The organism is Clostridium sp. 10cd* (assembly GCF_044336395.1).
Lineage (GTDB): Bacteria > Bacillota_I > Bacilli_A > Erysipelotrichales > Erysipelotrichaceae > Clostridium_AQ > Clostridium_AQ innocuum.
Genome location: NZ_CP172347.1, coordinates 3,166,629 through 3,281,971 on the forward strand (window position 1 = coordinate 3,166,629; position 115,343 = coordinate 3,281,971).

Here is a 115,343-nt window from a genome sequence, read left to right on the forward strand (position 1 = left end):
ACTCAATACGCAAATACGATTTCATAAATGCTTTAGCAGCTTCGTAGCCTGCTTTTGCACACTCCCAGATTTCATAAAGCATTGATTCTAATACGGCCATTTCAATGTCAACGCATGATTGTTGACTAGGCAGCCCTTTATTAAATTGACTCATTCTTCCACCTCCTCGAGAAGTGGATTCTCATGTCTAATCAGACACTTTGTATAATAGGCGATACAGTATACACATGCTGAAATGCATATGATATCGGCCAAAATACGCATTTTTATATTCATTTTCCATTTCCTCCTTGAATATCCAGGAGGTCCCTTGGTATAATATAGCTGTGATAAGCTATGGAGGAACCTCCTCCGGATGTTTGGTGATTGCCGTCACTGAGCATCCTTTTTCTTTTTGCCCTGATGGAAGTAGTCTTTTACGATTGCGACTGGCAGCACACCTCTTCGGGGCAACCGGTTCTCATCAATCTCATAGATTTCCTTCATTCGTCGCATATGACGATAGGCCTGTGCTTCGCTGATCTCATAAAGCTCTCTGATATCCTTATTGCTGTAAAAGAGTTTTTCCACAATGACACCAGAAACTAATCTTCATCCAGATCCATTTTCTGCTGTTTGCAGTTATTGGATATATCAATGCTCAGCTGCAGGTCGTAGCTTGGATACCAATTTTCAATCAGCGATAAAGCTTCATTATATTTGACCTTAGGAATATCAGCATATTCTGAAATGTCGTAGTGATCGTATAAGAAGTTGTATACAGCTTTATACACTCTTTTGCTGTTTTCTTTATATGCGGCAGTCTTTATTCCGCCACATGCAGATGCAACGGCACTGTGAATAGCATTTCTGATTTTGCGGCGCTGTCGAGTGCTTATCAATGTATTATCTTCCAATACAGCAATCCGTTTATCCTGCTCAACAAGTTTCCTATCATGCATAAGAAGTGCTTGCATTTCAGTAGACAAATTTCCCATAGGAATGATGCCGTTTTCTGTATTTGAATAACAACCTGTTTTTCTGATCTCCGGAATAATTTCATAAGCAATCTTTCTTTGAAATTCCTTTGCAGCTTCATTGTTTGCCTTCATAGCTAGCATATAGAACACCTGTTCTGGAATGTAGTCGGTGTCCCCACATGTAGGTGCATTTAATTCCTGTAAATACTTTCTTACTCTTGACCATCTAACTTTTTCAAGTTGAGCGCCATTCGTGGCGCTTTTAGATTTATCTACAAATCCAAGCCCCCTCGCTACATCCTCTAATTTCAAATATGCTGTTCCATCTGCTTCAAGATAGCAGTGAACACCGTCGAATGTTAAAATACTTTGTTCTGCCATTTATAGTCCTCCTTTCTATGTATTGAATCCACCGCATAATTTATTGACAAAGTAAATCTGTCCTTTTCCGGTAATCTTTGTTGTTTTAGTGATTCTCAACTGCCATCCGGATTGTTGACTGTCCGCTCTTTAATTTCCATGAGGCCTAAATCCATAGACTTCTGTGTTGGCATGTTGTAATTCTCACCTTTTGAGCAAAGATATCCTTCCTCTCTCATCCAAGCGAATAATCTATTCTGTCCCATATCACGACCATTCTGCTTTATAAGCTTAGCTAATTGTCCAATCAGAATACTATCGTCACTCGTTTTTACAGCACTTGCGAACAATGCCAGAGGTTTCATTTCCTCGTTTTCTGTTCTCAATATCTGTAATTCTCTTTGTGACATCTGTAGAGCCCTTGCCATAACTTTCTGCGGGCTGTTCCGATCATTTTCCAGTTGAATGAAATACTGTCTTGCCTGTTTGCCTTTTTCGTTACGCTGAATCATAGCGATTTCTTTCGCCATTTCAATAGTAATCTGATAATCAGTAGCCGTTCGACCTCCTGTACTTTCTTCCAAAAATGGAACAAAGTCTTTTGCTTCCTCAAATCCATATTCGCACATACGCCTGAACCATGTTGTGAAATTACTTTCAATCTCCAAGAATCCATGTAAATCTCTTGCCAGTACCGTTATACGGTCGTTGTCGTGTTGTACTTTGATTAGTTCTTCCATTCAATACCTCCTATGCTTCGCATTTCTCTTCTTTTGTTAAAATCTCATCGTCACACGTTATGCAAAATTTTCTATCCGCCAGCAGTATCAAGGGGCACCTTTGAAAGGTGGTCCTTATTCAATCAACTCTTTGTTTTATCTGTTCTTGCTAAATCTGTGCGGGAACAATTCGTTACCCCAACCTACTCAAAGTCCATAGGGATTAGTGCATATGCTAATTGCTGGTTCTTCTTTTTCTTCTTGCCCAGTAAATCAGATGGAATATCCATGCCTAATTGACGATTAAGTTTTTCATACAATTCTACAATCTTTTCAGGATCTCCGTTTGCATCACGCAACGCTCTCCCCCACTCTTTCATCAGATTTGCTAATTCTCCAACCGATGTGGCTTTAGTTGAGTAAGATTTAATAAAATCTGTTTGCTTTCTAAAGAAAGACTTAGCCAATACCTCAGCGCATTTGTCTTGGTACAATTCAAGCATTTCTGCTAATCGCGGGTTCTCTTTCTTGATTTTTGGTGTGATGTTGATTTTAGCCAATGCAAGAGGAAGTTTCATAATGTCGATACAATATGCTTCTTGCGTGCCACCTTCTGAGGGGTACGAAAATTTTTGTACCCCTTTGGATACCGCTTCGTCTTCCTTCCATTTGTTTCTTTGATGCTCGATTTGCCTGTCATCAAATCCGATACCTTTTAAAACGTTGTTGATTGCGGTAAACACTTTACCTGTAGCCGCTTCTTGAACTCCTATTAGTTCTGAATCATAGAAGTCCACTTTTTTAATTTCTAGTTCTGCCATTTCTGGGCCTCCTTTCTATGAGCTGTACTTTTGATAAACCGCTTTACTTACTGAAATTCCTAATCCAAATTTTTCATTGACAGATATGAGTTCAACAGTATCCTCTAGAATGGGTTCACGATCAACAAGCATTTGAGGAGACATAGTGCCCTTCTTAAGCATTTTAGAATAACCATGCTTATTAGATACCGCTTTGTTTGCTATTGTGTTCGCCTTTATGAAGTCAACTCTCACAGGATTTCTCAGATTACAATTAAGCTTCGCCATAGCTTCTTTTTGGTGTTCTTTATCAAGCATTCTAAATACTTGGAAGCCTTCAAGACCAATCGCAAAGCGCATTGACTTTATTGCTTCATAGACCCAATACCTAAATTCAACCGCCTCTTTCTTCCGGGATTGAAACACCGTATCATAAATTCCAAATTCATTTATGATAAGCATTTCTTGAACACCACCATTAGTTTCAAGGGTATACTTTAAAAGTAGGTCCTTTTCAAGTCTTTGTTTTACTTTCCAAGTTTTCAGTTCCAATGCATCGCAAACGTCTTTGAGTACCGCCCACCACTCGCCATCTTTCTCAACGAATCTAATCTTATAGCCATTCCATTCTTCAATTCTCATATTCTCACCTCACTTTCTAATCGCTCCAAAGTCACCCATCCAGTGACCGAACCAACAAAAAAAATACTGGCAGGATCTCTAATTTCTAATATGTCTATCATTTTTTCGATTTCATCACTACCAAATACTCCAGCCTTCATTTTTGCATAAAATGTTTTCTCAGTAATACCAATACATTTTGCTACCTTGCGCTGTGAAAGACCTTTTTCAGCAATTCTCCCTTTCAATCTCGCTGTATCAATCATCTCTTCACCTCCTGTCACCGATTGGGTGACTTCATGTTATCACCTATCAAGTGACATGTCAAGATTTTTATGTTGCATATTGAGTGATTTATGTTATACTTTAGCTAGGAGGTCAGAAAAAATGAAAACCTTACTCAGCACGAACATAAAAAGTCTTAGGAAAAAAAAGAATATGACTCTCGAAGAGTTAGCTGAAAAAGTTGGAACTAGCAAGCAAACTATACAGAGATATGAAAGTGGAAAAATTTCTAACATACCTTCTGATAAAATAGAGCTACTTGCAAAATATCTTGACACCACCCCCGCAAAACTGATGGGATGGGAAATATCAAGGGAAAGCGAAAGCGAGATTATTACTACCTTCGCGTTGAATTTGCAATATTACATGGATCGCGATAATATATCAATTACCGAATTAGCTGAAAAAACTAATTTAGATTCAGCTAAAATTTATAGGTGGATTCATGGTCAGACATCCCCCATAATGGCTGATGTATATACATTAAAAGACTATTTTCATATAAACGTTTCAGATTTGATAGAGCGAACAAAAAGAATGGGCGACCCTAATTATATAGGCGAGGATATTTCTGAAATCATAGATACGCTTATTAGAAATAATATAGTTCAACAATTTGGGCAATATGATTTAAATGAAATGTCAGAAAAGGATATAAGCGAATTTAAAGAGCAGTTACTTGATTCAATTAAATTTTTTGCCGGAAGATATAAAAAAAGGGCTTAAATCATACCCCTTTATTGAAAAAATATCTCTCTGCTTCATTCATTGGAATTGATAAAATGTCAATTCCTTTTTTCATATCATCCGTATACAAGCCTGCACCACTAACAAGTTTTTCCTGCAGTTCTTCAAAACTAATTCCTAATCTTCTTGCGAACTCTTGCTGTGATCCGCATACCTGGGCGATGCGGTTGTTAAGCAAATTGTAATTGAACATCATACCTCTGTACCCTCACCGCTATGCAGCTGCCTGCTGACTAGGCTCTATGCCTGGAAACAGATCCAGGCGTTCCATTGTAGGAACGATACCTTGTTTCTTCAGGAAACAGTACAGGAATGCTCTCCCTTTCTGTGTCCACTTCGTATCAATGACTGCAAAAGAATCACCTTCGTTTTCAATATCTGTTGTCTGAGAGCCAGTATATCCCTTGTTTTGGTATTTAGCATATAGAAGCCACTGCCGGCCTTGTTTATACTGAATTCCATACTCATGCAGCATTTTATTGAAAGACTTTGCGCTCATGCCGTAATCCTTCGCAATGACCGTAGTATTGATAAGGCCTTTACATCTCAGAATTTTGTCATAATACGCACCTTTAGGCTCTAATTCAGCAATAAGCTTATTCTTTTCATCAATGATTGATTGTGCTGCTAAAAGACTTTGTGCCATGATTTGCTCAGTTGTCATAGTTTCCTGCCCTGCAAGATAACCGCCGTGTACACGCACAGAATGTAGGATTGCTTTAAACTGTTTCTTTACAGTCTTAGCTATAGGTTTCCTGCTTTGCATAATGACCTCATAAACGCCATTCTCTTTTAGCATCCATAGATTTCTTTTCTGACCTGATAGGAATAATGTTCCCATCAGCTTTTCTTCATCATCGACAGCGTCAAGCATTTTAGATACTTGTGAGTGCCCAATCCATTCAGCAACATCCTTTGCCAGAAACAACGGTTCTTCATATGTACCATAGATTTTAAATTTCTTTCCCAGTAATTCCTGCTCTGATAATACTTGTAATGCGTTCTTTTTCATTATAAAAACCTCCTGTTTTAGATATTTTTAGATACGATATCCTTACGAGAGGTTGTATAAAACCAAGTTTCTGTGGTATTATATATATAACCTCTTGCAGGTTGTGTTTGTGTGCACTCATTACTAATCTTGCCGGATCAGTGAGTGCTTTTCTTTTTGATTACTAATAAATCACCAATATCACAATCAAAGTAATCACACAAAGTTTCAAGTGTATCATTTGAGATACTCTTACATCGTTTGTGGTATATGCTGGTAAGCGTTGTTCTTGATATTCCTGTATTCTTACATACAGTAGTGATGTTTTCCAAACGCTCTGCCATCCTGATTGCCAGTGTGTTATCAATCATTCAACCACCCCCTGTCTTTACAAACTGTCCAAACATCTGAACGTTTTGCGCCATTAGACACATTGACATTATAGCACTATTTTATATCATGTCAACAAAATAAAATAAAAAAAGTTGCTATATTGTTCAATATATTGTACAATATGAATAGAAAGGTGGTAGGTTTAAGATGATCGCATGTAATTTATCAGTACTTTTAGCTGAAAGGAATCTAAAGATATCGCAAGTGTCAAAAGCCACAGGAATATCACGTACTACTCTAACTTCACTTGCTTTAAATAATGCAAAAGGAATTCAATTTGATACATTAAATTCTTTATGCACATACCTAGAAATAACTCCTGATCAATTCATAAGGCACACTCCTTATGAAATACAAATAGAAAAAATAGAAAATGATCCCGATCTTTCAGAGGACAATGCACGACGTTCTGATGCCCTTATTTATTTCAGAGTGACCTCTAAATATGACAATCGTTTGATAAAATTAAGTTTAGGAATGCATAAAGAAGCTTCTTTTGATGGTAGTTTCATATATTATGCACATATTCAGCCACTATACAATAAATCGATAAGTGAGAAGAAACAATCTATCTATGACATTGATTATTTATTTACATTAATTAATAAACTTCCTTTTCAAATTTATGATATTTTTATATCTGATTACACAAAAACCATTATAAAAAACTTTAATCTTGTGGATGAATCACCAATAATAAGAATATCGTGGGATTTAGGCCCTTGGAAAATAGTTGATGGAGCAATTATTGGTTTTCCTGAATATCAAAATGATTCACAACAATAAAAGACAGCCCTACAAAGAGCTGTCCTATTTTTTGAATACATTATTGATGATTTGAATCATAGCATCTTCTGTTTCATTGAACAGGTGAGAATAGGTTTTCAGCACCTCTTCTACTGTGTTTCCGAGGCGATCTGCAATGGCCTTGATATTTGCCCCGTGGTTAATCAAAAGCGTGGCATGGGAGTGTCTAAGGTCATGAATACGAATCTGCGGCAGCCCTGCAGCATCAGCCACTCTGTGAAATCTTTTATTAAGCAGCTTCGGAATAATCGGCTGATCCATACCAAACAGAAAGCCATCCGCAGACGCTCCAGGGCATGAATCATACCATTCAAGATATTTCTTCATAATCTGAAGCTCCTCCTCCGGCATTTTTATGACCCTGTAAGAGTTTTTGGTTTTAGGAGGTGTTACTACATACCTCTGACCACTCACGTACTGAGAAACAGTCTTATTGACGCGTATCGTCCCCTTCACGATATCCACATCGTCTTTTCTATTCAGGGCGAGCACTTCACCACGACGCATCCCCATATAATACAGAGTGCAGCAGATCGTATAATACATGATGTCGTCCTTAGGAAATGCCTGTACAAAGCGTTTCCACTCGTCAGGAGTGTAGAACTGCATTTCTTCTTTCAACTCGTCAGGGCGCTTAAAATTGGGGATAGAAGAAACAGGGTTACGCTCAATAAGATTCTGTTTAACAGCAAAGCTGAAAAGCTTATTCAGATACGTTCTCATCTTGTTAACATACGACAGTTTGTATTCTGGAGTGTTGTAGCTTTCGATGAAATCTTTTATCGTTTTGCTTCTGATCAGGTTGATTCTCTTATCATATAGCTCATTCATCTGGTCAAACATGTATTTATCAGTGGCAAGCGTGCTTGATTTCGTACTTCCTTGCTTTTCCCGTAAATACATTTCAGTAAGCTCTTTGAATGTGATATTGGAAGCCCGCATCTGTTCCAGATCCTCATTGTACTTAGCTAGGAAGCTATCCTCAATTTTCATAGCTTCTTTTTTTAGCTTGCAGCCTCTTGCCACACGATGATAGTCTTTGAAGCTCCCATCCTCCAATTTCACTTTACCACGTATATACCACTTACCGTTTCTCTTTTCAACAGCCATGAAACACACCCTCTTTCCTATCTCTAATATCAGTATAGCACCTAATCAGAATATAAAAAAGTAGATTTTTTCGTCATGTTTTCGTCATTTTGGTGTTTTTCGTCATAACAAGCAATGCAGCAAAACATAAAAAAAGCCTTTAAATAAAGGGTTTTCTTTATCTAAAGGCTTGTTTTCTTAAATGGTGGTCCCGGTCGGAATCGAACCAACGACACATGGATTTTCAGTCCATTGCTCTACCGACTGAGCTACGGGACCATTTGGTTGCGGGGGAAGGATTTGAACCAACGACCTCCGGGTTATGAGCCCGACGAGCTACCAGGCTGCTCTACCCCGCGATGTTTAATGAGCTATTCTTTTTTTTGTTGAAGATTTAAATGGCGGAGGAACTGGGATTCGAACCCAGGCGCCAGTTTCCCGACCTACCGGTTTTCAAGACCGGACCCTTCAACCACTTGGGTATTCCTCCAGATGTTCGGTAACATAATGGTGGACCCTGTAGGACTCGAACCTACGACCCACCGGTTATGAGCCGGATGCTCTGACCAACTGAGCTAAGGGTCCAATTAGCAAAATTGGTGGCGGGGGCGAGACTCGAACTCGCGACCTTCCGGGTATGAACCGGATGCTCTAGCCAACTAAGCTACCCAGCCGTGTTTACAATTTTACAATGGTCGGGATGACAGGATTTGAACCTGCGACCCCTTGATCCCAAATCAAGTGCACTACCAAGCTGTGCTACATCCCGAAATAAATGGCGCGCCCAGCAGGAATCGAACCCACAACCTTTTGATCCGTAGTCAAACGCTCTATCCAGTTGAGCTATGGGCGCATCGTTTTTCGTTTTCTATCTTCACGCTGTTCTCATCAGCGCTCATATATAATACAACAGAAAGACCATTTATGCAAGACTTTTTTTGAATTTTTTTCGTTTTTTTTTATACAGATGCAAAATAGCCTTATAAATAAAGGACTTGTGCCTTTTTCTCCGATTGCTTTCACTCCTCTTTTGCAGGATTAATCGTGTGTCTCATTATATTCTTTACAAAAAATCAGTATTCTGCGAATCAAAGCAAGCGGCAGTTTTTCATGCAGCGGCAGATGAATTGCCGTTTTAGTACATTTATAGGAAGCAAGCTCCTCCTGAAATTCACGAATAGCATCATTCCCCGGATAGAAGCCGATATAGCCCTTGCACTGCCCCACCTGCACCAGATACCCATGATACAGAAATGTTGGCAATCCCCAGCTGATTTTCTCCTCTGCATCCGGCACCAGCTCTCTGCATATTGAAAGTATGTCCTGTATGCGGGCGCGATACTCCTCGTCACATCCCTGTACATAGTCCTGTATTGTCCGATACGTAGCCTTTACCATATATTCCTCTCCTTTACATGAACACGTTTCCTTATACCTCTATCTCTATCTCTATCTCTATCTCTATCTCTATCTCTATCTCTATCTCTAGTATAGCACAGCATCAAAAAAAAGAGCCGCTAAGTTGCGGACTCAATGTCATCAACTTAAGGTATCTTGACAAATGTGTGGTTTATTGTATAGAAAACGAAAAAAGGTGAAATGATTACCTAAAATGGGTATCTATTTCACCTTTAATTATGCTATAATTGTAGTGTGAAATGAAAGGATGATTACACATTATTTAATATATATCTCAATTGATTTGTAGTGTGTATGATGGTGCTGTTATGTATGTGAGAACTTGGAAAAAAGGATCCAAAATCTATGCCAGTATTGTGAAATCTACTAGAAATGGTACAAAAGTTTCTCAGGAGACTGTTGCTTATCTTGGAGAAGTCACTTTTGATCAGATCCCTTATCTTAAAGCTGCTTATGCTAAGAATAAACCATTATTGGTTTATCCGGAGGAGTCCTTATGATGTCGTGTGAAAAATCTTATCTAAACAGGATTCATAGAACCGCTTTTCTGCTCGATACTGAATATATTGATATTATCCGTGGAAATAATCAAAATGCTTATACGAGAAAGAGAAAAATCCTTTTGCCTCATATCTTTATGCAGATGCTTGCCACAACCGGAAAATCACAGAAGAATGAAATTTCTGATTTCATTGAACAAGTTGATGAAAATATAGAAATATCTCAAACAGGTTATTTTAATGCGCGGATGAAATTTAACCCTGATGCCCTTCGTACAATTCTCCATGATATCAACAGAGATGTATATGCAGAAAAGAAATTATTAAAATTAAATGATTATTATATTATGGCGATTGCTGGAAGCGATTTTTTGATACCTAAATGGAGAGATAATAAAGAGGTTTGGAAAACAAAATTGCACGATGGTGATAATGATCCTGTGATGGGTTCTGCTTCCAGTATTTTTGATGTCATTAATAAATGTATTATAGATATATCTATAAATTCGTATAAATACAGTGAGAAATCAAGCGCAGAAGATCATTTGGGTTATGCACGAGATATCTTACCTCAAGGATCAAAAATGGTTTGTATATTTGACAGAGGATATCCTTCTATTAAGCTGATCGATCAGATGTTAGAAAGCGGTCAATATTTTGTCTTTCGATTAAAAGCAAATGATTTTAAAAGGGAATGTGAAGAACTTCGTGATGATGAAGATGATAAATGGATTGATGTCATATATGATAGATTGCGGAGTAATCACTTCCGTGAGGATAGATCATTTCGGATAAAACTTATGAATACTACCTACCATTTACGTTTTGTGAAATTCCAAATCGTACTCAATGACGGAAGAACAGCTACAGAGATATTATTGACAAATCTTTCTGAAACTGATTTTGATACAGAAAGTATGAAGGAACTGTATCATCTGCGCTGGGACATAGAAACCTGCTATCGCTCCATGAAGTCACAATTAAAGATGGAAGAATTCTCAGGTTATCGGGAACAATTGATAAAGCAGGATATATACGCATGTGCATTAGTATACAATGCTGTATCTGATATCGTATGTTCAAAAGAAAACTTAAGTACCATACAACAGGAAAGATATAAATATGAGATGGCATTTAATAGAAATTATGCTAGTGGAAAATTGAAACACTATCTACTGAAGATATTTGTGTATTATGATCATCCAAAGCTAGCCAAAAAAGCATCAGTAAAAATGGATAAAGAGATGATGCGTCATCTCTGTCCAATACGCCAAGACAGAAATAGCATATATAGCAGACAGAAAAAGCGATTGAATAAACATAGAATGACTTATCGTTATTCTTATTGATGTAGTGTGAAATAGTATGATAGTGCCAAATTCGTGTTTTTTTGCGCACTTATTTTTCAAAAAAAAGTATCCTCTATAGGAACATATTGATTGTTCTCTATACTGAATACTCTTTTTTTGTCAAGATACCTTAAGTTGATGACATTGAGTTGCGGACTCTTCAGCTTTTCTTCGATCCTTGGTTGCCTTGATGACCTTCTGACGGGAAAACTCCTCCCGCTCCTTTTCCTCAAGTGCATCCGTTATGAACTTGATATTATGTTCAAAATCCGGAATTACGATGTTCTTCAGAGCATTGGCACGCTTCTGCGCCTTGCGGATTGCATTCGCAAGCCGATAGACACTGTTCTCCACCTCTGCCAGAATCACTGTCATTTCCTTAACCTTATAGAAACAGCGGTAAGCATAATCCAGCTTGGAATTCGCATGATCCAAGCCGTATGTCAGCTTATACTCCTGCTTATCATATTGAATCTTTGGAATCTCCACACCCATGACGCTTCGATAACTGATATGAATACCGGTATCCACCGGCACTGCCTCTACCAGATCACTGATGACTCCCAGAGACATATTCGCCTGCTGCAGGGCATAGTACGCCTTCTGATACGTAATTGTAATCTTATCACGCAGCAGCTTTACATCATCCATAAGCGACATCATTTCACGCGTCAGGATATTCCGTTTCCGATCCATCAGCTCATAGCCCATATGAGCCAGATCATTTGATTTCTTTGTCGCAATCAGATTTCCTTTGGTAGGAAACACCTGTTTATTGGCCATAATCAGTTACCCTGAGATGCCAGTTCCTTGATGATAGGCCCACTCTTCAGGCCAAAGCGTTTCACCGCACGTTCATGATCGTAGTACACTTCAAGAACCTCGTTGTCTACACGGTCAAGCTCTGCACGCGGCAGGACACTGAGCAGATCCCAGCCCAGATCCAGCGTTTCTTCAATACTGCGGTTATCATCAAATCCCTGATTCAGGAAATGCTCCTCAAATAACGTACCAAAGGACATATACTGCTTGTCGACATCACTCAGCTCATCCTCACCGATAACAGAAGCCAGACTTCTGGCATCCTGCACCTTCGCATAGGCTGCGAACAGCTGGTTGGAAACATCTGAATGATCCTTTCTTGTAAAGCCTTCACCGATGCCATCCTTCATCAGACGTGACAAAGAAGGCAGAACACCAACCGGCGGATAAACACCCATCTGGTTCAGATTACGATCCAGTACAATCTGCCCTTCGGTAATATAACCGGTAAGGTCAGGAATCGGATGGGTAATATCATCATTGGGCATGGTCAGAATCGGAATCTGTGTTACAGACCCTCCGGCACCCTTGACAATCCCTGCTCTTTCATACAGCGAAGCCAAATCAGAGTACAGATATCCCGGATATCCTTTACGTCCCGGAATCTCCCCCTTACTGCTGGAGAATTCACGAAGCGCCTCGCAATAGGAGGTGATATCTGTCAGAATAACCAGTACATGCATATCCTGCTCATACGCCAGATACTCTGCAGCGGTTAAGGCACAACGCGGTGTCAGCGTACGCTCAATGATCGGGTCATTGGAAAGATTGATGAACATAACAACCTTTTCCATAACCCCTGCTTCCTCAAAGGAGCGTTTGAAATAATCCGCAACGTCATTTTTCACACCCATGGCTGCAAAAACGATACAGAAGTTCTTACCATCCCCTTCCGATATCTTCGCCTGCTTAACAAGCTGAACAGCCAGCTCATTGTGCGGCATACCGGATCCGGAGAAGATCGGCAGCTTCTGCCCGCGAATCAGCGTCGTTAAGGCATCAATACTGGAAATACCGGTATTGATATAGTTTCGCGGATATACACGGGAAACCGGATTCAGCGGCTGTCCGTTGATATCCGCACTTTTCTCGGCATAGATTTCTCCCAGCCCGTCGATGGGCTGTCCGCTTCCGTTAAAGGTTCGCCCCAGCATCTCGCGTGACAACGCCAGCTCCATCGGCTTTCCTGTAAATTTTGTTTTTGTGTTTTTCAGGGAGATTCCATTGGTTCCCTCAAACACCTGAATGGCAGCTTTCCTGCCCTCCAGCTGAACCACTCTTCCAAGACGTGTCGTTCCATCTCCGCACTTGATTTCCACCATCTCTTCATAGCTGGCGTTTTCCACGTTATCCAGGAAGACAAGAGGTCCGTTAATTTCACTTAATCCTACATATTGAAGACTCATGCACTTTCCTCCTTACGCAACCTGTGAGACAGCCGCATCAATCTGTCGGAAGTAATCATCCAGCAGCTCGATGTGGTCATTCGGCACATCGTATTTCATTTTGGTAACCTTGTCGAAAATACCGGAAGCCACAACCTGACTCATCGGTTTCCCCTGTGCTACCAGATCCTTGCATTTCTTATATAAATACAGAATAACATCCATCATTTTCATTTGTTTTTGTAAAGGTACATACGTATCATCCTTATGGAACGCATTCTGCTGCAGATATCCTACCCGGATGACCTTGCAGATTTCGATAACCAGCTTCTGATCCTCCGGTAACACATCGCTGCCGATCAGTTTTACGATTTCCATCAGCTTCGCTTCCTCTGCCAGCAGACTCATAATTTCCTGACGGCTGCGCAGAAAGCGCATATCCACATTTTTATTGTACCATTTCGTTAAGTCTGTCACATATTCGGAATAGCTTTCCGTCCAGTTGATGGCAAAATAATGACGCGCATAGGCCAACTGTTTGTCCAGCGCCCAGAAGCAGCGCACAAATCGCTTGGTGTTCTGAGTTACCGGCTCAGAGAAATCAGACCCCTGCGGTGATACGGCACCGATGATGGATACCGATCCCACCTGATCATTCAGTGTCTTCATATAGCCGGCACGCTCATAGAACTGTGAGATACGACTTGGCAGATAAGCCGGAAAGCCTTCCTCGGCCGGCATTTCCTCCAGACGTCCACTGATTTCACGAAGCGCCTCCGCCCAGCGTGATGTGGAGTCTGCCATGATGGCAACATGATAACCCATGTCACGATAATACTCTGCCAGTGTCAGACCGGTATAAATACTCGCCTCACGTGCCGCAACCGGCATGTTGGATGTGTTGGCGATCAGTACGGTACGATCCGTCAGCGGGCGATTGGATTTCGGGTCGATCAGCTCGGAGAATTCCTCCAGAACCTGCGTCATCTCGTTTCCACGCTCACCGCAGCCGACATAGACAATGATATCGGCATCACACCACTTCGCCAGCTGATGCTGCGTCATGGTCTTTCCGGTACCAAAGCCGCCCGGAATCGCTGCCGTACCACCCTTGGCAATCGGGAACAGGGTATCAAAAATACGCTGTCCGGTAATCAAAGGCACACTGATCGGTAATCGTTCCGCTACAGGACGTGCCGTTTTGATCGGCCATTTCTGTACCAGTGTCAGCTCATGAAGCTTATCCTTTTCATCCTTCACCTTCAGGATGCATTGATTGATGCTGTATGTTCCGTTCTCTGCCGCTTCCACAACCGTTCCATACAGGGTTGGCGGAATCATGCAGCGATGCTCGATCAGATCCGTTTCCGGAAGCGTCGCAAAAATCTGCCCGGGAACAACCTCATCCCCTACAGAAACCTTTACCGTTACATCCCATAAGACCTCTTCATCCAGCGGTGCCACATCGCTTCCGGTCGCAATAAAGGCTCCGGATTCCTTTGCGATTTCCTTCAACGGACGTTCAATGCCGTCAAAGATATTACGCAGGATACCAGGCCCCAATGTTACAGAAATCGGACTGCCCGTAGGCTCGACTGGTTCTCCCGGCTTTAATCCTGTTGTGGATTCATACACCTGAATCGTCGTTGCCTCTTTGCTGATGGAAATCACCTCTCCCATCAGACGTTTATGACCGACATATACTTTCTCCAGCATGGAGAAGTCGACTGCATTTTGGACCTTTACGACTGGACCGTTGATGGAATATATAACATTTTCACTCACATTATCACCTCAATCATACGGTTTCGTATGCAATTTATTTTATAAACAATCCGGAGTTCGTATAGAACCAGTCTTTCTGTTCATCGATGCCGGTGTCAAAGGTTTCATCTACAACGATTCCTTTTTCCTCACATTCCATGCGAAATCCTCCAAGCAGAATATCTGCATCGCATTTCCCCTCACAGGGCTTTCCATACGCCTCACAGATATCCTTCAAAACAGCCTGATCTCTGTCTGCGACATAAAACACAACCTGTTCATAACCCAGCTGTGCCAGATCAGAAGCTTTTTTCTTTAAAAGCTCTACATAATCCTTACGGATGGCAAATTCCTTCAGCTGCTGTTTTGCGGCCCTGAATACCGCATCGGTAAGCTCACGGCGTTTTTTCATAAGTCTGCGATTCGTTTCCTCATGTGCCTTGCTTAGCCGAATGGCATGCTCGCTGGCCATTTCCTTCAGCTCCTGTTCTCTGGTAAGTCCAGCCTCACGTTGTGCTTCCAGCTCCAGGCCCTCCATGGATTTTTTTCGGATTTCATCTATTTCCTGTTCAATACCGGCAATCTCGATGTCGCTAACTCGTTTTATCTCTTCCTCAAAGTACTGCTCCAATTTAATTTTGTCATCTAGCATAGCAAACACCTCATAGTTTCACACCGATTGCCTCGGATACATAGCGGTCAATGGTCTCTCCGATCTTTGCGGAGCCATGACGGTCGGGAATCTCGACAATCAGCGGTTTCTTTTGTTTCAGTTTTAATTCAGAAATAACCTCGGGGCAGGTTTCGATCAGCTTTGTCGTCATTAAAACGATAGCTATATCCTCCATATGCATCACACGCTCCAGCTCCTCCAGAACCTCATGACGCTCATGGACAACCACCCCTTCGATCCCTGCCAGACGCATCCCCATCTGGGTATCGATGTTATCACTGAGCAGGTAGAATTTCACGAATGATCACCACCCGTATTACAGCTTCATGAAGATAATGAAGATAGAGATTAGAAGACCGTAGATAGCAACACCTTCACCCAGGGCAACGAAGATCATGGATTTACCGAAGTTCTTCTCATTTTCAGAGAATGCTCCGATTGCGGCAGGTGCAGCGGCAGCAACGGCGATACCTGCACCAAGTGCGGAAAGTCCGGTCGCAAGTGCAGCGGCGATAAAGCCCAGACCCTGACCGATGGAGCCGGCCATTTTCATTGTGACATCATCAGCACCTGCAGCATAAGCCTTCGTAGCACTGAAGAACACTGTTCCCAATACGATTGCAAAGAAGAAGCAGACGTGCGTAATCATACGGCGTTTTGCTACGGATACACTCTTCTTTCCACGGAATACATTCACCAGCGGTAAAGAAATCAGCGCGATCAGAATAAGCGGTAATAAAAGTTCAAACATGTTTAACATGATAGTTCCTCCTTTTAATCATTCAGTGATTTAAACATAATACCGTTCCCCGTGAAATAACGGGAAAACATTTCATAGAATTCCAGACGAAGCACCTGGATTCCGACGATCATACCCTCCAGACACATGACGAAGATATTACCGAGAATCATCACGATCCATCCGGCACCTCCGGCCATGTCCATAATCAGCATAACAGCCATCATCATACCGGCATGTGACAGGACGAAGCCGCCGACACGCAGGTAGGAGATGGTATTGGTGATAAAGGACAGACAGATTTCAAACAGCTCGAAGAAGCTTTCCACAAAGAAGCCTCCAAAGCCATCCGGAAACATCTCCTTTTTCTCCATTTTTCTTTCCAGTGCCTCCTTCAGGAAAATCAGTACCAGCGGTACAAGCAGAAAGACAATGGCAAATACCGGATTGGTGATGACGCTGACTCCGCTCAACAGCTGATAAGCGCCTCCTCCAACCAGGGAAATATAGAAGACAAGTCCGGCAATCCCGTTCTGTGAAAAGAACAGCTCGCCGTAGTTTTTGTTTTTGATCTGCAGATACAGATTGATGCCGATACTGATTACGATTAAAACAGCTCCCAGCCCCACTGCCATGACAAGCAGTACGGGAATGAAATTGCTGGTCATAACCTCAACCGGCTTCTCAGATAGACCAAATACGGTCTTATACAAAGGATTCAGCAGCTCCTCGTTACCGAATACAGAACCGTATACAATACCGAAGATACTGGAGAAGATACCGATACGCATACCGATTTCCCCAAGCCGCATCCCTTTCCATTTATAAAACAGATATCCGACCAGGATCAGAACAAATCCCTGTCCCAGGTCTCCAAACATAATACCGAACAGAAGTGAATACGTAAACGCTACAAAGGGCGTTGGATCGATTCCTTCATATTCGGGAGTGCCATACATTTCTACAAACATCGAGAAGGGCCTGGCAAACCACCCATTCTTTAATTTGGTCGGAGGCGAAAGTCGCTTGTCGCTATGGGCAGGCCTGACTTCGATTTCCACCTCCTTCAAATTCGAGAATGATTCCTTCAATTTTGGCACATCTTCTTCAACCACAAAACCTGTAATGGAAAATCTTTCACCGAGACCCAGTACATATTTTCTGGCTTCAAAGGTATGGTTTATAAACTCCAGTTCCGCCTTGATGTCAGCGAAATTGTCAATGCATTCCGCCTTCAGAGCTTCAATGACTTCATTGACATGCTGCAGCTGCTTGAGATCGTTGTCGATTTCCTCCTGCAGATTCTCTTTGGCCTGAATCGGATTTCCATGGACGAATTCCGGAATACGGATACGTTCAAAGTACAGAGAGGAGAAAATATTGTCCACATCTCCCTCGTATTTCGCGGTTGTGAAATATACACACCAGCTATACGTATCATCCGTACTGAATGACTTGAATACAAACGGGCGGTTGCGGTAATACTGCAGCTTTTCGACACTGTCGATCGGCAGTCTTCCGAAACGAATCTTGATATACTTGCATTCAAACAGATCATCCAGATTCAAATCAATGCTTTCTATATTGCGGACCTGCGTCAGCGCATCGCGGTTTTCCTGGATAACAGTCTCCAGCTCGCGGCGTATTGCAGCCCCGTTTTCAAAGCGCTCGTGGATGGAATCAATATACTTGCGGATGCCTTCCAGATCATACGCACCGTTTTTTACGTCCTTCACCGGAAGCGTCATATCCATGTCCTGCAGCACCTCATTGAAATGCGTCAGTACATCGGTTATCGGGTTTTCATCACTCAGCGTGGTAAGTCCGTGTACACTGTCCACAAACTTACTGGCCGGTTCCGGATGAAAGTAATCCAGTTCCACGAATTTCAAAAGTACATCGTTGAGATATTCATTATCCGCAAGGATGTTGACCAGTTTCATTTTTGAAATTGCCATGAACATTCTCCTTTCTAGTAGATCAGCATGCGCTCCATATCCTCAATGGATACATGATAACGCACACCTTCAATAATATTGATGATATTTTCCAGCTCACGCTCTGCGGTATACAGATAGCTGGAATATACCAGGGGGGCATCGAGAGAATAATAGATATTCTTCTTTGCCAATGCATACAGAAAGGAATCGGTATAGTGTTCGATGTATACATAATCCTTCTCCATATCCTCAATTCCCAGACGATACGTGCTGCTTTGCAGCAGCTTGATAAATGCACGCGCATTCGGCTGTGCAATCAGCTCTTCCACAAATGCGGCGGACAGATGCTCATGCACCGGTACCAGCGATTCACGAATGACATCCTCACGGGCATTGAAGTATTTTTTGTAGCGGTAAATCTTTTCAATGTTGCTAAGCTCAATCTGGGTTGCGAAATACTGCTTGACTGCTTTTCTGCTTTTTCCCTTCAGCGTTTTGTCAATCACCTGAAAGGTATGGGTGTAATGCTGCATCTGCAGCTGTGTTTCAATCTTTGTATAGTCAATATCATTTTCCTCACCCTTTTTCACACGGTAAGGAAGCAGTACCGCATAATACATCGTATGCTTTAAAACATCCAGCAGCTCATCATAGCTATGAACATTCCCCAGCCGCAGCAGATCAAAGCTGGTGTACGACTTTAGAAAGATAGGAAATTCCGCAATGGCAGCTTCATACTCCCGGGAAATCAGTACCCGGATACGGGACAGAATCAAATCGATTTCAATCTGCTGCATATGCAGCCGGTAATACGGCTTCATGGCCGCATCCGCATAACGGTATAATTTCATGGTTTTCTTGAAAATTTCCTGTCGCAGGATACTTTCCAGCTGACCTCGGTGAATATTGTTCTCACGCACATCCTTCAGGGCAGCGGCATAGGAGGTCTCATGCTTCAGGTAACCGGCGATTTCCGCCACGCTTTTCTTATGCAGCAGCTCCTGATACATTTCTTCACTCAGCGCTTCCCCATGCATGCTTCTGGCCTTCGCCACAATAACACCTTCTGCCATACTCATATACACATCACCTCCCAACGTGTACAGGCGAACACATAACTACATCGCCAGCGTTCGTTTTACAATCTGTGAAACCCACTCCTCCTTATGCTCCTCATATTTCTGCTGGAGAGCATTGAGCGATTCCTCATAGGCTGCTTCTTCCTGCTGCATAGCATTCTGCAAATCCGCATCCATCTGTTCGCGCTTCTTCGCTATACAGTCTTCTGTTTCCTTTCGATACTTTTCTCTGATTTCCATACTCTGGTCCTGTATCAGATTCTGGATATTGTGGCGTTCCTGCTGTTTCTGCTCAACACGCGCTCTTGCCTGCTTGTCGGCATCTACGATTTTACGAATGATTTCTTCCAAAAAACGACACCTCCTTTATCCTTATTATATCACCGATTCGTTTGGCCGTTCACCAAACTTCTAGAAGTATACACCTTTTTATTTTGGTGTGCAAGCAAAGATTTCACTCCTTTTTATTATAAAATCGGTTCCGCAAAACCCCTGTAAAAATTGCGGTTTTCCATCCATTTTTCGTGTATTTTTTACCTTATGAAAATTTTGTAAACAAAGCGATACTGAAACCCCTTTTTCTGTACACGGCTGTTGGTTGTTGTTTCTGATTTAAAATACTGTTCAAGGGCTGCCTTCGTACATGCTGTTCCATATTCCATAATTGAAAATTTCAATTATGGAAAATATAAACAAAACATAAATTCTCTAAATTTTTCAGCTGCTCATAAAAGGAATACCTCCTATCACATATTGCGGACGGTCTGCACCATGAAAGAGGCACAACTGCACATCAGCTGCAAAGAGGCCTTCCTTTCCATACCCTCTTCAACAAGGCATCAACCGATTCGAAACTTACCATTCTTTATATGGTGATTCCATACAGAAAGACATACCTCATCTGCCCTAACGCATATCAGCTTTGCAATAAGCAAAAAAAACAGGCGACTATAATGTCTTGCGCATAGAATATTTAAAGCTGTATATCCGCAGAATACAAGAAAAAAACAGACCTTATCTGTACGGATAAAATCTGCATATTTGAATCCATGAATGTGATCCTCTATATTTATATAGGAAAGCAATCCTGCAATTTGGAATCAGGTGATTATCCAATAGTTCGCAGCTTTGGCAGCTTTCGGAAGCAATCAGCTCTGTTCCAGCACCTTTTGTGCCAGCTTTTCATTCTGTTCAATCTTCTCATAGTCCTCAATCAGCTCCGAGGATGCATATACATCCGGGTCATTTTCACGATCCTTGAAAACAATTTTCAACAGAATCGGGGTTATCACAGTTGTCAGTACAACCATAATGATAATCGGGCCGAAAAATGCCTCATTCATCAAGCCAACCTTCATCCCCTTGCTGGCGACAATCAGAGCGACCTCACCGCGGGATACCATGCCGATGCCGATTCGAAGACTCTGTATGTTCTCATACCGGCACAGCTTCGCCCCCAGACCGCAGCCAACGATCTTTGTCAGAATTGCCAGAACCAGAAGCAGTACCGAGAATATCATAATGCTGGTACTCATTTCCGGCAGCACAACCTTCAAGCCAATGCTGGCAAAGAACACCGGGGAAATCAATAAATAAGACAGGGTTTCAATACGCATCTGCACATAATTGCAGCGGCTCGTACCACTGATAATCAATCCTGCGATAAATGCACCGGTGATATCCGCAACCCCGAAGAAGGCTTCCGCAACATAGGCAAACAGCAGACAGAAGGCAAAGCTCAGAATAGAAAAGCGGCGGTGTACCTTTTGATAACGGTCAAACAGCTTTTCGATACCCTTACGTGCAAATATACCAACGATAACAGCCAGCACGAAGAAGGCAACGATTTTCAGCATAACCTCTGTTAGCTGTACGGATGTATCCGCCATACCGGTAATGATGGTCAATGCGACAATTCCCAAAATATCATCTATCAAAGCCGCCCCAAGGATGGCATTGCCGCTCGGTGTGGACAGCTTTCCCATCTCCTTCAGCGTTTCCACTGAGATACTGACGGAGGTTGCCGTCAGAATGACGCCGATAAACATGTTCTGCAGAAATGCTGTAGGCTCCGTATTGAAGAAGGATGCCAGCACATAACCGGCAATCAGCGGAACCAGTACACCGATAACGGCAATGACAAAGCTGTTTCTGCCGCTTTTCTTCAGCTCGGATATATCTGTTTCCAGACCGGCGGAGAACATCAGTACGATAACACCGATTTCCGCAATATGATCCAGGAATTCCGATTCCTGTACGATATTAAAGCATGCCGGCCCCAGCAGCAGTCCTGCAACCAGCGCCCCAACGACCTGCGGCATTTCGATTCTTCTTGTCAGCAGTCCGAATACTTTCGTACTGAGCAGAATCAGCGCCACGTCCAGCAGGTAACGATAAGATTCCATAAACTCTCTCCTTTTATTTTCAACTTAACTGATTATACACCCCTTTTTCATAAAAGCAAGCGATTTCATTCAAATTCTATCCGGTATTTATTTCCAGTGCTGCGATTCAATGATCAACCAGACAGTGTATATATGAAATAACATACGTTTCTAGCACAGGCCGCAGTTTTCATAAAGGTCATGATCCTTTGCCAGTCATTTTATTGCATACTGTTTCCTGCCAGTATCTGTGCATGAAGTTCTATTAGAATAAGTCTTGTGCATGCGATTTTACATGAAGCAAGTGAAGATGGGGGGAATGCTACAGGTTCTGTGGGTACACCGGTCTATTTTACGATTTTCAAAGGACCGTATCTATCCGATAACGTCCGGCTCGTATCTTTGAAAGAGTCAAAGGCATGCCGTTATACCATTTCAAAACGGTCTTGCGATATCCGCAAACTGCCGCTCAATATCGGTATCCTGCAGCTCGAATGCTCTGCCGTTGAGATACTGCAGACAGCACGCATCCCCCTGAAAATGAAATGCCACATGATACGCACAGAGTGCCTGATAAGTCTTCTCTTTTGTCTTCCTCGCCCCGTATTTTACATCGCCCAGCAGAGGATGTCCCAGCCAGCTCATAAGAGCTCGAATCTGATGACTTTTACCGCTGTGCAGCTCCACCTCAACAAGAGAGTAGCGCTCTGCCTCCTGCAAAACACGATAGCCTGTTTCCATGCGGGTATAGCCTTCCCGCTCACGATCGATAACCTCCGCCGTATTTTGCTCATTCTTTCGATGATACAGCACGATATGATCCTGCTTTTTTTTCAATTTCCCCTGTACGATACACAGATATTTCTTTTCCACCTGACGAAGTGCGATTTTTTCATTCATGCAGCGAAGAGCCGCAGCTGTTTTAGCCGCAATTACCAGCCCCTGCGTGTTTCGGTCGATACGATGGCACAAGGCAGGGGTAAAGCTTTGTTCAGTGGTTGGATCGTATTCTTTTTTACAATACAGATAATGCAGCAGGCGGTCTGCCAGATTATCCTGCACCTCACTGGTGTCACTGTGTGCGCGAAGTCCCTTGGGCTTGTTGATCAGCAGAACAGCATCATCCTCATAGACCACATCCAGTGCATTCGGGACCTGTAGAAAGCTGCGCATGGTTGCTACTTCATAAAACTCCTCGGGGATATAGCACTGCATGGTGTCTCCCACCTGCAGTCGCTGGGAAATCTCACAGCGTTTCCGATTCACCTTGATTTTCTTATTCCTTATATATTTATACATCAGGCTCTTGGGCATGGTCTTCATCGTTTTCTGTATAAACTTATCCACCCGCTGATCCGCATCGTTTTCATTGATAATGAATTCTTTCATACACATTCCTCACCTTTCATGATATCAATTCACAGCAAATCCCTGATAGATGCTGCAGGCTTTCAGAACAGATCCTATGCAGTATCCCCACGGAGACAGCATTTTTCCATGAATTGTTATCTTTTCCCTGTATATTATACCGTACTTGCATTGCATAATCATAGAAAAACGACTAAAATTACAGTACAGAAGTGATACAGGAGGAGGGATGCGTGTGTATCGATGCAAAATGTCCGTGCGCGCTCTGGTAGAATCGGTATGGATCGGCGGTGATCTGGTATCCACAGCGCCATCCATCGAACGGGCAAATCTGGGTAGCCGTATTCATCGCATGCTGCAGAGCTCTGCACAGGGAGACTATGAAAGCGAAGTATTTCTGAAGCTGTCCAGTGAACTGGATGATATCCTGTTTGAAATTGAAGGCAGAGCGGATGGTGTTCGCAAGGAGGACGATCAGGTGACGATTGAGGAAATCAAAACAACCGCGATTCCCTTTTCCGAATTGAACGAGCCCGTCATGGTCCATCTCGCACAGGCCTATTGCTATGGCCATATGTATCTGGCTGAGCACGTTGCTCCCTCCATTCGCATCCAGATGACCTATTATCAGATTGATACCGAGGAAATCAAGCAGTTTGACGAGGAGAAAACACGGGAGGAGCTGGCGGCATTCTATATGGATACGCTGCGGCGCTATGTGAAGTGGGCAGCACTCAGCAGAGATTTGAAAATCAGCTCTTCCAGAACACTGAAGGAGCTGAAGTTTCCGTTTCCGGATTATCGCAGCGGACAGCGTGACTTTGCAGTCGCCGTATACAAAACCATTCTGGATCGGGAAAAGCTGTTCGCCTCCGCACCAACCGGTATCGGAAAGACAATTTCCACCCTGTTTCCGTCTTTGAAGGCAATTGGAGAGGGAAAGGCGGAAAAGGTATTTTATCTGTGTGCGAAAAATGTAACGGCCACAGTTGCCTATGATACTCTGCGACTGCTTTACAAGCAGGAGGTATCCTTTAAAAGCGTGGCAATCACAGCCAAGGATAAAATCTGCTTTCAGGATGTGCGTAACTGTGACCCCGAGGTATGTCCCTATGCAAAGGGCTATTATGATCGCTGTCAGGATGCCTTGTACGAACTGCTGCAGGAAACACAGTTCATCGATCGTGAGGCCGTTGAAAAAAAAGCACAGGAGCATTTGATCTGTCCCTTTGAGCTGAGCCTTGATGCAAGTCTGTATGGGGATGTGATTGTCTGTGACTATAACTATGTATTTGATCCGCGGGTGTATCTGAAACGTTTTTTTATGGAAAAGGGAGACTATATTTTTCTGGTGGATGAAGCACACAATCTGGTGGATCGTGCCAGAAGCATGTACAGCTGTGAGCTGAATAAGTCGGCGTTTCTTGCGGCAGCCCGCAATATCCAAAAGCAACGCAAGCCGCTGCATGCGGCACTGCGCGCTGTCAACCGTGAATTCCTGCGGTTAAAAAAGCAGTGCGAAGAGGAAGGACAGAATTTTATTCACCAAAAGGATCCAATTTCTTCCATCAGGCAGCGTCTGGCAGATGTGATTGAACAAATGGATATCTATCTGCAGAGTGAGCATGAAGATACCTGGGATGAAGAATTACGCGATCTGTATTTTTCATGCATAAACTACAACCGGATTTCCGAGTTTTATGATGAGGATTTTGTCACCTGTTATGAAAAGCAGAGCAGTGATATCGTACTGAAGCAGCTCTGTCTGAATCCGGCACATCCATTAAAGGAAACCTGTGCCATGGGACGAAGCACTGTCTTCTTTTCTGCGACGCTTTCTCCCATTGATTATTATCTCGATCTGCTGGGTGGAACAAGAAAGACCAGAAAGCTGTTTCTTCCTTCTCCATTCTCGGCAGAAAAGCGTAAAATCGTCCTGTGTGACGCCATTTCCACCCGCTATCGAAACCGCGATAGCTCCCTGCACCCGATTGCCGCTATGATTCACGCAGCGGTGCAGGCCAAAACAGGAAATTACATTGTTTTTCTGCCAAGCTATGCCTATATGAAGCAGGTTGCCCAGACCTTTTGTGAACAGTTCCCTGATATTCACGTATCCCTGCAGGAAAGCGGGATGAAGGAAGAAGAGAAGCAGCACTTTCTTGAACACTTCAATACCACACAAGAACTGCATGTTCTGTTCTGTGTATTAGGCGGCATGTTTTCTGAAGGAATAGACCTGAAGGGGGAAAAGCTGATCGGTACGATCATTGTCGGTGTAGGACTTCCGCAGGTCAATCCACAGCAGGAGCTGCTGCGTGAGCACTTTGACGAGGTTAACGAAACGGGGTATGCCTACGCATATCAGGTACCGGGCATGAATAAGGTACTGCAGGCTGCCGGCCGTGTTATTCGCTCGCACAGTGATATCGGTATCGTGTTACTCATTGACGAGCGCTTCACCACACCGTTTTATCAGCGGCTGTTACCAGAACACATGCGGCCGTTTCAAATTATCAATGATCCAACCCGTCTGCATGCGGCTGTAAAACAATTCTGGCAGCAAAACAGCTGATGTAGGCAGCCTGTATTTCCACCTTCAGGATCCTCTCTTATGGGATTGGAGCCGGCATCGTGATTTCACCGTGTATGTCTATCGCAAATTCTATTTTCCATCTAAAAATTTATTTGCCCCCTTCACAAATAAAGCATATCGTTTTGTGTGAAAGCAGGCTCTTCCTCATTCCAGACAGTATATATAAACGCTTTCTTTTCAAGGATTATCGAACAAAGCTGCAATGCTGTATATTTTTCAGCAGTTAAAGTATACAGTCTGATAAGCTTTTCATCCAATGTTCTATTATAAGCATCCTTGCCTGTATATCAGGAAATGGATGTCAACGCATCAACACACCTGCCGTTATATTTTTTACACGGCCTACATATATCATCATAGACGGTTAATTTTACATTGATTGTCGGATGATCGATAAGTTCATTTGCGACTTTATAGAAATCATGTCCCATGGGTTCATCCGGTATAAATCGTTCAATACCGGCACCATACAGCTTTATGATATCTATAAAATGATGCGGCTTGATGATAATTTCATCCCCCCTGCATTCCTCCTTCTCCATCTCAGATTCCTATGTTTCTTAAATACATTTTATCACAGCGGACTATGAAAACCCATGCCCTTTCAGAAAACAGCATTCATAAGAATAAAATCGTAGTCTTTGTGTCCGCAGCAGCTAAAGCCCTGCCATTTAATTGTCCGGATAGTTTCTTTTATACATAATAAAAAGGTATCAGCAGCAGAATTCCCGGTTTCATTCCTACGATCCTTCTCTGCAGATACCTTTTGGTGTTTTCGTCAGTACCTTATTTCAATTGTTTCAGACAGCTTGTTCCTATTGTGTTCTTCGGCATGGATACCTCAAAATTATCCGCAATCGTGGCTCCGATCATGGCAAAGGTATCACTTACCGGCAATAGTCCGTGTCCTTCCATACGCGGGCTGTATGCCAGAAACGGAACCATTTCCTTGGTATGATCCGTTCCCTTATAGGTTGGGTCATTCCCATGATCTGCAGTAATGATCAATAAATCATCCTCCTGCAGCTTATTGAGAACAACTCCCAGCAGCTCATCAAAGCGCTCCAGTTCTTCTCCATAGCCGACCGGATTTCTGCGATGTCCCCACAATGCATCAAAGTCAACCAGATTGACGAAGCATAAGCCGTGGAAATCCTGCTCCATGACCTCAATCGTCTGTTCCATGCCATGCACGCTGCTCTTGGATTTATGAGCCTGTGTAATGCCTTCACCATCAAAAATATCCTTGATTTTTCCAATGCTGATTACATCCAGTCCGGCTTCCTTCAGCGCATCCAGCGCTGTTTTCCCATACGGCTTCAATGCATAGTCGTGACGGTTGCTGGTGCGTTTGAATTCCCCTTTTTTACTTCCGGTATACGGACGCGCAATGACTCTTCCCACCATCCACTCCGGACGCATGGTCAGTTCTCTTGCGATTTCACAATAATGATATAAAGTCTCCACACCCATCGTTTCCTCATTTCCGCAAATCTGCAGAACAGAATCCGCTGAAGTATAGACGATCAGATCCCCGTTTTGTATTTCCTGCTCTGCCAGCTCGTCCAGAATCTCAGTTCCACTGGCAGACTTGTTTCCGATAATATGACGCCCTGTACGTTTTTCCAGCTCATCGATCAAATCCTGTGGAAAGCCGGTTTCCGTAAAGGTTTTAAACGGTGTCGTGATATGCAGTCCCATCATTTCCCAGTGTCCGGTCATCGTATCCTTGCCGACACTGGCTTCCAGCAGCTTCGTATAATAACCCAGGGGCTCGGCTGCCGGTGCCACATGCTTAAGCGGATGAAGGTTTGCCAGTCCCAGCTTTGCCAGATTCGGAATATGAAACTTCGGCATGCTTGCATCAATATGTCCCAGCGTATCACAGCCCTCATCATCATATTCCGCCGCATTCGGCATCGCACCGACACCGAGAGAATCTATGACGATTGTAAAAATCCTCTTATATGGTTTCATGTTAACCTCCTTGTGTGTTTTATTTATAACGTGCTTTCCTGTCGTATGTTATAATGCCACAGCTGTTTCCAGTGCAACCAGCATCATATCATGGAAGGATGTCTGACGCTCTTGTGCAGTTGTCTCTGCATGTGTAACCAGAGAATCGCTGATGGTCAGCAGGCAGGCAGCGCGCTTGTTTAAAATTTTGGCATTGTGGAATAGAGCAAAGCTTTCCATTTCAACACATACACAGCCATGCTTTTCAAAAAATTCCCGGTGTCCGTCCACGTTGTCCTCATGATAAAAAACATCGCTGGAATGAATTCTTGCCTTTGTCAGCGGTTTGTTCACCCTTGCGGCCGCTGCTTCTATTTCAGCATTCAGCTCAGCACTCGGTGTCTGAATATCACCGTCGACATCCGCCTGTGCCTTCGCGAAGGTGGATTCACTCCATGCACTGTCTGCAAGTACCAGATCAAACAGCTTCAGCGTATCCGTGTAGGCTCCTGCACTACCGATTCGAATAATGTTTTCTACCTCATAAAATTTATACAGCTCATAGGAATAGATTCCAATACTTGCCATTCCCATACCGCTTCCCATGACAGAGATTTTCTTTCCCTTATAGGTACCGGTATATCCGAACATATTGCGGACCGTGTTAAACTGTACCGGATTTTCCAAATAGGTTTCTGCAATGAATTTGGCGCGGAGCGGATCCCCCGGCATGAGTACAGTCTTGGCGATGTCGCCGCTGGCAGCAGCGTTATGTGGTGTTGACATAAATACTTCCTCCTTTACATAGGTTTTACGCAAAGCAGATTCCCATACATCCTGCTTGCTTTTTTTACAATAGTATCATACTATAGGAGCAGATAATAAAAAAAGGACATCTGTCCACTTTTTGAAAAGAAGGTGAATTTTATGACTGCCCTGCAGGATTTGTTAGAGGAAACAAAGGAATGCCATCACAGTCTGCTGAAGCAGCTGTTTGCCAATTGTCCCGTAGAGGTGCTGCAGCAGATGCAGCTGATCCGTCTACGTAAGAATCAAAATCTGATTTCCACTTACCAGACCAGCAATCCGGTATTTGTGCTGCTGGATGGCCGTCTGCAGGCGATCGAAGAGCGGGTCGTGGATATTCCTTACAGCTTTACGGAGCTGCACCCGGTGGATATCGTCGGCGATTATGAGCTGTTCACCGGCATGGAGGGACACTATGTGACGCTGAAAACGATGGAAGCCTCATGCTGCGCCAGACTGAGTGCTGCCTCCTATCTGCACTGGATGAAGAGTGATGCAAACGCCCTGTTTCTGCGTACGCAGATGCTGATGAAGGAGCTGTCTGTGCAGACGCAGCTTCAGCGGCAGTATTTGTTTATGGATAATCGCACACGCCTGCTTCTGTTTTTGCTGCGTTCCAATGGACAGAGTGGTGGAAGGATTCCTGCGACCCGGGAACGGATTGCAGCTTCCATCGGCTGTAGTGTGCGTACCTGCAACCGCATTATTCTCACCTTGTCACAGGAAGGCTTTGTGGACTGCATCCACGGCAAGCTGCAAATCAGCGAACAGCAGCGCAGTGCGATAAAAAAAGAACTGGAGACCTCCAGTTTCTCTTTCTGATCACGCCATCAGGGATTCACATTGGCGTATCGTATCGACAACCACGCAGCCTGTTTTTTCCAGCTTTCCCTTATCCTCATGTCCGTTGGCGATCAGAATACAACGGCAGCCGGCACCATGGGCAACCTCACTGTCGTGTACACTGTCACCGATAAAGACCACTTCCCGCGGATTCAGACCGCTTTCCTGTACAAAGCGCTTTGCCAGCTCTGCCTTGGATGCCGCATGGATATTATCCAGACCGCGTACCTGCTCAAAATATTGTTCAATATCATAATTATCCAGCTGCTCATGCAGGAAATGCAAATCACTGGCACTCAGCAGATACTGATGCACTCCCTTTTTCTTCAGCTGTGACAGCATGTCCGTTACCCCGTCATGCAAAGAGCAGGCCATACTGTGGGGCTGATAATAGCGCATATATTCCTTTGCGAGCATAGGAAACGGTGTCTTCTCAAAGTCAAAGCCGACTTTTTTATAATATTCTATCACAGGAAACTGAAAATATTTCCGGTATTCCCCTTTATCCAGAACCAGAGGCAGCTGTGCCTTTTTCAGAATGGTATTCAACGCTTCCATACTGACATCAATATCATCCAGCAGCGTACCGTTCCAATCCCAGACGACATGTTTTATATCATTCATAAGAAACCTCCTTCGTATTATTCTATTATATTGCCCCTTATTATATACAAAAGAATATCCCGGTGCAACCATTGTGCGTAAAATAATTGAAAAATTGAATAGGAAATCTGCATAGAAATCATACCGAATGATTACCATAGTATCATTCGGTAATTCATTTCGTTTTATGAGAAAAAGATGAAAAGTACCGGTAGAAAGTTTCTAAGCCGGCCTCCTCATCTTATTTTCCTGTAGCAGTATTGCTTATTTCATGGATGCTACTTTCTGATTCAGCTTTATAATCGAATTTGCCATATCCTTCATTAGAATTGCATTCATCAAATGATCCTGCGCATGTACTATATTGAGTGCCACAGGTGAAACTTTATATAGTTGAATAGTCTTTGAAAACGATTTCTTTATGAACCTCTTTTTAGTGCATCTTTTTGTATCATCTCCTTACGATTTCCTCTGTTTTATTTCAATTTTCCTCTTGACAGATTACCAGAAGGATTGAATCAGATATACGTAATTTGAAGAGAGACTAGATTTTCACTAAGATAAAGCTTTCTACCATATTGGCAAAGAATACAACCGATACCTATTTCTTTATCCGGAATATTATGAAGTACCGAGAAATTTTTAGCCATTCCCTTCATTGGATTTGCACTCATCTTTATTTCAATCGGATACAGAATGCCATCTTTTTCAATGATGAGATCAATTACTATTTTGTCCTTATCTCTATAATAATATATAGATGATATGCTTTACCGGAATTCAAATGCGTTATCATAACTTCAGAAACAACAAAGTTCTCAAATACATTTCTGGCTTTTGCGCCATTTTTCAATACTTCAGGTGTTGTCCACCTTTTCAAATAACATATCAAACCAGAATCGTGTAAATATACCTTAGGTGTTTTCACCACCTTCTTCAATATATTATTAGAATAAGGCTCCAGCAAAAAAATGATACCTGATATCTATAATATTAAAACCATTGTTTCACTGTATCGATACTGATTTCAACTTCATTTGCAATAGCATGGAAATTAAGCAATTCGCCGCATCTTGCAGCTAAAGCTGTAAGATACTTCATGAATTTTAACTCATTATTCACTAGCTGTCTCACATCTTTTTCAATATATGTTTTCAATCAATACTGTCTCGAGCGACCATCCGTGGCATTTTACGATTCCTATAATAATATTTATTGATGGCTGTTAAAAAATCTGCGGTTACTATGATAATTCGTAGGCTTTCCTTTATCCTACCGGATGGTGTTACCGAAAATCATGTAAATAATTTATATCACCACGATCCACCGTTACTTCCATTACTGTGCAGATATCCCGTTCCACACAAAATGCGGTAGTTTCATGCAATTTGTAAACACCGTCGCCCATTGTAGCCTGTTAAGGGTTATATTATGAGCATGTCCAATACGAAACATGAAGTTAGTAAGATTTCACCTCCCTTATCCTCTTCCTTAAAGAAGCCGGCAAAAATTACGTGCCACCTTTGTTTTATTTACTTGCTCTGTACGATTAACTCCATCTTCCATGATACATTCATTTTCTTATTCAATACAAAGACTGAATACGTTATCTTATGTATGTGAGATAGAGAATAATAAGTGATTTATCTGAATCAAAAGAGAATAAATAAATCACGTTATATTGTATCTACACACTCTATACCAGCTACTACTGAGACCTCTATATACTTTTTAAGCTCTTTATTTTTATAATTTACACCCTTATCCGTGAATACGAAATGCTCCGAAAAGTGCTTAAAACAAAGGATTTTTACGTACTTCGTCGATGTATCGAAACCACCGTCTCTACATGGACTGTGTGTCATTTTCAAACGTCGCATAGATAGAGTTATCCAACTAAACGCATGTATAAATTTTGATTATGCATTATAGCTATAATCAATAAAATATCGAACTTTACCTATATATATCACAGATGGCTTTGCTACCTTATTTATTTAAACAAATTTTTTATTAAACAAATAAACTGGGATTTAGCTATTCCATAACATGAAGATTATTGCAAAACATGTTAACATAGGAAAGTATAGAAAAGAGTATTTTTTAATACCATTTCTTCCAATCCGATTAGGTCTCTTTTCTAATATAACCATATATGTGACATGTCCTAAAAACCCAAGGACAGGTACTAATAAAATAATATACCATTTACTTGAATAAATATCTGCATTTCCAAAAAAATTAAAATGTGTAGCAATTTCATTAGGGAATGAATCACAAAACACCAACAATAGTACAGATGGAATAAAACATAAGACTCCATATTTGATATCTTTCATAAATTCCTCCAACTTCTAATTTTTCAGTTTGATAAACTTGAATTTGACGAGCTAATACTACAAAAGTCATTTATCAAACAAACTCAGCTATCACTATCTCATTTCCATCAATATCTTTTAAGCGAAGCTCGTTAGTTCCCCGATCATATCGCACAGGGTCAGCTAGTGGAAGCCCTTTTCCCTTTAACCATTCTACTGTTGAATCAAGATTTTTTGTTTGAAATACAAAGGATTGATAACCAGTCGGTGGTGCGTCGAATGCCTTGCAATCCCATATGCAAATAGTGGATATTTTCATTAAAGCCAAGATAAACCCCATTTGAATCGTCAACATTAGTTTTAATAAAGGGTATCTCTAATATTTCCCTGTAAAACTCAATCAGTTCTTTCGCATGCTCAGAAAAAATATTTGTGCAGTAGTATCCTGTTATCATCTTTTCACCATTCCATAATCATTTCTCATCGTCTAATATCCCTAAAATTGCTTCCCAAATTCAAATATGACTTACAGTTTTAGTTTATCTTTCTAATTGCGCCGAATACATGTTATACCTATTATTTTAGTGGTTAAATTAACCTTTTTAGAGTTGTATCCGAAATTTTATCATTTTGTTTCAGTAAGTCTCGTCTCATTAAGTTTAGTAAAGATAAAATATCTATCAAATTTCTCTTTTGCTTGAACTTCTGTTTGTCCATCATTGGTGAAATTAATATCTCCAATATCTGCCAGCTTCCTAATGATTGGCTCAGTAGAAAATAATATAATTTCTTGTTTGACAGCTATTAACCGCAAATGCAGTTCTTCCCTATTTGCACGTTGACTTGTGGACTGAGAAACGATTACCATAAGTTCTTTATATATTCTGAGTTTTTCTAAAAACAGTTGATGTTTCAAATTTGAACGATGATTCAAAAATATAGAAACCACTGCTACTACTGTTGTTGCAATTACTGCTGCTATAGAAATAATGTCTTTAAAATTCATAATCCCTCCTATAAATTTCTAATTTACCTTTCTATTTATTTCTCACTAATTTCACGATACTCTCTACATGAACCGTATGCGGGAACATATCCACCGGAACCAGCTTGCCCTGTACCCGATATCCCATACGCTCAAACATCTGCAAATCGCGAATCTGCGTCTGCGGATTACATGAGATATACAATACCTGTTTCGGCTTCATCCGTACCAGACTCTTAATGAAATCCTCACTGCTTCCACTTCTGGGAGGATCCATAATCACGACATCCAGCCGCTTCTTCTCCGCCGCAAGCCTTGTCATATAGCGCCCAGCATCCTCACAAACAAAACGGATATTGGATATCTGATTGATCTTCGCATTGATTTTGGCATCCTCCACCGCATCACGGTTGATTTCCACACCGATCACCTGCTTCACGAAGCGTGATACATACATCCCAATCGTCCCGATTCCACAATATGCATCCAGCACCGTTTCCTTACCACTTAGCTCCAGCAGCTCCACCGAACGCTGATAAAGAACTTCCGTTTGCTCATGATTGATCTGATAGAAAGACTTTGCAGATATCCGGAAGGTCATACCGCACAAAACATCCTCGATATACCCGGGACCATATAGTACACGCTCCTCATCCCCTAACACCACGCTTGTTTTTCTGGTATTCACATTCTGCACGATTGTTGTAATTTGAGGAAATCGTTTTCTTAGCTCCTGTATAAAATTCCTCCTTGCCGGAAACACATTGGAATTCAATACAAGAACGATCATGATCTGTTTGCTTACCGCACCATACCGCACGACTACATGCCGGATAAGCCCTTTGCGCTGATCCTCATTATACGGTTCGATGTGGAGCTTTCCCATCAGCTCCACAATGCCTGCAATTATGCTGTCACACACCTCAGGATGCAGAGGACAGCATTTATAGGGGATTATACGATGAGAGAATTCCTCATAAAAGCCTGCCTGTATTCGACGCTGCCTGTCCTTTTGAAATCCGATAATCACCTTATTGCGATACTGCCATGGCTCCTCCATCATGACGATATCCTCCGTCTGTAATTTCATTCCCTTCGCCCTGTCACACAGGGCTTGCATACTTTGGTTCTTAAATACACGCTGTCCCTGCGCATTCATATGTAGCAGCTGACAGCTTCCGCAGTGCTCATAAATCGGACACTTCACCGGTTTACGGAAAGGAGATGCCCTTTTAATTTCTACAACCTCACCGATATACCCCTTTGCAATACGCCTGACAATTCGGACACGGACCTCCTCCTGCTTCAACACATGGCGCACAAGTACGATATCCTTTCCTATACGCAGCAGTCCGTTATGCGCCTCATCCATACCGGTGATAACACCGCTTACCATCTGCTTAATCTTTAACATGACATTCCTCTTTCAACAGCTTCTGCGCCTTCGCGATACAGCCCTCATCTGTAAATAAGATTCCCTGTATTCCCATCTTCTCTGCCTGCCTAGTATTTTCCACATTATCATCCAGATAAAGAAGCTCCTCGGCGTTGAGCTCATAGCGCTCAAGCAGCACTTCAAAAATATAGGGATCCGGTTTGTTGGTTTTCTCCTCATAGGACAATACCGCACCGTCCGCCAGTGGAAAGAACTGCTGGGTTTCCTTCAAATAATCCGCAGAATCCTGACTGATATTGGAAAGAATATAAATTCCATAACCGGCATTCTTCATCTGTTTCATAAAGGCTATGCTTTCCTGCATCGGCTGCATCAGCTGCAGCCAGTTCTGTAATACGATATCCGTCTCCTCAACCATATCCGGATATGCATCGTGATACACCGCATACAGATCCTCCAGCATCCAGATTCCCTGATCATACTTCTCCCATGCTTCATGTGTAAAAATACGGCTGCAGACACGGTGTGTCTTTTCTTCACTTTGAAACCACCGGATAAAATAGGTCTCCGGTGCAAAGGTCATCAATACATTTCCTATATCAAATACAATATGTTTTATCATGCTTTCTACTCCTTGTTTTCATTTCTATTATACTATAAGAAGCCCCGGCTTCCCAGTCACTAATATCAATATTGCAAAATCTGGATAATGAAAGAATATAAAAAGGATGAACTGCCACATCATGCTACTTTCTCAATCAGGCCTGCATTAAAAAAAAGAAGCATTCTTATAACAGAATTTAAATTCTCCTTCTATCGTATACCCTGAGTAAAAAAGAACCTGACAATACGGCTGTCATGCTTATTCAAAGAGCACAACAGAAAAAAGAGGTCACATGGAAGTGAACCTCTTACAATTTTAATCTACGATTTCCACTGCTTCAGCTTTTGCAGCTGCTGTATGCTCCGTTACCTTTGAAAACCCGGCACGCAGCATGACAGTGGATGTATATACCGTTACACATACAACGATCCATTTCAGTACATCCAGCGGCAGTGATTTGATCAGAAGAGATGCAACCAGAGTTGCAATTGATCCGAAAATCGCCATGGAAAGTGCTGATTTTCGATTGTATGCCCCCTCCTTGATAAACTTTACAGATGCAGGCGGCATCAGGAAGGCACAGGATCCCATCATAATCGGGAACGCGACATCCGGAGACATTCCCAATAGATACACAAGGACCATGCAGGGATTATACAGACCGACACCCGCTGTCATCAATGCTCCCAGAATAAAGTTGACGATACCGGCAATCACAAGCTTTCCACCCGCGAGTCCAATGGCATCTCCACCAATCGGCATTAACTTCAAAAGACTTGCCAGCATGATGCATGCCGTACATGCAAGTGCAAACCCCATTACCAGACGAATTTTCTTCTCTGACATGCGGGAAACCACACCTGCTCCGAGAACTGCACCAAGCATAGCGGCAGCCAGCATGACAACCAGTGTCCATGCCTCAACCTTGACAACCGTTGTAAAAATCAGTGCCTGCAGCAGTACCGGAATACAGTTGGCAACATTCATCGTTCCCGGAATCAGCTTATCCCGTGTCTGCTTCGTAAATTTCAGTAATGCTGTCTGTGGAGCGAATGCCCCGATTCCCAGCGGATCGAAGAAATTTACCAGAGCCCCGATAGCGCCGGTCTTCCACCAGGAGGTATCTCCCTCAAACTCATCCTTGTGTTTGATCAGGTCGTAAGCGAAAAAAGCAGTGTATCCGATCAGCAGTACGATCAGCAATCCAATAATAATAGTAGTAATATCCATAATCTTCTCTTTAACTCCCATTGTACGCTCTTGCGTCTTCTCTATTGTTTAACTCCAATGCTGCTTGCTGTTATTCACCGGCACTCTGTTCCAGCATCCCTCTGTTACAGGCGCCGTCTTGCTTTCAGCAGTTCTTGCAATTGCAGACATCCCTGCACGCTAATTGCAATCCTCGCCGCAAACACATGGTGAAGCACAGCCTTCTTCCAAATTCCTCTGTTTTATTTCGACATCTCTCTTGATTTATCCGCACAAGCCTTCATGCTCTGCATAATGCTGGAGCGAAATCCGGTTTCCTCAAGCTTTGCGACAGCAGCGATGGTCGTTCCTCCCGGTGAACAAACCATATCCTTCAGCTCTCCCGGATGCTTTCCGGTTTCCAGAACCATCTGGGCACTTCCCAGTACCGCCTGTGCCGCAAATTTATATGCCTGTGGTCTTGGCATACCTTCCACTACGGCGGCATCTGCCATTGCTTCAATCATCATATAGACATATGCCGGTGATGATCCGCTGACTGCCGTTACCGCATCCATCAGGTGCTCTGGTACAATTTCACTCTTACCAAAGCTGTTGAAGATAGCCGTAATCTCTGCGGTTTCTTCCTTTGTGACATTCTTTGCAGGTGCAATGGCAGCCATACCCTCACCAACAAGTGCCGGTGTGTTTGGCATTGTCTTGACGATTTTGATTTCTCTTCCAAACAGCTGTGCTACCGCTTCGGAGGATTGTCCGGCTGCAATCACGACGATGATGACATCCTCTTTCACAACAGTCTTGATCTGATTGATGACAACCGGATACAGGAACGGCTTTACAGACAGCACAATGATGTCGCATACCTTTGCCAGTTGCGCATTGTCTGTTGTCGTATTGACGCCATAGCTTTCCCGTACACGAGCCAGACTCTCCTCGTTGATGTCGGATACATAAATGTTTTCTTTGGCAGTCAGACCGGCCTTGATGATCCCCCCGATCATCGCACCGCCCATGTTTCCGCTGCCGATAAATCCAATGGTCTTGTTCATAACTATTTTCCTTCTTTCCTAATATTGTTTATGAAAAGCTCTGCTCTGTACGATTAATGATTTCATCCTGCAGCTCTTTGCTCAGATTGCGGAAATGATCGGAGTAGCCTGCAACTCGTACAATCAGATCGCGGTATTCCGCAGGATTCTGCTGTGCCTTGATCAGTGTTTCACGGTCGATGACATTGAACTGAATGTGGTGTCCGTCCATGTTGAAATAGGAGCGGATCAAATCTGCCATATTGCTTAAACCGTCTTCTCCGGCTACAACACTTGGTGTAAACTTCTGGTTCAGCAGCGTACCACCGGTAGACAGATGATCCATCTTGCTTGCGGAGCGAATAACGGAGGTTGGTCCATTCACATCCGCTGCCTTTTCCGGAGAAATCCCCTCACTGACCGGTTTGTGTGCCAGACGGCCGTTTGGAGAAGCCAGCATGACCTCACCAAAATATACATGGCAGGTGGTCGGCAGCATATTGATTCTCCACTGACCGTTACGCATGTTCGGACGACCGGTGATCGTATTCTTATAGAAGGTAAACACCTCCTTCATAATCGCGTCTGCATAATCATCATCATTTCCATACTTCGGTGTCTTGCGGGAAACCAGATTATAGAGACGAACATGCTCTTCTCCTTCGAAGTTATCCTGCAATGCCTTCATCAGCTCACCCATTGTGAAATTCTTTTTGTCATACACATTGTATTTGATTGCGGACAAAGAGTCGGTGATTGTTCCGATACCTACTCCCTGCAGATAGTTCGTATTGTAGCGCGCACCTCCGGCATTGTAGTCCTTGCCGTTGGTGATGCAGTCGTCGGTGATGATGGAAAGGAACGGTGCCGGCATGTATTTCGCATAGATACGGGTAATCATATTGCTTCCCTTAACCTTGATATCCGCAAAATGCTCAATCTGCTTTTTGTAGGCATCAAACAGCTCGTCATAGCTCTTAAAGTCTTCCGCTTCTCCCAGCTGTAAGCCCAGCTGCTTTCCGCCAACCGGATCCCATCCGTTATGCAGTGTGATTTCCAGAATTTTCGGCAGATTGAAATATCCCTGCAGAATGTATGCTTCCCGTCCGAAGGCTCCGGTTTCCACACAGCCGGAGGTTCCTCCACGACGTGCATCCTCAATGGATTTCCCGGCATTCAGCAGCTCCTGAATAATCGCCTCCGTATTGTAGAAGGCAGGCTGTCCCCAGCCCTTTCGACTGATTTCACATGCTCTCTTGATAAATTTCATCGGTGTCTTTTTGGAGATCTGTACGTTGCTGGATGGCTGCAGCAGCTTCATTTCATCCATAACATCCAGAATCAGATAGGATACATCATTGACCCCGTCTTCTCCATCCGGTGTAATCCCTCCGGTATTGATATTCGCAAAATCCGTATAAGTGGAGGATTCCTTCAGCGTGATGCCCACCTTTGGAGGAGCCGGCTGATTGTTGAATTTCACCCACAGACATTCCAGAAGCTCCTTTGCCTTGGATTTATCCAGACGTCCCGCTTCGATATCTGCTTCATAAAACGGATTCAGATGCTGATCCAGACGTCCCGGGGAGTATGCATCCCATGGATTCAGCTCGGTTGTCACACCGAGGTGTACAAACCAGTACATCTGAATCGCCTGCCAGTAGGTCTTCGGCTTATGTGCCGGAACGATGTCACAGTTTGCGGCAATCTGCAGCAGTTCTTCCTTACGTACAGGGTCACTTTCCTTTTCCGCAAGCTCTCTGGCCAGCGCTGCATAGCGTTTTCCCAGAATCATGATGGCATCGCACATAATACTCATACCACGCAGCTCATCGCGTTTTTCGATTGCCTCCGGATCGTTTAGGAAATCAATCGCAGCGATTGCCTCTTCAATGTCCTGCTGGTAATCCAGAAATCCCTTTGCATAGATTTTCTCAGAGCCGACGGTATGCCCCGGACCACGCTGTTCCATAAATTCTGTAAAGATACCTGCCTCATAGCAGTCCTTCCATTCCTGTGACATGGAATTGATTATCTTATGACGGATGGAGCGTTTTTCCCAGAATGGGATAATCGTTTCCTCCTGCTGCTTCATGTCCTCATCACTGACCTTAAAGCAGATCAGCTCACGGTCGTTCATAACCTTCATATCCTCCAGCGTGTGGCAGCACAGCTCCGGGAAGGTAGGGGTAGACTGCGGTCCTGCTCCCTTATCTCCGACAATCAGCTCACCGTCTTCAATCGTGATGGTCTTGCGGGAAAAAATTTCCTTCATTGACAGTGCGCGCAGCTCCGGAATTGATACCTCACCCTCGTATTTCTTGTAGGCATCCGTCATGAGCATGGCACGTTCCATAAAAATGTGCGGTGTTGTTTCCTCGCTCTGCTTTCTTAGTTTCTTGATTCGATCATTCATTCCTCTGAGTTCCATTGTTTATCCTCCTATCTTCACCTGTTGAAAACCATGTTCCTCAAACAGCGATTTCAGCATTTCCATATGCTCCTGTGATGGCACGCCCAAATCCGCTGCGGGATAGACGCGACCAAGCTTTTCATATTTGCTGCTTCCCGTATTGTGATACGGCAGCAGATTCACCTTGACGATTCCAATGCGCTTTTTCAAATATGTAATGATATCCAGCATTGTATCCGCATCGCTGTTCACCGGAACAACGACCGGTATGCGGATGTTGATATCCGCACGATGATCCGCAAGAAATTCCAGATTCTCCAGTATGACATCATTGGATTTTCCCATATACTTTTTGTGTGCTTCATCATTCAGTGTCTTGATATCGTACAAAAAGGTATCCACATACGGCAGCAGCCGTGCATAGCTTTCCTTTGGCGCATACCCGCAGGTATCAATCGCGACATTGTATCCCTTATCCTTCAGCTGTCTGCACAGCTCTTCCAGATAATCAATATCCTGCGTCATGACCTCTCCCCCGGAAAGCGTTACACCCCCGCCGCTTTCCTCATAGAAATGCGCGTCCTTGTTTACGATGGTCATCAGCTCCTTAATGCTGTACTGCTTTCCGACGATTTCACGGTTGTTGTGAAGGCAGTAATCCAGACAGTCTGCACAGAGCACACATTTATCTGTATCCGTATGTGCTGTACCATCCTCCTCAATCGTAATGGCTCCGTGACTGCAAGCCTTACGGCAATATCCGCAGCCACTGCATTTTTCCCGGTTAAACATCAGCTCCGGTGCATACCTCTGACTTTCCGGGTTGTGGCACCACCAGCAGTTCAGCAGACAGCCCTTAAAGAATATCGTTGTACGGATACCGTCTCCGTCATGCACAGAATATTTCTGAATATTGATTACGGTAGGCTCTTTCATAGCTTCTCTCCTGCTTCCTGAAAAAGGTTCGGTGTATTGATGGTGATAAATTTTACGACCTTATTGGTCTGATTGCTCCAGTTGTGTGTTCTTGTGGATTTGTAATGGGCACAGTCTCCCGGATACAGATCACAGACATCATCCTCAATCTGCAGGGTCAAAATGCCCTCCAGCACATAGACGAATTCCTCTCCCTCATGTGGATACGGCAGCGATTCCTCCACTTCCTTCTGTGGCAGAATCTCGACCAGCTTTGGCAGCATTTCCCCGCGGTCAGCCATATTTGTCATCGCATATTCGATGATTGAGCTTCCCTCAATACGCAGAATTTCCCGCTCATAGCTGCGCAATACCGCTTTTTCCTTAGTTTTCGGCTGTTCCATGAAATATGTCATCTCAACCCCAAGCGCCTTTGCGACCTTCTTCAGCGTATCGTGAGCAATGGAGGTTAGTCCACGTTCCAGCTGGGAAAGATATCCGATGGAAAGCTCGGTTGCTTCACTGATATCCTTCAGTGTCATCTTGTTTTCTGTCCGTCTCTGTTTGATTAGTTCACCAATGTTCTTATTCATATACAGCAACACCTCTTTACATGCTTATTATATATTTCACAAGTGAAGACGTCTATATTTTTAAGTAAAATTTGACTTAATTTACGTTAATTTTTGAAATATTATGCATATTTTAACCTTTTATACAAGTTATATGCCCTATTTTTTACCTTATTCTATACTATCAGCAGATACTTTTCCATGAATTTGCTGTAACCGTTATCACTTTTTCACAAACAGACCATATGCTATCTTTAGCATAAATAAAAAAAGCCGATATATATCGACTTATCGAGCTTTCCTCTGTTGTTTGCTTTTCACATTTTTTCACAAGCTGAGATTTCTACTTCATCAGACAAGGAAATTTTTATAAAAAGCTCATGTACCTGTTATATTGCCATAAAGGAAGAAACGCTTCTAAAAAAACAGCTGCAGCAGGCTAATAAACGGTGCATGCTCATTCACCTGCATAGGCGCATGAGGAAACACATAAAGCATTCGCCACAGGTATACAGCAAGCATTATCCATAACAAAAGCACACTCATCACACGAAATGCTCTTCTCTTTAAAATATCTTCTCTGTTTCTCACAAAAAGCACTGCGCATACCGCTGCGTAAGGAAGCAGAAGGAATACAGCCGGATGGAAATACCAGGCAGCAGAAAGATTACCTTTCCACAGCCAGTATATGGCAGAAAACATATTGCAGCCCGGACATGGTATCCCAAATATCCGCTCCATCGGACAGAAGCTTCCGAAAACGAAGAGCACCAGAAACAGGATTACTCCGATTCCCAGTGCATTTTTTCCATCACGACTCATATCAGTAGGTGCGATCGATCAAATCATTGATACTGCTTTGCATGATACAGAGCGATATAATCGGCAAGCCAAACACAGCGAGCAAAACATTGATCAGACTATTATCCTCGGCTCCTATCATATACAGCTTTTTGGAATATTTCCAGAAACAGAATATACCCCAGATACCGCAGGTCAAAAAGGACAGCAGCAGATCAGTGATAGCTGTATCATTTTCTCTTGCACCGTAATTGATATCACTGAATACTTGTACCCAGGCAATCAGATAGTAAATGCCGCAGGTTATAATAGACAACACGATAATACCAAATATACTTCTTCGTCTCATACAGGCACCTCCCTCGTCGTATGATATGCTGTATCCGGTAAAGCCATATCCGTCTACCGGAAGTGTTTTAATTGTACCATAGAATGAGACTCCTGTGTGATGAAACAGGTGTTTTTATACGGATGCAGGCATCTCTGTAGCATTTATACAAAACATGAAGCGATTCCCCTTTTATTCAGCAGCAAAGCTCCTCAGCATATGAAAAAGCAGGTGTTTGACTTTACTCTATGCTTTCGCCATGCGACGTATTCAGCAGCATTTCTGCCAAAGCAGCTGGAAGCAGTCTTCCATGTCTTTATTGTTCTTCGTAACCGTTTCGCCTCGCTTTCACCTGGTACAGCAGCATATTTTCCACTGGCAATGGACGATTACTTGTTCCTTCCCATAATGCTACAAAAAGACGACCTGTTCCTGCGCATACTGCTGATATACAGATGTCGCTATCCGCGTGTTATGGACAGTAAAAGTCACTATTGCTTCATATGGGCGTTTCATCACTTTTTTCTGCATTTGAAATCTCTAGGTAATAAGAAAACCTGTTTCAGTGTAAAGCTTCACTAAAACAGGTTGTTTTCTTGTTTAATTTAACGGAATGCGTTTTTATTTGCTGGCCTTTACCATGAAATCACAGATTTTCTTAGAGAATTCTGTAGGATTTTCAATCGGGAAGCCCTCAATCAGCAATGCCTGATCGTACAATAAATCTGCATAATCCTTCACTGCATCCTTATCCTGCTCGTATACCTTCTGCAAAGCATTGAAGATTTCATGATTCGGATTGATTTCCAGAATACGGGATGCCTTCATACCATACGGATTTCCTTCCGGCATAGCACTTAACACCTTTTCCATCTCAAAGGACATGCCTTCCTCACTGCTCAGACAAACCGGATCATCCACCAGGCGGGAAGAAATCTTAACATCCTTCACCTTATCGCCCAGCACTTCCTTAATGCCGCTTAACAGATCCTTATTTTCCTCAGCCTTTTTCTCCAGTTCCTTCTTTTCCTCTTCACTATCCAGGTCCAGATCACCCTGAGAAATGTTCTTAAAGGTTTTCTCTTTGTAATTCATCAGTGCCTGTAATGCAAACTCATCCACATTGTCCGTCAGATACAGGATTTCATATCCCTTTTCCTTCACCTTCTTGACCTGTGGCAGATTGTCAATCAGTTCAACCTTGTCACCGCTCATGAAGTAGATGTGCTCCTGTCCTTCCTCCATGCGGTTAATATATTCATCCAGTGTAACCAACTTCTGTTCCTTGCTGGAATAGAACATCAGCAGATCCTGCAGGGTTTCCTTGTTTGCGCCAAAGTCATTGTATACACCGAATTTGATCTGCAGACCGAAATTCTTCCAGAACTTCTCATACTCTTCGCGGTCATTGCGCAGCATCAGCAGCAGCTCGGATTTGATTTTCTTTTCGATACGGTTCGCAATCACCTTCAGCTGACGGTCATGCTGCAGCATTTCACGGGAGATATTCAAAGAAAGATCCTGAGAATCCACCAGACCCTTTACGAAACGGAAATGCTCCGGAATCAGCTCTTCCGCATTATCCATAATGAAGACACCACGGCTATACAGCTGCAGACCCTTCTTGTAGTCCTGAGAATAATAGTTGAACGGTGCCTTACCCGGGATAAACATCAGTGTTGTAAAGGAAACTGCACCCTCTACACTCGTATGAATCACCTTCTGCGGCTCTGTATAATCGTTGAATTTGCTCTTATAGAACTCATCGTATTCTTCTTTTGTTATTTCAGACTTGCTTCTCTTCCACAACGGAATCATGGAATTCAGCGTTTTCAATTCCTTTACAGTTTCATATTTCGGTTCCGCAGGCTTATCCGCATCCTCGTTTTCACTTTCCGCATCGTCCACACGCTTGCTGGTTTCCACCCACATCTCAATCGGGTAACGGATATAGTCGGAATATTTCTTAATCAGACGCTCAATCTCATACTGCTGCAGATAGTCATCATAATTCTCATCTTCCGTGTTATCCTTCAGATACAGAACGATTTCTGTTCCATGCTCCTCTTTTTCACATTCATCAATGGAATAGCCGTCAACCGCATTGCTGCTCCACAGATAGGCGGTTTCCTCACCGTATTTCTTCGTCGTTACCTCCACACGGCTGGCAACCATAAATGCAGAATAGAAGCCGACACCAAACTGTCCGATGATATCCACATCATCCTTCTTCTCTGCCTCTTCCATCTCCTGCTTAAACGCCAGAGAGCCACTCTTCGCAATCGTTCCCAGATTGTCCTCAAGCTCATCCTTGTTCATACCCAGACCGTTATCACGAATTGTCAGAGTACGGTTTTCCTTATCTGCCTCCAGATAAATTTTAAAGCCGGATGTATCTACATCACTCAGGTTATCAGACAGTGCCTGATAATACAGCTTGTCAATTGCATCACTTGCATTGGAGATCAGCTCTCTCAAAAAGATTTCCTTATGTGTATAAATAGAGTTGATCATCAGATCTAATAGACGTTTGGACTCAGCCTTGAATTGTTTCTTTCTCGCCATACGTAATTACCTCCTGTTAGCACTCGCTCTTTAAGTCTGCTAACAGTATAGTACAGAATTTTAGCACTGTCAACACTTTAGTGCTAAAAATCAAAAACTTTACTCGCTTTCTGATTTCTATTCACTCCCAAAACACTGGCACGCTATTTCACCGTCATGTATATACGATAGAGTCACGATTACAGCCTGTCCAATCTTATTTCCTCTCGTGATAAATCCTCTTTTTTTATTAGACTCTACACATAATGTTTTTTTTGTTTATGCAAGTAATCTACAAGGCTTGTATACGAGAAGAGCTATCCTCTTTTTATCCATAGCCTTTACTGACTGTAGAGTTTCCTTTCAACACTTACCCCCTTTTCCTAATATTCGCCATTGTCTATTGGAAGCGTGTATTTCATATTCATATATAGAAAGCATTGCGTCTTTGATTCTTCTTCGGTATAATAGAAGAAACAATTTTCAAAGGAGTTGTAAATAAATGAAAGATATGAAAGAAATAAAACGGATGGTAGTCAAAGTTGGTTCCTCCACGCTGACACATTCCGGAGGCGGTTTAAATTTCCAACGAATAGATGCCCTTGCAATGGTGCTGAGCGATATCAAAAACAGTGGTTTGGATATTGTCCTGGTAAGCAGTGGCGCAGTTGCGGCAGGTGTAGCCAAGATGCAGATGCGCAAACGTCCGGAGCTGATGCGTGAAAAACAGGCAGCTGCCTCAGTGGGACAGTGTGAGCTAATGTTTATCTATGATAAATTCTTCTCTCAATACGGACAAAGCATCGCACAGCTGCTGATTACCAAAACTGTCACAAAGAACGAGATGCTGCGTGAGAATGCAGTCAATACGTTGGAAACCCTGCTGGAATATGGTGTGATTCCCATTGTCAATGAAAATGACAGTGTGGCAGTCGATGAAATCGCCTATGGGGACAATGATACACTGAGTGCAGTAACCGCTTATCTGACCAATGCCGATCTGCTGGTGCTGCTGTCCGATATTGATGGATTGTATGAGGATGACCCCGTAAAAAACAAAAATGCCAAATTGATTCCGGTCGTCAACAGCATTGATGAATCCATTTTCAATATGGCAAAGGGTGCAGGGTCTTCACGAGGTACCGGTGGCATGGTTACCAAGATATCCGCAGCACAGTTTGCAAATGAGCATGGTATTCCCATGATTATCGCCAATGGGAAAAAGCCATCCATTCTGTATGATATCCTTCGGGATGAATATCGCGGTACCCTGTTTGATACAAAGGAGGAAGTTTAGATGAAGACACTGGAACAGTTGGGAAATGCCTGTAAGCAGGCATCCCGTCAGATTATGAATGCGGACAGAAATCAGAAAGACGCATTGCTACGTGCAATCGCAAAGCAATTGGAACAGGATATGCCCGCTATCCTCAAAGCGAATGCCCTAGATGTTGAAAACGGGAAAGCGAATGGTATGAATGCAGGGCTGCTTGATCGCATGCTGTTAAATGAAGCACGGATGCAGCAGATTATCGAGGGTGTGTATCAGGTATGTGCATTACCGGATCCTATCGGAGAAATCACAGATATGCATACTACAGAAAACGGATTGCAGATTGGAACCATGCGTGTTGCACTGGGTGTCGTCGGCATGATCTATGAAGCAAGACCGAATGTGACCGTGGATGCGGCGGTCCTGTCTTTAAAAGCCGGCAATGCGGTTATGCTGCGTGGCAGCAAGGATATTCTGCAAAGCAATCTGGTTATCGTAAGCAGTATGCGAAGGGCTGCCGCTGCCTGTGGCTTCTGTGCGGATATCATCACACTTCTGGAGGATACCTCCCGGGAAACGGCAACTGCCTTTATGAAGCTGAATGCATATCTCGATGTGCTGATTCCCCGCGGCGGTGCCGGACTGATTGCCAATACGGTTAAAAATGCAACGGTACCAGTACTGGAAACGGGCACCGGAAACTGTCATGTCTATGTCGATAAGGATGCAGATACTGCCAAGGTGATTCCTATTATCATCAATGCCAAGACACAGCGGACAAGCGTATGCAACGCATGTGAAAGTGTATTGATCCATAAGGATATCAGTGACAGTTTTACACAGGAGCTTCTTGCGTCATTAAAGCAGCACCATGTAAAAATTCATGCGGACTCCCATATATGCGCTTTGGATACGGATTGTATTCCCGCTACTGAGGAGGATTATGCAAGCGAGTATCTGAATTTGGAAATATCCATAAAAACGGTATCTACTCTGGAGGAAGCCATCACACACATCAACACCTATTCCACACATCACAGTGAAGCAATCATTTCCGAGAATTACACATCGGTTAAAAGATTTCTGAAGGAGGTTGACAGTGCCTGTGTATATGCCAACGCATCTACGCGTTTCTCAGATGGATTTGAATTTGGTCTGGGAGCAGAAATCGGAATCAGTACACAGAAGCTGCATGCACGTGGTCCTATGGGACTGCAGGCTTTAACAACCAAAAAATATATCATATTGGGAGAAGGACAGATACGACCTTGACTCTTTAATATCCAACAACAAAAAGGGAATAAAAAAACGGTTCTTCCCCCATTATGTGAATAATATGAATAAATTAAAAATAAGAGAATACAGCGCTATTGTATGTTAATCAATAGAAGTTGCATTCTCTTTTTTGTAAACACCCTAACGTAAGAAAGAGTCAAGAAACCGAAGTCCTTTTTTTAGTTGTAGTCAAAAACATGCTTTACACATCACTATGAGTCTATATGCCATAGCGTATAATCGAAACCATTCACGGTGCTTATTTTTATAAGGATATAGGACATGACCGTTTTCAAATGATTACCCAATTGATTCTGCGTCCTTCCCTACATAAATTTCAACCTGTTTACCACAATGTGCCATGCCAATTTTCATTACATTTTCCATATCCATTGCATATTCTTTATCCAGAATTTGTTGAAATCCCTTCTGAGCCAGTTCTTTTAAATTTACATTCGTATCTTTTGTGTATTTCAATTCGATCAGAAATGAAGCTCTATCAATCAGCTTGCTTTTCAGCAATATATCCAGTCTGCCGGAACCTCGCTCACGATTGCTGATGATTTCATATTTGTTATCCAACTGCATGAACAGCCCTAATAGCAGAGTCTGATAGGAATTCTCATTGATTAAATCATCCTCTGGAGGCCAGTTGGTCAAGTAGCTGACAGCAGTCTTCAGGATGTTACGATAACCACTTATAAAAGCATCCCAATTCTTATTCTGAAAATTATCTAAAAGATACGCAACACTGCTTTCATCCAAATGGAAATAATATGCAGTTAAAGACTGAAATTCTCTTTTAATTTCATTATTGGGTATCTTTAACACATACTTGCCTTCTAAAGCATCTGTAATTTCCTTAATTGTAAGATATCCTGCATTTAGGCACTGCCCGCCTAAGGCGCAAACAAGCCCCAAAGGCTGTTTGTTTCCTTCAACTCATAAAAGGATGCCTCAAAATTTACCAGGGTATTTACTGTTCCTGTCCGTATCAGCTCTTCATAGCCTTCTTTAAATGATGAATCACAATCCTGCATAGCCTGCTTTATCATTTTATTAGAGCTTGTATTCACCCAGTACGGGATCAATTCTCCCCTGTTAACATAATTGATAATGGACCAGGGATTGTAGATAGCAATTCCTCCTATATTGTATCCGTCACGCCTTGGGCGGGCAGCGCCTACATATTCTGAATTTCGGTGTTATACTCATAATCATATGCATGCAGAATTTGTTCCACCTCTGCTTTTTTAAATCCAAAATATTCCGCATACTCCTTATCTTTCACCGTGCAAACAAGCAGATTGTTTAAATCTGAGAAAACATTCTCTTTCACAACGCGCTGTATACCGGTGAGCATCGCATACTGCAAATCATCACTGGTTTTCAGTGACGTATGAAGCATGGAAGAAAGAGAGCTTCGCAAATCGTCATAAATCCCCTGCGTGTGTGCTTCGATGAATGGTGTATCATATTCATCAATAAACAGCATGACCCGTTTTCCATAATACTGGTGACATTTCGTCATAAGAAAACTAATCGCATTTACTACATCTTTTAATGAACCGTTTTGTATATCCGACATACCGCGCAGAATGACATCATATGCCGGTTTTTCAAATATATCGATATTTTCAAGAACCTGCTTATTCTTTTTATATTCCTTTAAAAGCTGCAATTTCATTTGCATGACAATATTATTTTTATCCCCCTTTGCATCCGCAAAAGAAAGAAAAATTGTAGGGTAGGTGTTCATTACCGTGGAATATTCTGTCTGCATAATCTCCGTATCTTTGAATATAGCTTTTGCATCCTTCGTGTTGTCAAAAAAGCTGGCAAGCACGCCATGGGCGGGCAGCGCCTACTCATATTGATTGTTTTTCCCGCTACTAGCGCGCCTCTTGTCGGATACCAAAGGTATCGGCAATATTTCGGTGAAAGTGCCTAGGTCGCGTGATCAGGGTTACTGTTGCTTTACGTTCCAGAAATTCTGCAATCATTCGGCTTTTATCAACCGTATAGTAATCCTCTTCCCGTAATTTTTGATAGCTGTTTACCCCGATAGGTATTGCCTTTCTCATGTTACTCATCACCCGCCTTGTCCTTTTCATTATACCCTATTTTCTCTTATGCTTCATACAAAAATCAAGAAAATGCGGATACAAGTCAAGCATCAACATATTGAATCGAATAAAAATCTGCCTCTTAATATCCTCTAATCATACCTAAATATCTTATTCTCAAGTCTATTAGATAAAATTCTAAAGCAAAACAGCCGTAGCTTTTCTGTAATACGGCTGTTTCATATATCTTATTAGCTATGATAATTTTGCGATAACGGCATCACGATATTCCTCAGTTGTCGAGCTTCCATGCAGATCCGGTGTCAGATATTTCTGCTCCATCAGCACAGCATCCACCGCTTTACGAATGTTCGCAGCACACTCACCTTCCTGTAAATGCTCCAGCATCATACAGGCAGACCACAGCAGTGCCGTCGGATTTGCGATATGCTTTCCAGCGATATCCGGTGCAGAGCCGTGTACCGCTTCAAACATTGCATAGTCCGTTCCGATATTACTGCTTGGTAGAAGCCCCAGCCCCCCAATCAGGCCGCTTGTCAGATCACTGACAATATCCCCGTACAAATTCGGCATCACCATGACATCGAAGGTTTCCGGGCGCATGACCAGCTGCATACATACATTATCCACGATTTTATCATCCGCTTCGATATCCGGATAGTCCTTTGCGATTTCCTGAAAGATGGAAAGAAACATCCCGTCACTCATTTTCAGAATATTTGCCTTATGTACACAGGTAACCTTTTTTCTGCCATTTGCCCGTGCATATGCAAAAGCATCCCGTATGATGCGTGTACTGGCCTTGCGTGTGATAATCTTTGTCGCATGCACCGTATCCGCATCAATCTGTTCCTCCACACCAACATACAAATCCTCTGTATTCTCGCGGAAGGTCACAATATCCACATGGTCAAACGGTGTCTTTACTGCCGTATTGGATTTTGCAGGACGAATATTCGCATATAAATCATATTTATTTCGGAGCGTCACATTCAGGGAACGAAATCCCTTTCCAATTGGTGTTGTAATCGGAGCCTTCAATAAAATACGGTTTTTCTCGAAGGATGCAAACGCCGCATCCGGAATCAGCTTCCCGTTGCGCTCATATTCCGCTTCTCCAACCTCAAAGCATTCATAAGCCAATGGTGCCTTTGCTGCCATTAGAATCTGTAACACGGCATCCACGATTTCCGGTCCGATGCCGTCTCCCTTAAATACTGTTATCGTTCTCATCTCATCTGTCCTCCATTTTTACATATTTCTTCACACTGCCGACATATTTGGTTGCCGGACGCATAATTCTTCCATCGTATTCCTTGTTTTCAATATTGTGGGCAAGCCATCCGATGGTTCTCGCCATAACAAACAACGGTGTAAACAAATCCTCCGGAATGCCCATCATGCCATATACAAAGCCGCTGTAGAAGTCCACATTGCTGGATATATGCACCCCCTTAACATCCAGTATGACCTCCTTTGCGCACTGCTCAAAGCGCTGATAAAATTCATACTCCCTGACCTTGCCCTTTTTCTCGGCAAGCTTTTCAATATATTCCTGCAGTACCTCACTTCGCGGATCGCTCAGCGTATAAATCGCATGCCCCATTCCATATACTAAACCACTGTAATCGTAAAACTGCTTATGCAGGATACGGTAAATCAGTGCCTTGATTTCAATATCATTTTCACAGTAGCCGATTTCTTCTATAACAGCTTTCATCATACCGCTCACCTTCAGATTGGCACCACCATGCCTTGGTCCCTTCATACTGCCAATGGCTCCGACCATGGAGGAATAAAAATCCGTTCCGGTGGAGGAGATGACCACATTGGTAAACGTTGAGTTGTTCCCTCCGCCATGATCCGCGTGTACAATCAGCATCATATCCAGCAGCTTGGCCTCCAGATCGCTGAATGCATGATCCTTGCGCAGCATATACAAAATATTCTCCGCAATGGAAAGCTGCTCCTGTGCCGGATGGATCACCAGGCTTTCCTTATTATACCGGTGCATTTTGCTCTGATAGGCATAGCAGATGATCGAAGGCAGCTTGGCAAGAATATTCAGACCCTGCTCCAGCGTATTCTCCACCGATATGTTGTCCGGTGCATCATCATAATCATATAAGGCAAGCACTGCCTGTTGCAGCCGGTTCATCAGATTTTTTCCCGGCATATGCAGAAATTTGGATTCCAGAAAGTCATCCGGCAGCTCATAATGCGCACGCAGATAGCCACAGAACTCCTGCAGCTCCTCCTTCTTCGGAAGATAGCCGAAGAGTAATAAAAAGCAGGCTTCCTCGTACCCGCAAATCGTTTCATAATTTCTGCCATGGATGATGTCCCGCAGCTCTATGCCCCGATAGTACAGCTTTCCTATATCATCTGTTTTCACTTCTTCAACATATTTATAACCGACAACGTCCGCAATTTTGGTCAGACCGACACGTACTCCGGTGCCATCTTCATTTCGCAGACCCTTTTTAATATCATACTTGCGAAACAGATCATTTGCGATATCGTTATGCTCCCGCGCCTTCTGGTAAAAAGAATTCAAATGCTCATTCATTTCCTCTACCTCCTTTTACAGTATTCTTTCACCATTATATCATAATTTTCATAAATTCAATGAAATATTTTCATTTTTCATGATATAATATTCCATGTATACGAGAAAGGAAGGGAAGTTATGCCAACAATAACCGAGAAAATCATACAGAAGCATCTGGTAGAAGGGGTGATGGAGCGAGGAAAACCCATCGCAATCCGCATTGATCAGACACTGACACAGGATGCCACAGGAACCATGGCCTATCTGCAGCTGGAGGCGATGGGTGTGGATCAGGTCAAAACCGATCTGTCTATCAGCTATGTCGACCATAATACATTACAGAGCGGCTTTGAAAACGCCGATGATCACAAATATTTACAGACGGTGGCAATGAAGCACGGTGTTCGTTTTTCACGTCCCGGTAACGGAATCTGCCACCAGGTTCATCTGGAGCGCTTTGCAAAGCCGCAAGCTACCCTTTTGGGAAGTGATTCCCATACACCGACTGCGGGAGGCATGGGGGCTTTGGCTATTGGAGCCGGCGGTCTGGATGTTGCCTGTGCCATGGCCGGCATGCCGTTTCATCTCAACATGCCGAACATTATCAACGTTCGGTTACATGGTTCCCTGACAAAGGGTGTCAGCTCCAAGGATATCATTTTAAAGGTATTACAGATACTGAGTGTAAAAGGCGGTGTGGGGAATGTTATAGAATACAGCGGAGACGGTGTACGAAGTCTGAGTATCCCCCAGCGTGCCACCATTACCAATATGGGAGCTGAGCTCGGTGCAACGACCTCGATTTTTCCAAGTGATGAGGTTACACGGGAATTTTTAAAGAAACAGCACCGTGAGGATGCTTATGAGGAACTGAAAGCCGATGAGGATGCTGTTTATGATACCGTTATCGATATTGATCTGAACACACTGGAGCCGATGATCGCCATGCCGCATTCTCCGGACAATGTTCTTCCTATCAGCGAGGTGCTCGGTCTGAAGGTGGATCAGGTAGCCATCGGAAGCTGTACCAATTCCTCCTATATGGATATGATGAGCGTTGCCGGTATTCTGAAGAATAAAACCGTAGATCCAAATGTCAGTCTGGTTATTTCTCCGGGCTCCCGACAGGTACTGCATATGATTTCGCAAAACGGTGGTCTCTCCGATATGATTTCCGCAGGTGCCAGAATACTCGAATCCACCTGTGGTCCTTGTATCGGCATGGGACAGTCACCGATTACCAATGCACTTTCCCTGCGTACCTTTAACCGGAATTTCTACGGCAGAAGCGGTACCCTGAGTGCGAAGGTTTGTCTGGTTTCTCCGGAAACCGCAGCTGCAAGTGCACTGTACGGCTATATTGTTGATCCACGTACCGTGGAGTATGAGCTGCCACAGGAACCGGAAGTCTTTACCATTGACGATTCCATGATCATTGTTCCGGATGCAGAAACAGCTGCGGAAACAGAGGTTGTGCGCGGTCCCAATATCAAGCCACTGCCAATCAATACCCCATTGGAGGATCGCATTGACAAAAAGGTCATGATTAAGGTAGGTGACAATATCACCACCGATCACATTGCACCGGCAGGTGCAAAGGTGTTGCCTTACCGTTCCAATATTGAAAAAATCAGTGAATTCATCTTCATGAACGTAAAAGCAAGCTTCCATGATGACTGCCTCAAACACGGAGGAGGATTTATTATTGCAGGAGCCAATTATGGACAGGGAAGCTCCCGTGAGCATGCCGCATTAGCCCCAATGTATCTGGGAATCAAAGCGGTGATTGCCAAAAGCTTTGCACGGATCCACCGTGCCAACCTGATCAATTTCGGCATTATTCCGTTTACCTTCTGTAACGAGGAGGATTACGATACCATTGATGAACTGGATGAATTAACTATCACAAATTTGAAATCCCTTGCGGAGCATACACCGGTGGAGGTAATGAATATCACGAAAAACAAAAGCTTTCAGGTTTTCCATAGTCTGACACAGCGTGATATTGAAACCATACTGGCCGGAGGTACATTGAATCTGATTCGTCAGAATCAAAGCTAAACCAAATCAGCAGCTAATATGTACAGTCATATTTTAACTGCAATCAACAGGCGCAAGCTCTCCACCTACAGGGCTTGCGCCTTTAACATGCTGTCTTGTTTGCCTTTTCTCTCAGTTTTCATATGCTTTTATTATAATTTCTATTACAATAAAGGAAAGAAATGAAATAAATCGCAGGCGTGATTCGTTTACAGTACAGAAAGAAGGGATTCTTATGAAAAAAACAGTACGTATCCTATGTGTGCTTCTGCTTCTCACCGGCTGCTCCTCCCTGCAAAAGACAGCACCAAGCAAAACGGAAAAACCGCAGGAGCAGGCAAATCCAAAAATCGCAGCACCCGCTGATATCCACTATCCAAAAAGTCCTTCCATCGAGGATCATGATGCACAAATCGCCATAGTAGACGATAATCCTGTAGACGGTACCTTGCTGAGCGGCTATGCGGATTTCTCACAGGAAAGCTTTTCCGCAATCCTAAAGACCGCTTCCGATAATGTCAGCTATTCCCCGCTGAGCTTGTATTATCCGCTGATGATGACACTGCAGGCAAGTGAGGGACAGACAGCAGAGCAGCTGCAGACGCTGCTTCATGTTGACGGCAGGGATTCTGCAAAAAATATGGGGAATCTGTATCGCCGTTTATATACCGACAATGAAAGCGGACAGCTGAAAATTGCAAATTCCTTATGGATACAAAATTCATATCCGGTAAATAAAGACTTTATAGAAACCGCAAATAAGCAGTTTTATGCCGCTGCCTATGATGTGGATTTTTCACAGGCAAAGACTGCGGACCTTATGGCTGCGTGGATTCGTGAGCACACCAATGGAAATCTGTCCCCCTCTATAAGGACAAATGAATCCATGCGCATGGCGATTCTCAACGCAGTTTACTATAAAGCACGGTTTGATACTGAGTTCGATAAAAAGGATACAAAAAAGGATATCTTTTATGCACAGGATGGTAAGGTTGATACAGATTTCATGCATAAGGAGATGGGATCTCATTTCTTTATTGACAACAAGGACTATGCCGCCACTTCCCTGACATTGAGCAATTCCTCCAGCCTGACGCTGGTACTGCCAAAGGAAGGTAAGGATATCCGCAGAATGATGGAGCAAAAGGGATTTCTACAGGAATTACTGAAGGACGATACCGAGGGAGCAGATTTTGGTATCGTGAAGCTCTCTCTGCCAAAGTTCAAGGTTCATTCCAAGCTGCAGCTTGCGGATACCTTAAAAGCTATGGGTGTCACCTCTTTGTTTGATATAGCCGCAGAGTTAAATGGTATAACGAATGAAAAGCCCTTTTTTGTTTCAGATATCCAGCAGGAAACCAGCATTGCACTGAATGAGGAGGGGATTGAAGCAAGTGCATATACGATGATTGGTGCCACAGGTGCCGCTAATATGGAGCATCCTAAGGTTCTGGATTTGAACCTGAACCGCCCGTTTCTCTATGTGATTTCCACCCGTATGGATGGTGTTGAACTTCCGCTTTTTATCGGCGTATGCAGTAATCCTGCATCATAAATGATAAAAGCAGGTAAACTCTGCTGATGACACCGTATTTCCCATGCGGGTATCATAAAAGCCCAAAGCTGACAACAGGTCCATGCTTCACAATTCCACATATTCAAAATTATCATCCTGCTGTTTCACAGCCTTCTGCCTGTGCTGTATTCTCTTCGATATAACCAATCGCCTTAAGAATACACACATCGTAGATATATTATCCCTCCTTGTTTGTACCCATACATAGTACAGGTCCTTTTGCTTCCCTACAGCCGATAATGAAAAAAGCTGAAGCCTTTATTGCAGGTTCAGCTTTTTTCAAGTAAACTATTCAGCTTTTCGATCTGTCAGCTGTGCTTTTAAAGCATCATATGTACTACACTCCAAAATGCTGATGAGAGCATCCTCAACCTGTTGCGTAGTCAATGTATCCACCCAGGCATCATCCACGCCATACTTGTGTAGTAACAGTAATTTTAAGGAAGTTCTTTTACCTTCCTCCATTCCTGATTTTTTAGCTTCTGCTGTTTGCTCCCTCAGATTGGCCTGGACTGCGCGTTCGGCAAATTCTGCCGATTCCGCCCAGCTGAATAACTGATTATCTTCTTTCATTTCATTATATTTTTCCACTGCCACATCCACCATCCTTCTCTTCATGTTTAGTATAGCATCATCCGGATTATATGCAAGCACATAACAAAATGTTTCAAATTCTGTCAGATTTTTTATGCCTCCGACTTCCCTGATTCGCTGTTTGATCATCAGCAGGAATACGATAGCCCGATTCAGTGTGCCATTGGGTTCCTCCTGATTATCTTCATCCTTCACCTTATAGTGACGAATCATACGTCCTCCTGCTTTTGGCATCGAATTCATAAAAATAATCTGATAAAATGGCTTCAGCTTGATATAATCATTGCACTGCTTCAGCTGTCTGCCAACCAGGCGGTAGCCATACTGCTGAAATCGCAGCTGTTCTTCCTGTGTATAACCGGATACCTGCATTTCCAAATCATAAAAATGGCCTGCCTCATCCTCCAATACAACATCCAGTACAGCTCGTTTTCCGAAAAAGACTTCCGGCAGCAGTTCAGGGTTCAGCACTTTTGTTGTTTGAACCTTTAAACCGTAAATCTCTTCAATAATCCTCCTTCTCAGCAGCTCAGAGCCTGCATCCTCTCCAATCAGCATATACTTGAAAAAAACATCATTGTGAAAGGGAACCGGATATTCCTTTTCGCTCACTTTTCTCATAGGTAGTATCCTCCTTTTTCCTATATACACTTATATACGTATGAAAAGGACAAAACTCCTAAAATATATTGAAATTCGTTAAAAAAGTATAAGGTAAGACAGGAGGCATACTTGCACTGCCCGAAACCACCCTCTACCATATAGCTATTTTACCGGCATACAACACAACCGGCATTTTTCGATATAAGGATGGATGCGCAGCAGAATACCCATAATACCGGAATGTTCTGCCTTCCGGCTCCCTTTTTTGCATCTAATGCTTCCTGCTGATATCTTTCAGAGAATGAACAACTATGCTCATCCAAAGCCTCTCGTATGTTCATCATGTAAAAGACTGTGTTTGATTCACAGCTTTATACGGCTGGATGTCCCCTACTATACAAGAAAAAAGAGCAGTCTTCCCATAGCATGAAGTCGACCCTTCTTTATGATGCATTCCTTTGTGCTTCCTTATTTTTTCTTATGAAATTTCTGTTCGCTTTCCGGATCCTTGACAAATGCCAGGAACAGCATGCCCAGCAGCATCATCGGAATCAGACCGAGAATACCATATTGTGTTTCTCCGGTAATCATGATAATTGTAGATACCGCCATTGGCCCTAATATTGCCGAGAATTTGGAGAATACAGAGAAAAATCCAAAAAATTCATTGGAATCTGCTTTATCCGGAATCAGCTTGGCAAAGTAGGAACGGGAAACGGACTGGATACCGCCCTGAAACATACCAACCAGCAACGCCACCACCCAGATAAAAGACGGATAGGTCTTAATCAGGGATCCTGCCAGTACGACACCAACATAACCGATGATTCCGGCATAGATCATTTTCTTACTGCCTACATGCTCCACCAGCTTACCAAACAGAATGGAGAACGGACAGGCAACAATATTGATGACAATTACGACCACCAGACTCATGACATCACTGATTCCCATCTCTGTCGCAAGGGAAACCGCCATTTTGATAACCGTATTCACACAGTCAATATAGAAAAAGTAGGATATACAGAACAGAAAGATATTTTTATTCTTTTTAATATCACGGAATGTGTGATATAAATGAGAAAACGATTCCCGCACAACATGCGGTACCGGTTCGTGAAAATTTTTCTGCTTCACATGTTTCAGCATTGGACGCGAATATACAAGCCACCAAAGTACGGCCATTCCCATCGTAAGACCGCAGGCCATCCGATAACTCAGGGTAAAGGAACCAAGCACCAGATCACCGGTCTTCGGATCACCGAGAAGTGTTACCAGCGCAAAGGGTATCACGAAAATCAGAAACGGCAATACAGAGCCGATATAGCCCCATGCATAGCCGGCAGCACTCACCTTATCCACCCGTTCATCATCGCAGACATCCACGATAAAGGCATCGTAGAAAATAATGGAACCGTTATAGCCGAGCATAGCAATAATGAAAATTACAATCGCCGCACGGTAGTCGATGAATGGCAGGGCAAGGCCAAAGCCGCCAAAGATGCCCATAAACAGGAAGAACTTAAACATCTTCATTTTCTTATCCTTGTAATCCGCCATCGTTCCAAGCACCGGTGATATCACGGCCAGAATAATCGCATAGATTGCATTTGCCCAACCGACATACACACTGCTGTCACCGGGTGTAATTTTCGCAATCAGCAGCGGAAATATGACAGTACAGGTGGTCAGCACCTGCGCTGAATTTCCCACATCATATAAAATCCAGCTGGTTTCCTCTTTGGTAAAGCCAAGTTTTGTCAGAATTTTTGTGAACATATTATTCGTTCCTTTCTCTTCATAAAGACAGTGTAGCACAGGGATATTGTCTTGGGGATACGGATAACAAAAGCTTAACAATTTTCAACAGCAAGAAGCTGTGCCCGGATACAGCAGCCGTGGATCTCCACCACAGCATATCCGCTATGCGGAGTCCCATAGCATACAGAACCCGGATTGATCAAAACGACACCGTCAACCTCGGTAAAGCACTGATGATGCGTATGTCCGAAAAACAGCGTGTCACAACCCTTTCGTTTCGCGTAGGCTGCCAGCTTTCCATACAGGGTGCGCATGCACAGACCCATGATTTCATCGTTTGGAACATGGTGCATTGCGAGAACCTCCTGTACAGTTTCATCATCGAAGATATCACCATGCAGACAGATTGCCTTACGTCCCTCCAGCGTCAGCTTTACCTTTTTGGGGAGCCGTTGTGTGCGGTCATGATTGCCTTTCACAATGGTGCATTCATCGATTTCCCGTAACGGAAAGCCGACATCCCCCAGATGGATTTTCAAGTCTGCAGCTGCGTGCTCCTGCAAAATGCTTCTTGCAGTCTTTAACTCTCCATGTGTATCGGACATCAATAGAATTTTCATGTTGTACACCTTCATATCTGTTAGCTTTATTATAATATGATTCCCGAAGAATAGAAACAGAAAGTTTACAATTCAAGAAAAACAGCGGTTTCTCTCAAAATTGTGCAGTTGTCCGTAGGCATGCAGCCTTACCTTGCAAAGCCCTATATATCTTTTCCCTGTGATAGCGCAATACGCCTAGATAGGCGTTGCATCTTCACATATCTTATACTGAGATACAAAGATGATCTCAGAAAATAAAAGGAGGATTTCAATATGTATAACAATTGTGGATGTAACAGAGAATTTGGTTTCAATGATGGCTGCGGGTACAACCGTTCTGAATGGAACAGCGGATGTGGATGCAACAACGATTACTACAACGACAACGCTGCACTGTATGAAGCAGAATGTGTAGCACGTGCTGCTCTGCGTCGTAGAAACAGAGAAAACCGCTGTGCTCGTGAATTCGTTCGCTGTATGAAAAACGCCCGCTGCGGTTACTAGTCAGCTGGGCTTGAAAGGTCTGTGATCCGCAGGCCTTTTTTTATATGTAAATGACAACAGTGCAATATATGAAACCGACTGCCATTCGCAGGAAAGTGTATATAAATGAAATAAACACAGAAAGTAAATAAAATGAATATTCTCTGCCACCTGACGGTAAGGCCCGGCAATGCAAAAGCAATAAAAGAATCAGCCCGGGAAGAATCAAAATAAAGGCTGTTTCATTTGCAGACGCCTCGTATCACAGCTTGCGGTTTTTGTACCTTTATGCCATAATAAATAGCAGAAATAAAGGGAGGACAGCTTATGGAGCATAAAGGAACTACTGTCATTACATCAAAAAGACTGCTTCTGCGTCGTTTTGTCATAGAGGATGCAGAGGCGATGTTTCATAACTGGGCCAGTGATCCAGATGTATGCCGTTTTCTGACCTGGCCGCCGCATCCGGATGTCAATGTCACTCGTCGTATTCTTCAGAATTGGATTACAAGCTATGCACAGCCGAATTTCTATCAATGGGCCATTGCATTACAGGAACATCCGCATAATGTCATTGGCAGTATATCCGTTGTCGCTCAGAATGAGGAATTGGATCTGGTACATATCGGCTATTGCTTAGGAAAAGAATGGTGGCATCTGCATATCACCAGTGAAGCATTCACAGCCATCATTCCCTTTCTGTTTGAAGAGGTGAAGGCAAACCGCATAGAAACAAGGCACGATCCGGATAATCCGAATTCCGGAAGAGTCATGCGTTCCTGCGGACTTACCTATGAAGGGACGGCAAGAGAGGCAGACCGCAGCAACCGCGGTATCGTGGATGCCTGCAATTACAGCCTTCTGAAAAAAGAATATCCGCAATGGCTTCATGAAAGAGGCATCACATCCACAGCTTTCAGATAAAGACTTTTCACAGATACTCCCACATACTTGCATTTTCCGGATGTCTATGCTTCCGTATACAGGTTGCATATGCAAAAAACAGATAAAAAAAACCTTTCTTTCTTATCTGTCAATGGATAATTCACAGGCTGTAATATAATGAAAGAAGAAATAAGCTCCTGTATTATCAGAATTTATTTCTTCTTTTAATTTTAGCTTTTTATTTCTGCACCCTGCTGAGCAGAAATCAACCTTATCGACAGCAGCTCTTTTTCACGACATATGGAAAGGTATCAAATCATAGCATTCAGAATATCCTGAAGTGCCTGCTTTCCATCCATTTTCCCAAAGGTTTTCATATCGATGATATGTATGGGAATATCAAAGCAATTCAGCTTCTTTTTCATGGAATCCTTTAAGTAACGCATCTGCGGTGCAAGCCAGATGGCCTGCATGTGATATTCGAAGTGATAGCGGCGAATGAATTTTTCGTCAATGATTTCCGCAGAGCCGTAAGCAAGGACAAGATCATTTTCCCGCAGGGCATCCTCCAGATGATTTCCCAGCTCATGTATTTCTTCCACATAAATCTGTTCCCTGCAGCTTGCCTTTTGGATCTGCTTGCAAAACATACCGCTGGTATTTCCGGTCGCACAGCATACATAAACTAGCATACGGGTTCCTCCTTTAGAAAAGCTCGTATTTCTTTCAGAAAGGCATCTCTTTGATCAGTGAACACCTCATGCCCGCAATGCTCATAGAAACGCTTGATGATTGTTTTCCTTTCGCATGCGGCGAGTTCATCATACAGCGTCCTCCAGCTACAGACAGGATCGTCCTTCCCCTGCAGAATCAGCAGCGGCACTTCACAGGCATCAAACAGGCCGTGAAAGCTGTGTTGGAAAAACCAGGATGACATCGCGCAGATATGACGAAGAGATTTAGATGGATTGTCTGCACTGTAAATAAAGGCACGAAAATCCTCCATCGCAAACAAAGCCTCCGGTGTGGGCGGATCCTCTGCTTTTTGAGGCAGCTCCTTCATACGCACACGAAAAGCTGCGGACATGCGTTCAAACTGTTCCAGCAGCTGTGAACGGCTGAAGCTGATTGCTGGTGAGCTCAGAATACAGCCTGTCAGCTCCTGCGCAAACCGTTCCAGACACAGAGCAGCCAGACAGCCGCCAAAGGAGCCACCCCATACATACAGACGCTTTACACTCCAGCGTGATCTGGTATCCTGTATCACACGCAGGACATCATTTGTAAGTGTATCTATACACAGACCCTTTTTCAAATCATATGATGATGCACCGCTTCCCCGCTGATCAAAATGGATACAAAGGGCATCCTCCTCCAATGCACGAAACGCCGGCAGCTCCATAATCGCCTGTGCACCGCTGCCGGGTCCGCCATGCAGAAAAATAATCGCTGTGCCCCTGTCAAATCTACCACAGGCATACACCTGCAAAAGACAGTCCTTGCTTTGTATTTGATAACGTTCCATAGGTCCCTCCCACTCGTATAAGCTCATCATAGCATGCCGTAATCGCTTATGCAAGATGGAATGCGCATATTCGGTTAAGCGGTTACGCAAATACACTCCTATCCCCTTATGAATGACACCCCTTGACAGAATACGACAAAGGATATAAGATAACAGTGTTATGTGCAGGAGGTGAGAGAATGCAGCAGGAAACAACACGCGAAAGACTGCTGGAAAGCGCAAGCCGTGAATTTTTATCAAACGGCTATCAAAAAGCATCCCTGAGAACCATTTGCAGGAATGCCGGCGTTACCACAGGTGCCCTGTACTTTTTCTTCAAGGACAAATCGGCCTTGTTTCATGCCCTGGTCAAGGATGCCGCAGAAGCAGTCATGCAGATGCTTTACCAGCATACCAGCTTTGAGGAAGAGGTGTACAGCAATACCGACCAGCTCATGGATATGGAGCATGATATTCGCTTTGCTCAGGAGCTGATTTCCTTTTACTATGCACATGAAACGGCACTCGAGCTGCTGTTCAACTGTTCCTGGGGATCCGCATATCAGGATTTCACCGAGCAGATCATTGCTTACCTGGTCAAACGGAATACGAAAATCATCTCTGCGATGGTGAAGGACGATGACACGGTATTCAATGCGTGCACATTGCACTGGCTTTCCCAGATACAGGTCGAGGCATTTCTGCACATATTATCTCATCACTACTCTCAGGAACAGGCATTGCATCAGATTCGCATTGTCGTTACCTTTCTGCGGGGTGGATTCGAGGGTCTGTATCAACAGGCCGTCAAAAACTAGATCAGGGGAATACTCCCCTTTTCTTTTACCGCATAACATAACAGCGTTATGTTATGCCAGGCATATCAATAAAGGAGGAAGTTGTATGTATCTGCAGGCAAACAATGTAGAGAAGTTTTATGGAAACAAGGAAGCACGCGTTCAGGTTTTGAAGGGAATCAGCTGTGGCATTGAGCAGGGAGAAATCTGTGTACTGCTGGGGCCCTCCGGCTCTGGTAAATCCACTTTTTTAAATCTGATTGGCGGCATTGAACGCATTGATAAAGGAGAATTACTGATTGGCGGCAAGGACCTGGCAGGGATGCCGGATAAGGAGCTTGCCCTCTATCGGCGACATACGCTTGGCTTTGTCTTTCAATCCTACCATCTTGTCAGCAATCTGACGGTAAAGGAAAACATGGAATCCGGAGCATATCTCGGACGACATCCCAAATCCATTGAAGACCTGCTGGGGAGGCTGGGGCTGACACAGCATCGCAATAAGTATCCGAACCAGTTGTCCGGAGGTCAGCAGCAGCGCTGTGCCATCGGTAGGGCACTGGCGAAAAATCCGGAGCTTCTTCTATGTGATGAGCCGACGGGTGCTCTGGATTATCATACCTCCAGAGACATACTGCGACTGCTGGAGGAAATCAACCGCGATTTTCAAACAACCGTGATTCTTGTGACCCATAATGCGGCATTCGCCGCTATGGCACATCGTGTCCTGTGGCTGAAGGACGGCCGTATCATCCGAGTGCACTGCAATGCACAGCGTGTAACGGCTGATGCTCTGGAATGGTAGGTGATCGTGATGCGAAATCCCCTGCATAAGAGTTTAAAAAAAGAATTTCTTCGCAACCGCTCCCGTTATATTTCTCTTTCCCTTGTTTTGATCCTCATGATCGGTGTAGTAACCGGCTTTCTCAGCGTTGCCTACAGTGCCAAAGAGCTGCTGATCAAGGATCAGATCAGCAGTAAGGTGGAGGACGGACAGCTTGCCCTGCGGGATAGGATGGATGTAAAGACCAAAACAAAGCTGGAAGCACTCGGCTTAAAGGTGTACGAGCAATTTTATACAGAGCAGTCAGTCAGCAGGGATACCATGGTGCGCGTATACCGGAAACGCTTTGACATCAACCGTGCCACACTGCATGAGGGCCGTATGCCGAACAAACAAACGGAAATCGCTCTGGACCGCCTTTTTGCATTGAAAAACGGCTATAACATCCGGGATACGATACGCATGTCAGGCAAAAGCATGACCATCACCGGACTGATTTCAGTCCCCGATTATACCTCTCTGATTCAGAAAAACAGCGATATGATGATGGATCCCATCCATTTCGGTATCGCGATTGTCACAGATACCGGTTTTCAGACTCTGTCCACTGATCGTATAGTTTACAGCTACAGCTATTATTTGGATGATCGAGAGCTGAATGATTTTCAAAAACAAAAACGTGCCGATGATATACAGGAAATTTGTATCAGGGAGGGGGCAGTGCTGGAAAATCTATTAACTGCACAGATGAATCAGGCCATTTCCTTTTTGCCAAATGATATGGGAAGCGATATTCCGATGGTTCAGACACTGCTGTACATCATCCTGATGATTCTGGCTTTCATTTTCGTCGTCATATCACAAACAATGATAGAGGAACAGGCATCCGTTATCGGTACACTGCTAGCCAGCGGTTATACCAGACGGGAGCTACTTCAGCATTATATGATGCTACCAACAATACTTATCATCGTATCTGCAGGTATCGGTAACCTTATAGGCTATACACTGTTCCCAAACCTGTTTACAGACATGTATTACAGCAATTACTGTCTGCCGCCGCTCTCCATACAGCCTGTCTGGGAAGCACTGCTGTCCACTACCGTTATGCCGTTTATTTTCATGATGCTGATTCTGTATGTGCTTCTGAAGCGCAGACTGCGTCTATCCCCGCTTCGCTTTTTGCGAAAAGATCTGCGCAGGCATCGGCAGCGCCGCTATATCCCCCTGCACGGCAGCTCATTTTTTCAGCGCTTTCGCATTCGGATCATCCTGCAAAATAAGGGCAGCTATCTCGTTTTGTTTCTCGGTATCATCTTTGCCAGCTTTCTCTTAATGTTCGCTCTCATCCTGACCCCATCCATGGAACAGTATATCAGGAACCTGGAGGCAGACACCCGCTGTGATTATCAGTATCTTTTGAAAGCACCGGTGCAGGCGGACGGAGAAAAGGTGACGCTGACCTCACTGAAGGCCTATTATGTGGGGGGGTGACCTCGATCTGGATGTGACCCTGTACGGACTCGGGCCGAATTCCGGCTATTACACGGATATGACACTTTCATCAGACCCCAAAAGCATTGTTATTTCTTCTGATTTCGCATCCAAGATGTCATTGCAGGTTGGCGATGCAATCACTCTCCGCAATCCCTACCGTGATAAAGCCTATTCCTTCACCATTCAGGACATCTATCCATATAATGCCGGTTTCTCTGCTTATATGCCAAGAAATCAGCTGAATCAGCTATTGCATGAGGACCATACCTATTTCAACGGCTACCTTTCCAATCAACCGCTGGATATCGAGGAAGCATATGTCCAAAGCGTAGTAACGCGCAGTGATCTCGTGAAAATCAATGAACAGATGACGCAAGCCTTTTCCCAGCTGCTTCCCGTTTTGACCTCGGTATCCATTGCGATTTATCTGGTGGTATTGTATATCCTCACCCGGCTTGTCATTGACCGCAATGCCATTTCCATGTCCTTTCTGAAGGTTATGGGCTATACAGCGAAAGAGATTCGCAGTCTGTATCTGCATGCCACCACCCTTGTTGTGCTCGCATCCCTTACAGCGGCTCTCCCCTTATGCAATATTGCTCTGCGCTATCTTATGAAATTTGCCTTTATGAAATTCACAGGCAATCTGAGCGTCTATATCCCGGGTTACGTGTATTTTCTGGTATTTGTCACCGGAGGAGTCGCATATCTGTTCATAAAAGCTCTGTTGACAAGGCGAATTGAGCAGATGGAACTTGGTTACGCCTTAAAAGAGGATGCATGATTCACGCACGGATATCGTAAAGGGTTCCTCAGGCTGTTCTACAGCTTATAGTCACAGGCAGGATTCCATAAGCACCGCTTTGGCGTTCGGCTTGCTTCCATTGAATCCTCCAATGCGAAATTTTGACAGGTAAACATATATTTTTGAAGCCGTCATTCAGTATATAAAAAAATAGCATCAAAAGAAAAGGGGGCATCGCTTTTTGCGTTGTACCCCTTTCTATTAGCATAGCCCGATTTCCATATTCCCTGCTAGATCCAATTCATCAACGTACATGTGATTGCAGTCCTCTTCATCTACCTGTATCCGGAGTATGGGATATGTGATTTTCGATTTGCGATCAAAAGCAGACACTGTCGACAGTTCAAACACAGCGGTAACAAGGCAGCTACTATCTGTATGACTGCCTGCAAGCCTGCGCTTCCTAAGCACAGATAGGAAACAGTTTCTAACCATCACGACAGCAAGCCTATCACGCAGCTTTACTCTTCCATCCTACAAAATCAATACAGCGGATATGAAAAAAACGCTGATACAGTGTGTTGCTTTCTGCCTGTCTGTTTGCTTTCAACGATATTCTATGATACAATTTCCATACGGAAAACATTACATACAACGCTTTAAAATCATCAAATCACAGCAGTATACAACACCTGGGTTCAGATTACGGATTCAGGAAGTGAGGAGCGCAAGATGAATAGCAAACACTTGGGAATGGGCATTCTGATAGCTGCACTTTTTCTGACCGGCTGCGGCAGACAGAAAATCACATCATATGAGCCGGATACAACACATGCGTCATTACCGGAAACAAAGCTGACATTTTTCGGTTATAAATATGAAGCAATCAATGTCACAGCGATTGAAGACAGCCTGCGTGACTTTATGCAGGAGAACGAGCATATCTCCATCACCTATGAAGGCATTAAGGGTGTGGATTACTACGAAGTGCTTGATAAACGGATCAGCACCAAAAACGGTGACGATATCTTCATGGTTGATCAGGCCTCTATGCTTGATTTGCAAAAAAAGGGCGTTCTGGCAGATCTGTCCGACCTTTCAACAATCTATGATTTCAGTGATCTTGTGAGAAATCAAATGAATGCAAACGACACCCTGCAGTATGTTCCAACCTCCATATCGGCTTTCGGTCTGTATTGCAATGAGGACCTCTTAAAGAAGCATAAGCAGAAAATACCAAAGAATCTGCAGGAATTTATGGATGTCTGTGCCTATTTCAAAAATAAAGGAATCACCCCCATCGTGGCGAACAATGATATTTCCTTAAAGACCATCATTCTGGCAAAGGGACTGTATCCCGTGTATCAGCAACAGGATAAGGATGCGGCTATGGAGCAGTTCAATACCGGGGAACGCGATCTTGCTAAGACACTGGAGCCCGGCTTTGCACTGGTGGAGGAAATGATTCAGCGTGGCTATGTCGATGCCGATGAGGCTCTTAAAACAGAAAAGACCAAGGATGATCTGATTCTGTTTGCCAAAGGAGAACAGCCGTTTATGCTGACCGGTGCTTGGGCTGCTCCACGTCTGCGCGACCTGCAACCGAAGTTCACCTTTTCCATACATCCTTATCCCATTCTCGAAGATGGCTGTGCAATGGTGATCAATATTGATACCCGCATCAGTGTCAATGCGAACAGTCCGCATGTGAAGGAAGCAAAGCAGTTTGTGGAGTATCTGACACAGAAGGATGTCCTATGGAAATTTGTAAACAGCCAAAGCTCCTTCAGTCCCTTAAAGGATGAACAGATGGCGCAGGACATTGCCATACAGCCTATGGAGCCGTATCTCACCAACGGCAGAAGTGTGATCGGTGCCGATGACAATCTGATCTATCCCATCTGGAACCTCACCCGTGAGAGTACACAAAAGCTGTTAAAAAAGGAAGAACGGGCTTCTGTTCTCGCAGACCTTCGAAAACAGCTTGCACAGATACGAAAGGAAAACAGCCATGAAGACAATAACTAAACGCTCTTTCTTTATCCTGTTCTCCATTGTATCTGCCACTGGTATCATACTGGCAGCCATTGCCTTTGTAACAAATGTAAAATCTTTACTCTGGGAGAAGTCTGTGACAGATATCATCGAAGTCACACAGCAGGGCTCTCATGCACTGGATACCTATATAGAAAAAGATTACGATACCCTGCATCTGTTTGTGCGGGAGCTGCAGAAAACCAGTGCAGCTGATAAAAATTCCATTCAGGAAATCGTCAGTGTATTCAATGAAGACGGCACCTCCTTTTACTGCAGCGACCTGTCCAGCGGAATCACCTACTCCAATCTTCCGGAAAAGATACCGCGCATGACAAAGGAGCAGAGAAAGATGTATGCCAAAATGAGTGGAAGCAGTATACGCGATCCGTTTCTCGACGGCTATACCGGTGTAAAAACGATCGGTGTGTTTGAACGCTTTACCTTTCGGGATGGTACACAGGGAATTGCACAGAAAACCAGACCGCTGACTTCCATGACCGAACGCTTCTCCCTCTCTTTTTTCAATCAGACCGGATTTTCGTATGTAGTGAATCAAAATGGTGATGTCCTGATTCGCTCGCTGCATAAGGACAGCAACCGCACCTTCCAGAATCTGTTTGACATCATTGATTTGCAGGGAAATGACGAAGAACAGCTGAATTTCTTCAAACAGCGCTTAAAGGAATCAAAAACGGGGGCGGCTCAGTTCCGCTATCAGGGGGAGGAATATATATTTTGTTATGTACCCTTGTATAACGGCGATAACTGGAATATTGTGTCCATCATTCCCAACCGCATCATCATGCAGCAGGCCAACAGTATTATCAAACAGACAATTGCATTGTGTCTGTTCATAATGCTGGTTCTGGCTGCGTTTGGCTATCTGTATCACAGAAATCGTAAAAAGCATCAGAAGGAAATCGAAAAGCTTGCCTTCTATGACAATCTCACCGGCTTATATCGCTATGAGAAGTTTCTACTGGACGGACAGCTGATTCTGGAGAAAAAAGAACAGCCGGTTGCTGTTCTGTATCTGGATATTATGGGCTTTAAGCTTTTAAACGATATGGAGGGCTATGGCTATGGGGATCGTGTGCTGCTGTTTGTTGCGGATATTTTACGCTCTGTGGCAAAGCAGCAGGATATCTGCTGCCGTATCTCCGGCGATGATTTCATCCTGCTTACCCCTTATGCAAAGAAAGAGGAAATCACAGAAACATGCAGGCAGATTCTTACGCTTTCCGCCACAGGTGTGGACAACAGGCATGACATCCCTATCCGTATCGGTATCTGTTTACAGGAGGATGCCGACATTGACAGCACCATCAGCACGCTGGTGGATCGGGCCCGTATGGCTCAGACAGGGATTCATGATGATTCCACCGCTGCATGGCAGTTCTATAATGAGGAGATGCGCGAGATTCTGCTACGGGATGCCGAGATGGAACAGCATATGGAACAGGCCCTAAGGGACGGGGAATTCCTGCATGTCATTCAGCCGAAATACGCATTGGACGGCAGTCAGATTCTGGGAGGAGAAGCACTACTTCGCTGGCAGCGCAAGGGACACGGCTTTACCAGTCCCGGAGAATTCATTCCCTTGTTTGAACGAAACGGCTTCATCCGCAAGCTGGACACGTATGTTTTTATATCCGTCTGCCAGACCATTCAGAAACGGCTCGCGCAAGGAAAAGCAGTTGTTCCGATTTCTGTTAATGTATCCCGTATCCATTTATATCAGGAGGATTTTGCTGATTCCTATATTGCGATCAAGAATCAATATCACATACCGGACGGCATCATAGAGCTGGAGCTTACCGAGAATATCCTGTTAAAGAACACAAGGGAGATATTCACCATTCTGGAAAAGCTTCGCTCTCACGGCTTCTGCTGCTCCATTGATGACTTCGGCTCCGGCTATTCCTCCTTAAATGCGTTAAAGGATCTTCCGGTGGATGTAGTAAAGCTGGACAGGGTATTCTTTGATCAAAGCAGTCATGTGGAGCGCAACAAAACAATTTTAAAAAGCATGATCAGCATGGCCAAGGAACTGGATATGAAGGTTGTTGCGGAGGGCATTGAGTGTACGCAGCAGCTGGATATGCTGCAGGATACCGGCTGTGATATGGTACAGGGCTTCATCTATGCAAAGCCATGCAGTGAGGAGGATTTCTATCATCGGGTGGAAACAGAATAAAGCTGCAGCGGCAGAAATTTATCCTAAGGAAATAAAAAGAGACTTCTATTCAATGGAGCTATGCTGCAATCTGCTGATCAGATGCAGTGTTGACCAAAGATTTGAAATCTCTTTTTCTTATCAACAGGCAGGAAGAAGGACATACACATCAAATTAGAATGAAAGAACTCAAACATAGAGAGAATGATGTACATAACAACAGTACCCATTGTAATTTTGTTTTTCATGATGTAAACAGGCTGAATAATAATTGTATGAATGCACTTTTTAGGGATTATAAGCTTTTATGATACATGTGCCTGAAATCACAGTCGTACAGCAGCTATGCATCCGGCATGTAGTCAGAAAGGGCAATACAGCCGGTAGTCCCCGTGACTTATATACTGCATCATGCAGCTACTCCACACTATGAAACTGCTCCAGCCATGCGGTATACTCAGCTGCAGGATGTGGACGGGCATAATAATAGCCCTGTACCATATCACAGGTTGTCGTGCGAAGAAAATCCAGCTGTTCCTCGGTTTCAATCCCCTCTGCAACAACTTGTATGTGCAGCCGGTGAGCCAGCTCAATCAGACAGCATAGAATATCCTGTGCTTTCTTTTGTGCAATGTCCTCAAAAAAGATACGATCCAGCTTAATGGCATCCACATCAAAGCTTTTCAATAAGCCCAGAGAAGAAAATCCGGAACCAAAATCATCCAGAGAGCAGCGAAAGCCCAGCTGATGCATCCGGAATACTGCCTGCTTTACCAATGCAATCTGTTCCTCATTGAAAAAAACAGACTCTGTCAGCTCCAGCTCAATCTGTCCGTCTGCTATGCCATAGCGTTCTTTGATTTCTGCATATTCCTCAAGGAAAGCGGGGTTCTGGAAATGCCGGCGGGATATATTGATTGAAATCATGAGCTTCTCTTTTTTCGCTGCATTGCGTGTCTGCAGGTATCTGCACACCTCCTCAAACATGTAACGGTCCAATTCCATGATATATCCGTTTTTTTCAAAGACAGGAATAAATGCAGAAGGACAGATGTTTCCGAAACGGGGATGATGCCAGCGAACAAGTGCCTCGCATGGGTGCATTGATTTGTTTTCAGCGTTACCTTGGGCTGTAAATACAGTTGAAACTCATGCTGCCGCAACGAGCTTGCAAACAGGCTGTTCAACAATTCCTCGCGCCGGACAGCTTCCATCAGGGCAGCATCATAGAAAACGCAGCCCTTTCCGCTTACATACTGACGCAGTGCAAGCTTAGCGCGATTTATCAGCAAATCAACATCCTTTTGTGTGCCGTCAACGAGACAGGCGCCCTGCCGCAAGCGGATAATCGACTGCAGATTTTCAGTTTGCTTATGAATATCTTTCTGTATTTCATCAATTCGATTTTGAAGCAGGGACGTATCCTGTGTGAGAAGAAAGAGAAAAAATGAATCGCCTTCTTCTCTTGCCATAAATTCATTGGCGTCAAGATGCTGGCACAATACCTTATACACCTGACACAGCACCTCATCTCCCAACTGCATTCCATAGCGGTGATTGATCCGCTGGAAATGCTCGATATTTAACAGCACCAGAGTAGCTGCAATGGCCGGCTTCTTATCCAGCAGCCGCTTTACTCTGTTCTGAAATTGAATCGGCTTCATCCCCTTTGTTAACGGATCATGCAGGAATATGCCAGTCCAGGCCCCGCGGTTCGCCAGATACGCTCCCGCCAGAAATGCCAGAATCAGCAGCAGGAGCATGAACAGCAGGACAGAAGCACACTGCAGATCATCCGGTATGAGTTCCATGTGACGCATAGCGCAGCCTCCCTATTCTTTCAGCAAAATTTTATCATGCCCCTTCGAAAAGACAACGATAAATTTGTGTACATATACATATAGTATGACCAAAAAAACATGTTAAAATAAGAATGAGGTGTCATGTATGCAAAGAAAGGAAACTCTTTTTGAATATCTGTATCACAGTCTGCGGGAGGAAATCATCAGTGGAAGAATCCCCTTCGGCTCCACACTGCCCTCTATTATGAGACTGAGTGAGCTGTATCATGTGGGAGTCCGGGATGTATTGGTACGGCTGAAGCAGGAGGGCTACATAAAAACGGAAGAACGAAAACCGATGATCGTCATATATCGGCAGGATCAAAGAAAGCAGAAATCTGCGGCCATCAGGTATATTGTAGAAAATCAGCACTCTTTACGGGATGTATATGCTACTATGACGCTGATCATGCCGCGTATTCTTTCCTTCTCTGTCCAGGTGTGCAGCGATTATGCATTGCACCGGCTGGAGGAAAAGGTAAAGGAAGCTTCAGCGAAAAATGCAGCGTTTCGATGGAAGACAAATCTGAAATTTTTCTATGCCCTGCTGGATCAGACCCGCAATATGTTTTTTCGGGATTTGTTCTCCAGCCTTGAGCTGTATGCACGGCCAACCTTCTTCTTTCAGGAAAAGCAGTTTTCAAACCTACAAAACAGCTTCCAGTTTCAGAATATTCTATGGGTACAGGAAGCCATGTACAGCCGGCAGCTGACAGAAAGCATGAACAGACTCACTCGGATGTATGCTGCTGTACAGAAAACAGTTGAGCTGCAGATACAAGAACTGTGCAGGCAGAGCCCGCACATTAAGCAAACAGAAAAGCCCTTTTTATGGCATTCCGATCGTGGGCGCGATCATCTGCATGTTCAGATTACAAGGGACCTGATTGATAAAATCGGCACCGGAAAGCTTGCAGTGGGAACACGGCTCCCTTCAGAAGCAGAGCTGGCTTCGCAATACAGGGTAAGTGTTGCTACGATTCGCAAGGCACTTGCATCGCTGAATGAGCTTGGCTATGCAAAAACGCAGAATGTCAAAGGAACTACCGTCTGTATGCAGGATGGGGATACTGCCGCAAAATGCATGCAGATCAAGGTTTATCGGGAAGATACTCTGCGCTATCTCAGTGGTCTGCAGCTCATGATTCTGCTTATGAAGCCGGCAGCCAGTTCAGCATTCCCTTTCATTTCCGCAAAGGCACTGCTTCAGCTGCAATGTGATTTACAGGATAAAAACAGGATTCCTCTGGATTGTCTGACGGCACTCGTACGACGGTATGTTCCTTCAAAAACTCTGCAGACGCTTATGACGGAGCTCGGCAAGATCTTGTGCTGGGGCTATTATTACTCCTTCTATCCCCAAAAACAGCATGGCTCTACGGTATTAAACCGAAAAAGCATGGAAGCTGTTAAATATCTGCTGGAGGGAAATCAGGAGGCGTTTTCCAGACAGCTGTGCATATGCTATGCCCATATTCTGGATGTCGTTCGCTCGAACATGATCGATTTGAAGCTCTTTGAGGCCTCTTATATGATAACTCCTAAGGAGCCCTTTCTATAGAAAAGGGGCTGTGACGAGTAAGAGAAATTAGTGTTTCTCTGAAAATCACAGCCTTTTTTATTATGATTTTTGTATTTTGGGTACACTGAAAACAACTTTTTGAGTGAATCTGGTTTTAGGCCCTTTTTTCGTTAGAAATCCCCCATCCCATTGTGGAAAACTAATTCAGTTTGCTTACATTTCTCTGCTTTTCTCTTTTTTTATCCCTTATTTTATAATTATGGTACTTTCTTATGTTATATCCAATACACACTAAGCTTAGTTCTACCTTGACTCCGCTTTCTCCTCGTCGATGCAAGCGGACATATTCAAAATCTTGTTTGATGTCCGCAAACGCTCCCTCTGCCTGTGCACTACGATTTCTCATCAATCTCTTTCCTTCTTCACTCTTTAGACATTCATCTATCTCTTTATGCATCTTTTCTAAGGCAGGGACTATCCGTGCACTTCTTCCGTTCTTTGATGTCGTGCATTTGCTCCTGTGTGGACATTCACCGCAGTTTTTATTTCTGTAATACATCGTCGTTTTTGGATATTGTCCTTTGATATTGAGTCCTATTCGCTCTATCTCAAATACATGTCCGGCTGGACATACTGGAGTACCATCCTCTTGTCGTTCCATGTGCCGCAGTTGATAGCGATTCTTATCATTTACTTTCTCTTTCTTCTTTTCATATCCACTGTATTTCAATAGTCCTTTAATCCCTTTACTTTTGCAGTAACAGTAATTATCATAGCTCCCATATCCTGCATCCGTTACTTCTATATCAGGGTATTTTCCATATAATTCTTTATATCCTTCTGTAAATGGTTGTAACGTTTTTATATCATTTGGATCACTACTTAGATATTGATAGGCGATGTACCCATTATTTACTCCTATTTGTACGTTATATCCCGGTTTGAATACATTTGTATGATTGTAATAATCATATTTCATATGCATGAATGTGGCATCTGGATCTGTCTTGGAAAAACTGTTCCTGTCTTCCAATATATCTTCCTGGATTGCATACTCCCACATCTTTACTGCACTTTTCTTCAATTCATCGCACAATTTTGCGATTTCGTGTTTTCCTCTGCCTTTTCGGATATATTCTTTTTCCTTCAGCCAATTTTCAAGCGCTTCATCTATTTTGATCATATACTCAATATTTGGATATTTCAAAATTGAATAATTGATATTGATTTCATGTTTTTTAAAGTATCGATTCACTTGTTTTAACAGTTCCATACATTTCTGCCAGTGTCTGGGAAGGTATCGTTTACTCCAACCTTTCCAACAGAACGTCATCTTATTGGCATTTGCCTCAAATTTTGTACCATCAATATAAAGAATCTGTTCTTCCAATGCTTTTTCATCTTGTACATACAGATAGATTTCTTTCGCAATCGTTTGAATGGATTCTTTCAATGTATGATTGATGAATCGTTCAAAGCTCTTATAACTTGGAACACAACCGTTCGTGATACTACGGTAACGAATATCATAGCGACAAAGTTTTTCCAGTTTTCGTAAAGAAGCATAGCCGTCTTCAGCAAAGGCCATGAGGATGATGGTCAACATCATGACAGGGTCATAAGAGCGAGAATCAAGATTATGGAAATCTATAAATTTATTTAGATTAATCCTCCCTAAGACTTCCAAGATCGTGACGCTCAAATCATCATCAAGAACATCATTTTGAAAAGAATAATCAAAATTTAGTAGCATATATGGTTGATATGCGGTATAATTTCCTTGGTTAATTTGAGTACTTGTCATACATAAATTATACCAAAAAATACACCTTCTTCTCTATAGAATTGGGTGTATTTTTTATGTCTGGGCTGTGACTTATCTGTCACAGCCCCTTTTTAATATCCGTGTATTTCAAACACGGTGTATTCCCTGTCAAAATGATAGCCAAGCTTTTCCGCAAGATGTACAGAAGCCATATTGTGGGCATCCCAGCTCGGATACCAGCCGCGCTTCAGACATTCCAGCATCAGCTTTGCGCAGGCTGCCTCTGCCAGCCCCTGTCTTCTGTATTCCTTTTTTGTATCTACCTGGATTTCAATTCCCCCACGATAAGAGCTGTAGGAGGAGGCACCGGAAACCGGAAGCTTATCCTTCAGAACGACAACACCGAGCCCTGTTGTGCGGTATGTCTCATAATCTTTATACAAAGAAGTCCATTCCCTGCACCAGTCCTGCCGGCGTGACCAGTTAAAGATCGCCTCATCAATTAGGTTCAGCTCATATTCTGCGCCAAGAGTATCCACGATTTGCTGAAGGCGTTGCTCGGAAAAAATGCCTGCTTCCTTTTTTATGGCATATCGCGTAACCTTTTTTGCGCGTTCCCCATACTGCGCCTGAATGGCAGCTCTTAAAGAGGAGGTGTCTGCACTCATAAGGATAAAGGGAATTGTATATGTGTCCGGCTTATATGCAATCAGCTCAGCATTGACCTCTCCTGCGAAAAAGCAGAAGACCCCCAATACCGCCATTGCGGATTTCGGATTTTCAGGATCATCTGCATATATCTCTCCCATAACATTTTGCAGGCAGGAAAGTATCATCGTATCCTGCGCCTGTGCAAAAAGAGCTCCTGCCCGTTCCGGGTGCGTTAACTTATAAATCATAACAGCTTTCCTCCTCATCAATGCAGTACAGCGCTTCCTTGCTGGATAGCTGCCGCATGATTTCATCCACAAGGAAACAGCAGACAGTGCTACGCTTTGCATCCATGATGGGACTTTCCAGCAGGCCGTTTTCCAGACATGCATGAATATGCGCTGCTTCATATTTCATTTCATAAACGCAAGGGTGCTTTTTTCTTTGCTCGACACCATGCAGCATGATAAAGTATTCCCGTGCCTTCCAGTAATTCGGAATGCGGATATCGCCCTTATCGAAATAAAACAGAGCCTGCTGCGGAGTCTCTTCCTTCATGGAAATTCTGCTGTTGACAAGAACATCATCAAACAGAAAATTCATGCTCACCCTGTCAATGGCTCCCTGCGCTTCCTGTGTTCCCATAGCAGAAGCATGAATCGTATGGGGCTGCAGCAGATAGTGCAGATATTCAATTGTATAACTGGCACTGCCATATACCACGCCTCCCTGCAGCGCATCATGCATCCATGCGGCAGCCGGATTGGAAAAGCTTGCACTCATCACAACCTGTCGCAGCTTTCCCAGTGTCTGCCTCTGCAGGATATCACGAATATCCTGTGTGACGGGGAGAAACAGACTTTTCTGCGCTTCCATCAAAAACAGCTGCTTCTGCTTTGCGAAGGCGAACAGCTCCCTTGCTTCCTCACAGGACAAGGCAATCGGCTTTTCGCATACAACATGCTTGCCGTGGTGAAGGGCTGCTTTTATTTCTTTTCCATGATTTGCATTGTTTACTGCAATGTAAACGATATCCACATCCGGATCCGTGTATACCTGTTCATATGCTCCATACGCCTTGCGCACTCCATACTCCTCTGCCTTTTCCTGTGCCTTTGCCAGAGAACGGGAAGCAATGGCTTCAATTGTATCTCCGGCTTCCACAACGGCATGAAGGAAACGGTCAGTTATTGCCGCAACCGCTATAATTCCATAATGCAGCACCATATGATCGACCTCTTTTCACAATGATCTGAATAGACCATCCTACGTGTTTCCGTATGTCCATCTTATCCTTTTCCTTCCCCTCTGTCAATACTGCAGCCACCGGAAAGGAAGCTGCTGGAAAAGAGGCTGCATCTGGGACGCTTATGTAAAAAAGAAGACGGTGATGGATTTATTTTAAATAGCTGTTCGATTCATGACGCAAGGCCTGAGTTTTTTTACATAAAATATAATATTTATAGAAAGCCTTTTCATTTTTTGTTATTTTATTCAAAATTAAGGTATTTTTGGCCTTTTTTGAATTGCATTTTTTAGAAAACACGCTATACTAATAGTGTAATCCTCTGATTACATAACCTCACATGTTCTGTATACCGACAAAATCGTGAGGAAAAGGGCTGGACATGAACAGCTCTTTTTTATAGCCTGCACATATTCCCTTTTCCTGCCAAATGCACACGTATGAATTATGCCAATGCAGATCCATACCTGAAGTATATGCAAAGCAGTGACGGATACTCTGATGATTCTCTGTTCGGTCATCGTTATCAAGTATAAATGAAGACCTGTGTGCTTCTGACCTTCAGGGCTCAGCCGGCAAATGGTATCAGAAAGGCAATAAAAAAACATGAAAGCCTTATGTAATATGGGCAATCATGCATATGGACATCGGCTTGACGATTTACAAGCTGTGAAGGTGTTTAAATCTATTGATCATTACACCGGATATCATTTTAAATAATAAAAAAAGCCTTTACGTAAGGCTTTATTTTTACACTGGTGCGGGCGACAGGACTTGAACCTGCACGCGCGAAGCACTAGATCCTAAGTCTAGCGTGTCTGCCAATTTCACCACGCCCGCAAATGCTTTAATATTATAACACATCCTGTGATAATTGCAATCCTTTCTCTAAAATTTATAAAAAAGCTGAAGTGAAAAGTTAAATTCCACTTTCAAAGTAGCTAAGTAGAAAAGACTCTTACACAACAATCTAGTTGAATTTACACTTACAATTGCATTTAGTCTTTCATATATCCTTTTTTATATCTATGATGAAGGTAACCGCTGGTTATTATCATACACATTACAAAGGGTGATGAATATGGCAACGAACAAAAACAAACATCTGACTCAGGACGATCGCAATGTCATCGCGATCGGCATCGTTAATGGTTCTTCTAAAAAAGCTATTGCTGATAATCTAGGCAAAGATAAATCTACGATAGGTAAGGAAATCCGTGCTCACCGTTATCTCTCTCATAAATCTACACTTTCTCTAGAATGTGAGAACTATGCTCACTGTAAGTTTAAGAGAAAGAATTGTACTGTCAACTGCCCTGATTATTCTAAGTTCCGCTGTAAACGCAGAGATCGTACTCCGGGAGCTTGTAATGGCTGTGAGAAACTGAAAAGCTGCCGCTTTGATAAATACCTCTATAAACCTACGATCGCCTATGAGGAATACCGTAGCGAACTCGTTGAGTCTCGAACCGGAATCAATCTGACCTCATCAGAAGCTGTAGAGCTAGGCAATACCATCAAGCCTCTTATATTAAAAGGTCATTCACCTTATCAGATCATAGCTGCACATCCCGAACTTGGAATCAGTGAGAAGACACTCTACAACTATATTGAACAAGGTGTATTCGAATGTGTTGGCATTGCTAATATTGACCTTCGTATAAAAGTCAAAAGAAAAATGACCGCTAAGAAGAAGACGATCTATAAAAAACGACAAGACCGTAAATTCCTTGTTGGACGGCTTTACACAGATTACCAATCCTATGTTGAGTCTGAGGAAATCACTCACATTTTACAAATGGATACAGTCTACAATGACATTTCCAATGGACCGTTTATCCAGACTTTCAAATTCATCAAATATGGGCTCCTGTTTGCTGTATATCACGACACGAAGACTGCTGCAGATATGGTTGACGGACTAGCTGTTCTTGATTCCATCCTTGGAAAAAGCCTGTTTGAACAGGAAGCTCATATAACACTCACCGATCGCGGAGGTGAATTTACTGATGCTGAGCATATGGAAAAAAGAGACGATGGTACCAGAAGGACACGAGTCTTCTATTGCGACCCTATGCAGTCCGGGCAGAAAGGAAGCCTGGAAAATATGCATCGTGAATTACGTTATATATTGCCTAACGAAGTAGACTTACGCAGTATCGGCCTGACCGATCAGACTTCCTTGAATGTAGCCATCTCACATATCAATTCCAGTGCCAAGGAACATTTGAATGGAAAATCCCCATTTGAGCTATGTGAGTTCATGTGTCCGGAATTAGCGCAGAAACTTTATGAATTTGGTCTACAGAAAATAGATAAGGACGAAGTGATACTTCGTCCAAGCGTATTGACTCATAAGTAACAAACAGATGATATAAAGAATGATAAGAGCAGCGGCAAAGAACAGTTATTTATAGTGTAACTATAAAATAGAAGTGGAATTTAGTTATACATAGGCATAATGGAGCCTATTTTCAGTGCGCTTATTTATTTTATCTATCATTCGCACAATGACCACTTTCTTCACATTTTTACTTACTTCTACCTATTTGAAACCCTTTCTAACGCTATATTTATGCTCTGTATAGACTTTTGTAGAAGAAAGTTCCACATTTTTTATTCGCCTTTTGAAAGTGGAATTTAACTTTTCACTTCAGCAATTTATAAAAAAAATAATAACTGTCAGCCTATTCCTTCTTCCTTTTTCCCCCTTCCCCATTACCTTGTCCGTTTAGGAACAACTTTTTTCATAAATGTCAGCTTTTCCTTATGTAGAAAGTATTATAAAGATATTATGTGGTATAATGGAATGGATATAAATCATAACAAGGGAGGATTTCTTCATGAAAAAAATAAGACTCGCAGCCGCATGTATACTCCTGTTATCTGCAATGGTACTGCAGGGCTGTTCCGGCAATGATCATGGACTGGACCCTGATAAGCCCATCACGCTGACACTCTGGCATTACTACAGCGGTTCACAGAAGCAGGCATTTGATGAGCTTGTGGATGAATTCAATGAAACACAGGGGAAAAAACAGGGAATCAGTGTGGATGCTGTCGCAAAGGGGAGTATTTCCAACATCTCCGCTGATTTAAAAAGCTCTCTGGAGAAAAAGGTGAATGCACCGGAGCTGCCCAATATCTTTGCGGCCTACGGGGATACAGCAGAGGATATGGAAAAGGCGGAAAAGCTTGTTTCCATCAATGACTATATGTCGGATGAGGAAATGGCGGAATATGTCGATGACTATATGAAGGACGGCAGTCTGCATGACCATGCGTATGTCAATATCTTCCCAATCGCCAAGGCAACGGAGGTCATGGTTATCAATAAGAACATATGGGATGAATTTGCGAAAAAGGAAAATGTGAAGCTTTCCGATCTGGATACCTGGGAGGGTCTGGCTCGCGTCAGTGAGAAATACTATACATACAGTGGAGGAAAAGCCTTTTTTGCGAGGGACGCCCTCATGAATTATCTCAATGCCGGGAGTGAGCAGCTGGGTACACCACTGTTTTCCATAACCGGACACACCGGCTCCTTCACCGTCAGCAGGGAAACGATGCGCAAGCTCTGGGACCAGTATTACGTTCCGTTCGTAAAGGGCTACTATGCCAAAAACGGTCGGTTTGCCAGTGATGACATGAAAACCGAGGATGTCGTAGCCTGTGTTTCCTCCTCTGCAGGAGCAACCTTCTTCCCGAAGGAAATCGTCAGAGATGACGGTACAGGCTATGCTGTGGAATATATCGTACGCGGTGTTCCCAACTTTGAAGGGAAAAAGAGCTATGCCATCACACAGGGGGCAGGTATGGCTGTCAGCAAAAGCGATGAAGCGCATGAATATGCATCCGTTCAGTTCCTGAAATGGTTCACGGAAAAGGAAAGAAACACATTGTTCTCCGCAGGCTCCTCTTATTTGCCGGTGAAAAAGGAAGCAAACTCCTTTGCATCCTGGAATACCATTACGGAAGCAGAAAAGGTTACCGCAAATCAGCTGGTAAGAGATATCGTCAAAACCTCTATGGAAACGGTCTCAACAAGTACCCTGACCTCACAGAAATCATTTAACGGAAGCTATGAAATCCGTAATTATCTGGAAACGGCGCTGAATGAAAAATGTGCTGCGGATGCGCGTCAGATTCAGCAGGCAGTGAAGAACAAAGACAGCCGTGAAAAAGCATGGAAGCCGTATCTCAGCGATGAAAATTTCAATACATGGTTTGAACAGATTACAAAGGATATTAACGAGAAGATGAAGGACAGTGATGCATAATGCAGAAGAATTCCCTGTTTCGCAGGCTGCTGATTACGCTCACGCTGACCGGGGCCGCAATCTGTCTAATCTTCATGGGAACGGTTTTCGCCGGTGGTACCATCAGCAATCTGAAGGATATCTCTTATCACCTCTTTCATCAGCGTGTGATATTCAGGGTATCGGACCTGCAGGAAATCATGGCAACCGATCTGTATCAGCAGGATACCTACAAGGAACTGCTACAGGAATGTGAAAAGGTTTATCATAATGCTGCCGCCTATCAGAACAGCAGGGAGCTGCCGGCATCCGTCCTGAAGCAGATGGATGCCTTCTCCAAGCTGAAATACATCACAGGCTCCTATGTTATATTTGATAAGGATGTCTTTCATACCGATAGCTACCCTGCCTATTATCTGACAGATGGTACCCCCGGTGACACATATAATGATAAAAGCGATATCATTGCACGCTTTGGCAATGCAAGTGCTCTCAAAAAAGCAGGCTACTCTCTGCATTCCGAGTGGAAAACCTTCATGAAGCTATCAGAAAAGGATGAAAACGACGGCTTTTACTTCCGTCCCTATCAGGCGGCGGTAAACAATCCAAGGGAAGAAATTAAAAGCTACGGCTATTGGGGTACGAGCATACGTATGCAGGATAATGAAACCGAGTTCATCACCTATTCCTTTCCTCTAATCAGCTCGGATCATAAGGTTTACGGAGTGGCCGGTGTGGAAATATCCCTTGATTTTCTAAAAAAATATCTTCCCTATGAAGAATTAAACGATGATTCCAGCAATGCCTATCTGCTGGCATGCAAAAATAAGAATACCGACACCAATGAAGTGGTATACAGCAATGGTCCCAACTATCGCAGTCTGTTTCCTATCGGAAAGAAATTCGAGCTGGAGGATGCCGCCGGTGAACGCGGCTCCACCCTGACGGTAAACGATCGATTACTTGTCATGCAGCAGGAACAGCTGCACCTTTATGAAAGCAATACGCCCTTTGTCGAGCAGGAATGGTATCTGATCGGTACGCTGGAATACGATGCACTGTACAGCAGCGCAATTCGTCTTCAGAAAACCATTCTCTGGACAATGCTGGGCTCGATACTGCTCGCCTTCATCATTGCTCTTTTCACAAGCATGAAATTCTCACATCCGATTGCACAGCTTGCCAAGGTATTGAAGAATTTCGATCCGAATGATGAAATGCATCTGCCGAGAGTGAAAGTACTGGAGGTTGATGAGCTTGCTTCCTCCATTGAGGAATTAAGCAGAAATCTGTCCACAGCGGAATCCAGACTCTCCCAGGTCATCCATGCGCTGGATATGCCAATCGGCGCCATTGAGGTCTATGATTCCGGACTCGTTTACTGCACGGAGGAAATTCCGCATCTGCTCTGCTTTCATAACAGAAAACGAACCTCCTATACACATAAGGAATTTGTACAGGAAATCGAGGTTTTCAAAAAGCGTATAGAAATCTTTGAAGAAAAAGAGGAATGGCAGGACGGCAGACAGGTCCACACCTATGTGATCTCGCATCAGCTGGATGAGCATGAAACATGGCTGCGCTTCATCCTTTCCCAACATGAGGGAACCCATGTCATTGTCGTTATGGATGTCAGTGATGAAATCCGCGAAAAACGCAAACTGACCTATGAGCGCGATCACGATGTACTCACGCAGCTCTTTAACAGAAGGGCCTTCCGCAGCCGCGTGGAAGCGATTCTGAGCGGGGATGCCTGCGGAATCTGCGCCATGATTTTATGGGATCTTGACAACCTGAAGGTAATCAATGACACCTATGGACACGACGCCGGTGATCAGCTCATCTGTGCCACCGCCCGCTATCTGCAAAAGCTCTCCTCCTCCCGCTGTATCGTATCGCGCATGGCAGGGGATGAATTCCTTGTCTTCTTCCATCACTATCAAAAGGAAAGTGAAATTCGTACGATTGTTGAGGGTATGCATCGACAGATCAACGCACACAAAATCACCTTTACAGGGAAAGAAGAAATCCGGATTCGCCTGTCTGCGGGGATTGCCTGGTATCCAAAGGATGCGCAGGACTTTGATACGCTCAGTAAATATGCCGACTTTGCCATGTATTCCATCAAGAGTACACAGAAGGGCGGTATTGAGGAATTCCAGCCAAGCACCTATCATAAGGACAAGCTGCTGCTCAGCGGCCGCAATGAGCTGAATGAAATACTGGACCATAATCTGGTCAGCTATGCATATCAGCCGATCGTCCACCTGAAATCAAAAGAAATCTACGCCTTTGAAGCACTGATGCGTCCACGCAGTACGATTATCACATCTCCGGTGGATATCCTGCGCGTTGCCAGATCGCAGAGTCAGCTTTACCGTGTGGAATTCATGACCTGGACGCAGTCAATCGCTCAGTTTGCGGACTTCCACACTGCCTTTCCCAAGACCCGTCTGTTCATCAACTCCATCCCCAGCATCCCGATGCTGGATGATCTGACACAGAGTCTCGAACAGCAGTATAAAGAGTATCTGCCGCTGCTGGTCATCGAGATGATTGAAACAGATGAAATCGAACAGCATTATCTGGAAACCAAGCAGCAGTTTGCAAAGCGCTGGGACGCACATATCGCGATTGATGATTTCGGAAGCGGCTATAGCAACGATTCCACCCTCTTAAACGTCGCAGCGAACTATATTAAGATTGATATGATGTTTGTACGTGATATTCATAAGGATGAAAACAGGCAGCGACTGGTTGAAAACATGATTACCTTTGCCCATCGCCAGCATATCCGTGTAATCGCTGAAGGTGTGGAAACCAAAGAAGAGCTGCAGCAGCTGATTCGCATGGATGTGGATTTTGTACAGGGCTATTATCTTGGAAAGCCGGCACTTCAGATAAGCAATATCTGCGAAGCAGACATACGCAGAAAGCTCAGTAATCTTTAGCATCGCTATTGCACGGCAGCTAAAAGTATGCTGTGAGGTAAAAAAGGTTGCTTCAGCTCCTACCCGTATCTATTGCAAAAGCTGTTTCTATATCACAAAAGGCGCAGCATCCCTGCGGATCTTCCCCGATATAAATAATGAAAAAAGGAGAATTCAATCCTATTGTATTTCATCAATAGAAATTGAATTCTTCTTTTTATGAACACTGAAAGATGAAACTCCCTGTGACGCTGTACCTTTTTCTGTATACCATTATAGGCAGCGGCTGCATTACGCTTAGAAGTAGCGCAGAACACAGCTGCTTCTGCAAGTTACATGAGATGCGGCAGCTGCTTGCGCAGACACTCCTTCAGCTGCATCAGCTGCTCCTGCAATCGCTCATAGGAGGTATGGACAAAGCCTGCCAAACATACCTGACGGATTCCCTTCCCTTCGATATACAGCTGCTTTTTCAGCGCAATCATCGAGATAAAGGATTCGCTGAATCGCTCATCATACAGCACCACCAGCATGCAGTCGCGAAGCAGAAGCCGATGCATGGGAAACATGGCAGTGAATTCCTCATACGTACCTGTTTTGCAGTTTTCCTGATAGCATTGAAACAGATACGAAACAAGAGCATCCTCATCAGCGGCATGATGCGCACACATGCTGCAGGATATCGGCTGCAGTGCTGATCGCTGCTGCCGCAGCTGCTTCAGATAAAGCTGGAGCTTTTGAATATCGCTGTCCTGTATCATACTGCTGATCTCCACAATGGGAACCTGTTTATGCAGATAATCGAATGTTATGAAGAAATCAACCTCTGCAGCAGCCGCATCAATTTCATCCTCCGTCAGAATGCGCACAATATCAATATTCGGCAGCGCTTCACTGATCCGCATACGGCCATAATATGCCAGCTCCAAGGAGCAGTTGACAATCATTCCCGCACGAAAACGCACCTGCATATCCAGCTGATGAAAATATGGCAGTAAAAGCATGGATAAGCGTGTATATTCGCTCTCGTACAGCTGCAGCCCGCGCAGTTTTTCATCCTTGTGAAACAGGCGCATAACACTGAGGAACTCCGCCATGGAATCAAATTTCACCTGTGTATCATTATAATGGAGCACCCGCATGGCATGATGCTTTCGTATCATCGCTGTCTGCAGCAGAATGGAGAAGAGAATCGGAAGCTCCTCATCCGGCTCCCCGTGATATTCCTGCTTCAGCAATGCAAAGAAACGCGCACTCAGCTGCCTGGTTTCCTCATTCACTACAAATTCATGCAGCATGCTTCTATTCCATTGCCGTGCCCCGCTTTCTATCAGCTGTTCCAGAAACCGCATTTCCTCACCGTTAACATCCACATGGAAATAATCCTGAAGCATGGTATGGACCCGTCTGTTTCCCATATAGGGCGTTTGCTCCTGCAGGCTATAGCCCATCTGAATCCGTTTCATCATAACGCCGAGATAAATACTGAAATGATGCAGCGCATTCACCGTAAAGCGATACCGATAGGCATCCTCGTACAGCCGCAGAATATCGCGAAACAGAGACTGATGCTCCTGCAGAAAAACCGGTTCAATACTCATAATCATCGCCTTATCCGCTCGCTGATAAAAATAGTACAGCACAAACAGACGAAGCTGCCGCTCATCCCCGTCAATATGCAAATGTGTCCCCTTCGTGATTTTCAGATGAAACATCCGCAGCATACTTTCCCAGCACAGCAAATCTTCCTTCAGCTGAAGACGGTTTGTATACAATTCATCGGCAAGCGTATCCATCGTGTACGGCTCCTGTCGAAACAGCAGTAAGATCATACCGTGATAAAACCTGTCCAAATCCGGCTTGATTTCCAGAACCCTGGATTCCAGCAGATAGCGGACATATTCCTCCTCCCGCTCCATCAGATGCATCCGTACACCGCTTCCCCGCTTAGTCTGAATCCGTGATGTTACCTCATTCATATGCAGATAGGCATTGATTGCCTTAATATCATTGCGTATCGTTTTCTCACTGAAGCCGAATTCGCCGCATAATTCCTGAATTGGCTGATAATGCTTCTGTGACAGCAGATACAGAAGCAGTTTTCGCTGTCGCTGGTTCATACATCTCCCGCTTTCCTCTTTGTAAAAATTTTACCACAGTTACGGTAATTTTGCTACTTAACAACGCCTGCAACAGGCCTATAATGGACTATGGTATAGAAAGTAAGTATTTGAGGAGGCAATAGCTATGGAAACTGTACTAAAACAAAAGAAACAGATGATATATCTTCCACTGATCGTTCTCATGTTTACACAGATCGGAACCTCAGGGGATAATGCGGTTCTCAGTGTCGCGACAAACGCACTGATATCCGCACTGCATGCAAGTATGAATGACATTCAGCTTGCCAATATGGTGTATTCGCTCTGTGCCGGGGCGTTTATGGTTGCCGGCGGAATGCTGGGAATCATCATCGGCTGGAAAAAGAACTTCCGCATCGGCGTGATTCTTGCCATCATCGGAGAGCTCATGCTGGCCATCTCCACCAATGTTGTTATGTTTACCTGGGGCGGCCGTTTGCTGGTCGGTCTGGGCGCAAGCTTTATGATTCCTTCCGTTCTCGGACTGATCCCGGGAATCTACAGTGGTAAGGAACGCGTCTTCGCGTTTGGTGCCATCGGTGCAGCCACCGGGATTGCGGCAGCCGCAGGTCCCATCGTAGCCGGCTTTCTGCTGGATGCATTTGGTTTTCGGGTTGCCTTTGGTGCACTCGCCGTTTACTTTTTCCTGATTCTCATCGGTTCAACGGCAATCCCCGAGGTTGAGCGTTCAACAAAGAAGCTGAAAATGGATGTGCGCGGAACAATTGTTGCGGCAATCGGTCTGTTCCTGTTTTTGATTGGTATTTCCAAGATTTCCGTATGGGGACTTATAACACCGCTGCAGGCACCGTTTACGCTTTTTGGAATTTCCCCGTCCCTGCCGCTTGCGCTGCTTGGTGTCATCATTCTCGCTCTACTGGTCGTTATGGAAAAAAGCATTGAACAGAAGAACGGATGTGCCCTGCTTCCTTCCTCCTTTCTGAAATCCGCGCAGGTTCGTGCTGGACTGTTCGCCAGCGCCATTGTATTCCTGTATCTGGGAGGTACCGTTATGCTGGTAAATCCCTATCTGCAGGTTGTCGGCGGGTTCAATGCCGTTCAGACAGGGGTTGCGATGATCTGTGTCGGTGCTCCCATGTTTGCGGCATCCATGGGGGTCCCGAAATATGCAGCGCAGGTACATCCGAAAACGATTCTTCGCATCGGCTATATCCTGCTTGCCGTTTCCGTGATCCCTATGGCATTCTCTTTGCAGGAGCACGGAGTATCCATCGGCATGTATATCGGTTTGATCATTGCCGGTATCGGTCAGGGAATGCTGAGTGCACAGGCAAGCAATGTCGTGGCACTGGCTGTCAATGAGCGTGATGCCCAGCAATCCGGCGGCATACAGGCTACCGCAAGAAATGTCGGACAGGCAATCGGTGTTGCGGTGCTTGGTATGGTTATGATTTTCACGATCAATGCCAATCTGGGAAGCAGTATGGAAAAGGATGCATTGCTCTCCGCCTCCCTTGTACAGCAGGAGGAAGCAAAAAATGTCAGCTTTATGTCGGATGAGGCCTTTATCTCTTCCCTGTCGGATCTCACCATGAAGCCGCAGGAGCAGCAGGAGCTTGTCCGTTTGAATGCACAGGCCCGCATGCATTCCACACAGTATGCACTGTATGTACTGGGAATTCTTTCCCTTGTATGTATTTTCAGTACCGGCGGCATTACGGTTACAAAAAAAGAACAGGCATAAATTCATGCATCAATGATAAGGAGATGAGGAAAGATGCAGAAATTATATACAAATGGTACCATCCTTACGATGAAGGAAAACGAATTATACAGTGAGGCACTGCTGATCAGGGACGGAAGTATTCAGGCAGTCGGCACAAGGAAGGATCTGGAGCCTCTATGCGAGGCAGATTGTGAGCGAATCGATTTGCAGGGAGCATGCCTGATGCCCTCCTTTATCGATGCGCACTCCCACATGCTGCAGTTTGCGAACACCCTGAAATTTGTTCCGCTGAAAAGCTGCACCTGTGTTGCGGATATTCAGGAGGAAATCAAACGCTACATTGAAGAGAAACAGCTAGCGGATGGTGAATGGGTGATGGGCTTTGGCTATGACCATAATGCACTTGCTGAGCACCGGCATCCAAACTGCCATGAGCTGGATGCCGCAAGCCGTACGCATCCTATCATTCTTGCACACTCCTCCTTCCACATGGGAGTCTTAAATACCATGGCTCTGCAGGCTTATGGTCTGGATGACAGCGTGAAGAATCCGGAGGGTGGAAGCTATGGCCGTGATGAGCAGGGACACCTGAACGGGTATATGGAAGAGGTTACCTTCATGCGCGGTCCCGGAGAACGTGTCATGAGTCTGGAAAACATTGATGCGTATGCCGTCGAGGCACAGAAAATCTATGCCAGCTTCGGTATTACCACAGCACAGGAGGGCTTTGCGCACAGGAGCGAGGTGGATATTTACGAACGCCTTGGCCGCAGCGATCAGATGCTGCTGGATATGGTTGCATACGTGGATATCGTGGAGGACAGCGAGGTTGTTCAGCAAAGAGAGGACCTTAAGGAGTACAGGAACCACTTTCGCATCGGCGGCTACAAGCTGTTTCTGGACGGCTCCCCACAGGGGAAGACGGCATGGATGAGCAAGCCGTATGAAAACAGCGGTGATTATTGCGGCTATCCGATCTATACGGATGAGCAGGTGGACGGCTACGTACAGCAGGCTCTTGATGAACACCGCCAGCTGCTGGTGCACTGCAACGGAGATGCCGCAAGCCAGCAGATGCTGAACGGCTATCATCACAGCAGACAGAAAACCACAGATACCCGTCCGGTCATGGTACATTCCCAAACCCTGCGTCCGGATCAGCTGCCGCAGCTGAAAGAAACCGGCGTGATGCCAAGCTATTTTGTTGCCCATGTATATCACTGGGGTGATGTACACCTTGTCAATTTCGGAAAACAACGGGCAGAAAATATCTCCTGTACCGCCAGTGCCCTGAAAAATCACATTCCCTTTACCTTCCATCAGGATACCCCGGTTATTCTGCCGGATATGCTGGAAAGTGTATGGGCTGCAGTCAATCGTGTCACGAAGAATGGTGTCGTACTGGGTGAACAGCAGCGCATCAGTGTTCTGGAAGCACTGAAGGCTGTGACCATTAACGCCGCCTATCAGTATTTCGAGGAGGACCGCAAGGGTACACTGGAGGCCGGAAAGCTGGCAGATCTGGTTATTCTGAATGAGGATCCATTAAAGGCTGAGCCGATGAAGCTCCGTGACATTCAGGTCATGGAAACCATCAAGGAAGGCCGTACTATTTATAAAAAAGCAGCATAGCCATAAGCAATATGGGCAATGAAACAGGGACTTAGGCTGATGAAAAGCAGACAAAATTCAAAATTGCCTGTTTTTTTGATTGCCATCCTGAAGCTGCAGCAAAGCTTTCTACTCTTTATCTGTCTGCTAAGCTTTTCAAAGATGCCGTATGCCAGCATTTTCCCTTAAAGCTTCCCGCTGCTTTATACGATTCACAGTCCGACAGCTTCTTTATTTATATGTATGATCAGCTGAAGATACCTCCGTTATAGCGATACTGGGCATAGAGCATAACTCCGATTTTTCGGAAGCAGACCGCCAAACAACACCGGCAGAAAAAGCACCTTTTGGCACGACAGAATCACTGCAGAGCTGACAAAGCACATCCCCACAACAGCAAGCCCCACTCCCATCAGATGCAGATAGGGTGTGATATCCTCTTCCTTCATATTCTGATAATGATAATCATGCAGAAATGCAATACGCCTGCGCATGCCAATCTCCACTGCAAAATAGAGCATCAGCGCACCCAATGCCAGAAAAATAATAGCTGCCATATCGCTTCCTCCCATTCTTTTTCATCATTATATGCTATGTATTATTATTTCACAAGACGCAAAACGGCATACGTTCTCTTGTGCGGATGCTAAACGAAAAAGCCTGTAGGCATCGTTTTCGTGAAGGACTCAATTCACTGCTCGTGTAAAATATGTGAGGCTTCCTCTGATGATGACAAGAGCATAGAAGGTACATGTCCTTCTATCTCTAGTGTTTTACAGCCTTTGCACTGATTATTTAAAGCCCAAAATCATAACGGACTATAGAAAAAAATCATGTTTTTAGCACTCTAGTATTGACAGTGCTAAATTATGTGATATAATAACAGTGAAGATGAGGTAAGGTACCTGCAGGACATGGTTTTAGGAATCGAGGCGATGGATACAGTATTGCTTCCCGCAGATATTTGTACACATCTGAAAAATCTGAATCATACAATACGATAGAAAGAGGTGGACTTTATGATGAGATTTTTACCAGACGTATTTACAGACACATTTGAAGACATGTGGAAGGATCCGTTTTTCACAAAGAGCAACAGCTGCATGAAAACAGATGTTCGTGAGCTAGACGGTAACTATCTGCTGGACATGGAGCTGCCTGGTTATAAGAAGGAAGACATTCATCTGGATTTAAAGGATGGATACCTCAACATTACAGCCGCAAAAAACAGTTCCAACGAAGAGAAGGATGACAAAGGAAACATCATCCGTCAGGAGCGCTACAGCGGTTCCTGTGCAAGAAGCTTTTATGTCGGAAATGCAATCCGTGAGGAGGATATCCGTGCAAGCTTCGACAACGGCGAGCTGAAAATCACCTTCCCGAAGGAAGAGAGCCGCAAGGTTGAAGAAAAACGCTTTATTCCTATTGAATAAGTGTGAGAGGATGCGTAAAAAGCATCCTTTTTCTTTTTGCCAACCCGGTTCCATGGTATACTAATATTAGAGGTGAATTTATGACAAGCTGGATCAAAGAAGCAGTATTTTATCACATTTATCCGCTGGGCTTTGTTGGCGCAGCGCAGTATCATGAGGAGGAGATCACGCACTCCATAAAGAAGGTGGAGGACTGGATTCCCCATATGAAAAAGCTGGGAGTCAATGCCTTGTACCTGGGGCCGGTTTTTGAAAGCCATGAGCATGGCTATGACACAAGCGATTATCGTATGCTGGATCATCGCTTAGGTACAAACGATGATTTCAAGAGGGTATGCGACAGCCTGCATGCAGCCGACATCCGCATCGTTTTGGATGGTGTGTTCAATCATGTCGGTCGTGATTTCTGGGCATTTCGCGATGTTCAGGAAAAGAAGGAGAAATCAACCTATTGCGACTGGTTTTCCAACCTGCACTTTCATGCACGCAGTCCGCTGAATGATGATTTTACCTATGATGCATGGGAAGGACACTATAATCTGGTAAAGCTCAATCTGGAGAATGAAGAGGTTGTTCGCTATCTGCTGGACAGTGTTGCGATGTGGATGGATGAGTTTCACATCGACGGCCTGCGCCTGGATGCAGCCGATTGTATACGTCCCGAGTTTTTTCGCAGACTGAAGGCGTTCTGTAAAGAAAAAAATCCGGACTTCTGGCTGATGGGGGAAATCATACACGGTGATTACAACCGCTGGGCAAATCCCGACATGCTGGATTCCGTTACCAATTATGAATGCTATAAGGGACTGTATTCCTCTCACAATGAAAGGAATTATTTTGAAATCGGATATTCCTTGAACCGGCAGTTTGGCAACGGTGGAATCTATCAGGGACTGGATCTGTATAATTTCGTCGATAATCACGACGTAAACCGTCTGGCAAGCACCGTTAAAAACAAAGAGGATCTGTTTAATATATATACCATCCTCTTCACCATGCCGGGAATTCCAAGCATTTATTACGGCAGTGAATATGCAGTTGAGGGTAGAAAGCACAACGGCAGCGATGCCGATATCCGCCCCTGCCTGCAGCTGTGTGAGTTTGATTCAGAAAAGCTCTGTGAGCACCTTGCTCTGCTTTCTTTCGTGCATAAGATGAGAGCCTGCAGCCACGGCAGCTATGAGCAGGTACTGCTTCGTAATGAACAGTTTGTATTCTGTCGAAGCTGTGAGCAGGACAGTCTGTATATCGCATGCAATGTGGCAGATGCGGATTATGAAGCAGAGCTGCCTATCCCACAGGGCTGCTGGAAGGATTTTCTGCGTGGCACGACATACAGAAGTGAAGGCGGAAGCCTGCAGCTTACCATTCCCGCAAAGAGCTCCTGCATTCTGTATAAGGATAACGAGAGTGAACAGACTGTGACAGAAGATTGCAGCATTTCGTACGGGGAAGCCCGGGACCTGATGGAGGAAGAACAATCAGCGGTATACGCAGTACCAATTTTTGTAAAGCCGTTAAAGGAAGCAGAGGGTCTTCCGGTGGAAGGCATGGAAGTAAAGCCTGGAAAATACCGCCATTTCAAAGGAAAATGCTACAGCGTGCTGTATGTGGCAACACACAGTGAAACGCTGGAGCGCTATGTTGTATACCGGCAGCTATATGGCAACGAGGAGGTCTGGATACGCCCTCTTGCTATGTTTTGTGAGAGCATTCTGGTTGATGGCGTACTGACACCACGCTTCACCTATATCGGAAAATAAGAGGAAAAGCATCACCATAAAGAAAAAGACTTATCCATGGAAGCAGGCTGTTCTGCACTTATCGCATACAGCGATTGTTTCCGGATAAGTCTTTTATTATAGTAAAGCCTTTTTCATGTTTCTGAAGTTAATCCCTGCCTTTTTACACGGCTGTCTGCATAGTCAGCCTCACAACGCCTGCACATAGGCCTGTATAACAGCGTGAATCTGCTCGGACTGCAGCATCGCACTGCTCTCGTTCATCAAAGTGGTTACAGCATCCAGGCCGAGAGGAAGACTGCGCCGCATGCGGTATGCAAACGGCTTTGGAAACAGATGCAGCTGCTTTGCAATCGATCCGATAAGCAGGAACCGGCAATTTTTCTCAACAAAGGACTGCATTGTACTGGCTTTTGCTGGATAATGATAAAACAACACCTCATGCAGATAGGTATGCAGGCGTTGTGCAAGGCGCAGACGCTGTCTTTTCCCGTGCAGCATGCTTGCAAGTGTATGCTGGCACAGAATGCGATCCTCCTCCATATCCTGTATATCATCTGCCACCTGTAAAAGAAAACCGTAGGCGATACAGAAAAATGCTTCTTTTTCAGAAAGGTCTCCATCCATCAGATAGCCGTCAGCCAAAACAGAGGCTCCCCCCTTGTATATGGATATCCTTCGTATTTCTTCTTCACAAAGTCTGCTGTCCTGCTGTACGGACAAGATCTGGCCCTCCTGAATGCGCAGAAGTGCATCATACACATCCGGAAACTGTTGGCGGGGAAAAGTATCCTCAATCATGGAAACAAGGGCATCTACCTGACGATACAGGTCTGCATCCATCGGCCTCTGTTCCCCCTTCAGACGTTCGCTCAGCCAGCTGTTAAACGCCTTTTTCCGTTGTTTGTCAATAGCAGGGTCATCCAGAAAATTATCGGTATACGGATACAGCATACTGTAGGCGAAGATCGCCTTGTGATAGCACAGCTTCCGCTCCAGCATACATTCCAGCAGCAAAATAATCCAGACATTCCGCATTGCCTGCATGATATCATCCAGCTCAAGCGCAGTATCAAAGCACATGGCATCCCGAACGAACTGCTTGGTAATGGATAGGAATTCCTCCTGAACCGCAGGCTTTAACACCGCGAAATTCAGAACGGATTCACTGCGAAGCAAAGCAAGAACACGTCTGTCCATTTCCGTTTTCCACCCTGCATCCTCCAAATTTTCTGCAGCATGCTGTAAAAACGTTTCCCAGTCTGCTTTCAGCTCTACCGCTTTCCTCCTGTTATCTTTTTGTACCTGTTTTTTCACAGGGGTTAGCCTTAATCTGGTACAGCGGCAGTTGAGCCACAGTCTGTCACACTCCCTGACCAGCTCCTCGAAGCTACTCATCCTTCAAACTGCAGATCGATATCCCCCATACTGCTGTGTAGCTGAAGGTAGTTGTCACTCGATCGATTCCCTTCCTCTGCATCACATGACAGCTCCCATTCCCGGTTTTGGATCTGTGTATCTCCCATTGTATTTTTAACCCTGTAGCGATAATCCTTCTGATCTCCGCGAACATGAATCATGATATCACCCATGCTGCTTTTCACTACACTGTTTCCATAAAGCTGTCCATCCACCTCAATATCTCCGGCAGATTGCGCAATCGCCAAATCCTTGGAAACGATATGTTCCAGCGTAATATCCCCTAGCTTTTCTTCTATGGTGATATGCTTTGCGGACAGGTTTTTCAGCTGAATGTCACCAAGCTTATCTTCAACGTATATTCGCTCATACTGCTTATCCTTCAACGTAACTATAATCGTATCATTTCGATTCCGATTTCCTTTGCTTATATCCGGATTGTCTACAGTAACCGTTACATTGCCCTTCTCCTGTTTGATGTTCACTTTCTCCTTGCGAATATCGAGGAATGTAATTTTATTTTCCTTTCCCCGTTCAATCCGGACATCTCCCAGAGTGACGTCAAGTGACAGCGATTCCACTTCCTGCAGCGACTGATCCCAGCGCTCCTTATAGCTGTGCTTCTCATCCTCCCAGGATGTAAAATCAAAGCTATCTCCCAACTGTATACCGAAGCTTCCGTTAAACGGCCACCAGTCTACCGTATCCTTGTCAACATGCAGATAGCGCAAATCGCCCCCCTTTGCGATCCCCACACCAATACATAAGGATCCCAATACCATCAAAACTACAGACACCACAACCAGTGTACGTATCCCTCTATGCTTTTTCATGCCGTTTTCCTCCCTGTGCCTTATGATACAGCCGTGTCAGTGCATTGGTAAACGCAGGCAGCACGGTACGAATGAGTGAAAAAAACAAAATAGAAAGCAGTAAGCCCAAGCCAATACATAAAAATCCGCCACCTGCCGCAATCCATGCATTGGATGGCGTATGGTAGTTTGTAACAGCACTTGCCATCAGAGGTATCCCTGTAATCAATATAGAGGCAAAGGATACAATACCGGCTACGCCCAATGCAAATACGGTAATCACAAGTGCAAACATTACGGCAATAGCCGCAAACAGAAGCGGAAGAGCAATCGGCAGGGCACAGATACCAAGAATGATCATCCCTGCATTTTTCAATGAGCTGTTTGGATTATTTCCTCTGCGATAGTTTCTATGCTGCTGTTCCTGACGTATGGACCTCTCTGCCTTCAGCTGTGCTGCAAACTGCGCCGGTGTCCCTAAATCATCTATGACCTGCTGGTCATTCCCATCCCCTGCTTCTTCAAAATATTCTTCACAATACGAAACTGCATCCTCCACCTCAGATGGTGAAAAATTCGCAAGCCTTCGCTTCAGTTCCGCTATATACTCAGCCTTCTTCATGTTCTTTTCCTCCCTCCAGAATACCACTGAATTTTGTTGAGAATGCCTTCCATTCCTCAACATACTCCCTATATTTATTTCTTCCTGCATCTGTCAATCGGTAATATCTTCGATTTCTGCCCATATGCTGCTGGTCATAGGTTTCCAGATAGCCTTCTCTCATGAGTCTGCGCAGAACCGGATACAGTGTTGACTCACTCACACTCATTACAACCTTTACCTCCTGCGTTAGACGATATCCATAGGTATCCTCCTTGTGCAGCGTTGCCAGCACACAGGCGTCCAGCAATGCAGAGCCAAGCTGAAATGTCATATACATCACCTTTCTTCAACAATATTATACGCCATATAATATTGTAATGCAATCATATATCATAGGAAAGATCAAATAAATGTAACAGCCTGTATCCGCAGCATGCTTTATATACAAAAAGCCGGGATGAATGAACTCCGGCTTTTTTCCTATGGCAGCAAATAACCGCTGCATTTTTTTCCTTACAGAACAGAAGATTTCCGGATAATCAAGGTACGGGACAAGTTCTGCATGAAAAACCACCCTGCCTGCGACACCTTCAATTCTTCCTGACGCTACCTGTTTCCACCAGCAGCACAGGTGCATTATGTTCTCCGCTTCATCTCCAGCATTGCCGCATAATGCTTTATATTGAAAGCCGCAGGGGCATTCTTTTTTAGCAGCTGCAGGTGTTCCTGTTCCCATGCTTTCATCGCTTGATCAGAAAGAGAGGCCCCCACACCCCGACAGGCCTTCATTCTCCCATTCCAGGATTCTCTGGTAAAGGGAATATCAAGGGCATATTCCTCATGTGCTACCGGTTCAAACACTTCATATACACAGTCAGGCAATGAAATAGGGTGCATATACTCTCGGGCTCCTGACCAGTTTGGGCTGTATTTTAAAACCAGCTGCTCGCTTGCACCTGCGATCGCATCCTCTTGAGGAAGCCAGGCCATATATAAAAAGAGAAGCCTCCCCTCCGGTTTCAGATACTGAAGCAGCTTTGGAAGCAGCCTTTCATAATCAAAATACCAAAAACACTGACATGCTGTAATGACGTCAAAGGTATGGCTGGTAAAGCTGATATCCTCGGCAGATACACAGAAATAAGATATATTCTGGTTCATTTGTCGTGCAAGTGCCTTCGCCTCTTCAATCTGCTGCTGGGAAATATCCGTTCCTGTCCAGTTGGCACCATAGGTGTACATGTTCCTAGGCAGCACACCGGTTCCTGTTCCCAAATCAAGCACACGCTGATTTGCGACACATAATCCACGTTCTGCAATTTTTTCATAAAACACAGAGGGATAAATATCCCGATACTTTGCATAATCCTTTGATGTCCGGCCCCAGTCGAATGCATTCCCGGCATCTATATTCTTATTTGTAATTTTCACAACGGCATCTCCCTTACGCATCTATATGCTTATTTCTATTATTATACACCATTCCTTCGTGGATGAATTACAATCGAACAAGCAAGTGCTGCTTTTCCGCGTGCCTGTTTCCATAAGCAGGCAGAGGATGGCGAAATGTAAAGTAAGACAACTGCATTCCATTTTTTACAATTCTTGCTTTTGCAATTCACTTCTTACTATACTTTTGTATTTTATATATTCCCATCGGATTTTCACTAAATTTCACTTATCTCCAGTCAAACTGACATTCGATCTATAAATAAGCACCCAGAGCAGTCTTGCTCATCGGGAGCAATATAGCTTCCTTCTGTGCAATCAATCGTTCCTGATCAGGCATCTCATCTATACAATATATTCTAAAGCAAGCATAGAATTGCTCCATTCCATTGATTGTTCTGTTCATGCGGTGCACATGGTTTTCTCATAAAACATGCACATTCTACTAGATTTGAAATTTAAAAACCATGCTTGCCGACTTCATGTTTTTTTAATGAAAGGCCTATTGTAAAACGCATGCCATCCTGCTGTATCCCTTACTCACAGCTGTCAGTATCCTGTCGTATTCAGACCATAATACCATTCATTGTCATCCCTGTTCCTTCAACATGGGAATTAGATTAACAGAATTCACTTGTTCGATCTGTTTCTGTGTGAAATATGTTATTTTCTATACACCTTTTCGCACTGTACACTAACTATTCACATATATAAACCCTTTTCGTACCCAAAACGGACAATGTAAAATAATTTTGATAGACTTTTATTCCCTAAAGTGACATGATGTATCCGAAAGGAGAACATGCATATGGAGATAGGAAAAAAATTAAAGGAAGCTCGTATCAATTCCGGACTGACACAGGAACAGGTGGCCGAAGATATTAAAGTTACGAGGCAGACAATCTCAAATTGGGAGAAATGAAAGATCGTATCCGGATATCATGAACGTTATTGATCTGAGTAATCTTTATTCTCTTAGTCTGGATGATTTATTAAAAGGTGATGATAAAATGATTGAGCATTTAGAAGAAAATACGAATATCGTGAAAAGCAATCGTAAGCTGATAGCCGCTATCATGATCAATGTTTTGCTTGTGATACTCCTTGTGGCATTCAATATGTTCCTGCGGGATAATCAATATTATTTGATAGGTGTCTTCTGCTTTGCTATCATCAGCTCTGCTGCTTTACTTTATCAGATCATAAAAAAATTATAGGAGGAAAATATGGAAACAAAAATGATGATTTCAGCAGTTATCAGTGGTGCTGTTCTTATTGTAGGAGCATTGGAAATGATCTATCAGATCTATCATATTACTGTGATCGACGCTACAGCAAGGGGATTGAAGCATCCAAAGCTTTGGGGATTTCTTGCAATGAACGGCAATCATACAAGTGGATTGCTTCTTTATCTTATTGGCAGAAGAAACTATCCACTCATTGATCTATCCCCAGATAGTCAATCCGAGATTGAGCGTAGAAAGAAAGCAGCCGGTATCGGTTTAATCTTCCTTGTCATAGGGGCGATTGGTCTAGTCATCAGTATCATGCTCTTTTAAATACCTGTAAGTATTTTACCACCCATACGCAAACATAAAAGGCACACTACGCTAGGAATGAATACAAACTATTCTAACAGAGTGTGTCTTTTATATAAAATAAAAAAAACGGATTCCCGAAATCATGGAAATCCGTGCATTATAATAACAGCACTGAACACGCCGGATTTGCAGCAGTCATCACGTTACCTGCATCATGCAGCGGTATCTGTAAAGACACCTCACAGGCACTGTTGTTCACCTTAACACGGCAGGCACGCAAGCCTGTGAAAGCATGAAAGCTAATCAATCTTTGTTCGTATTTTCTTTCTGAGCTTAAATAGCAGACGTCCCGTGTATTTCTCATTTTCCACAAGCTGCTCATAGGCATCCAGCATCCCTGCGGTATACACAAATCCCAAAAGCCCTGCGGCTAAACCCAGAAATATAAAAGCATGGTATTCGCTCCATGGAAGGTAACCGCGCTTCGTGGCAGCCAATGCAACGATTCCCGCAACAAACAGGATGCAGCAGGGAACGGCCACAAATCCATATTTTTTCCGCCGTACCTGATATTCCCTGCAAAGCTCTTTCCTGTATTCATAGTCAAACAGCAGTACCTCCTGCTTCAACACGGCATAGGTGTCCTGATCATGAAACATACCGATGACAACCGCACAGATTCCAAGGAAAATAAACACCCCCATACCAAGCAGACGCCATGAGGAATGATTCGGAAACATACAGAATGGAATGCCGGCCAGTGCCCAGAACATAAATCCCACTGCTACGCTTCTGCTTACCCTGCTTTCCTTCATCAGAAACCCCTGCGCCATCTCTTTGCTTACATAATACCCCTTCTCCTCAGTACCCTCTTTACACGTATCATCCTTTAACAGATAATCCACGGACACTCCGAATATATTTGACAGCTGCAACAGCTTTTCCGTTTCCGGATAGCCCTGATTATTCTCCCGCTCTGCGCGCCTTCGGTGCATTTGCTGAATGCCTGCCTGGTCGTTTTGATCTGCTCTGCCAGCGCCTCCTGTGAGAGTCCCTTTTCCTTTCGCAGCTTCAACAGCTTTTCTCCTAAATTCATAAATCTGCCTCCTCACTCAAACACAGGTACATCATACCAAATCTCCATGTTATCTTCCATAGCTTTTCGCATGCACTTGCGCAACGCTGCGTTGCATTTCTGAATTTTGCAGTGATTCTTATAAAAAAACCCTGTCGTTAGATTCACGTTAGATTCAGCAAGGCTTTTTTACGATCGCTTTATCCTAAATCTGATCGAAATCTTTGCGGCGTTTTCTTTCCTACGGTATGATATCATCACAGGATACGATAGCCTGCTTCTGCAAGTATCCTCACTGCATTCTCAAACTGTTCCTCCTTCATCAGGATATAATCGGTGTTGTACGTAGATATGGCAAAGATGCCGATGCTTTTTTTCGCAAGCAGCGTTGAAATCTCGGACAGAATGCCGATCAGGGAGAAATCCAGAATTCCCTGTATGCGAAATGCCTTCCAGTGATCTTCACGCTCGATGGTATTTTCCGGTACCTCCTCCTGTAAACAGACAAGTGAATTTTCCTCATCTGTTTTTCCTATAAAGCAATAGGTGCTGTTCAAATTCACCATGGAATAATCCACCACCTTGCATACGGAAAAGCTTCCGTCCAGTTTTTTCAGCTCCATAAAATCTCCTTCTTTGTTTTCTTCAAGCTCACATTGGCTTTAAGTTATTTTCCAGCCGATCCATCATCCATGCAAGACGCCGGCTGCGACCCGCTTCTGTCTTTGCATCGAGATAAGCACGTGTATATGTCTTTTTCACAGATGCCGGCATCTTCTGAAAATTAGTATAAGCCTGTGCATTTTCCTTTAACAAGGCAGCAACTGCCGCAATCTGTTCCTCGCTGATTGCAGAAGGAGAAGCGGCGTTGTCCCACTGTCCGTTCTTTTTCGCCTCTTCTATTTTCCTGCGTCCGTATTCCGTCATGGCACCGCATGCTTCCAGCTCCTGAACCAGCGCCTTGTTTTTCTGTGACCATTTGCTGCCAGCTCTTCGCGGCGCAAAATACTTCTTGTAGGATGTACTTCATCACGCCGTCAATCCAGCCAAAGCAAAGTGCCTCCAGTAAAGCATCGTTTGCGGACAGTGTTTCCACCTCCTTTGTTTTGCCAAATTCCAGCCACACCCCTTCCCTGCGCCGACAGTTTTCGCTCAGCCATTCTCTGAATGCTTCCCGTGTTTCAAATCGCAAAAGCTCGCTCATACATTTCCTCCTTTCTTAAGCTGCCGGTTTCAAATCACGTTATCCCGGCAGTTCTTTTTCTGTTATGGCTTTTTCAAAGCCCAATTCATGCAGTGTCAAAGTATCATCAATAACCTCATGATAGATGCCCTTCGCCTGAATAAACCCGTTTTTCTCATACAGCCGGATGGCCGGTGTATTGCTGTCCACCGCAAACAGCCGTAAAACATCTGCCTGCCGTTCCTTTGCACAACGCATTGCTTCCCGTATCGCTGCTCTGCCAACACCCTTTCCCATCGCATCCACATGCACACCAAGGCGGTCAAGATACAGGGCTTTCTGTCCTGATAGATGCCAGTCGACGTGCTGTTCCCCCTTATTATGCTCGCATAATGCAAACGCAGCCAGTATCCGGGCATCCTTCTGCAGGACATACATACGCTCCTGTTTAATATCCTCCGGAAAACAAATGCAGGGATACACCGCATCCCATATACAGATTTGCTGTGCATACATATGTGCAATAATAGCTTCATACATAACCTGCAGCTGGGGCAGATCCTGTTTAACCGCTTTTCTAATGATCATACCGAACTCTCCTTACGCTTTTAAAAGTAGCCTGAATGTGTTTCTTATGCAATAACGATTTCATATCCTATAAGCCACAGACTTATTTCCCTTACCCAAGCCTTTTCTTACCGCGCTGATCCCGATACAAGCGTCAGGTTTTTCATTATTATAACAAAATCAAACAGAATATATATCCCTTTCTGCCATTCTTTTCTTTTTTGTGTAATCTAACTGCCTGCTTCATTATGATCAACAGGAATCAAGCAGGGTACATCTGTTGCATTTTTGTAAATTATTTACAATTTTTATTGGAAAATCATCCCTTTATACCCTTATAATTAAAAAGAATGTATAATTTTAATGTCGAAAGAGAGAAGCATATTATGCCACAGGATACATACGATTTTAACCGTATTGATTTGAATGAGATTTACAGTCTGTTTCACACAAAAGATGAGCGCAGGCTGGATTCCGTTAAGGAATTCATAGAAGCAGAAAACTATATGAAGGCTATTCATAAACTGAATGAGTTTTCTTCAAGCAATGAGCCCGCTGTTATTTTAAAGGGTATCCTTTTCCTATACCTAGGGGATATGCAGAAGGCCATTTCATTATGGAAGCCATATATCAAAAAGAATAAGGCGCACCCTCTGATGATGAGATACTATGCCATCGCCTGTCATTCCAGTGAAAAGTACAAAGAAGCAGTAAGGGTTTTTAAAACCGTTTATCCAACGGATACCAGAAAGGATGAAATCGTCTTATCGTATGCATTTTCCTTAAAAGAAGTTCATAAATACAAGACGGCACGGAATCTTATACTGCCCTTTTATTCCTCCACTGTAGGAGATGACCTGATAGCTGTTATTCAAAATATGGAGTTTACAACCCTTCTTCTGGAGCTTGATGTACTGTTACAGGATGAAGATTCCTATTCTGCACACTTTGCGCCCTATTTGTCACAGCTTTCCTCCGTTATGATTTTTGAGGATGCAAAGGAATTACTGGCATGCAATATCGTCATTTTGTCGGGTTATATGTCCACAAGGCGCTGTGAATGGCTGGCACCGCACTTTTATGAGCTTGTCAGGCTGACAGACAAAAATAACTATTTAAAAGACACGCCATATGAGATCGCCGTAAAGCGCGGCTATACCAGCTGGGAATCCTACTTTTATCAGCAGGATGAGCAGGTGCCAAAACCGTTGAAGGAGATTGGTTTGTACCCTCTTGAAGAATTGGAAATTGATGATGAAGTAAGTCAGAGTGTTATCTGCTGGAATGCCGCAAAGCTCTATCAGACACAGCCGGAATGCTTTCGCTATATGCGCAGCACGTATCCTCACACCTGGAATAAAATAGAATATATCGTGGATAAATTTAAAAGCAAGCCAACGGATTATCAGAAGCAGGTGGAGAAAAAGATCATGCTCTATGTGGATTATTCGCAGCAGGAATTACATGAAGAACTGGAAAGAAGATATAAAAAAGCTTATAAGACTGAGCATGACAGCTGACAGTCTTCAATATATGAAAATACGAGTATTCGCATTTGGTTCATTCTTACCTTAAAGTGTTTAAAAGAGAGGATTCAATTCCTATTGAACTACAGTCATGTTGAATTCTCTTTTTTTAATTTACCCGCTATCGGGCAGAAATACGCATTTTTATATACCATTTTTCTATAAAACAATGTAATTTAAGATAATACGTTCTATGTATCCATTTGATATTGAAATCATCTATGGTATATTCAACGCTATATCTGACACAATCATAAGAAAACAGGAAGTATCGTTCACTTCTTGTTTTTTATATACGCTGAAGCAATCTGCTATTTCCGGCTTTGTTGAGAAAGGTTTAAAGGCTGGCGATCAAACCAAACGCTTATCGTATAGTTCACCGGCTGATTCAAGGTATGCCTGCATAACAGATTCCCTGGGCTATATCATAAATCACGCTTTTTCTCTATTGTGTGCTTCCGTAAAAAAAAGCAGGAAGAAAAACAGCCTGCTTACTATAAACTTGAATGTTACATGAAGAATAGCATTTATAAAAAAGAAAATCCGCAAAACTCGATTCTGATCAATTGTCTGATACAGATTTTTTCTTTTCTTATTCTATGCTGAATCAATATCACCGGCCTTTTTCTAATACATATTACAAATATTCCTTTTCCACCATGGTGATCAGTGATCTTCGGTTTGCGAACATTGCAAATGTGCCTGTGGTTGTAAAGAAGGTATTCTGAATGCTGTAGGCTCCCTGCACCTCCTCCAGTATGATTGCCGCAGCCGCATAGTCCCAGCATTTCACATGGGCAGACAGATACAGATCACTCAATCCTTGTGCAATCTGTACGATACTCAGGGATGCACAGCCCAGATAGCGATGGGCACGGAATTCATCCTGCATGGTTAACGGATCACTACCATAGGTTCTTTTTATATAACCCAGAACGTGCAGGCCGGCATCCAGAATACACTCCCTCGCTTCTTTTTTGCGCAGCTGTGCCATCCTCTCCCCGTTTTTCCATGCGCCTTTGCCATGAACTCCCAGGAACAGCTCATCCCGCATGACATCATATACGATGCCGAAGACGGGCTGCTGCTTATGATAATAGGCCAGCGATATTGCGAAATCCCGGTGCCGGCTTACAAAATTCGTTGTTCCGTCGATCGGATCCAAAATCCATAGATGATCTCCGCGTTCCCTGACACTTTCCTCTCCCAGAAAGCTGTGTGTTGGAAATTTTACTTTAAGTGCATAGCGAATCTGTTCCTCTATGCTGCGGTCGTATTCCGTTACCAGATCCTGAAAATCCGTTTTATATTCCGGTGTCACTTCGGATACGCGGCGCAGCTGTGCCCCGCAATCTCTTACCAGCTCTATCGCAAATTCTATTACATCCTGCTGCATACACTCACATCCTCATCCTTCATAAAGGGGTTCACCTGCCCAAGCACCGGTTCCTCGCCATAGCGTCCATGGGTATCGCTGCCCCCTGTTTCTATCAGCTTATACCTTTTTGCGATGGCATGCAAGTCATCCACCTGCTTTTGTCCGTGTGAGCAGTGCCAGGTTTCAATACCATCCAGTCCGATCCGTACATATTCGGGGATCGATTCTGTGACGCGTGAGGTATAGGGATGTGCAAGCACGGCGATTCCTTGATCTTTATGAATGGCCCGTATCGCCGCTTCTACTGAAACAAAGGAGGCAGGACATACACAGATTCCGTTGCTTTTGAACAGCTTTCGATAGACATCGGAATATATGGTATCACTGTAGCCGTGTCGTATCATAACGTCCATGATGTGCTGCTTGTAGATAGCTGTGGATTGCTGTGCCATGCATTCCACTTCCTTCAGGCTAATCTGATAGCCGTGATCAATCAGCTGCTGCACCTGCCATAGGGAAATCGCTCTTCTCTGACGCAGGATCGCTTCACACAGGGCATCCACATGCGGGGTGTCTTCTCCGAAGCCATAGCCGAGAATATGCACCTGCCGTTGTGCAACCTCATCAAAGGCACTGATCTCGATCCCCTTGATGAGCGTACAGGGCAGCATATCGTACAGGATGTGCCGGTATGCCGCAAAGGTATCATGATCCGTTATGGATATCATCTGCATCCGGCTTTCTTTAGCAAGGCTGAGAATCTGTGCCACCGTCAGTGAAGAGTCACTGCAAACGCTGTGTATGTGAAGATCGATACGGTTCATGCCATCATTCCCTTTTGCATATTGTACTCCCGATCACACAGCCCCTCCATGAATTCCAGATCATGAAAGATACCGAGCATGGTCGTTCCCTCCAGCTTCAGCTGCTCAATCAGATCACGGACCTTCTGCTTGCTGGTATGATCCAGACTGGCGGTCGGCTCATCCAGCAGCAGTAAACGCGGCTTCTTTACCATGGCAGCCGCAATGTTCAACCGCAGCTTTTCTCCTCCGGAAAAGGTATTGGGATACATATCCCAAAGGGCCGGCTCCAGCTCGAAATGCTCCAGCATATGCTGTGCCCTGCGACGGGCGGTATCTTCATCCGCCCCCATTTCCAAAACCGCCTGTTCAATAATCTGCCGTGCAGTCGTTCGCGGCATAATGCGCAGAAACTGGGAAACATAGCCGATTTCCTGTTTGCGTAGATAAATCATCTGCCGCTCACTTGCCTGACAGAGATCTAGCATCCCGAATTTTTCACTGTCATACAATATCCTTCCCTTCTGCGGCAGATTGGTTCGGTAAATCCCCTTTAAGATCGTCGATTTCCCACTGCCGCTCTTCCCTGTGATTCCGATAAATTCCCCCTTCGCAAGATGCAGACTGATTCCCCTGCAGGCATGGATTTCACGCCTGCTGACATGCATGGTAAAGCTTTTTTCCAGATTCTCGATAACCAGTAAATCCTGTTGCTGCATATGGTTCACCCTTTCCTGTATTTACGGATAAATATGTCAATGTCCAATGAAAAATCATCAATTCGGCTGCGGAATACTGCATCCTCCCAGTTCCACCAGGCGATATCCAAAAGGGCGGCAATCTGCTCGCAGTCAAAGCGAAAACGAAGAATTTTTGCGGGGACCCCTGCAACGATTGCATAGGGTGGAACATCGTGTGTCACAATGGCACCACTGCCAATTACGGCTCCATCACCGACCTTCACGCCTGCCTCGATCAAGGCGCCATGCCCGATCCATACATCATGTCCGATTTCTGTCAGCTTGCTTCTGCGCTGCTCGAAAAAGGCTTCATCATCCGTATCCCGGACACCGTACATTCTGCGCCGGTAGGTGATATGATGAGTCGTAGGGCGTTGCAGGGGATGCTGGGTTGCTCCGATGCGGACATTTCTTGCGATATCCACAAAGCTGTGAATGATCGTGTTTTGTATCATCGCATACGGCTCGCAATAGGAATACCTGCCAAAGGAGCTGTTTTCAATGACACTGTGTGCGCCTACCTTATTATATATAGAAAAGCTTACCTGGTTAAGCTCTACATCCTGTTCGATGGTCACTTCTCTGCTCAGCATGGCTATACCCGGTAATGGTTCTGTGCGATGCACATACCGTCCACAAATACCTCGGTGATTGCCGGCAGCTCGTTGGGCAGGATACGGATAATCAGCAGGTCGGCCTTTTTACCTTTTTCAATGGAACCGTAGTCCCGATCAATGCCGGTAGCCCGTGCAGGGTGTATGGTCACCTTATTCACCATCTCCTCCAGACGCTGGCCCTTCTTAGTCATCTGAAATACCGCATGCAGAAGGCTTGCCGGATAATAATCACTGCATAAGATATCCGCTGCATCCTGTGCGATAGCGTCTGCCGCATTCATATTGCCGGAATGACTGCCGCCCAGCAGAATATTCGGTGCGCCGACAACCGTGTACATACCGCGTTTCTTTGCTTCCCTGGCTACCTCCAGCGTGATTGGAAATTCCGATATGGTTGCCCCGAACTTCTGCACCACATCCAGCTTTTCAATCGTATCATCATCATGCGAGGCGATCGAGATGTCCTGCGCCTTTGCCAGTCTGGCAGCCGTTTGCATATTCTCCAGTGTCAGCTTGTCGCTGTTCATGCGGCGCGCCACCTCTTCCGCAACCTCCTCCTCACTCATGCTTCGGGCATTGCGGACATAGCTTTTGTATACCTCAATGTTGCGGTACTGCCCCTGTCCCGGTGTATGATCCATGAAGGAAATGAGGTGAACACGCTTTTGACGCAGATAGTCCAGCATCAGTGGAAACTGCTTCTGATTGTCGATTTCAAAGCGCATGTGAAAGCGGTGATGAATCAGATGCAGCTGCGTGTGGCTTTTTTCTATGATATCCGCCAGCTGCCTGACGAGCTCGGGACGTCGCATGGGGGAAGCTCCAACTCCCTCCCAGATACTGACGGAGTGAAACATGGTGGTTATGCCATGGGTACAGCATTCCTTTTCGAATTCATATACAGCCAGCTCCATATCCATGATGCTGCTGGGGCGCGGTGCCGCCATGGCCTCGATATGATCCGAATGCATATCGATGAAGCCCGGTGTGATGTATCCCCCATAGGCGTTGTACACCTCATCAATGCGCATAGAGGCAAGCTTTGCTTGTGGAACGATATCATAGATACGCTCCTGTTCAATCAGCAGAGCGTGATCCTTTAATATACCATGCTCCTGTACGATGTTTCCATTTATGATTGCAATCATGATGTTCTCCTTATAATAATGAATATACAAGCTGCTGGGTATAAGGGTGCTGCGGATCCTCCATGACCTGATCGGTCAGTCCCTGTTCAATGATTTCCCCATCCAGCATAACAATCGTTCGATCCGCCAGCATGCGAATCACCCCCAGATCATGCGATACCACAAGCATGGATACCCCCAGCTCCCGCTGTATTTTCTTAATCAGGTCTAATACATTTGCCTGCACTGATAGATCCAGTCCGGTTGTGACCTCGTCCAGCAGAAGAATCGGCGGATTGTTGCTGAGAGCCTTGGCAATCTGAACACGCTGCTGCATGCCGCCGGAAAATTTCCTCGGCTCCTCCTTCATGCGGTGCACCGGAATTTTCACAGCGTTTAGCAGCTCCTCACCGCGTTCACTCATAGCCTTTACATTGCGCTTTCCTGCCGCGATCAGCTTTTCAGCGATGTTTCCCATGCTGGAAAAATTCATTTTCAATCCGAGATAGGGATTTTGATATACCATGCCGAGTACGTGATTGCGGATATAGCGCTGCTGCTGGGCAGTCAGCTCAAAGATGTTGGCAGCTCCGTTTTTATAGGTACGGATTGTACAGCTGCCCCCTGTCACCTCCTGATCAAAGTACAGGCACTGCATCATGGTGGACTTGCCGCTGCCGCTTTCTCCCACCACGCCAAGAATCTCCCCGTCATATACATCAAAGCTGATATCCCGGCAGGCATATACGGTTCCGCATTTCGGGCAATAGTTTCCCTGCAGCTTTACCGAATGGCTGCGGCAATGGGGACAGCCCTCACCAAAGCGTTTGTTGAGATGTGATACACGCATCAGCGGTACATCGTTGTAGTCCATTATGCTTCCCTTCCTTTCGCATTCAGGCGTTCCAGACACTGGCTGGTATCATTGCACTGATAGCTGACCCTGCCATTTGTTTCATCGATGATTTCATCCAGATAGACATGAGATGCCCCGCACAGCCGGCAGCATTTCCCCTGAAAATCCTCGGTCTCGAAGGGATGATCATCAAAGTCCAGCGATACGACCTTCGTATAGGGTGGAATCGCATAGATTTTCTTTTCCCGTCCGGCTCCCAGAAGAATCAGCGCCTCGCTTCTCATCATTTTCGGATTGTCAAAGCGGGGGATGGGAGAGGGAGCTGTCACATAGCGGTCGTTTACGAGTACCGGATGATCGGCCCCCATGGTTACTCTTCCATATTTCATAATCTGTTCAAAAAGCAGCAGCCAGGCCCCGGTATATTCCTTTTCGGCATGCAGTCGTCTGGTTGCACGCTCGCTTGGCTCGTATTCCCGCAGCGGTTCCGGTGTCGGTACCTGTAAAATCAGAATCTGGTCTTTTTTTAGAGGTACCTCCGGTATACGGTGACGCGACTGTATGAGGGTGGCAAGAGCCGTATGCGTGGTCAGCTCTACTCCCGTGGTGGCCCTGATCAGATTTTTGATACTGATGGCATTGACGCTTTCATCACTGCCCTGATCAATCACCTTAACAATATCCCTTGGACCGACCAGCGAAAGACTCAGCTGAAGCCCGCCGGTTCCCCAGCCTCTGGCGATCGGCAGCTCCCGCGACGCAAAGGGCACCTGATATCCGGGTATACAGATGGCCTTCAGTGAGGCTCTGCGGATTTCCCGCTTGCTGCCTTCATCGAAGAAGGCAAAATTATATTTCTTTTTCATCATCGGCCTGTTCCTTCTTTGTTTTTCTCATGCTGTTTAATTTCGATTGAAATGTGACATAGTGGGGAAGCTTTAAGTGCGATATAAAGCCGGTTGCCTCCACCGCATCAATATGGTAGAGCACAAATTCCTCGTCATTGACCGCAAAGCCTTTATCCTCGCTTTCCAGACATGTATCCAGAATACTCATGGCGATTGCCTTGGTTTCGTTCTGCCCCATGGTGATGCCATAGCCAACCTTAAATTCCAGCTCCTTTTCCCCATTTGGATCGGTTATGGTAACCGGGATCAGACTCTCTACCTCTGTCACCTTGATTTCTCCGATATAATAGGAATCCTCCTCACGCTCTGGCTGCAGGGGATCCGGAACACTGATTGGCAGCTGCCCCACACGCAGCTCCCCCACTGTCGGATGCACAACACCATAGCCGCGCAGGGAAGCATAGCCCAGTGCGGTTACCGCCTGCGTCATCCCTCTGCTTAGAATCTGCAGACGCTCACTGCGCTGCGTGGGAAAGCTGAGCATCTGCTTTGTGGCATCCTTCGGAGCACGGTTATCATTTTCCACCGGTGGCAGCAGCCCTTCCCTGCGCAGATAGTCGCTGACCCTTGGAAGGCGCAGATCTGTTTTCTCTTTGGTGCATTCCTCACTCAGAAACGCCTCCACATACTGCTTCAGCTCCTCCTCACGCTCCTGCAACAGATCAAAGTCAAGCAGGCGGTGTACGTAATCATAGCTCGTACCCAGAAGCTGTCCCTGCGGGATATCCTTAAAGGCTGCGGATATTCTGCGTTCGACCTCCATTTCCCGACTGTCAATAATATGGGAGTAGTACCTGCGCGGCAGTGTGGAGCGATAGCTTCGCAGCAGAAATACCGCCTCCTCCATACTGCCCTCTCCCTGCTTGATTGCCAGTGCGGCGAGGGAGGGGGCGTACAGACTGCCTTCACTCATCACCTGATCCACCAAAAGCCGCATGCCCTGTTCAATCTGGTCAACGCCGGCACCGGCGCCCTTTTTGACACGTTCATATTTTAATCGGCGCAGGCTTTCCTCAATTGCCTGTTCGCCGCCCTTTACCGCTACATATGCCATTGTCCTATCCCCTTTCCACCTGTGTTGTTCTCGGCAGCGCCATACAGTTCGCATCCGCATCGATCAAAAGCATATCGAAGCCCAGAGGAAATTCCTCATTCACAAGAGCGCGGACCTCCACCCAGTCACTGTTTAGCGGGGAAGCAATCGTATGTGCGTGCGGTATGCCGGGACCTCGTAATATCAGCTCGTCTCCCTCCTGCAGAGAATCACATTCCACAAGTAGCGTCGCTCCCAGATGCGGATCCTCCAGCGTGCCTGTCTGAACCTTCTGCATGATTTCACACAGTCTGTCCCTATGCTTCCCTGTCACAATGACATGTGCTGCGGTTTCCAGCGAACAGCTTTGACAGTAGGTCAGTCTGGCGATGCTGTCTGTCAGCTGTTCCTCCTCCACAGCATGAAAGCTGGTATCCGCATCCAGCAGCATATACAGCAGTACACCGGTAGCAGCCCGGCATGGCAGCTCAGCCTCCAACCTGTCCGCCTCCTGCTTCAGACTTACTATTTCACCGGGATAGGCGAAGGCATGAACTACCTGACGGTAGGCATGCTGTATATCAAATACCATATCAAAGTTCATGTTGTTCTCCTTACACATCCATCGTTTCAAAGTTCACGCGTGTTTTCAATATACCTGCCACATGTCGTGCATGTGCAGCATCCTGCTTCTGTTTCTCCTGAGTCAGAGCCTTTTCCAGCTGATCCACACCGTCAAGCGCTGCATTGCAGGCAGCGTCGATCACTGCCAGAGCATAGGATTTCTCCAGCTCATTTCCCTGTATCAGTCCAATGCCGATTGTATCCCTGCACTTTACTCTGGTTTCGCTGACCAGCACCTCTCCCAGATAAAAGAGGGAATGCTGTGCGCTTTCTCTCATACGAAGCATTGTCAAAGCATTTTTCGGTTCCTCAATGACATGAAACTGCGTCTGCTGTTCAAAATATTGCGCCCACTGTGTGAGGAATTCATTTGAACAGTGTACCAGAATCCGGGTTCTTTCTTTACGTTTCATAAGCTCCTCCTTGTTACGAGTATAGCTTACCTTGTAGCCAAGAGAGGTTTGTTAAGCGGTTGTAAACATTGTGTATGGAAATGATGAAAAAGGTGTAAAAAAAGACATTTTGACCGTGGCATATCGATCAAAATGTCAATTGGTAGAAACAGAGGAAGCAGGCCCTGCTTATGGGAGGCAGCTCCTGCCGCTTTTCACTTCATTCCTCCAGCAGATAGCTAAGATAGCGTTCGGGCTGTTCAAGAAATCTTCTTGTCAGCTGGTAGTGCTCGGTATCCTTATAAGAAACCTCCTGAATGCCTGCTTCTGAGAATTCCAGAAGCTTTGCATAGGGATAGGCCATAAGCATGGGAGAATGGGTGGCTATGAGAAACTGAGAGTTCTGTTGAACCAGTTCATGCACCTCTGCAATCAGCGTGAGAATGCGGGAGGGAGACAGCGCCGCCTCCGGCTCATCGAGCAGATACAGCCCATTGCCGCCAAAACGATTGTGAATCAGAGAGAGGAAGCTTTCCCCGTGAGACTGCCGGTGCAGGGATACTCCGCCATAGCTGTCGATGATATGGCGGGAACGATCCGGATATTGATCAAGCTCGTCGATATTGGAGGCGAGATTGTAAAAGCTCTCTGCGCGTAAGAAATAACCGTCTTTTGGATAGTCGCCTCTCCCCAGCTGAATATGTTCATATAAAGAAGAGTGGGAATCCTGTGTTGAAAAGTTGAAATTTCTGGTGCCTCCTTCCGGGTTAAAGCCGTAGGAGACAGCGATTGCTTCCAAAAGAGTGGATTTTCCAGTACCGTTTTCTCCGACAAAGAAGGTGACCGGTGCATCAAAGGACAGCTGACCCATACTGCTCAGACAGCGAACGGCCGGCAAACTTGCAAGATAGGAGTCCGCAGCAGGCGGTGTTGCCATTTTAACATTACTGATATATCTGTTTTTTATCATGTGTGCTCCTCCTGAGAATCCGGTGGTTATAAACCGCATATCGTATGGTAATTCTGCATGCATACCTTTGTATTTATCATAACATATATTTCAGCATTGCACATTTTTCTCATAAAAACATATCAATAAAAACACATTTTTCTAAAAAATAGAATGATCTATCTCGGATATTGATGCATATCTAAACAATGCTTGTCACGCTTTATTTTGTGGATTTAAAATGTCACTTCCAATAGGATTATAGAAGAAAAATAACGGCCGCATGAATCAGCCGTTATCTCTCTTTATGCTTCATCCAGTACCCGCTGCATTTCCTCCTGCAGTTGTACAGTTACACCCTCCGCCTTTAAAGGCTTGTAATCTTCATAATACAGCGGCTTTAGGATATGAATATGAAACGTTCCCTTGTGCTTCATCACATCCATATAGTCGTAGGAATTTTTTAATACAATAGGAACAATGCAAGCCTTTGCCATAAACGCCGGCTGCATGGAGCCAGCCTGCATGGGATGCATTACACCGCCCTTGCTTCTGGTTCCCTCCGGGAAAATCAGCAGATTATCCTTCGCCTTGAGCCGTCTTGCGGCCTCCCGCAGCATATGAATGGCACTGCCGCGATCCTCTCTGTCAAATAGTATGACCTCCAGTGTCTTTGACCACGCAGCCACATACGGCACCTTTTCATTTTCCTTTTTGGAGATAAAGGTAAACGGCAGATCAAGGACAGCCATCTGTAGCAGCATATCGAATTCGCTCTGGTGATTGCATACAAACAAAATCGGTTGATCCTTGGGCAGCTGTTCCTGAAATTGTACATCCAGTGTCACACGATAATGCGACAACAGCCTTTCCGACCATTTCTTCATACATGCATACCGCTGTGCAAACGGTTTTTTCCGTACAAGGACAGCATCGATCCAGCTTCTTGGAATGAGCCAGAGAAGATACAGACTTCGCAATATATACATAAACACCTACTCCTTCATCGCCGCTGCATAGGCAATGGCATATTCTTTTTCATGAGATATGGATACCTCTACCTGAAGACCTGCGATATAGCATGTGGGAGCACCAGCGGCATCCGCAAGAATTTCAACAGCGGAAAGGACATAGGATTTCTCCTTATGCACCGCTTTGATAACCGCCTCCTTAGCCGCAAAGCGTCCTGCCAGCCATTCCGCACGGCGTTCTTTTGGAATGCGGTCAAACAGCTTTCGCTCCTGTTCACTCAGCACACGCAGAAACGATTCCTTTTCCATAGCACGTTTTATTCTTGCGATTTCCACAATATCACAGCCTACTCCAAGCAGCATAGCCCTACCTCTTTTCCTTATTATATACGGGCGGAAAGCGATATATTTCCACCCGTTGTGCGCAGCAGTTGTTGAGCTGGAAAGGCGTGCTGCGCACACGGTTCTTTATTTTTTCGGATCTTCCACCGCAAACATCATTTCCGCAGTCAGTGCAACCTCACCATCCACGCTGGCAACGGCATTCACGAAGGCGATACCCATACGTTCTCTGGTAACCTCTGCCTCCAGCTTCAACACATCCCCGGGAATCACCTGACGCTTGAAGCGCGCCTTGTTGATACCGGCAAACAATCCGATTTTCCCTTTGTTTTCTTCCTTGCTCAGCAGCATAACTGCCACGGTCTGCGCCAGCGCCTCCAGCTGCAGGACACCCGGCATAATTGCCTTCTGCGGAAAATGTCCGAGAAACTGCATCTCATTGGCACTGATGCATTTGATTCCCACAACCTTGTTTCCCTCGATGCTCTCAATGCGGTCCACCAGCAGAAACGGATAGCGGTGCGGTATGATTTTCTGAATATCATCACTGTTATAGATCATGCTTACTTCTCCCATCTGCGAATAAGGATGCTCGCATTATGTCCGCCGAAGCCCAGAGAATTGGACATGGCGATACGGATATCCGCCTGCTTCCCCTCATTGACCACAAGGTTCAGATCACAGGCAGGATCCGCATGACGATAGTTGATCGTTGCCGGCACAAAGCCGTTCTTCACTGCCAGTGTCGAAATGATCGCTTCCAGTGCCCCGCTGGCACCAAGCAGGTGTCCGGACATGGATTTCGTACTGGATACATACGGCTTCATCGCTGCAGCGCCAAACGCCTTTTTCACAGCCAGCGTTTCACTGGCATCATTGAGCGGCGTGCTGGTTCCATGCGCATTGATATAATCAACATCCGCAGCTGTAATAGCTCCATCCTCGATTGCCATGGTCATGGCACGGGCCGCCTGTGCTCCATCCGCAAGCGGTGCCGTAATATGATTGGCATCACAGGTGCTGCCATACCCGATGACCTCCCCATAGATTTCCGCATTTCTGGCAAGCGCATGCTTCAGCTCCTCCAGAATCAACACACCGGCTCCCTCTCCCATAACGAAGCCCTTGCGTTCCGCGTCGAAGGGAATAGAAGCACGATTGGGATCCTCTCCCTCATGCAGTGCCCGCATACTCGCAAATCCTGCCATTGCCACCGGT

Annotated in this window: 114 protein-coding genes, 8 tRNA genes and 2 pseudogenes (2 of these 124 cut by a window edge); 30 read left to right on the forward strand and 94 right to left on the reverse strand. The window is 44.4% G+C overall.

Annotated features, from left to right (window positions below; genetic code table 11):
- The 8 genes and pseudogenes from ACG3M1_RS15750 to ACG3M1_RS15785 all read right to left on the reverse strand — a co-directional run.
- Positions 1–154 carry the 5' portion of a hypothetical protein gene (locus ACG3M1_RS15750; RefSeq protein WP_009270739.1) on the reverse strand. It extends 140 nt beyond the left edge of the window, so 154 of the gene's 294 nt are visible here — the first part of the coding sequence; the start codon lies at positions 152–154; the stop codon falls past the left edge of the window.
- Positions 151–276: a hypothetical protein gene (locus ACG3M1_RS15755; RefSeq protein ID WP_009270740.1), complete on the reverse strand. Its 126-nt coding sequence runs from the start codon at positions 274–276 to the stop codon at positions 151–153. The genes ACG3M1_RS15750 and ACG3M1_RS15755 overlap by 4 nt, the downstream gene beginning before the upstream one ends.
- A gap of 96 nt (positions 277–372) precedes the next feature.
- Complete coding sequence (locus ACG3M1_RS15760; protein WP_040014110.1) at positions 373–570, reverse strand: hypothetical protein; 198 nt, start codon at positions 568–570, stop codon at positions 373–375.
- Between the two features lie 14 nt (positions 571–584).
- Positions 585–1,340, reverse strand: a complete 756-nt coding sequence (locus ACG3M1_RS15765) for an ORF6C domain-containing protein (protein ID WP_009270741.1) — start codon at positions 1,338–1,340, stop codon at positions 585–587.
- A 15-nt stretch (positions 1,341–1,355) separates the two neighbouring features.
- Positions 1,356–2,059, reverse strand: a pseudogene (locus tag ACG3M1_RS15770) (phage antirepressor KilAC domain-containing protein).
- 182 nt (positions 2,060–2,241) lie between these two features.
- Positions 2,242–2,859, reverse strand: coding sequence for a phage antirepressor N-terminal domain-containing protein (locus ACG3M1_RS15775; protein ID WP_008819728.1), 618 nt, complete (start codon positions 2,857–2,859; stop codon positions 2,242–2,244).
- A gap of 15 nt (positions 2,860–2,874) precedes the next feature.
- Complete coding sequence (locus ACG3M1_RS15780; RefSeq protein WP_009270743.1) at positions 2,875–3,480, reverse strand: BRO-N domain-containing protein; 606 nt, start codon at positions 3,478–3,480, stop codon at positions 2,875–2,877.
- Entirely contained in the window at positions 3,477–3,725 is a 249-nt protein-coding gene (locus ACG3M1_RS15785) for a DUF739 family protein (protein ID WP_009270744.1), read from the reverse strand. Before ACG3M1_RS15785 ends, ACG3M1_RS15780 begins: the two co-directional genes overlap by 4 nt.
- A 121-nt stretch (positions 3,726–3,846) precedes the next feature.
- Between ACG3M1_RS15785 and ACG3M1_RS15790 the strand changes: the two genes are divergently transcribed.
- Positions 3,847–4,470, forward strand: a complete 624-nt coding sequence (locus tag ACG3M1_RS15790; protein WP_009270745.1) for an XRE family transcriptional regulator — start codon at positions 3,847–3,849, stop codon at positions 4,468–4,470.
- 1 nt (position 4,471) lies between these two features.
- Here ACG3M1_RS15790 and ACG3M1_RS15795 read toward each other — a convergent pair whose 3' ends face one another.
- The 3 genes from ACG3M1_RS15795 to ACG3M1_RS15805 form a co-directional block, all read right to left on the reverse strand.
- Positions 4,472–4,687: a DUF739 family protein gene (locus ACG3M1_RS15795; RefSeq protein WP_009270746.1), complete on the reverse strand. Its 216-nt coding sequence runs from the start codon at positions 4,685–4,687 to the stop codon at positions 4,472–4,474.
- A gap of 18 nt (positions 4,688–4,705) precedes the next feature.
- Positions 4,706–5,503 carry a phage antirepressor gene (locus tag ACG3M1_RS15800; RefSeq protein ID WP_009270747.1) on the reverse strand — a complete coding sequence of 266 codons (798 nt, stop codon included), beginning with the start codon at positions 5,501–5,503 and terminating at the stop codon, positions 4,706–4,708.
- Positions 5,504–5,640: 137 nt separating this feature from the next.
- Positions 5,641–5,853, reverse strand: a complete 213-nt coding sequence (locus ACG3M1_RS15805; RefSeq protein ID WP_009270748.1) for a helix-turn-helix domain-containing protein — start codon at positions 5,851–5,853, stop codon at positions 5,641–5,643.
- 169 nt (positions 5,854–6,022) lie between these two features.
- On the opposite strand from ACG3M1_RS15805, the gene ACG3M1_RS15810 reads away from it, so the two are divergent.
- Positions 6,023–6,661: a helix-turn-helix domain-containing protein gene (locus ACG3M1_RS15810; RefSeq protein ID WP_009270749.1), complete on the forward strand. Its 639-nt coding sequence runs from the start codon at positions 6,023–6,025 to the stop codon at positions 6,659–6,661.
- A gap of 24 nt (positions 6,662–6,685) precedes the next feature.
- Here the strand turns inward: ACG3M1_RS15810 and ACG3M1_RS15815 are convergent, their stop codons facing one another.
- From ACG3M1_RS15815 to ACG3M1_RS15855, 9 genes are all read right to left on the reverse strand, one after another.
- A complete protein-coding gene (locus tag ACG3M1_RS15815; protein WP_008817711.1) occupies positions 6,686–7,792 on the reverse strand; it encodes a tyrosine-type recombinase/integrase in 1,107 nt (368 codons plus the stop codon).
- A gap of 182 nt (positions 7,793–7,974) precedes the next feature.
- Positions 7,975–8,050, reverse strand: a tRNA-Phe gene (locus tag ACG3M1_RS15820).
- Positions 8,051–8,053: 3 nt separating this feature from the next.
- Positions 8,054–8,130 (reverse strand) — tRNA-Met (locus ACG3M1_RS15825).
- Between the two features lie 40 nt (positions 8,131–8,170).
- Positions 8,171–8,261, reverse strand: a tRNA-Ser gene (locus ACG3M1_RS15830).
- A gap of 18 nt (positions 8,262–8,279) precedes the next feature.
- Positions 8,280–8,356, reverse strand: a tRNA-Ile gene (locus tag ACG3M1_RS15835).
- A gap of 12 nt (positions 8,357–8,368) precedes the next feature.
- A tRNA-Met gene (locus ACG3M1_RS15840) sits at positions 8,369–8,445 on the reverse strand.
- A gap of 18 nt (positions 8,446–8,463) precedes the next feature.
- Positions 8,464–8,540 (reverse strand) — tRNA-Pro (locus ACG3M1_RS15845).
- Between the two features lie 7 nt (positions 8,541–8,547).
- A tRNA-Arg gene (locus tag ACG3M1_RS15850) sits at positions 8,548–8,624 on the reverse strand.
- A gap of 185 nt (positions 8,625–8,809) precedes the next feature.
- The gene (locus ACG3M1_RS15855) at positions 8,810–9,169 is read right to left on the reverse strand and encodes an iron chaperone (RefSeq protein ID WP_009270750.1); all 360 of its coding nucleotides are present in this window, start codon (positions 9,167–9,169) and stop codon (positions 8,810–8,812) included.
- A gap of 517 nt (positions 9,170–9,686) precedes the next feature.
- On the opposite strand from ACG3M1_RS15855, the gene ACG3M1_RS15860 reads away from it, so the two are divergent.
- Positions 9,687–11,039 (forward strand): IS4 family transposase, encoded by a 1,353-nt coding sequence (locus tag ACG3M1_RS15860; RefSeq protein WP_009270751.1) that lies wholly within the window; start codon positions 9,687–9,689, stop codon positions 11,037–11,039.
- Between the two features lie 120 nt (positions 11,040–11,159).
- Here ACG3M1_RS15860 and ACG3M1_RS15865 read toward each other — a convergent pair whose 3' ends face one another.
- From ACG3M1_RS15865 to ACG3M1_RS15915, 11 genes are all read right to left on the reverse strand, one after another.
- Complete coding sequence (locus tag ACG3M1_RS15865; RefSeq protein ID WP_008817714.1) at positions 11,160–11,822, reverse strand: V-type ATP synthase subunit D; 663 nt, start codon at positions 11,820–11,822, stop codon at positions 11,160–11,162.
- A gap of 2 nt (positions 11,823–11,824) precedes the next feature.
- Entirely contained in the window at positions 11,825–13,267 is a 1,443-nt protein-coding gene (locus ACG3M1_RS15870; RefSeq protein ID WP_008817715.1) for a V-type ATP synthase subunit B, read from the reverse strand.
- A 12-nt stretch (positions 13,268–13,279) separates the two neighbouring features.
- Positions 13,280–15,031, reverse strand: coding sequence for a V-type ATP synthase subunit A (locus tag ACG3M1_RS15875; RefSeq protein ID WP_008817716.1), 1,752 nt, complete (start codon positions 15,029–15,031; stop codon positions 13,280–13,282).
- A 34-nt stretch (positions 15,032–15,065) separates the two neighbouring features.
- Positions 15,066–15,662 carry a V-type ATP synthase subunit E gene (locus tag ACG3M1_RS15880; RefSeq protein ID WP_009270752.1) on the reverse strand — a complete coding sequence of 199 codons (597 nt, stop codon included), beginning with the start codon at positions 15,660–15,662 and terminating at the stop codon, positions 15,066–15,068.
- A gap of 10 nt (positions 15,663–15,672) precedes the next feature.
- Positions 15,673–15,981 carry a V-type ATP synthase subunit F gene (locus tag ACG3M1_RS15885; protein ID WP_008817718.1) on the reverse strand — a complete coding sequence of 103 codons (309 nt, stop codon included), beginning with the start codon at positions 15,979–15,981 and terminating at the stop codon, positions 15,673–15,675.
- Positions 15,982–15,999: 18 nt separating this feature from the next.
- A complete protein-coding gene (locus tag ACG3M1_RS15890) occupies positions 16,000–16,443 on the reverse strand; it encodes an ATP synthase subunit C (protein ID WP_002609959.1) in 444 nt (147 codons plus the stop codon).
- Between the two features lie 14 nt (positions 16,444–16,457).
- Complete coding sequence (locus ACG3M1_RS15895) at positions 16,458–18,380, reverse strand: V-type ATP synthase subunit I (RefSeq protein ID WP_008817719.1); 1,923 nt, start codon at positions 18,378–18,380, stop codon at positions 16,458–16,460.
- Between the two features lie 14 nt (positions 18,381–18,394).
- Positions 18,395–19,441: a V-type ATPase subunit gene (locus ACG3M1_RS15900; RefSeq protein WP_008817720.1), complete on the reverse strand. Its 1,047-nt coding sequence runs from the start codon at positions 19,439–19,441 to the stop codon at positions 18,395–18,397.
- A gap of 39 nt (positions 19,442–19,480) precedes the next feature.
- Positions 19,481–19,792, reverse strand: coding sequence for a hypothetical protein (locus tag ACG3M1_RS15905; RefSeq protein WP_008817721.1), 312 nt, complete (start codon positions 19,790–19,792; stop codon positions 19,481–19,483).
- Positions 19,793–20,589: 797 nt separating this feature from the next.
- The gene (locus ACG3M1_RS15910; protein WP_008817722.1) at positions 20,590–21,846 is read right to left on the reverse strand and encodes a cation:proton antiporter; all 1,257 of its coding nucleotides are present in this window, start codon (positions 21,844–21,846) and stop codon (positions 20,590–20,592) included.
- 414 nt (positions 21,847–22,260) lie between these two features.
- On the reverse strand, positions 22,261–23,214 hold the full coding sequence (locus ACG3M1_RS15915; RefSeq protein WP_021420042.1) for an RluA family pseudouridine synthase: 954 nt from the start codon (positions 23,212–23,214) through the stop codon (positions 22,261–22,263).
- A 208-nt stretch (positions 23,215–23,422) separates the two neighbouring features.
- On the opposite strand from ACG3M1_RS15915, the gene ACG3M1_RS15920 reads away from it, so the two are divergent.
- Positions 23,423–25,768, forward strand: coding sequence for an ATP-dependent DNA helicase (locus tag ACG3M1_RS15920; RefSeq protein ID WP_008817724.1), 2,346 nt, complete (start codon positions 23,423–23,425; stop codon positions 25,766–25,768).
- A 308-nt stretch (positions 25,769–26,076) separates the two neighbouring features.
- Here the strand turns inward: ACG3M1_RS15920 and ACG3M1_RS15925 are convergent, their stop codons facing one another.
- The 3 genes from ACG3M1_RS15925 to deoD form a co-directional block, all read right to left on the reverse strand.
- The gene (locus ACG3M1_RS15925) at positions 26,077–26,331 is read right to left on the reverse strand and encodes a hypothetical protein (protein WP_257339873.1); all 255 of its coding nucleotides are present in this window, start codon (positions 26,329–26,331) and stop codon (positions 26,077–26,079) included.
- Positions 26,332–26,575: 244 nt separating this feature from the next.
- Complete coding sequence (locus ACG3M1_RS15930) at positions 26,576–27,766, reverse strand: phosphopentomutase (RefSeq protein WP_002609938.1); 1,191 nt, start codon at positions 27,764–27,766, stop codon at positions 26,576–26,578.
- 48 nt (positions 27,767–27,814) lie between these two features.
- Positions 27,815–28,531, reverse strand: a complete 717-nt coding sequence (gene deoD / locus ACG3M1_RS15935) for a purine-nucleoside phosphorylase (protein WP_002609936.1) — start codon at positions 28,529–28,531, stop codon at positions 27,815–27,817.
- Positions 28,532–28,672: 141 nt separating this feature from the next.
- Between deoD and ACG3M1_RS15940 the strand changes: the two genes are divergently transcribed.
- Entirely contained in the window at positions 28,673–29,374 is a 702-nt protein-coding gene (locus tag ACG3M1_RS15940) for a Crp/Fnr family transcriptional regulator (protein ID WP_008817726.1), read from the forward strand.
- Here the strand turns inward: ACG3M1_RS15940 and ACG3M1_RS15945 are convergent, their stop codons facing one another.
- The 17 genes from ACG3M1_RS15945 to htpG form a co-directional block, all read right to left on the reverse strand.
- Positions 29,375–30,019, reverse strand: coding sequence for an HAD family hydrolase (locus tag ACG3M1_RS15945; protein WP_008817727.1), 645 nt, complete (start codon positions 30,017–30,019; stop codon positions 29,375–29,377).
- Positions 30,020–30,262: 243 nt separating this feature from the next.
- Positions 30,263–30,373 (reverse strand): PTS lactose/cellobiose transporter subunit IIA, encoded by a 111-nt coding sequence (locus ACG3M1_RS15950; RefSeq protein ID WP_207636088.1) that lies wholly within the window; start codon positions 30,371–30,373, stop codon positions 30,263–30,265.
- Positions 30,374–30,725: 352 nt separating this feature from the next.
- The gene (locus ACG3M1_RS15955; protein ID WP_009588251.1) at positions 30,726–30,965 is read right to left on the reverse strand and encodes a DUF4143 domain-containing protein; all 240 of its coding nucleotides are present in this window, start codon (positions 30,963–30,965) and stop codon (positions 30,726–30,728) included.
- A 26-nt stretch (positions 30,966–30,991) separates the two neighbouring features.
- Complete coding sequence (locus tag ACG3M1_RS15960; protein ID WP_395815456.1) at positions 30,992–31,132, reverse strand: hypothetical protein; 141 nt, start codon at positions 31,130–31,132, stop codon at positions 30,992–30,994.
- A gap of 899 nt (positions 31,133–32,031) precedes the next feature.
- On the reverse strand, positions 32,032–32,337 hold the full coding sequence (locus ACG3M1_RS15965; protein ID WP_009270757.1) for a DUF1648 domain-containing protein: 306 nt from the start codon (positions 32,335–32,337) through the stop codon (positions 32,032–32,034).
- A gap of 203 nt (positions 32,338–32,540) precedes the next feature.
- Positions 32,541–32,771: a hypothetical protein gene (locus tag ACG3M1_RS15970; RefSeq protein ID WP_224720919.1), complete on the reverse strand. Its 231-nt coding sequence runs from the start codon at positions 32,769–32,771 to the stop codon at positions 32,541–32,543.
- Between the two features lie 170 nt (positions 32,772–32,941).
- On the reverse strand, positions 32,942–33,322 hold the full coding sequence (locus ACG3M1_RS15975; protein WP_009270758.1) for a hypothetical protein: 381 nt from the start codon (positions 33,320–33,322) through the stop codon (positions 32,942–32,944).
- Positions 33,323–33,353: 31 nt separating this feature from the next.
- The gene (rlmD, locus tag ACG3M1_RS15980) at positions 33,354–34,715 is read right to left on the reverse strand and encodes a 23S rRNA (uracil(1939)-C(5))-methyltransferase RlmD (RefSeq protein WP_009588236.1); all 1,362 of its coding nucleotides are present in this window, start codon (positions 34,713–34,715) and stop codon (positions 33,354–33,356) included.
- Positions 34,702–35,319 (reverse strand): HAD family hydrolase, encoded by a 618-nt coding sequence (locus ACG3M1_RS15985; RefSeq protein ID WP_008817800.1) that lies wholly within the window; start codon positions 35,317–35,319, stop codon positions 34,702–34,704. Before ACG3M1_RS15985 ends, rlmD begins: the two co-directional genes overlap by 14 nt.
- A gap of 297 nt (positions 35,320–35,616) precedes the next feature.
- Positions 35,617–36,531: a sulfite exporter TauE/SafE family protein gene (locus tag ACG3M1_RS15990; protein ID WP_009588253.1), complete on the reverse strand. Its 915-nt coding sequence runs from the start codon at positions 36,529–36,531 to the stop codon at positions 35,617–35,619.
- A gap of 221 nt (positions 36,532–36,752) precedes the next feature.
- Positions 36,753–37,559, reverse strand: coding sequence for a pyrroline-5-carboxylate reductase (gene proC / locus ACG3M1_RS15995; RefSeq protein ID WP_395814306.1), 807 nt, complete (start codon positions 37,557–37,559; stop codon positions 36,753–36,755).
- Positions 37,560–37,587: 28 nt separating this feature from the next.
- Positions 37,588–39,969, reverse strand: a complete 2,382-nt coding sequence (gene hypD / locus ACG3M1_RS16000) for a trans-4-hydroxy-L-proline dehydratase (RefSeq protein WP_009270794.1) — start codon at positions 39,967–39,969, stop codon at positions 37,588–37,590.
- Positions 39,970–39,972: 3 nt separating this feature from the next.
- Positions 39,973–40,887 (reverse strand): trans-4-hydroxy-L-proline dehydratase activase, encoded by a 915-nt coding sequence (locus ACG3M1_RS16005; protein ID WP_009588237.1) that lies wholly within the window; start codon positions 40,885–40,887, stop codon positions 39,973–39,975.
- Positions 40,884–41,459: a helix-turn-helix domain-containing protein gene (locus ACG3M1_RS16010; RefSeq protein WP_008817805.1), complete on the reverse strand. Its 576-nt coding sequence runs from the start codon at positions 41,457–41,459 to the stop codon at positions 40,884–40,886. Before ACG3M1_RS16010 ends, ACG3M1_RS16005 begins: the two co-directional genes overlap by 4 nt.
- 396 nt (positions 41,460–41,855) lie before the next feature.
- The gene (locus tag ACG3M1_RS16015) at positions 41,856–42,260 is read right to left on the reverse strand and encodes a DUF2752 domain-containing protein (RefSeq protein ID WP_009588235.1); all 405 of its coding nucleotides are present in this window, start codon (positions 42,258–42,260) and stop codon (positions 41,856–41,858) included.
- 1 nt (position 42,261) lies between these two features.
- Complete coding sequence (locus tag ACG3M1_RS16020) at positions 42,262–42,588, reverse strand: DUF4234 domain-containing protein (protein WP_044906106.1); 327 nt, start codon at positions 42,586–42,588, stop codon at positions 42,262–42,264.
- Between the two features lie 600 nt (positions 42,589–43,188).
- On the reverse strand, positions 43,189–45,132 hold the full coding sequence (gene htpG, locus ACG3M1_RS16025; protein ID WP_044906103.1) for a molecular chaperone HtpG: 1,944 nt from the start codon (positions 45,130–45,132) through the stop codon (positions 43,189–43,191).
- 481 nt (positions 45,133–45,613) lie between these two features.
- Here htpG and proB point away from each other — a divergent pair, with 481 nt between their 5' ends.
- The gene (gene proB / locus ACG3M1_RS16030) at positions 45,614–46,408 is read left to right on the forward strand and encodes a glutamate 5-kinase (RefSeq protein WP_008817810.1); all 795 of its coding nucleotides are present in this window, start codon (positions 45,614–45,616) and stop codon (positions 46,406–46,408) included.
- Positions 46,409–47,656, forward strand: coding sequence for a glutamate-5-semialdehyde dehydrogenase (locus ACG3M1_RS16035; RefSeq protein ID WP_009270799.1), 1,248 nt, complete (start codon positions 46,409–46,411; stop codon positions 47,654–47,656).
- 303 nt (positions 47,657–47,959) lie between these two features.
- On the opposite strand, the gene ACG3M1_RS16040 is transcribed toward ACG3M1_RS16035, so the two are convergent.
- From ACG3M1_RS16040 to ACG3M1_RS16065, 6 genes are all read right to left on the reverse strand, one after another.
- Complete coding sequence (locus ACG3M1_RS16040) at positions 47,960–48,580, reverse strand: PD-(D/E)XK nuclease domain-containing protein (RefSeq protein ID WP_008817812.1); 621 nt, start codon at positions 48,578–48,580, stop codon at positions 47,960–47,962.
- Positions 48,559–48,750, reverse strand: coding sequence for a hypothetical protein (locus ACG3M1_RS16045; protein ID WP_128577737.1), 192 nt, complete (start codon positions 48,748–48,750; stop codon positions 48,559–48,561). Before ACG3M1_RS16045 ends, ACG3M1_RS16040 begins: the two co-directional genes overlap by 22 nt.
- Before the next feature lie 92 nt (positions 48,751–48,842).
- Positions 48,843–49,505: an AAA family ATPase gene (locus ACG3M1_RS16050; protein ID WP_395814309.1), complete on the reverse strand. Its 663-nt coding sequence runs from the start codon at positions 49,503–49,505 to the stop codon at positions 48,843–48,845.
- A gap of 46 nt (positions 49,506–49,551) precedes the next feature.
- Positions 49,552–49,743 carry an AAA family ATPase gene (locus ACG3M1_RS16055; protein ID WP_009270803.1) on the reverse strand — a complete coding sequence of 64 codons (192 nt, stop codon included), beginning with the start codon at positions 49,741–49,743 and terminating at the stop codon, positions 49,552–49,554.
- A gap of 237 nt (positions 49,744–49,980) precedes the next feature.
- A complete protein-coding gene (locus ACG3M1_RS16060) occupies positions 49,981–50,979 on the reverse strand; it encodes an isocitrate/isopropylmalate dehydrogenase family protein (protein WP_009270804.1) in 999 nt (332 codons plus the stop codon).
- 1 nt (position 50,980) lies between these two features.
- A complete protein-coding gene (locus ACG3M1_RS16065) occupies positions 50,981–52,315 on the reverse strand; it encodes a citrate synthase (protein WP_008817817.1) in 1,335 nt (444 codons plus the stop codon).
- Positions 52,316–52,435: 120 nt separating this feature from the next.
- Between ACG3M1_RS16065 and ACG3M1_RS16070 the strand changes: the two genes are divergently transcribed.
- Positions 52,436–54,358 (forward strand): aconitate hydratase, encoded by a 1,923-nt coding sequence (locus ACG3M1_RS16070; RefSeq protein WP_009270805.1) that lies wholly within the window; start codon positions 52,436–52,438, stop codon positions 54,356–54,358.
- A gap of 214 nt (positions 54,359–54,572) precedes the next feature.
- Entirely contained in the window at positions 54,573–55,892 is a 1,320-nt protein-coding gene (locus tag ACG3M1_RS16075; RefSeq protein ID WP_257339877.1) for a serpin family protein, read from the forward strand.
- A 309-nt stretch (positions 55,893–56,201) separates the two neighbouring features.
- On the opposite strand, the gene ACG3M1_RS16080 is transcribed toward ACG3M1_RS16075, so the two are convergent.
- From ACG3M1_RS16080 to ACG3M1_RS16090, 3 genes are all read right to left on the reverse strand, one after another.
- Positions 56,202–57,128, reverse strand: coding sequence for a PD-(D/E)XK nuclease family transposase (locus ACG3M1_RS16080; RefSeq protein ID WP_008817820.1), 927 nt, complete (start codon positions 57,126–57,128; stop codon positions 56,202–56,204).
- Between the two features lie 450 nt (positions 57,129–57,578).
- Complete coding sequence (locus ACG3M1_RS16085) at positions 57,579–58,889, reverse strand: MFS transporter (protein ID WP_008817821.1); 1,311 nt, start codon at positions 58,887–58,889, stop codon at positions 57,579–57,581.
- 74 nt (positions 58,890–58,963) lie between these two features.
- Positions 58,964–59,491 (reverse strand): metallophosphoesterase family protein, encoded by a 528-nt coding sequence (locus ACG3M1_RS16090; RefSeq protein WP_009270808.1) that lies wholly within the window; start codon positions 59,489–59,491, stop codon positions 58,964–58,966.
- A gap of 255 nt (positions 59,492–59,746) precedes the next feature.
- Between ACG3M1_RS16090 and ACG3M1_RS16095 the strand changes: the two genes are divergently transcribed.
- Both ACG3M1_RS16095 and ACG3M1_RS16100 read left to right on the forward strand, forming a co-directional pair.
- Positions 59,747–59,977, forward strand: coding sequence for a hypothetical protein (locus ACG3M1_RS16095; RefSeq protein ID WP_008817823.1), 231 nt, complete (start codon positions 59,747–59,749; stop codon positions 59,975–59,977).
- Positions 59,978–60,283: 306 nt separating this feature from the next.
- On the forward strand, positions 60,284–60,880 hold the full coding sequence (locus tag ACG3M1_RS16100; protein ID WP_008817824.1) for a GNAT family N-acetyltransferase: 597 nt from the start codon (positions 60,284–60,286) through the stop codon (positions 60,878–60,880).
- Positions 60,881–61,152: 272 nt separating this feature from the next.
- Here the strand turns inward: ACG3M1_RS16100 and ACG3M1_RS16105 are convergent, their stop codons facing one another.
- Together ACG3M1_RS16105 and ACG3M1_RS16110 are read right to left on the reverse strand one after the other, a co-directional pair.
- On the reverse strand, positions 61,153–61,533 hold the full coding sequence (locus ACG3M1_RS16105) for a PTS sugar transporter subunit IIB (RefSeq protein ID WP_009588245.1): 381 nt from the start codon (positions 61,531–61,533) through the stop codon (positions 61,153–61,155).
- Entirely contained in the window at positions 61,527–62,366 is an 840-nt protein-coding gene (locus ACG3M1_RS16110; RefSeq protein ID WP_009588240.1) for an alpha/beta fold hydrolase, read from the reverse strand. The genes ACG3M1_RS16105 and ACG3M1_RS16110 overlap by 7 nt, the downstream gene beginning before the upstream one ends.
- A gap of 179 nt (positions 62,367–62,545) precedes the next feature.
- On the opposite strand from ACG3M1_RS16110, the gene ACG3M1_RS16115 reads away from it, so the two are divergent.
- From ACG3M1_RS16115 to ACG3M1_RS16140, 6 genes are all read left to right on the forward strand, one after another.
- On the forward strand, positions 62,546–63,163 hold the full coding sequence (locus ACG3M1_RS16115) for a TetR/AcrR family transcriptional regulator (protein ID WP_008817827.1): 618 nt from the start codon (positions 62,546–62,548) through the stop codon (positions 63,161–63,163).
- Between the two features lie 85 nt (positions 63,164–63,248).
- Complete coding sequence (locus ACG3M1_RS16120) at positions 63,249–63,947, forward strand: ABC transporter ATP-binding protein (RefSeq protein WP_074748689.1); 699 nt, start codon at positions 63,249–63,251, stop codon at positions 63,945–63,947.
- Between the two features lie 9 nt (positions 63,948–63,956).
- Positions 63,957–65,420, forward strand: coding sequence for an FtsX-like permease family protein (locus ACG3M1_RS16125; RefSeq protein ID WP_395814312.1), 1,464 nt, complete (start codon positions 63,957–63,959; stop codon positions 65,418–65,420).
- Positions 65,407–66,207: an ABC transporter permease gene (locus ACG3M1_RS16130; protein ID WP_395814315.1), complete on the forward strand. Its 801-nt coding sequence runs from the start codon at positions 65,407–65,409 to the stop codon at positions 66,205–66,207. The genes ACG3M1_RS16125 and ACG3M1_RS16130 overlap by 14 nt, the downstream gene beginning before the upstream one ends.
- A 693-nt stretch (positions 66,208–66,900) precedes the next feature.
- Positions 66,901–68,196: an ABC transporter substrate-binding protein gene (locus ACG3M1_RS16135; RefSeq protein ID WP_009270812.1), complete on the forward strand. Its 1,296-nt coding sequence runs from the start codon at positions 66,901–66,903 to the stop codon at positions 68,194–68,196.
- On the forward strand, positions 68,180–70,402 hold the full coding sequence (locus tag ACG3M1_RS16140) for an EAL domain-containing protein (RefSeq protein WP_008817831.1): 2,223 nt from the start codon (positions 68,180–68,182) through the stop codon (positions 70,400–70,402). The genes ACG3M1_RS16135 and ACG3M1_RS16140 overlap by 17 nt, the downstream gene beginning before the upstream one ends.
- 396 nt (positions 70,403–70,798) lie before the next feature.
- On the opposite strand, the gene ACG3M1_RS16145 is transcribed toward ACG3M1_RS16140, so the two are convergent.
- Both ACG3M1_RS16145 and ACG3M1_RS16150 read right to left on the reverse strand, forming a co-directional pair.
- The gene (locus tag ACG3M1_RS16145) at positions 70,799–71,485 is read right to left on the reverse strand and encodes an EAL domain-containing protein (RefSeq protein ID WP_395814318.1); all 687 of its coding nucleotides are present in this window, start codon (positions 71,483–71,485) and stop codon (positions 70,799–70,801) included.
- A gap of 212 nt (positions 71,486–71,697) precedes the next feature.
- Positions 71,698–72,201 (reverse strand): annotated as a pseudogene (locus ACG3M1_RS16150) (diguanylate cyclase domain-containing protein); the annotation flags it as partial.
- A gap of 127 nt (positions 72,202–72,328) precedes the next feature.
- Here ACG3M1_RS16150 and ACG3M1_RS16155 point away from each other — a divergent pair.
- Complete coding sequence (locus tag ACG3M1_RS16155; RefSeq protein ID WP_395814322.1) at positions 72,329–73,783, forward strand: GntR family transcriptional regulator; 1,455 nt, start codon at positions 72,329–72,331, stop codon at positions 73,781–73,783.
- A gap of 160 nt (positions 73,784–73,943) precedes the next feature.
- On the opposite strand, the gene ACG3M1_RS16160 is transcribed toward ACG3M1_RS16155, so the two are convergent.
- From ACG3M1_RS16160 to ACG3M1_RS16175, 4 genes are all read right to left on the reverse strand, one after another.
- Complete coding sequence (locus ACG3M1_RS16160; protein WP_008817373.1) at positions 73,944–75,548, reverse strand: IS1182 family transposase; 1,605 nt, start codon at positions 75,546–75,548, stop codon at positions 73,944–73,946.
- Positions 75,549–75,640: 92 nt separating this feature from the next.
- On the reverse strand, positions 75,641–76,408 hold the full coding sequence (locus ACG3M1_RS16165; protein ID WP_008817834.1) for a GNAT family N-acetyltransferase: 768 nt from the start codon (positions 76,406–76,408) through the stop codon (positions 75,641–75,643).
- Positions 76,398–77,387 (reverse strand): Gfo/Idh/MocA family protein, encoded by a 990-nt coding sequence (locus tag ACG3M1_RS16170; RefSeq protein ID WP_008817835.1) that lies wholly within the window; start codon positions 77,385–77,387, stop codon positions 76,398–76,400. The genes ACG3M1_RS16165 and ACG3M1_RS16170 overlap by 11 nt, the downstream gene beginning before the upstream one ends.
- Positions 77,388–78,162: 775 nt before the next feature.
- Positions 78,163–78,246, reverse strand: a tRNA-Leu gene (locus ACG3M1_RS16175).
- 241 nt (positions 78,247–78,487) lie between these two features.
- Between ACG3M1_RS16175 and ACG3M1_RS16180 the strand changes: the two genes are divergently transcribed.
- The 3 genes from ACG3M1_RS16180 (at position 78,488) to ACG3M1_RS16190 (ending at position 84,616) form a co-directional block, all read left to right on the forward strand.
- Positions 78,488–79,768, forward strand: a complete 1,281-nt coding sequence (locus ACG3M1_RS16180) for a helix-turn-helix domain-containing protein (protein ID WP_100933673.1) — start codon at positions 78,488–78,490, stop codon at positions 79,766–79,768.
- A gap of 481 nt (positions 79,769–80,249) precedes the next feature.
- Positions 80,250–81,686 carry an extracellular solute-binding protein gene (locus tag ACG3M1_RS16185; protein ID WP_008817837.1) on the forward strand — a complete coding sequence of 479 codons (1,437 nt, stop codon included), beginning with the start codon at positions 80,250–80,252 and terminating at the stop codon, positions 81,684–81,686.
- On the forward strand, positions 81,686–84,616 hold the full coding sequence (locus tag ACG3M1_RS16190; protein WP_009270815.1) for a bifunctional diguanylate cyclase/phosphodiesterase: 2,931 nt from the start codon (positions 81,686–81,688) through the stop codon (positions 84,614–84,616). Before ACG3M1_RS16185 ends, ACG3M1_RS16190 begins: the two co-directional genes overlap by 1 nt.
- A gap of 311 nt (positions 84,617–84,927) precedes the next feature.
- Here the strand turns inward: ACG3M1_RS16190 and ACG3M1_RS16195 are convergent, their stop codons facing one another.
- Entirely contained in the window at positions 84,928–86,715 is a 1,788-nt protein-coding gene (locus ACG3M1_RS16195) for a BglG family transcription antiterminator (protein ID WP_142419714.1), read from the reverse strand.
- Between the two features lie 127 nt (positions 86,716–86,842).
- Here ACG3M1_RS16195 and ACG3M1_RS16200 point away from each other — a divergent pair, with 127 nt between their 5' ends.
- The gene (locus ACG3M1_RS16200; RefSeq protein WP_008817840.1) at positions 86,843–88,441 is read left to right on the forward strand and encodes an MFS transporter; all 1,599 of its coding nucleotides are present in this window, start codon (positions 86,843–86,845) and stop codon (positions 88,439–88,441) included.
- Positions 88,442–88,474: 33 nt separating this feature from the next.
- Positions 88,475–90,055 (forward strand): amidohydrolase, encoded by a 1,581-nt coding sequence (locus ACG3M1_RS16205; protein WP_142419715.1) that lies wholly within the window; start codon positions 88,475–88,477, stop codon positions 90,053–90,055.
- 245 nt (positions 90,056–90,300) lie between these two features.
- On the opposite strand, the gene ACG3M1_RS16210 is transcribed toward ACG3M1_RS16205, so the two are convergent.
- Positions 90,301–90,591: a hypothetical protein gene (locus ACG3M1_RS16210; protein ID WP_009270818.1), complete on the reverse strand. Its 291-nt coding sequence runs from the start codon at positions 90,589–90,591 to the stop codon at positions 90,301–90,303.
- Positions 90,592–91,053: 462 nt separating this feature from the next.
- Here ACG3M1_RS16210 and ACG3M1_RS16215 point away from each other — a divergent pair, with 462 nt between their 5' ends.
- Together ACG3M1_RS16215 and ACG3M1_RS16220 are read left to right on the forward strand one after the other, a co-directional pair.
- Positions 91,054–91,467 (forward strand): Hsp20/alpha crystallin family protein, encoded by a 414-nt coding sequence (locus ACG3M1_RS16215; protein ID WP_002609751.1) that lies wholly within the window; start codon positions 91,054–91,056, stop codon positions 91,465–91,467.
- An 80-nt stretch (positions 91,468–91,547) separates the two neighbouring features.
- Positions 91,548–93,230 (forward strand): DUF1653 domain-containing protein, encoded by a 1,683-nt coding sequence (locus tag ACG3M1_RS16220; protein WP_009270819.1) that lies wholly within the window; start codon positions 91,548–91,550, stop codon positions 93,228–93,230.
- 168 nt (positions 93,231–93,398) lie between these two features.
- Here the strand turns inward: ACG3M1_RS16220 and ACG3M1_RS16225 are convergent, their stop codons facing one another.
- The 5 genes from ACG3M1_RS16225 to ACG3M1_RS16245 all read right to left on the reverse strand — a co-directional run bounded on the left by ACG3M1_RS16225 (position 93,399) and on the right by ACG3M1_RS16245 (position 97,496).
- Positions 93,399–94,607, reverse strand: coding sequence for a hypothetical protein (locus ACG3M1_RS16225; protein ID WP_008817844.1), 1,209 nt, complete (start codon positions 94,605–94,607; stop codon positions 93,399–93,401).
- Positions 94,604–95,461, reverse strand: a complete 858-nt coding sequence (locus ACG3M1_RS16230; RefSeq protein WP_009270820.1) for a DUF4097 family beta strand repeat-containing protein — start codon at positions 95,459–95,461, stop codon at positions 94,604–94,606. Before ACG3M1_RS16230 ends, ACG3M1_RS16225 begins: the two co-directional genes overlap by 4 nt.
- Positions 95,448–96,062 carry a DUF1700 domain-containing protein gene (locus tag ACG3M1_RS16235; protein ID WP_009270821.1) on the reverse strand — a complete coding sequence of 205 codons (615 nt, stop codon included), beginning with the start codon at positions 96,060–96,062 and terminating at the stop codon, positions 95,448–95,450. The genes ACG3M1_RS16230 and ACG3M1_RS16235 overlap by 14 nt, the downstream gene beginning before the upstream one ends.
- A complete protein-coding gene (locus ACG3M1_RS16240) occupies positions 96,049–96,375 on the reverse strand; it encodes a PadR family transcriptional regulator (protein WP_009270822.1) in 327 nt (108 codons plus the stop codon). Before ACG3M1_RS16240 ends, ACG3M1_RS16235 begins: the two co-directional genes overlap by 14 nt.
- Before the next feature lie 305 nt (positions 96,376–96,680).
- On the reverse strand, positions 96,681–97,496 hold the full coding sequence (locus ACG3M1_RS16245) for a class I SAM-dependent methyltransferase (RefSeq protein WP_009270824.1): 816 nt from the start codon (positions 97,494–97,496) through the stop codon (positions 96,681–96,683).
- Positions 97,497–98,301: 805 nt separating this feature from the next.
- On the opposite strand from ACG3M1_RS16245, the gene ACG3M1_RS16250 reads away from it, so the two are divergent.
- From ACG3M1_RS16250 to ACG3M1_RS16260, 3 genes are all read left to right on the forward strand, one after another.
- Complete coding sequence (locus tag ACG3M1_RS16250) at positions 98,302–98,415, forward strand: helix-turn-helix transcriptional regulator (protein ID WP_008817849.1); 114 nt, start codon at positions 98,302–98,304, stop codon at positions 98,413–98,415.
- Between the two features lie 88 nt (positions 98,416–98,503).
- The gene (locus tag ACG3M1_RS16255; RefSeq protein WP_227761476.1) at positions 98,504–98,710 is read left to right on the forward strand and encodes a hypothetical protein; all 207 of its coding nucleotides are present in this window, start codon (positions 98,504–98,506) and stop codon (positions 98,708–98,710) included.
- Positions 98,711–98,719: 9 nt separating this feature from the next.
- Positions 98,720–99,052, forward strand: a complete 333-nt coding sequence (locus ACG3M1_RS16260; protein WP_008817851.1) for a hypothetical protein — start codon at positions 98,720–98,722, stop codon at positions 99,050–99,052.
- Positions 99,053–99,333: 281 nt separating this feature from the next.
- Here the strand turns inward: ACG3M1_RS16260 and ACG3M1_RS16265 are convergent, their stop codons facing one another.
- The 4 genes from ACG3M1_RS16265 to ACG3M1_RS16280 all read right to left on the reverse strand — a co-directional run bounded on the left by ACG3M1_RS16265 (position 99,334) and on the right by ACG3M1_RS16280 (position 101,880).
- Positions 99,334–100,029: a helix-turn-helix transcriptional regulator gene (locus tag ACG3M1_RS16265; RefSeq protein WP_022300422.1), complete on the reverse strand. Its 696-nt coding sequence runs from the start codon at positions 100,027–100,029 to the stop codon at positions 99,334–99,336.
- Positions 100,030–100,366: 337 nt separating this feature from the next.
- Positions 100,367–100,732 (reverse strand): ACT domain-containing protein, encoded by a 366-nt coding sequence (locus ACG3M1_RS16270; protein WP_008817853.1) that lies wholly within the window; start codon positions 100,730–100,732, stop codon positions 100,367–100,369.
- Between the two features lie 28 nt (positions 100,733–100,760).
- The gene (locus tag ACG3M1_RS16275; protein WP_009588638.1) at positions 100,761–101,036 is read right to left on the reverse strand and encodes a YdeI/OmpD-associated family protein; all 276 of its coding nucleotides are present in this window, start codon (positions 101,034–101,036) and stop codon (positions 100,761–100,763) included.
- Positions 101,037–101,352: 316 nt separating this feature from the next.
- A complete protein-coding gene (locus ACG3M1_RS16280) occupies positions 101,353–101,880 on the reverse strand; it encodes a GNAT family N-acetyltransferase (protein WP_008817855.1) in 528 nt (175 codons plus the stop codon).
- 365 nt (positions 101,881–102,245) lie between these two features.
- Here ACG3M1_RS16280 and ACG3M1_RS16285 point away from each other — a divergent pair, with 365 nt between their 5' ends.
- Together ACG3M1_RS16285 and ACG3M1_RS16290 are read left to right on the forward strand one after the other, a co-directional pair.
- Positions 102,246–103,379: a tetratricopeptide repeat protein gene (locus ACG3M1_RS16285; RefSeq protein WP_008817856.1), complete on the forward strand. Its 1,134-nt coding sequence runs from the start codon at positions 102,246–102,248 to the stop codon at positions 103,377–103,379.
- A gap of 199 nt (positions 103,380–103,578) precedes the next feature.
- The gene (locus ACG3M1_RS16290; protein WP_044947913.1) at positions 103,579–103,902 is read left to right on the forward strand and encodes a hypothetical protein; all 324 of its coding nucleotides are present in this window, start codon (positions 103,579–103,581) and stop codon (positions 103,900–103,902) included.
- A 120-nt stretch (positions 103,903–104,022) separates the two neighbouring features.
- On the opposite strand, the gene ACG3M1_RS16295 is transcribed toward ACG3M1_RS16290, so the two are convergent.
- The 15 genes from ACG3M1_RS16295 to fabF all read right to left on the reverse strand — a co-directional run.
- Positions 104,023–104,781, reverse strand: a complete 759-nt coding sequence (locus ACG3M1_RS16295) for an inositol monophosphatase family protein (RefSeq protein ID WP_008817857.1) — start codon at positions 104,779–104,781, stop codon at positions 104,023–104,025.
- A complete protein-coding gene (locus ACG3M1_RS16300; RefSeq protein WP_009588644.1) occupies positions 104,766–105,587 on the reverse strand; it encodes a PHP domain-containing protein in 822 nt (273 codons plus the stop codon). Before ACG3M1_RS16300 ends, ACG3M1_RS16295 begins: the two co-directional genes overlap by 16 nt.
- The gene (locus ACG3M1_RS16305) at positions 105,584–106,285 is read right to left on the reverse strand and encodes a phosphonate C-P lyase system protein PhnL (protein ID WP_002609724.1); all 702 of its coding nucleotides are present in this window, start codon (positions 106,283–106,285) and stop codon (positions 105,584–105,586) included. The genes ACG3M1_RS16300 and ACG3M1_RS16305 overlap by 4 nt, the downstream gene beginning before the upstream one ends.
- Positions 106,286–106,290: 5 nt before the next feature.
- Positions 106,291–106,899, reverse strand: coding sequence for a chloramphenicol acetyltransferase (locus tag ACG3M1_RS16310; RefSeq protein WP_009588595.1), 609 nt, complete (start codon positions 106,897–106,899; stop codon positions 106,291–106,293).
- A gap of 2 nt (positions 106,900–106,901) precedes the next feature.
- Positions 106,902–108,071 carry a phosphonate metabolism protein PhnM gene (gene phnM, locus ACG3M1_RS16315; RefSeq protein ID WP_008817860.1) on the reverse strand — a complete coding sequence of 390 codons (1,170 nt, stop codon included), beginning with the start codon at positions 108,069–108,071 and terminating at the stop codon, positions 106,902–106,904.
- A gap of 10 nt (positions 108,072–108,081) precedes the next feature.
- Entirely contained in the window at positions 108,082–108,924 is an 843-nt protein-coding gene (locus ACG3M1_RS16320; protein WP_008728556.1) for an ATP-binding cassette domain-containing protein, read from the reverse strand.
- Positions 108,924–109,775: an alpha-D-ribose 1-methylphosphonate 5-phosphate C-P-lyase PhnJ gene (locus tag ACG3M1_RS16325; RefSeq protein WP_008817861.1), complete on the reverse strand. Its 852-nt coding sequence runs from the start codon at positions 109,773–109,775 to the stop codon at positions 108,924–108,926. Before ACG3M1_RS16325 ends, ACG3M1_RS16320 begins: the two co-directional genes overlap by 1 nt.
- Entirely contained in the window at positions 109,756–110,868 is a 1,113-nt protein-coding gene (locus tag ACG3M1_RS16330) for a carbon-phosphorus lyase complex subunit PhnI (protein ID WP_008817862.1), read from the reverse strand. Before ACG3M1_RS16330 ends, ACG3M1_RS16325 begins: the two co-directional genes overlap by 20 nt.
- A 4-nt stretch (positions 110,869–110,872) precedes the next feature.
- Entirely contained in the window at positions 110,873–111,451 is a 579-nt protein-coding gene (gene phnH, locus ACG3M1_RS16335; RefSeq protein WP_009270829.1) for a phosphonate C-P lyase system protein PhnH, read from the reverse strand.
- A 10-nt stretch (positions 111,452–111,461) separates the two neighbouring features.
- Positions 111,462–111,884 (reverse strand): phosphonate C-P lyase system protein PhnG, encoded by a 423-nt coding sequence (gene phnG / locus ACG3M1_RS16340; RefSeq protein WP_009270830.1) that lies wholly within the window; start codon positions 111,882–111,884, stop codon positions 111,462–111,464.
- A gap of 199 nt (positions 111,885–112,083) precedes the next feature.
- Positions 112,084–112,833, reverse strand: coding sequence for an AAA family ATPase (locus ACG3M1_RS16345; RefSeq protein ID WP_009270831.1), 750 nt, complete (start codon positions 112,831–112,833; stop codon positions 112,084–112,086).
- A gap of 284 nt (positions 112,834–113,117) precedes the next feature.
- Positions 113,118–113,801 carry a lysophospholipid acyltransferase family protein gene (locus tag ACG3M1_RS16350; RefSeq protein ID WP_008817866.1) on the reverse strand — a complete coding sequence of 228 codons (684 nt, stop codon included), beginning with the start codon at positions 113,799–113,801 and terminating at the stop codon, positions 113,118–113,120.
- 6 nt (positions 113,802–113,807) lie between these two features.
- Positions 113,808–114,146, reverse strand: coding sequence for a holo-ACP synthase (gene acpS / locus ACG3M1_RS16355; RefSeq protein WP_008817867.1), 339 nt, complete (start codon positions 114,144–114,146; stop codon positions 113,808–113,810).
- A gap of 105 nt (positions 114,147–114,251) precedes the next feature.
- Positions 114,252–114,686 (reverse strand): 3-hydroxyacyl-ACP dehydratase FabZ, encoded by a 435-nt coding sequence (fabZ, locus tag ACG3M1_RS16360; protein ID WP_002609699.1) that lies wholly within the window; start codon positions 114,684–114,686, stop codon positions 114,252–114,254.
- A gap of 2 nt (positions 114,687–114,688) precedes the next feature.
- Positions 114,689–115,343 carry the 3' portion of a beta-ketoacyl-ACP synthase II gene (gene fabF / locus ACG3M1_RS16365; RefSeq protein ID WP_008817868.1) on the reverse strand. Its footprint extends 584 nt past the window's final position, so only the last 655 of its 1,239 coding nucleotides appear in the window; its start codon lies off the right edge, out of view; it ends in the stop codon at positions 114,689–114,691.

Bases quoted from the DNA above. Each gene is read 5' to 3' on its own strand.
- ACG3M1_RS15755 (WP_009270740.1), bottom strand. From the start codon at position 276: ATGAATATAAAAATGCGTATTTTGGCCGATATCATATGCATTTCAGCA.
- ACG3M1_RS15765 (WP_009270741.1), bottom strand. From the start codon at position 1,340: ATGGCAGAACAAAGTATTTTAACATTCGACGGTGTTCACTGCTATCTT.
- ACG3M1_RS15775 (WP_008819728.1), bottom strand. From the start codon at position 2,859: ATGGCAGAACTAGAAATTAAAAAAGTGGACTTCTATGATTCAGAACTA.
- ACG3M1_RS15780 (WP_009270743.1), bottom strand. From the start codon at position 3,480: ATGAGAATTGAAGAATGGAATGGCTATAAGATTAGATTCGTTGAGAAA.
- ACG3M1_RS15785 (WP_009270744.1), bottom strand. From the start codon at position 3,725: ATGATTGATACAGCGAGATTGAAAGGGAGAATTGCTGAAAAAGGTCTT.
- ACG3M1_RS15790 (WP_009270745.1), top strand. From the start codon at position 3,847: ATGAAAACCTTACTCAGCACGAACATAAAAAGTCTTAGGAAAAAAAAG.
- ACG3M1_RS15795 (WP_009270746.1), bottom strand. From the start codon at position 4,687: ATGATGTTCAATTACAATTTGCTTAACAACCGCATCGCCCAGGTATGC.
- ACG3M1_RS15800 (WP_009270747.1), bottom strand. From the start codon at position 5,503: ATGAAAAAGAACGCATTACAAGTATTATCAGAGCAGGAATTACTGGGA.
- ACG3M1_RS15805 (WP_009270748.1), bottom strand. From the start codon at position 5,853: ATGATTGATAACACACTGGCAATCAGGATGGCAGAGCGTTTGGAAAAC.
- ACG3M1_RS15810 (WP_009270749.1), top strand. From the start codon at position 6,023: ATGATCGCATGTAATTTATCAGTACTTTTAGCTGAAAGGAATCTAAAG.
- ACG3M1_RS15815 (WP_008817711.1), bottom strand. From the start codon at position 7,792: ATGGCTGTTGAAAAGAGAAACGGTAAGTGGTATATACGTGGTAAAGTG.
- ACG3M1_RS15855 (WP_009270750.1), bottom strand. From the start codon at position 9,169: ATGGTAAAGGCTACGTATCGGACAATACAGGACTATGTACAGGGATGT.
- ACG3M1_RS15860 (WP_009270751.1), top strand. From the start codon at position 9,687: ATGATGTCGTGTGAAAAATCTTATCTAAACAGGATTCATAGAACCGCT.
- ACG3M1_RS15865 (WP_008817714.1), bottom strand. From the start codon at position 11,822: ATGGCCAATAAACAGGTGTTTCCTACCAAAGGAAATCTGATTGCGACA.
- ACG3M1_RS15870 (WP_008817715.1), bottom strand. From the start codon at position 13,267: ATGAGTCTTCAATATGTAGGATTAAGTGAAATTAACGGACCTCTTGTC.
- ACG3M1_RS15880 (WP_009270752.1), bottom strand. From the start codon at position 15,662: ATGCTAGATGACAAAATTAAATTGGAGCAGTACTTTGAGGAAGAGATA.
- ACG3M1_RS15890 (WP_002609959.1), bottom strand. From the start codon at position 16,443: ATGTTAAACATGTTTGAACTTTTATTACCGCTTATTCTGATCGCGCTG.
- ACG3M1_RS15895 (WP_008817719.1), bottom strand. From the start codon at position 18,380: ATGGCAATTTCAAAAATGAAACTGGTCAACATCCTTGCGGATAATGAA.
- ACG3M1_RS15900 (WP_008817720.1), bottom strand. From the start codon at position 19,441: ATGAGTATGGCAGAAGGTGTTATTGTGGCGAAGGCCAGAAGCATGCAT.
- ACG3M1_RS15910 (WP_008817722.1), bottom strand. From the start codon at position 21,846: ATGGAATCTTATCGTTACCTGCTGGACGTGGCGCTGATTCTGCTCAGT.
- ACG3M1_RS15915 (WP_021420042.1), bottom strand. From the start codon at position 23,214: ATGAAAGAATTCATTATCAATGAAAACGATGCGGATCAGCGGGTGGAT.
- ACG3M1_RS15920 (WP_008817724.1), top strand. From the start codon at position 23,423: ATGCGTGTGTATCGATGCAAAATGTCCGTGCGCGCTCTGGTAGAATCG.
- ACG3M1_RS15925 (WP_257339873.1), bottom strand. From the start codon at position 26,331: ATGGAGAAGGAGGAATGCAGGGGGGATGAAATTATCATCAAGCCGCAT.
- ACG3M1_RS15930 (WP_002609938.1), bottom strand. From the start codon at position 27,766: ATGAAACCATATAAGAGGATTTTTACAATCGTCATAGATTCTCTCGGT.
- deoD (WP_002609936.1), bottom strand. From the start codon at position 28,531: ATGTCAACACCACATAACGCTGCTGCCAGCGGCGACATCGCCAAGACT.
- ACG3M1_RS15940 (WP_008817726.1), top strand. From the start codon at position 28,673: ATGACTGCCCTGCAGGATTTGTTAGAGGAAACAAAGGAATGCCATCAC.
- ACG3M1_RS15945 (WP_008817727.1), bottom strand. From the start codon at position 30,019: ATGAATGATATAAAACATGTCGTCTGGGATTGGAACGGTACGCTGCTG.
- ACG3M1_RS15965 (WP_009270757.1), bottom strand. From the start codon at position 32,337: ATGAAAGATATCAAATATGGAGTCTTATGTTTTATTCCATCTGTACTA.
- ACG3M1_RS15970 (WP_224720919.1), bottom strand. From the start codon at position 32,771: ATGATAACAGGATACTACTGCACAAATATTTTTTCTGAGCATGCGAAA.
- ACG3M1_RS15975 (WP_009270758.1), bottom strand. From the start codon at position 33,322: ATGAATTTTAAAGACATTATTTCTATAGCAGCAGTAATTGCAACAACA.
- rlmD (WP_009588236.1), bottom strand. From the start codon at position 34,715: ATGTTAAAGATTAAGCAGATGGTAAGCGGTGTTATCACCGGTATGGAT.
- ACG3M1_RS15985 (WP_008817800.1), bottom strand. From the start codon at position 35,319: ATGATAAAACATATTGTATTTGATATAGGAAATGTATTGATGACCTTT.
- ACG3M1_RS15990 (WP_009588253.1), bottom strand. From the start codon at position 36,531: ATGGATATTACTACTATTATTATTGGATTGCTGATCGTACTGCTGATC.
- proC (WP_395814306.1), bottom strand. From the start codon at position 37,559: ATGAACAAGACCATTGGATTTATCGGCAGCGGAAACATGGGCGGTGCG.
- hypD (WP_009270794.1), bottom strand. From the start codon at position 39,969: ATGGAACTCAGAGGAATGAATGATCGAATCAAGAAACTAAGAAAGCAG.
- ACG3M1_RS16005 (WP_009588237.1), bottom strand. From the start codon at position 40,887: ATGAAAGAGCCTACCGTAATCAATATTCAGAAATATTCTGTGCATGAC.
- ACG3M1_RS16010 (WP_008817805.1), bottom strand. From the start codon at position 41,459: ATGAATAAGAACATTGGTGAACTAATCAAACAGAGACGGACAGAAAAC.
- ACG3M1_RS16015 (WP_009588235.1), bottom strand. From the start codon at position 42,260: ATGAGTCGTGATGGAAAAAATGCACTGGGAATCGGAGTAATCCTGTTT.
- ACG3M1_RS16020 (WP_044906106.1), bottom strand. From the start codon at position 42,588: ATGAGACGAAGAAGTATATTTGGTATTATCGTGTTGTCTATTATAACC.
- htpG (WP_044906103.1), bottom strand. From the start codon at position 45,132: ATGGCGAGAAAGAAACAATTCAAGGCTGAGTCCAAACGTCTATTAGAT.
- proB (WP_008817810.1), top strand. From the start codon at position 45,614: ATGAAAGATATGAAAGAAATAAAACGGATGGTAGTCAAAGTTGGTTCC.
- ACG3M1_RS16035 (WP_009270799.1), top strand. From the start codon at position 46,409: ATGAAGACACTGGAACAGTTGGGAAATGCCTGTAAGCAGGCATCCCGT.
- ACG3M1_RS16055 (WP_009270803.1), bottom strand. From the start codon at position 49,743: ATGAGAAAGGCAATACCTATCGGGGTAAACAGCTATCAAAAATTACGG.
- ACG3M1_RS16060 (WP_009270804.1), bottom strand. From the start codon at position 50,979: ATGAGAACGATAACAGTATTTAAGGGAGACGGCATCGGACCGGAAATC.
- ACG3M1_RS16065 (WP_008817817.1), bottom strand. From the start codon at position 52,315: ATGAATGAGCATTTGAATTCTTTTTACCAGAAGGCGCGGGAGCATAAC.
- ACG3M1_RS16070 (WP_009270805.1), top strand. From the start codon at position 52,436: ATGCCAACAATAACCGAGAAAATCATACAGAAGCATCTGGTAGAAGGG.
- ACG3M1_RS16075 (WP_257339877.1), top strand. From the start codon at position 54,573: ATGAAAAAAACAGTACGTATCCTATGTGTGCTTCTGCTTCTCACCGGC.
- ACG3M1_RS16080 (WP_008817820.1), bottom strand. From the start codon at position 57,128: ATGAGAAAAGTGAGCGAAAAGGAATATCCGGTTCCCTTTCACAATGAT.
- ACG3M1_RS16085 (WP_008817821.1), bottom strand. From the start codon at position 58,889: ATGTTCACAAAAATTCTGACAAAACTTGGCTTTACCAAAGAGGAAACC.
- ACG3M1_RS16090 (WP_009270808.1), bottom strand. From the start codon at position 59,491: ATGAAAATTCTATTGATGTCCGATACACATGGAGAGTTAAAGACTGCA.
- ACG3M1_RS16095 (WP_008817823.1), top strand. From the start codon at position 59,747: ATGTATAACAATTGTGGATGTAACAGAGAATTTGGTTTCAATGATGGC.
- ACG3M1_RS16100 (WP_008817824.1), top strand. From the start codon at position 60,284: ATGGAGCATAAAGGAACTACTGTCATTACATCAAAAAGACTGCTTCTG.
- ACG3M1_RS16105 (WP_009588245.1), bottom strand. From the start codon at position 61,533: ATGCTAGTTTATGTATGCTGTGCGACCGGAAATACCAGCGGTATGTTT.
- ACG3M1_RS16110 (WP_009588240.1), bottom strand. From the start codon at position 62,366: ATGGAACGTTATCAAATACAAAGCAAGGACTGTCTTTTGCAGGTGTAT.
- ACG3M1_RS16115 (WP_008817827.1), top strand. From the start codon at position 62,546: ATGCAGCAGGAAACAACACGCGAAAGACTGCTGGAAAGCGCAAGCCGT.
- ACG3M1_RS16120 (WP_074748689.1), top strand. From the start codon at position 63,249: ATGTATCTGCAGGCAAACAATGTAGAGAAGTTTTATGGAAACAAGGAA.
- ACG3M1_RS16125 (WP_395814312.1), top strand. From the start codon at position 63,957: ATGCGAAATCCCCTGCATAAGAGTTTAAAAAAAGAATTTCTTCGCAAC.
- ACG3M1_RS16130 (WP_395814315.1), top strand. From the start codon at position 65,407: ATGTGGGGGGGTGACCTCGATCTGGATGTGACCCTGTACGGACTCGGG.
- ACG3M1_RS16135 (WP_009270812.1), top strand. From the start codon at position 66,901: ATGAATAGCAAACACTTGGGAATGGGCATTCTGATAGCTGCACTTTTT.
- ACG3M1_RS16140 (WP_008817831.1), top strand. From the start codon at position 68,180: ATGAAGACAATAACTAAACGCTCTTTCTTTATCCTGTTCTCCATTGTA.
- ACG3M1_RS16145 (WP_395814318.1), bottom strand. From the start codon at position 71,485: ATGCACCCATGCGAGGCACTTGTTCGCTGGCATCATCCCCGTTTCGGA.
- ACG3M1_RS16155 (WP_395814322.1), top strand. From the start codon at position 72,329: ATGCAAAGAAAGGAAACTCTTTTTGAATATCTGTATCACAGTCTGCGG.
- ACG3M1_RS16160 (WP_008817373.1), bottom strand. From the start codon at position 75,548: ATGACAAGTACTCAAATTAACCAAGGAAATTATACCGCATATCAACCA.
- ACG3M1_RS16165 (WP_008817834.1), bottom strand. From the start codon at position 76,408: ATGATTTATAAGTTAACGCACCCGGAACGGGCAGGAGCTCTTTTTGCA.
- ACG3M1_RS16170 (WP_008817835.1), bottom strand. From the start codon at position 77,387: ATGGTGCTGCATTATGGAATTATAGCGGTTGCGGCAATAACTGACCGT.
- ACG3M1_RS16180 (WP_100933673.1), top strand. From the start codon at position 78,488: ATGGCAACGAACAAAAACAAACATCTGACTCAGGACGATCGCAATGTC.
- ACG3M1_RS16185 (WP_008817837.1), top strand. From the start codon at position 80,250: ATGAAAAAAATAAGACTCGCAGCCGCATGTATACTCCTGTTATCTGCA.
- ACG3M1_RS16190 (WP_009270815.1), top strand. From the start codon at position 81,686: ATGCAGAAGAATTCCCTGTTTCGCAGGCTGCTGATTACGCTCACGCTG.
- ACG3M1_RS16195 (WP_142419714.1), bottom strand. From the start codon at position 86,715: ATGAACCAGCGACAGCGAAAACTGCTTCTGTATCTGCTGTCACAGAAG.
- ACG3M1_RS16200 (WP_008817840.1), top strand. From the start codon at position 86,843: ATGGAAACTGTACTAAAACAAAAGAAACAGATGATATATCTTCCACTG.
- ACG3M1_RS16205 (WP_142419715.1), top strand. From the start codon at position 88,475: ATGCAGAAATTATATACAAATGGTACCATCCTTACGATGAAGGAAAAC.
- ACG3M1_RS16210 (WP_009270818.1), bottom strand. From the start codon at position 90,591: ATGGCAGCTATTATTTTTCTGGCATTGGGTGCGCTGATGCTCTATTTT.
- ACG3M1_RS16215 (WP_002609751.1), top strand. From the start codon at position 91,054: ATGATGAGATTTTTACCAGACGTATTTACAGACACATTTGAAGACATG.
- ACG3M1_RS16220 (WP_009270819.1), top strand. From the start codon at position 91,548: ATGACAAGCTGGATCAAAGAAGCAGTATTTTATCACATTTATCCGCTG.
- ACG3M1_RS16225 (WP_008817844.1), bottom strand. From the start codon at position 94,607: ATGAGTAGCTTCGAGGAGCTGGTCAGGGAGTGTGACAGACTGTGGCTC.
- ACG3M1_RS16230 (WP_009270820.1), bottom strand. From the start codon at position 95,461: ATGAAAAAGCATAGAGGGATACGTACACTGGTTGTGGTGTCTGTAGTT.
- ACG3M1_RS16235 (WP_009270821.1), bottom strand. From the start codon at position 96,062: ATGAAGAAGGCTGAGTATATAGCGGAACTGAAGCGAAGGCTTGCGAAT.
- ACG3M1_RS16240 (WP_009270822.1), bottom strand. From the start codon at position 96,375: ATGACATTTCAGCTTGGCTCTGCATTGCTGGACGCCTGTGTGCTGGCA.
- ACG3M1_RS16245 (WP_009270824.1), bottom strand. From the start codon at position 97,496: ATGCGTAAGGGAGATGCCGTTGTGAAAATTACAAATAAGAATATAGAT.
- ACG3M1_RS16250 (WP_008817849.1), top strand. From the start codon at position 98,302: ATGGAGATAGGAAAAAAATTAAAGGAAGCTCGTATCAATTCCGGACTG.
- ACG3M1_RS16255 (WP_227761476.1), top strand. From the start codon at position 98,504: ATGATTGAGCATTTAGAAGAAAATACGAATATCGTGAAAAGCAATCGT.
- ACG3M1_RS16260 (WP_008817851.1), top strand. From the start codon at position 98,720: ATGGAAACAAAAATGATGATTTCAGCAGTTATCAGTGGTGCTGTTCTT.
- ACG3M1_RS16265 (WP_022300422.1), bottom strand. From the start codon at position 100,029: ATGCACCGAAGGCGCGCAGAGCGGGAGAATAATCAGGGCTATCCGGAA.
- ACG3M1_RS16270 (WP_008817853.1), bottom strand. From the start codon at position 100,732: ATGGAGCTGAAAAAACTGGACGGAAGCTTTTCCGTATGCAAGGTGGTG.
- ACG3M1_RS16275 (WP_009588638.1), bottom strand. From the start codon at position 101,036: ATGACGGAATACGGACGCAGGAAAATAGAAGAGGCGAAAAAGAACGGA.
- ACG3M1_RS16280 (WP_008817855.1), bottom strand. From the start codon at position 101,880: ATGATCATTAGAAAAGCGGTTAAACAGGATCTGCCCCAGCTGCAGGTT.
- ACG3M1_RS16285 (WP_008817856.1), top strand. From the start codon at position 102,246: ATGCCACAGGATACATACGATTTTAACCGTATTGATTTGAATGAGATT.
- ACG3M1_RS16290 (WP_044947913.1), top strand. From the start codon at position 103,579: ATGTATCCATTTGATATTGAAATCATCTATGGTATATTCAACGCTATA.
- ACG3M1_RS16295 (WP_008817857.1), bottom strand. From the start codon at position 104,781: ATGCAGCAGGATGTAATAGAATTTGCGATAGAGCTGGTAAGAGATTGC.
- ACG3M1_RS16300 (WP_009588644.1), bottom strand. From the start codon at position 105,587: ATGAACCGTATCGATCTTCACATACACAGCGTTTGCAGTGACTCTTCA.
- ACG3M1_RS16305 (WP_002609724.1), bottom strand. From the start codon at position 106,285: ATGCAGCAACAGGATTTACTGGTTATCGAGAATCTGGAAAAAAGCTTT.
- ACG3M1_RS16310 (WP_009588595.1), bottom strand. From the start codon at position 106,899: ATGCTGAGCAGAGAAGTGACCATCGAACAGGATGTAGAGCTTAACCAG.
- phnM (WP_008817860.1), bottom strand. From the start codon at position 108,071: ATGATTGCAATCATAAATGGAAACATCGTACAGGAGCATGGTATATTA.
- ACG3M1_RS16320 (WP_008728556.1), bottom strand. From the start codon at position 108,924: ATGGACTACAACGATGTACCGCTGATGCGTGTATCACATCTCAACAAA.
- ACG3M1_RS16325 (WP_008817861.1), bottom strand. From the start codon at position 109,775: ATGATGAAAAAGAAATATAATTTTGCCTTCTTCGATGAAGGCAGCAAG.
- ACG3M1_RS16330 (WP_008817862.1), bottom strand. From the start codon at position 110,868: ATGGCATATGTAGCGGTAAAGGGCGGCGAACAGGCAATTGAGGAAAGC.
- phnH (WP_009270829.1), bottom strand. From the start codon at position 111,451: ATGAACTTTGATATGGTATTTGATATACAGCATGCCTACCGTCAGGTA.
- phnG (WP_009270830.1), bottom strand. From the start codon at position 111,884: ATGAAACGTAAAGAAAGAACCCGGATTCTGGTACACTGTTCAAATGAA.
- ACG3M1_RS16345 (WP_009270831.1), bottom strand. From the start codon at position 112,833: ATGATAAAAAACAGATATATCAGTAATGTTAAAATGGCAACACCGCCT.
- ACG3M1_RS16350 (WP_008817866.1), bottom strand. From the start codon at position 113,801: ATGTATATATTGCGAAGTCTGTATCTTCTCTGGCTCATTCCAAGAAGC.
- acpS (WP_008817867.1), bottom strand. From the start codon at position 114,146: ATGCTGCTTGGAGTAGGCTGTGATATTGTGGAAATCGCAAGAATAAAA.
- fabZ (WP_002609699.1), bottom strand. From the start codon at position 114,686: ATGATCTATAACAGTGATGATATTCAGAAAATCATACCGCACCGCTAT.